This is a genomic window from Nocardia sp. NPDC058519, assembly GCF_042719755.1.
GTDB lineage: Bacteria > Actinomycetota > Actinomycetes > Mycobacteriales > Mycobacteriaceae > Nocardia.
This window is the reverse complement of record NZ_JBHXNK010000009.1, coordinates 1-114,742: the sequence shown is the minus strand read 5'-3', so window position 1 is coordinate 114,742 and position 114,742 is coordinate 1. Positions and strand designations below refer to the sequence as shown.

Genomic DNA, 114,742 nt, shown 5'->3' with positions numbered 1-114,742 from the left:
TTCCCGATCTTCGACGCCAAGTCGCGGTCGCTGAAGAAGGCGTTCCTCGGCAAGGCGGGCGGCGCCATCGGGCGTAACAGCTCCGATGTGGTGGTGGTCGAGGCGCTGCGCGACATCAACCTGTCGCTCAAGGAAGGCGACCGGGTCGGCCTGGTCGGCCACAACGGCGCGGGCAAGTCGACGCTGCTGCGCCTGCTGTCGGGCATCTACGAACCCTCGCGCGGTAGTGCGCGCATCCGCGGCCGGGTTGCCCCGGTGTTCGACCTCGGCGTCGGCATGGACCCGGAGATCTCCGGCTACGAGAACATCATCATCCGCGGCCTGTTCCTCGGGCAGACGCGCAAGCAGATGATGGCCAAGATCGACGAGATCGCCGACTTCACCGAGCTGGGCGAATACCTGTCGATGCCGCTGCGCACCTACTCCACGGGCATGCGGGTGCGGCTGGCGATGGGCGTTGTCACTTCGATCGACCCCGAGATCCTGCTGCTCGACGAGGGCATCGGCGCGGTCGACGCGGAGTTCATGAAGAAGGCCCGCACGCGGCTGCAGTCGCTGGTCGCGCGGTCGGGCATCCTGGTGTTCGCCAGCCATTCCAATGAATTCCTCGCCCAGCTCTGCGATACCGCCATGTGGATCGACCACGGTCAGATCCGCGAACAAGGCGGGATCGAGGAGGTTGTGCGAGCGTATGAAGGGCCCGAAGCGGGTAATCACGTGGCACAGGTGCTGCGCGATCTGGAATCCGAGGGCGCCGACGGCGCGGCGGGCGAGAAGAAACTGGAGCAGAATCAGGTATGAGCGGTCAACGTGACGAGGCTGCCCCGGCTGCCGTGCCGGGTGGGTTCAGCATGACCGACCGTCTCGAGGCGACTCCGGCACCTGTCGAGCCTGCCGCTGTGCTGCCCGCGGAGGGCATTGTGCTGGCCGATGACGCGGAGCTGCCCGCAGGCGCCGAACCCGCCGACCTCACGACCGAGACCGGCCCCACCGCGCGGATCATCGCGGTGGTCGTCACGCACAAGCGCCGTGAGCTGCTCGCCGAATCGTTGAAAGTTCTTGCCTCGCAGTCACGTCCGGTCGACCATCTGATCGTCGTCGACAACGCCAACGAGGACGCGGTGGCCGAACTGGTCGCGCAGCAGCCGATCGAGGCCACCTACCTTGGTTCACGCCACAATCTCGGCGGCGCGGGCGGTTTCGCGCTCGGCATGCTGCACGCGCTCACCCAGGGTGCGGATTGGGTCTGGCTGGCCGATGACGACGGCCGCCCCGACGGGCCCGAAGTGCTTGCGACACTGATCGATTGCGCGCGCAGGCACAACCTGGTCGAGGTGTCGCCGGTGGTCTGCGATATCGACGAACCGGATCGTCTCGCGTTCCCGCTGCGCCGTGGTGTGGTGTGGCGGCGGCTGCGTTCGGAACTCGGTGACGAGGACTTCCTGCCCGGCATCGCGTCGCTGTTCAACGGTGCGCTGATCTCGGCGAAGGCCGTGGATCTGATCGGCGTGCCCGACCTGCGCCTGTTCGTGCGCGGTGACGAGGTGGAGGTGCATCGCCGCCTGGTCCGCTCCGGGCTGCCGTTCGGCACCTGCCTGCAAACCGCCTACCTGCATCCCAACGGCGCCGAGGAATTCAAGCCGATCCTGGGCGGGCGGATGCACACCCAGTACCCGGACGACCCGGTGAAGCGCTACTTCACCTACCGCAACCGCGGCTACCTGATGTCGCAGCCAGGTATGCGCAAGCTGTTGCCACAGGAGTGGATTCGATTCTCCTGGTTCTTCCTGGTGACCCGCCGCGACCCGGCCGGGCTCAAGGAATGGTTCCGGTTGCGCTCACTGGGCCGCAACGAACACTTCGGCAAGCCGGACTAGCCCCCGAAAATAGGGGGTAGTTCCCTATGGCAGCAATCGGCCGTTCGGTCTTACGATGCGAAACGTGACCTTTGCAAAGAGTTTCGCATCCACCGCGGCGACCGTACTCGCCGGCGCCGCGCTCTGTCTCGCCGCACCCGGCACCGCCCAGGCGGACGACACCTGCCAGCTCGGCTGGTCCAACGTCGGCCCGCGCTCCTGCGTGATGAACGAACTCAGGACCGCGCCGGTGGCGACCCTCGGCAACGGTGTCTGCGTCGGCATCCTGAACGTGGCGGGCACCACGTTCGACGGACCACTCAATTCTCCGAGCGTGGCGCCCGGCGCCACCCACAGCATCGCCCTGCGCGTCTCGCAGGGCTTCTCCCCACTCGGCAACTGGGCGCCCACCGCGCTGGCATGCGATGTGAACGTTGTCATCGACTGGAAGAACCTGGACAGCGGCGCCACCGGCTCGGTGACCCGCTTCATCCCGGCCACCAGCACCAGCACCTACCCGGTCCAGGACGTGATCGCGAACACCGGCCCCGGTCGAGTCCAGGTCACGGTCCGCACCGACAAGCCCAACCTCCCCCAGTCGACTGAGGTCTTCGTACCGTAGCCCCGAACACCTGCATGCGGGACAGGCGTGCCGTCATCGGGCCGCGCAACAGCGCGAGTTCGCCCATGTGACGACGGTGCAAGCAGCACACGGAAAATGAGTTGCCGGGTGTCGGCGTGGTGGGGCACAGTGGTGTTCGAACGTTGGAGAGGAGGTGGATGTCCGTGAGTACACGCGTGTGGATTGCCGTGGCCGGGTGGCGTGGTTGTGCGCCTGCCCAGGTTGCTCCGGACATCACCTCTACTCGCTGAACCCGTCGTTCGGGTTCGGCACCCGACGAAGGATTCCCCATCATGGTCGACTACGACCTGCTTGTCCCTTACGGCTGGACCGAAGCCGTAGCTTCTGAATATCTGCCACTGCTCGGTGAGCTCGCGCCTGCTCGCATCGTTCGGATGGATCGCAGCGAATGTGATGTGGTCACGCCGAGCGGTCCGGCGAGAGCCGCCTGCCCGCGTGACATCACCGGACTGTGTACCGGTGATTGGGTCGGTATCGATGTGGAAGGCACTGTGCGGCGACTGCTTCCACGGCGTTCGGCGATCATGCGATCGTCGGTGTCGGGGCGTTCGGTGGCTCAGGTGCTGGCCACCAATGTGGATACCGTGCTGATTTGTTCGGCCGCCGACGGCGATGTCGATCTGGGGCGGATCGAACGGATGCTCGCGCTCGCCTGGGAGAGCAACGCTCAACCCGTTGTGGTGCTGACGAAAGCCGATGCGGCGGACTATCTTCCGCTCGATGAAGTGCGTGCGGTCGCGCCCGGCGCGACGGTTGTCGCCGTGAGTGCCGCTGCCGCGGTCGGTCTCGAGGTGCTCACCGCCGTGCTCAGCGGCACGGTCGCGCTGATCGGGCCGTCCGGGGCGGGCAAGTCCACCCTCGCCAACGCACTACTCGGCGCCGAAGTGTTCGCCACCAATGCTGTTCGCGCCGTGGACGGCAAGGGTCGACACACCACCGTGCACCGCGAACTGCGACCGCTTCCGGGCGGCGGCACCCTCATCGACACCCCCGGCCTGCGCGGCATCGGCCTCTACGACGCCGCCGACGGCATCGGCAAGACCTTCAGCGACATCGAATCCCTCGCCGCTGATTGCCGTTTCGCCGACTGCGCCCACGAGACCGAACCCGGCTGCGCGGTCCAGGCCGCCCTCGCCGACGGCACCATCGCCGAACGCAGGCTGACCAGCTATCGCAAGCTGGCCAAGGAAAACGAGTGGATGGCCGCCCGCACCGACAAGCGGCTTGCCGCCGAACGCGAACGGGTCTGGCGCGATATCAGCAAACAGCAGCGGAAGAACTACCGCGAACGCGGCCGCCGCTGAACCCGAGCAGTTGATCATCAGGCACTCACGCGAACAACGGCCGTAAAGCCGAACTGCGTCAGTGCCTGATGATCTCGCTAATCCTGTTCGAAGGTGACGTGGGCGCGCGGGGACACGGTGGCCTCGGCCAGATCGATGACGTAGTCGATGGTGCCCGAGTCGGAGCCGAAGTGATTGCTGGCGTAGTAGGAGTAATTCACCATGAGCCGGCCGTCGTCCATGGTCACCGCGAGCGCGGGACGGTTCTCCGCACGTGACCAGCTGTGGTCGATCTCCAGCCCGCCCACCGAGCGCAACTCGCTCCCGGACAGAGCCAGCGTCCAGCGGTTCTCCGGGCCGTGACCGAGGTATTCCTTGACATAGATCGTCCGGAATCGCGCGGAGATCACCCGGCCGTCCGGCAGCAGGATGAACGGGACCTCACCATCGGCGTAGAGGTGGCCGGGCTCGGGATCGTCGTGCAGGTCGAGGTGCCACAGATCGTTGAGTCGTGGTGCGGGCCAGCCTTTTTCCGCGGCTTCGGCGCGCAGAGCGGACCAGTGCCCGGCCTGAGCCCGCTCGTCGGCGAAGTCGATGACATGGGAGCCGATGTAGCGCTCCACGGTCGTGAACACATCCGGGTCGGCCTGGTTCGGCTCGCTCACCGCTACGCCCGCGGCGCTCGCTGCCTCGTGGACGGCGCCGAGCAGGGCCGCGCCCGCACCTGTGCCGCGCGAGGACCCGGTGATCAGGAATTCCGAGATCCGTAGCTCACCCGCCGACCACTTGCTCGGCTGGAACAAGTCGTAAGTCGCGAAACCGAGCGGTGTTTCGTCCTCGACGATCAGCAGTGGCGCCGGTTGCCAGGCGGAGTAGTCGTTCTGGGTGAGCCGCCGTGTGCGGCGCACGATGTCGGCCGGACGGTACACCTCGAAATGCGCGTGTAGCTCGGTGTGCAACCCGGCGACCGCCTCCGCGTCAGACGCGGAGGCGGGCCGGACGAAACGGGTCATGGGTCAGCTCGGGTCGATGCCGTACAGGCGAGCCCAGTTCTCACGGCTCGTGAGTTCCGGTACGGCCCTGCGGTATTCGGCCTGCAATGCCGGGAGTTCCTTACGGAACTTGCGCAGCGTGCGGTAGGCGCGAATCAGCAGCGCACGAGCACGGGCCTTGTCCCGGCGACGCACCCGCACGCCGGACTGGGAGGCATCGGTGACCACCACGTGCTCGAACAGGCCGATGTGCCACCAGTGCGCGTCCTCACGAGTGACCCCGATCAGGCCGGGCTGCGTGCGGCCGGTCCACTGGGTGATGGCGCGCTTGATCAGCACCAGGGTGGTGCGGCTCGGTTCGCCGCTGGCCCGGCGCACGGAGATGTCGGCGGAGTTCACCGGCGGGGTGGCCGCGGGGTGCTTGATGGTCTCGGGATAGTCGTTGCGAGTGCTGCGGGCGGCGGCCAGCGCGTCGATACCGCCGTCGCGCAACGCCTTCGGGCCCTTCATGAAGTCTTCGATGCCCTGCAAAGTGGTGTGCACGAGGCCGTACTGCATGCCGACGAGGTGCTCGGCGATGTAGCGGAAGAACTCGCGCGTGATCGCCTTGCCGTCGAGATCGGTGTGCAGGGCGCCGACGATGAGCGAGTTACGGGTGGAGAAGTAGCGTGCCCAGTCGTCGTAGTCCTTCCAGTAGAAGTCGGCGTGCCAGACGGCGGCGTTGGGCAGGGTGACGGTGACGAAACCGTGCTCGCGCGCCCGGATGCCGTACTCGACGTCGTCCCACTGGAAGAAGATCGGCACCGGCAGCCCGATCTTGGCGACCACCTCGGCCGGGATCAGACAGGTCCACCAGGCGTTGTAGCCCGCGTCGACCCGACGCTCCTGGTTCTTCTTGAGCATGGAGGTGTTGCGCAGCGCCTTGGGCACCTTCTGGCCGTGCTTGAGCTCGTGCAGGTGCACTTCCTCCGCGCCGACATTGAGGTAGTCGGGGTTGAGGAGGAACAGCATCTGCGCGCCGACCAGGGTCGGCTCGACGGTCAGGTTGGCGAACGCCTGCAGGCGCAGGACGGTCTCGGGCTCGCAGAGGATGTCGTCGTCCATCAGGATGACGTCGGCGTGCTCGTTGGCCGCCGACACCTCGTACAGGCCACGGGTGAAGCCGCCCGCGCCGCCGAGATTGGGCTGGCGGATGTAGCGCAGCTTGTCGCCGAAATCGGGACGGACCTGCTGGAACAGCGGGCGGTCCTCGACCAGGTCGGTGCCCTGGTCGACGACGTACACCGCGTCGATCGCGGCAAGCACGGTCGCGTCCGACGCCAGCGCGGCGACGGTGTGCGCGCAGTCCTCGGCCCGGTTGAAGGTGCAGATCGCGATGGCGACCGGGCGCACCTTCTCGGGCGCCTGCGCGGTCCAGGCGAGCTCGGTGATATCGAGTTCGCCCCCGACGGCGTCGAACTCGAGCCACAGCGCGCCACCGTCGACATACTGATCCAGCGGCGCGGTGAGCGAGACGTACCCGCTGCTGGTCGCCACCAGCGAGGCGATGATCCGGCGGTGCCCGGCGATATCGGAGGCGACCAGCCGCACATTGGCTTTCCCGCCGACCGCGAGCTGAGCGCCGACCGACACCTCGGTGACGGTGGTCCAGCGCTGCCAGTAGCTGGCGGCGAGCCGACCGAAGTAGGTGTTGGTATGCGCGGTCGCACCCTTGGGCAGGTGCAGCGAGTGCCGCTCGCGGACCGCGGCACCCCCCTTGACGACGGCATAGAGGTCGTCGCTCACCCGCGCCGACGGCCCGGTGAAGATGCCTCGGGCCAGCACGAGCCGCTCGGGCGCTGAGTGTTCACCCCGCAGCGATGCGGGCGCGGCCTCGCGCCGATCGTTCGATTCGGTCACGGCTTTGGTAGCCGACTGCTCCATGAAGTCCTCGAAATTCTCGGTATCGACTGCGCCGGCGCAGGGAGTGACGCAAAAGTTTGGGCGTCGCGGCGGGCGGGGCGAGGATATCAATCGCCCGGCACCCTCGCGTGGTCAGTGAGGTGTAGCCGCACCCCGCGCGTGTTGCTCATCACTTGCCGATGAGCCGGTGAAAACGAATTTGCTGTAGGCCCAATAGCGGAATACGACCGCCATGGTCTGGCCGATTACGGTGGCGGAAATGTTGTCCGCCAGCGGTGACGACAGGTCGAGCACATAACGGGAAAACCCGAGGCAGCCGAGTTGCAGGAGGATCGCTGCCACATTGACGATCGCGTACAGCAGATATTCCCGGCCGGGGCTGTCGGACTTGCGATGGGAGTAGGTCCACCACTTGTTCCCGAAGTAGGTAACCACCGTCGCCACCACGATCGCGATGATCTTGGCGAGCAGCGGCGAGTGATAGAGCACACCCTCGGAGAGGGAGAATCCCCCATCCCAGAACACCAGCAGGTTGTAAGTCCCGGCATCGACGAGAAACCCGATCGCCCCGACAACAAGGAATGCCGCACCCTGCCGCAACCCCGCTACCACCTTCGACACGAAGGGAACAGCAGGCGGTTCAACTGATTGCGACACGCCCTGACGGTAGCCAACCACCACCCCCGACCCTTAGGGAGGGGCGGCCACGCAGTGGCCGGTTCGCGGCCGGGTCGCCGGTTAGCCGCCGTTGCGTAGGCGACGAAGGAGCAAGCAACGGTGGCTAACCGGCGGCCCCTCGGGGCCGCGACTCGAGCGCGCCAGCGCTCCAATAAACACAGCGTCAAACCTGCCTGGGACTACCGACCATCCAATCCCAGCCACAATCCCCATCACCCACATCACCCACATCACCCACGCACCCCTGGGTCCAGCCGAGAAGCAACCCTCAGCATCAGCACACCGCCAGCCCGATCGCGCGCAGATCCAGATGAACGATGAGCTCACATCCCAGGCGCCGCGCGATAGAGAACCGAATGTCCGTCCTCGACTCACGGCAACACGCTTCCCGGACAGTGACACTCGGCTCACCGGCGTCTAGCAGCACGGCTGACGCATCCCAGTTACGCACACACAGCTATCAACAACTTCTCGATGCGAACAAGCCGAGCGAGCGAATCCACCACGAGGACCATCCGATTAGAGGAGTCCGTACACCGATTGCGCAGTTCGATCCACGCAGAGAGAAGAGGGGTGTTCGGGTTCCACGTGAAACACATTTGCTCCGCGAACGCGACACCCCTCCGTAACCATCGAAAGTAGGCCCGTTTCAACCCCATACAACAACCCTCGGCATGATTCGTCACGTTACGAAACGCGCAAACCCGCTCGGTGGACGAAATTTCAGGCCGATCAGGATTCGCGACGCTTTCGCGCCTTCTTCTCTACCCCGGCAGCCTTGCGTTCGCTACGACGAGTCGGACGCTCGGCGCGGGGGAGGAGTTCGGCACTGATGACGAGGGTGGGGATTTCTACGATGCCCGCACCGCATCCGACAACACGGAGATCGGTGGCGCCATCACGGATCAGCTCGGCGCCGTCGCGCTCGAGTTCTTCGGCGGCGCTGGTTCCTTTGAGAGCGAGCATGCGTCCGTGGTCGCGGAGGAGGGGGAGCGACCAGTGCGCGAGTTTGGCGAGGGGAGCGACCGCGCGCGAAGTAACGACATCCGCACCGCCCGCTTCCTTGATCACGCCGGACTGCTCCGCACGACCGCGAACCACAGTGACATCCAGCCCGGCTTCTTCGATGAACTCGCTCAGGAAGATCGTCCGACGCAGCAGCGGTTCCACGAGAGTGATGCGAAGGTCGGGCCGGGCGATGGCGAGCGGGATTCCGGGAAGCCCGGCTCCGCTGCCGATATCGACTACCGACGTGCCCTCATCGATCAACTCGCCGATGACGGCACAGTTGAGGATGTGACGCTCCCACAGCCGGGGAACCTCGCGCGGGCCGATGAGACCGCGCTCCACGCCGGCCGTCGCCAGCGCCGCGTAGTAGCGGCGGGCGATATCCAACCGGTCGCCGAACACCCGGGCAGCGGCGGCGGGCGGTTCCAGCTCGTCGGACGGCGTGCCCAGTTCTCGTTCCACGTGAAACATCCTTCTCCGTTGAGGGCAATGAAAAAGCCCCCGGTCCGAGACCGGAGGCCTAATCACATCATTCGTGGTTACGGCGGAGGTAAGCCTACTCGGGCACTACCACCACGTGACGATTCGGCTCGACGCCTTCGCTCTCGCTCGCCACGCCATCGATATCGGCCACGGCGTCGTGCACGATCTTGCGCTCGAACGGAGTCATCGCGGACAGCGCCTCGGGCGCTCCCGACTCGAGCACCCGCTTCGCGGCGGCGACGCCGATCTCGCTCAGATCGGTCCGGCGCTGTGCACGCCAGCCGGCCACATCGAGCATCAGCCGGCTACGCACGCCGGTCGCCTGCTGCACGGCGAGCCGGGTCAGCTCCTGCAGCGCGTCGAGCACTTCACCGTTGCGCCCGACGAGCTTGGTCAGATCGCGGCCGCCGTCGATGCTCACGATGGCGCGGTCGCCCTCGACATCGAGGTCGATATCGCCGTCGAAGTCGAGCACGTCGAGTAGCTGCTCGAGGTAGTCGCCGGCGATCTCGCCCTCTTCGATCAACGCTTCTTCGGCGTCGTTCACGACGTCAACAGCAGTCGTCGCCACAGTGGCGTCCCCTCCGTCGGTCTCGGTCTCAACAGTCATTGGATTCCCTCTATCCGATCGCGTCTCAGCGCTTACGCTTCTGGTTCGCACGGCCACGGTTACCCGGCCGCTGCTGCCCGCCGGGCCTGCGCTTGCCGCCGCCCTGCTTGGCCGACTGTTTGGGGGTGGTGCCGTTGGTCGCCGCGGTGCCGTTCGCCGACGGCTCGTCATCGGCAGGGGCGTCCTGCTTCTTGCGGACGTCGACCGGCTTGGCACCGGGCTTTGGTGCGTTCTGCGACCGCAGCTCCAGCTTCTTCTGCTTGCGCTCTTCGTCTTCCTTTTCCATCCGGCCGAACACCAGGTGCTGCTGTCCGTAGGTCCAGATGTTGTTGGCCACCCAGTAGAGCAGGATGCCGATCATCAGGAAGGGGCCACCGACCATCACGCCGAGCGGGAAGACCCACAGCGACAGCTTGTTCATGATGGCGGCCTGCGGGTTGGCAGCGGCTTCGGGCGTCTGCCGCTGCACCGAGGCGCGAGCGTTGAAGTGGGTCGCGAGACCGGCGATGATCATCAGCGGAACGGCGACCATCGCGATGTTCAGCTTGGTCGGCGTGCCACCCCAATCGGCGAACGCCTGCATCTCGCTGACGGGCGCGGTGATGAAGGACGCGATCGGCGCACCGAAGATGCGAGCGCTCAGGAACGACTGGACGTCGGTCGCGCTGAAGATGTAGTTCGGGGTGTGCGCGTTGTCGTAGGCGGACATGCCCAGCTGACCCCAGCCGTGGCCGGTGCGGTTGAACGAGCGCAGCACATGGAACAGACCGAGGAAGACAGGCACCTGCACCAGGACCGGCAGACAGCCCATGAGTGGGTTGAAGCCGTGTTCCTTCTGTAGCTTCTGCATTTCCCGCGCCATGGTCTCGCGGTCGTTCTTGTACTTCTTCTGCAGCTCCTTGATCTGGGGCTGCAGTTCCTGCATCTGCTTGGTGGTGCGCACCTGCTTCACGAACGGCTTGTACAGCACCAGCCGGAGAGTGAAGACAAGGAACACCACGGCGAGGCTCCACGTGAGCCCGCTGTCGGCGCCGAACACAAAGCCGAAGGCCTTGTGCCAGAACCACAGAATTGCGGATACCGGCCAATAGATGATGTCGAGCACGGCTCTAGGTACTCCCGTCGTTCGTATCGCCGATCAGCGCGGGCGATGACTTTGTGCAGGCATTCGACCCGCGCTCTGGCACGGGATCCCACCCTCCAGGGTGCCAGGGCGCGCATTTGGCGAGCCGCACGACCGTGAGTGTCGATCCGACGACCAACCCGCGGGTACGCAAGGCAGTCACCGCGTACTCACTGCAGGTGGGGGTGAACCGGCAGATCGGCATCCGGGTGGGGGAGACATAGGTCCGGTAGAGCTCGATCAGCGAGATCAAGGCTTTCGCGGGTAGGCGGGTGAGGGTCCTCATCACCGTTCACCGGCCGGGGTGCGACCGAGCGCGAGCTCCGGTGTCCCACGCAAGCCGAGCTTGCGCAGGCCGGTGCGCAGCTGGCGCAGCAACTCGGCGGAATCGGCGGTAGCGGCACCGGGGAGTGCCCGGATCACGACGTCGGTGCCGACCGGTAGTTCGTCGACCACCTGGGCGCACATATGACGCAGGCGGCGGGCCACCCGGTGGCGAACCACCGCGTTACCCACCGCCTTGCTGACAATCAGCCCGAACCGAGGACCGCCTACGCGGACCAGGGAATCGCCGTCGGCGACATCGTCGTACCCGAGCGTAAGCGCGTGTACGACGAGATCTCGCCTCCCGATTCGCTGACCGCGGCGCACCGTGCGGGAGAATTCGGCACGGTGGTGCAACCGATACGGCTCAGGCAACACCCGAGCGTCCGACTACGCGCGATCAGGCAGTCAGTTCGGTACGGCCCTTACGGCGACGCGCCGCAACGATGGCGCGGCCCGCACGGGTCCGCATCCGGAGACGGAAGCCGTGGACGCGCGCCCGACGACGGTTGTTCGGCTGGAACGTCCGCTTGCCCTTGGCCACGGTCAACACTCCTGTAGTAGGTGGGCACCATTCGGCGCCCGAAGTCTGTACAAATGATTTGTCTGCGCTGCGGACCGCGGTCTACGCACAGATTGCCTTGGCGATCGATGTGCAGCAGACAGCCGCCAACCGCGCCAAGGGGTGACTGTACGAGGGTACTTACCCCGAAGGAACGGGTCAAACTCGGCCCCCACGTACCTGTCACCGGCACAGGGTCAAGGCTACCGGACACCCGAACGGACCAAGGGATCGGCGCTTGTTCGACGGGGGCGGAGCCCGACCAGGCACGACACGCCCGGGCACAGTGACGCATCCGGCCACTTTTCGTGAGTTCTTCCACACCCCTGGCGTTGTGCGGCGCGGCCAGCTAACCTCTGTAGCCGGGGGATTGCTGAAGAACCGCAGGTCCAGCCCCATTCGCTGCCACACGCTGGCAGAATTCCTTTATCCCCAGGTTTGTCCACATCTGTGGATAATTATGTGGACAGACGGCCGCAGTGGCATATTCGTGGGGCCGTCGGTGCCCGCGCCGCAGTCCGGAATCACCGGGCCACAGCGTTCGAACCGGCTTCGGTTGTACGCAGGATCACTGGATCACACCTGTTCGCGGGTGCTTTCCGGCGTGCGCGAAGGCCGTGGGCCCCAACAAACCGGTCCGGGGAGGACGCTGTATGGACGACGAGCAGAACGTGCTGGCCACAGTGTGGCCGGAGGTGGTTGCCGAGCTCACCACCGGCTCTGCCGACGGCGCCATCCCCGCGGTGAGTCGTGCGCAGCAGGCCTGGTTGAAGCTGGTGAAGCCACTCACCGTCGCGCAGGGTTTCGCGTTGCTGTCGGTCCCGTCGTCGCTGGCACAGGAGGCGATCGAGCGCGATCTGCGCGAGCCGATCCTGAGATCGCTCGGCCGCAGGCTCGGCCCCCAAGTGGAAGGACTCGGAGTGCGCATCGCCGCGCCGAGCCCGGCCGCGGGGGAGCGGGCAGGTAGTTCGCCCCGGCACGCCAGGATGACGAGCAGGCCGGAGCGTCCGCGCGAGCAGGTGCGCCCGCCCGCCGGTTATCCCGGCCCCGATTTCAGCGTTCCCGATTACGCCGCTCGCGGTGAGTACGGCAGGCCGCGCTACGGCGCGGGCGAGTACCCCGCCCAGGGCGGTGAGTACGGCGGCGACTATCAGTCGTCCCCCGACTATCCGGCCAACGGCGAGTACCCGAACAGCTACGGCGGCCGTGAGTACCCCGGGCAGGCCGGCGAGTACGGCGAGCGCAACGACTACGCGGGGCACCGCGACTACCCGGCCGAACCGGAGTACCAGCAGCAACAGCCCGAATACCAGCAGCAGCCGGAGTACAAGCAGGCACCGTCGGAGTTCAGCCAGCCCGCGGAATACAAACAGGCGCCCTCGGAGTACGGCCAGCAGCCCGAATACCAGCAGGCCCCCTCGGAGTACGGCCAGCAATCGGAATACAAGCAGCCACCGTCCGAATACACCCAGCCATCCGAGTACCAAGGCGAGCGCAACGAGTTCCCCGGCTCCGATTTCGAGCCGACCGTGGCGTACCCGGTCCCCGACTATCCCGGTGCCGAGTTCGGCGGCCGCGGTGAGTTCCGTGGCGCGCGTCCGGACCAGCGGGTCCCCGAGACCGCACCGCCCGCGCGCAGGGAGCAGGCGGCCGCGCCGCGCCGCGACCACTCCGGGCAGGAGTCGCTGTTCACTCCCGACCCGCCGCAGCGCGCACCGAACCGCGGCAGGCCGTCCGAAGAGCCCGCCGCCGCCCGCGCCGAGGAGCCGAGCGCCGAGGGCCAGGACAAGCCGTTCCCGGGTCAGCCCGGTGCCCAGCCGGTCGACGACGAACCGGTGGTCAGCAACCGCAACAACTGGCCGACCTATTTCAACAAGTCGCCCGAGGCGCCGCCGCAGTCTTCGTCGTCGGCCAGTCTCAATGCCAAGTACACCTTCGAGACGTTCGTCATCGGCGCGTCCAACCGGTTCGCGCACGCTGCCGCGGTCGCCATCGCGGAGGCTCCCGCACGCGCCTACAACCCGCTGTTCGTCTGGGGCGCTTCGGGATTGGGCAAAACCCACCTGCTGCACGCGGCAGGCCACTACGCGCAGCGACTGTTTCCCGGTATGCGGGTGAAGTACGTCTCCACCGAGGAATTCACCAACGACTTCATCAACAGCCTGCGCGACGACCGCAAGGTCGCGTTCAAGCGCCGCTACCGCGAGACCGACATCCTGCTGGTGGACGACATCCAGTTCATCGAGGGCAAGGAAGGCATCCAGGAGGAGTTCTTCCACACCTTCAACACCCTGCACAACGCGAACAAGCAGATCGTGGTGTCCTCGGATCGCCCGCCCAAGCAGCTGGCCACCCTGGAGGAACGGCTGCGGACCCGCTTCGAGTGGGGCCTTATCACCGATGTGCAGCCCCCTGAGCTGGAGACTCGCATCGCGATCCTGCGCAAGAAGGCGCGGATGGACCGGCTCGATGTGCCGCACGACGTGCTCGAGCTGATCGCGAGCCGGGTGGAGCGCAATATCCGCGAGCTCGAGGGCGCGCTGATCCGGGTGACGGCGTTCGCCTCGCTCAACGGTCAGCCGCTCGACCTCTCGCTGGCCGAGGTGGTGCTGCGCGATCTGATGCCCGACACCGCGGCGCTGGAGATCAACGCGGCGACGATCATGGCTGTCACCGCCGAGTACTTCAACACCACGCTCGAGGAGCTGACCGGGCCCGGCAAGGCGCGTCCGCTGGCGCAGGCCCGCCAGATCGCGATGTACCTGTGCCGTGAGCTCACCGATCTGTCGCTGCCCAAGATCGGCCAGGCGTTCGGTCGCGACCACACGACGGTGATGTACGCGGAGAAGAAAGTGCGCAAGGAGATGACCGAGCGCCGTCGCGTCTACGACCAGGTCCAAGAACTCACAGCCCGAATTAAACAGCGCTCCCGCTGATTTCATCCCCAACCCCGAACACCGCCCTGACCTGGGGCGGTGTTCTTTTTTGCCCTGTGGATTCCTCGAGGAATTCCTGTGGACTCCTCGAGGAATCCACACCTTTGTGCACCGGTCGGTGCACAGGGTGTTGGGCGCGGGTGTGCAGCGTTCATGCACAGGCAGTTGTCCACATCATCCACAAGACGCTCCACTAACACCTGTGCACTAGCGGTGACCTGCGGCGTCACCGAATCTGGCCTGTGGATTCCTCGAGGAGTCCCTGTGGAGTCCTCGAGGAATCCCCACCGTTGCCACCAGGGTGGCGCTGGGTGTGAACAACTGGGTGAATCCGGTGGAACAACTCGAGGACAACTCGAGGATGGATTCGGGACAACTTCGTATCTCCACAGACACCGCGGATTCATCCTCGAGTCACTCCACGGCCATCCCCATGCCGCCGAGCCCGCTGACCTGCGGATTCGGCCGAAATCCACAGATTCCACAGTGCCTACTACTACTTCAGTTCTCCTTCTAGAGAGACTTCTTTTAAAACAGGGTGTGTGGAAACTCGGTTGGGGAGGCTCGGCTTCGTCGGTTGTTCACTCACAGGCAGGCAAGGAGGAGCGGGGTGGTTCGACGAGGCGGAATCGGCCGGGAGGGTCGATGCGGAGTTCGCGCACTGCACGGGTACCGTTTGGTTGTCGGTCGGTTGTGCGAGACTCATGGCGCGGCCGACACAGCAGTTCAACTCCGCTGACACACACCCGCACACGGATTCGAAACTCGGAGAGGACAAATCGGGCGATGGAGCTTGCGAGCATGAAGTTTCGGGTCGCCCGAGAGGACTTCGCCGAATCGGTGGCCTGGGTGGCGCGCAGTCTCCCGTCCCGGCCTCCGGTGCCTGTTCTCGGCGGTGTGCTGCTGGTGGCCGACGAGAACGGCCTGACGGTTTCCGGGTTCGACTACGAGGTCTCCGCGCAGATGCGCGTCGCGGCCGAGGTCGCCGGTCCCGGCCAGGTGCTGGTCTCGGGCCGCTTGCTCGCCGACATCACCAAGTCGCTGTCGAACAAGCCGGTCGATGTCTCCGTCGACGGCACCCGCGTGCTCATCGCCTGTGGCAGCGCGAAGTTCTCCCTGCCGACCATGCCGGTCGAGGACTATCCCCAGCTGCCAGAGGTACCGCAGCAGACCGGTGAACTCACCGTCGACGTGTTCGCCGAGGCCGTCGGCCAGGTCGCCGTCGCCGCGGGCCGCGACGACACCCTGCCGATGCTCACCGGCATCCGGGTCGAGATCGAGGGCAACGACGTGGTGCTGGCCGCCACCGACCGCTTCCGCCTCGCCGTGCGCCACCTGCAGTGGCAGCCGACCCGCTCCGATATCGAGACCGCGGTGCTCATCCCCGCGCGCACGCTGTCCGAGGCCGCCAAGACCCTCGGTGCCGCCGAGGCACCGGTGCAGCTGTCGCTGGGCAGCGGTGGCGGCGCCGACGGCCTGCTCGGCATCGTCAACGGCGGCAGGCGCACCACCACCCGGCTGCTCGACGCGGAATTCCCCAAGTTCCGCCAGTTGCTCCCCAAGGAGCACACCTCCATCGCCACCCTGCCCGTCGCCGTGCTGTCGGAGGCGATCAAGCGCGTCGCCCTGGTGGCCGAGCGCGGTGCCCAGGTACGTCTCGAGTTCTCCACAGACGGCGTGCTGCTGTCGGCGGGTGGGGACGACGCGGGCCGGGCCGAGGAATGGCTGGAAGCGGATTTCCGCGGCGAACCGCTCACCATCGCGTTCAACCCCGGCTATCTGACCGAGGGCCTGGCCGCGCTGCACACCGACCGGGTCACCTTCGGGTTCACCACCCCCAGCCGTCCCGCCGTGCTGCTGCCCGCCTCCGACGAGGAGCCCAAGGTGCTCGAGTCGGGCGCGTTCGCGGCGCTGGAGAGCCAGTACATCTACCTGTTGATGCCGGTCCGGCTGCCCGGCTGAGCCGGCGGGGGCGGCTAGGCCTGCATGTTCATACGTGAGCTGTCGGTCCGTGATTTCCGTTCGTGGGAACACGCCGACCTCGAGTTGTCCCCAGGGCGCACGGTGCTGCTGGGGGCAAACGGCAACGGCAAGACCAATCTGCTCGAGGCGGTCGGCTATCTGGCGACGCTCGGCTCGCACCGGGTCTCCGCCGACGCGCCGCTGATCCGGATGGGCGCCACCCAGGCCAGGATCGGGGCCACCGTGGTGAACACGGGCCGGGAACTGCGCGTGGATGTGGAACTCAAGGCGGGCAGTGCCAACCGCGCGCAGATCAATCGCTCGCCGGTGCGCCGCTCACGCGAAATCCTGGGGATTCTGCACACTGTGCTGTTCGCGCCGGAGGATCTGGCGCTGGTGCGTGGGGATCCGGGGGAGCGGCGCCGGTTCCTCGACGAGTTGTGCACAGCCCGGTTGCCCAGGCTCGCCGGTGTCCGCGCCGACTACGACAAGGTGCTGCGGCAGCGCTCTGCCCTGTTGAAAACCGCTGGGCGCCAATCTCGTTCGCGTGCCGATCTGGGCACCCTCGATGTGTGGGACGGGCACCTCGCCGAGCACGCGGCGGTGCTGCTCGCCGAGCGGCTGCGCTTGGTCCACGACCTGTATCCCCATCTGTCCCAGTCATATCGGTCAATCGCCCCCGAATCACGCCCTGCCGCAATCACTTACCGCTCCGGGTATCTCCCACCGGAACTCCTCGATCCGGCCAGGGTGCCCGCGGCGGGTGATGCACAGCTGCTGCACGAGATCATGCTGCGCGAGCTGGCCGCCGCGCGGAACCGGGAGCTCGATCGCGGGGTCTGTCTGGTCGGTCCACATCGCGACGATCTGGAGTTACTGCTCGGCAGCGCGCCCGCGAAGGGATTCGCCAGTCACGGTGAGTCCTGGTCGTTCGCGCTCGCGCTGCGGTTGGCCTCGTTCGAGCTGTTGCGCGGTGAGGGCTCCGAACCGGTGCTGCTGCTCGACGACGTGTTCGCCGAGCTCGACCGCCGCCGCCGCGCCGCGCTCGCGGAGGTGGCCGCGGGTGCTGAGCAGGTATTGATCACGGCCGCGGTGGCCGAGGACGTGCCGTCGGAACTGGCCGCCGAACCGTTGCGTGTGCAAACGACCGGCGAGGCCGACCGGCGTATCTCACAGATCGTCCCCGACGTCGTCGAACACGCCGAAGATATGCACAGATCGCGATAGTTATCCCCAGCCCCTGTGGAAAACCAGCAACATGCTGGACATATGCCAGATCCGTGCTCGACGAGCCCGTCGGCGCCCCGGCGTAGACTCCATCCACACTCGGCCACCCTCGACACCGGAAGGCGGAACCCCGTGCCGGAAGAACCCGCACCGGAGCTGCGCGGCATCGATCTGGCCCGCCGTGCGCTGGAAGAGGCGCGTGCCGCGGCCAAGGCCAGTGGCAAGTCCGTCGGGCAGGGCCGGGCCTCCCCGGTGCGCAAGTTGCGGGCCGGCGGCAGGCGCCGCAGCGGCTGGTCCGGCTCTGGCCCCGATGCCCGTGATCCCCAGCTCCTCGGCGCGCTCAGCGGCTCGCTCGCGAAGAATCGTGGCTGGTCAGGCAAGGTAGCCGAGGGCACGGTGTTCGGCAGCTGGCCGCGTGTGGTCGGCGAGGACATCGCGTCCCACGCCACCCCGGTGACCCTCGAAGGCGGTGTGCTCAAGATCGCCGCGGAGTCCACCGCGTGGGCCACTCAGCTGCGCATGTTGCAGGGCCAGATCCTGGCCAAGATCAATGCCGCGGTCGGCCAGGGCGTGGTCACCTCACTGCGCATCACCGGCCCCGCCGCGCCGAGCTGGCGCAAGGGCGATCGCCACATCAAGGGCCGTGGCCCGCGCGATACCTACGGGTAGCCGCGCGGTGACCGGGGCGAGATCCGTTGCGCCTGCGCCGCTCTCAGACCCGAAGTTGTAGACATGTGCACAACGCCTGTGGATAACTTTCACCCCGGGCAATGTGCCGGATCTCGCACCACACGACCGCAGGCTCGGACGCGCAGCCTATTCGCTCCCACGACCGGCAAAATTCCCGTAGAGGCGGAAATGTCTCGCGGTGAGACGATTTCTCGCATTCACGGCGAAGCCAGGGGTGTCGTAGGTGCACTGTAAGTTGGGCTTACCAGTAGGATGGTGACGTAACCAGCGGCGAACCCTCGGCGCGTGCTGTGCAGTCCGTGATATCTGATGGCTCTTCGGGGCCGTGCGCGTGCTGCCCGGATCGCTGCGCCAGGGATCAGCAAGTAAGGAGAGCTACCGAGAAGTGGCTGCCAACGACTCCAACGCATCGGGCAACAATTCAGGCTACGGTGCCTCTTCCATCACGGTCCTCGAAGGCCTCGAGGCGGTGCGCAAGCGCCCTGGCATGTACATCGGCTCCACCGGTGAGCGCGGTCTGCACCACCTCATCTGGGAGGTTGTGGACAACTCGGTCGACGAGGCGATGGCCGGCTACGCCACCAAGGTCGAGGTGACCCTGCTCGCCGACGGCGGCGTCGAGGTGATCGACGACGGTCGTGGCATCCCGGTCGGGATGCACGCCCAGGGCGTGCCGACGATCGAGGTCGTCATGACCCAGCTGCACGCGGGTGGCAAGTTCGACTCCGACTCCTATGCGGTGTCGGGTGGTCTGCACGGTGTCGGTATCTCGGTGGTGAACGCGCTCTCGACCAAGGTCGAGGTCGAGATCGACGTCGACGGCTTCCACTGGAACCAGACCTACAAGGACGCCAAGCCCGGCAAGCTCATCCAGGGTGAGCCGATCAAGGCGACCGGCACCACGGTGCGGTTCTGGGCCGATCCGGACATCTTCGAGACCACGACCTACAACTTCGAGACCGTGGCGCGGCGCCTGCAGGAGATGGCCTTTCTGAACAAGGGCCTCACCATCAAGCTCACCGATGAGCGGGTCGCCGTCGGTGACATCACCGACGAGGTGGTCAGTGAGACCGCCGAGGCGCCCAAGGACGCCGAGGTGGTCGCCGCGGAAGCGGTCGAACACAAGGTGAAGACCCGCACCTACCACTACCCGGGCGGCCTGGTGGACTTCGTCCGCCACATCAACCGCACCAAGTCGGCCATCCACAACTCGGTCGTCGGCTACACGGTCAAGGGCACCGGCCACGAGCTCGAGGTCGCGATGCAGTGGAACTCGGGCTACTCCGAGTCGGTCCACACCTTCGCCAACACGATCAACACCCACGAGGGCGGCACCCACGAAGAGGGCTTCCGCGCGGCGCTGACCACAGTGGTCAACAAGTACGCCAAGGAGAAGAAGCTCCTCAAGGAGAAGGACGGCAACCTCACCGGCGACGACATCCGTGAGGGCCTGGCCGCCATCGTGAGCGTCAAGGTCGGCGAGCCGCAGTTCGAGGGCCAGACCAAGACCAAGCTGGGCAACACCGAGGTCAAGTCGTTCGTGCAGCGTGCCTGCAACGAGCACCTGCAGCACTGGTTCGAGGCCAACCCGGCCGACGCGAAGACCATCGTGCAGAAGGCGGTGTCCTCGGCGCAGGCCCGGATGGCCGCCCGTAAGGCGCGCGAGCTGGTGCGCCGCAAGTCGGCGACCGACCTGGGCGGACTGCCGGGCAAGCTGGCCGACTGCCGGTCCAAGGATCCGGGCAAGTGCGAGATCTACATCGTCGAGGGCGACTCCGCCGGTGGCTCGGCGAAGTCGGGCCGCGACTCGATGTACCAGGCGATCCTGCCGCTGCGCGGCAAGATCATCAACGTCGAGAAGGCCCGCATCGACCGTGTCCTCAAGAACAACGAGGTCCAGTCGATCATCACCGCGTTCGGCACCGGTATCCACGACGAGTTCGATATCGCCAAGCTGCGCTACAACAAGATCATCCTGATGGCCGACGCCGACGTGGACGGTCAGCACATCGCGACGCTGCTGCTCACGCTGCTGTTCCGCTTCATGCGTCCGCTGGTCGAGCACGGTCACGTGTTCTTGGCCCAGCCGCCGCTGTACAAGCTCAAGTGGATGCGTTCGGACCCGGAGTTCGCCTACTCCGACCGTGAGCGCGACGCGCTGATCGAGGCAGGCCTCGCCGCGGGCAAGAAGATCAACAAGGACGACGGCGTCCAGCGCTACAAGGGTCTGGGCGAGATGAACGCCAAGGAGCTGTGGGAAACCACGATGGACCCCGCGGTTCGGGTGCTTCGTCAGGTGACGCTCGACGACGCGGCCGCGGCCGACGAGCTGTTCTCCGTGCTGATGGGCGAGGACGTGGAGGCACGTCGCAGCTTCATCACCCGCAATGCCAAGGACGTCCGTTTCCTCGATGTGTAAGCGGCGCTGCGCTTTTGGGCGCGCCCGCTCGCATGTCGGCCCCTCGAAGGAGATTTGATGACTGAGACCACGCTGCCACCGTCCGGCGGTGCGGGCGACCGGACCGAACCGGTCGATATCCAGACCGAAATGCAGAACAGCTACATCGATTACGCGATGAGCGTGATCGTGGGCCGCGCGCTGCCCGATGTGCGCGACGGCCTCAAGCCGGTGCACCGTCGTGTGCTCTACGCGATGTACGACAACGGCTACCGCCCCGATCGCGGCTATGTGAAGTCCGCGCGCCCGGTCGCCGAGACGATGGGTAACTACCACCCGCACGGCGACTCGTCGATCTACGACACCCTCGTGCGCATGGCCCAGCCGTGGTCGCTGCGCTACCCGATGGTCGACGGCCAGGGCAACTTCGGTTCCCGCGGCAACGACGGCGCGGCCGCCATGCGTTACACCGAGTGCCGTCTGACGCCGCTCGCGATGGAGATGCTGCGCGATATCGACCAGGAGACGGTCGATTTCGTCCCGAACTACGACGGTCGCTCGCAGGAGCCGACCGTGCTGCCCGCGCGCGTGCCCGCCCTGCTGATGAACGGCAGCAACGGCATCGCGGTCGGCATGGCCACCAACATCCCGCCGCACAACCTCAACGAGCTGGCCGAGGCCATCTACTGGGCGCTGGAGAACTACGCGGCCGACGAGGAATCCACCCTCGCCGCCTGCATGGAACGGGTCAAGGGCCCCGACTTCCCGACGCACGGCCTGATCGTCGGCGGCCAGGGCATCCACGACGCCTACACCACCGGTCGCGGTTCCATCCGCATGCGCGGTGTGGTGGAGATCGAGGAAGACGCGCGTGGCCGCACCACGATCGTCATCACCGAACTGCCGTACCAGGTCAACACCGACAACTTCGTCAACTCCATCGCCGAGCAGGTGAAGGACGCGAAGATCGCGGGTATCTCCGATATCCACGACGAGTCCTCGGACCGTGTCGGCATGCGCATCGTGGTCACGGTCAAGCGTGACGCGGTGGCGAAGGTGGTGCTGAACAACCTCTACAAGCACACCCAGCTGCAGACCAGCTTCGGCGCGAACATGCTCTCGATCGTCGATGGTGTGCCCCGCACGCTGCGCCTCGACCAGATGATTCGCTACTACGTGAATCACGAGCTCGAGGTCATCGTCCGGCGCACCCGCTACCTGCTGCGCAAGGCCGAGGAGCGGGCCCACATCCTGCGCGGCCTGGTCAAGGCCCTTGACATGCTCGACCAGGTCATCGCGTTGATCCGCGGGGCGGCCAACACCGACACCGCGCGCACCGGCCTGATGCAGCTGCTCGACATCGATGAGATCCAGTCGACCGCCATCCTCGACATGCAGCTGCGTCGACTGTCGGCCCTGGAACGTCAGCGCATCATCGACGATCTGGCCAAGATCGAGATCGAGATCGCCGACTACAAGGACATTCTCGAAAAGCCCGAGCGTCAGCGAGCGATCGTGCGCGACGAGCTGGCCGAGATCGTCGAGAAGTACGGCGACGACCGTCGGACCAGGATCATCGCCGCCGACGGTGACGTCGCCGACGAGGATCTGATCGCGCGCGAAGACGTGGTGGTCACGATCACCGAGACCGGCTACGCCAAGCGCACCAAGACCGACCTCTACCGCTCGCAGAAGCGTGGCGGCAAGGGCGTGATGGGCGCAGGCCTCAAGCAGGACGACATCGTCAAGCACTTCTTCGTGTCGTCCACGCACGACTGGCTGCTGTTCTTCACCAACAAGGGCCGCGTCTACCGGGCCAAGGCCTACGAGCTGCCCGAGGCCAACCGGACCGCGCGTGGTCAGCACGTGGCCAACCTGCTCGCGTTCCAGCCGGATGAGAAGATCGCCCAGATCATCCAGCTCAAGACCTACGAGGACGCGCCGTACCTGGTGCTCGCGACACGCGCGGGCCTGGTGAAGAAGTCCAAACTCACCGATTTCGACTCCAACCGCTCCGGCGGCATCGTCGCGGTGAACCTGCGCGATGACGACGAATTGGTCGGTGCGGTGCTGTGCTCGTCCGACGATGACCTGCTCCTGGTCTCGGCGCACGGCCAGTCGATCCGCTTCGCCGCGACCGATGAGGCGCTGCGTCCGATGGGCCGCGCCACTTCCGGCGTGCAGGGCATGCGCTTCAACACCGACGACGAGCTGCTCTCGCTCAATGTGGTCCGTCTGGAGACATATCTGCTGGTCGCGACGGCCGGCGGGTACGCGAAGCGGACCGCGATCGAGGAGTACACCGCGCAGGGTCGTGGCGGAAAAGGCGTATTGACAATCCAATACGATCCGAAGCGTGGCAGCCTGGTGGGTGCGCTCATCGTCGACGACGAGGACGAGTTGTACGCGATCACTTCCAGTGGTGGCGTCATCCGCACCGCAGCCAAGCAGGTTCGTAAGGCTGGACGTCAGACCAAGGGCGTCCGATTGATGAACCTCGCGGATGGCGATACCTTGCTAGCGATCGCGCGCAACGCCGACGAGCCCGATCCCGATCAGCTCCTCGGCGACGTGGCTTCGGAGTAACACACCAAATAGCGGCGGCAACGAACGGATCTGAGGATTCCATTGACCACACCGAATCAGTCGAATGACGATCGGAACCAGACCAACGGCGTCACCGAACGGATCGCCACGTCTCCGATCCCGCCGCGACCGATCCCACGCCAGGGCGGTCCGGCCGAGGGCGCGGCGCCGGAATCCGGTGCGGCCGGGACCGATTCGCTCGACGGTAAGGGCAGCAAATCGTCGCCCTACCAGGACGGGTGGGCTCAGCTGCCGCAGCGCGAACCGCAGTCGAACCTGTACCGGCCCGGCGAATCGCCGAGCCAGGGGCGCCCCTCATCGGGGGCGGCCCAGGGCGGGCTCAAGGGCAGCGGCTCGTCCAACGCCCGCACCACGGCGGACCTGGCGGCCAAGGCGGCCCGCAAGGAAGCGGCGATGGTGAAGTCCGTCGGTATCGACGGGCCGACCCGCAGCATCGCGCGTCCGGAACTGGTCAAGGACATGCCCGACCTGTCCGACGTGCGCCACCCGGCACCCGAGGCACCGGTGGTGCCCCCCGGTCTGCCGATGGCGCCGCAGCCCCAGTACCAGCAGCACAACATGGGGCCGAGTGCACGGGCCGCCGCGGCGAGCACCGTCTCGCCCGCGGCTCCGGTGGCCATCGCGGCCGCCGCGTCGGGTGAGCCTCTACGCGCGACAGTGCAGATCCGCCGGATCGACCCGTGGTCGACCCTGAAGATCACGCTGGTGATCAGCGTGGCGCTGTTCTTCGTGTGGATGGTGGCCGTCGGCCTGCTCTACATCGTGCTGGCCGGCATGGGCGTCTGGGACAACCTGGACAACTCGCTGGGCGAGATGCTGAACCAGGAGGGCAGCTCGTCGAGCCTGATCGACGCGGGCACGGTGTTCGGCTACGCGGGTGTGATCGGTCTGATCAACGTGGTGCTGTTCACCGCGCTGGCCACGGTCGGCGTGTTCATCTACAACCAGTGCTGCGATCTGGTCGGTGGCATCCAGGTAACCCTGGCCGATCCCGACTAGAAGTAGGTTTTCCTCCCGCGGCCGGTCAGTCCAGGAAACTGGGTCTGACCGGCCGTTTTGGTTATCGGTAGGCAGGTAAGGTAACCTCGTTTCTCGTTGCGGTTCACTGCTCAGGCAGGGATCGAAATGAGTTCGGGCCTATAGCTCAGGCGGTTAGAGCGCTTCGCTGATAACGAAGAGGTCGGAGGTTCAAGTCCTCCTAGGCCCACTCCCGAACAGCACAGTAGGGTGGGAATCATGAAGATTGTCCTCATGGTCGGTGTTGTGATCGCCGTTCTCATCGGTGTCAGCAAATTCCGCAAGCGCGACGACGCAGACCTCTGGCGCGACGTCACCACTCGCTGATTTCGGGTTGCCAACTGGTCAGTGACCAGTAAGGGGCCTTAGCTCAATTGGCAGAGCACTGCCTTTGCAAGGCAGGGGTTAGGGGTTCGATTCCCCTAGGCTCCACATCTGTGAATTCCTCGGTATTCGATTTTCTTCTCACCACCGCACCGGCCGACACGGTTTCGGCTGATTTCGCCACGGTGTGGGCGCGTCACCGCGCCCGGTCCCACGATTTCGCGAGTTCCATCGACCGGGCGGCGATCGCCGGATTCGACAGTGCGGGCACAGGTCCCGCGTTTCTCGGTGGATATCAGGAAGCGCTGCACGCGCTGGTGCCCTCGCTCGATCCCGGCGAGCTCTCCTCGATGTGTGCCACCGAGGCCGCGGGTGCGCGGCCGTCGACGATGACCACGACGGTGAGTGCCGACGGCGCCGTCAGCGGGACGAAATCCTTCGCCACGCTCGGTACGTTCGCCGATCGGTTCCTGGTGATCGCCCGATCCGGTACTCAGCCCGATGGCAGGCCGATCCTGCGAGCCGTGCTGGTGCCCGCCGGTGCGTCCGCCGCGATCACGCCGCTGCCCGCGCTGCCCTTCGCGCCCGAGATCCCGCACGCGGGAGTCACCTTCGATGCCGCGCCGGGCGAACTGCTGCCCGGTGACGGCTACACGGACTATCTGAAGCCGTTCCGGACGGTCGAGGACCTGCACGTGGTGGCCGCTGTGCTCGGTCAGCTCGTCCGGGTTGCCCGGCTAGCGCAGTGGCCCGCGGAGCCCGTAGAACAGCTGCTGGCGCTGTTTGCGGCGGTACGTGGGGTCGGTGCCGAGGACCCCGGCTCCCCGGGTGTGCACATCGCGCTCGGCGGTCTCTTCGATCGGCTGACCGCGCTGCGTACCGAACTGGAGCCGCTGTGGGCGCCGGTGGACCCGGAGGTCAGGGAGCGCTGGGAGCGTGACGTGCCGCTGCTCGGGGTGGCGGGCAAGGTCAGGGCGGCGCGGCTGGCGACCGCGTGGCGCGCGCTGGCCTGATCAATCGCTTCTGGTGCTGTGTCAATCGCTTCTGGTGAAGGTGCCGAGGCCGTTCTCGTCGAAGTAGCCGATGGTCAGTGTGCCGTCGGCGAACCGCGCCGAGGAGACGCTGCCGGGCGGGGCGTTCTCGCCGGTCGGCTCGAAGGCGAAGGTGTCGCCGTCCCAGTGCCGGAGTGGGTACTCGCGCCGCGCGGGGCCGACGGTGAGGACCAGTCCCGATTCGGTCGCCGAGATCGTCGCGGGGCCCCAGTAGGCGCTGTCATAGGTGCCCGCGTAGGTCGGCAGTGCCTGTGCGGGAGCCGGATTCGCCGGGGCGGGCTGGCCTGCCAGGTCGCCTTCGGGCTCGTTGACCCCGGTGAACGCCTCGCGGTACAGCCCGCGCCAGTCCTCGCGCAGCTCGCCGAACTGCACCAGATCGCCGAACTCGGCGGTCAGGGTCTCCGGGATCCCGAGCGGCGCCGCGTTCGTCAGCGCGACGATGGCCACGTCGGCGGACGGGATCACCAGGAAGTTGGTCGCCGCGCCGAGGGTGAAGGCGCCGGAATGGCTGTTGGCGGTGCGACCGGCCGAGGAGACCGACACGTTGAAGCCGTACCCGTAGCTGCCCGCCCGCGCCACGGGGGTCGATGGCGGTGCGGAGACGATCTGGGGCGTGACGGCGGGCAGCAGCGCTTCGGGCGGGGCGATGGTCGTCGCGCCCGCGGTGCCGTCGCCGAGCAGCATCGTCAGCCAGCGGGCCATGTCGTTCACCGACGAGCTCGCGCCGCCGGCGGGGGACTGGGGGTCGGGGTCGCGCACGTAGCGGGCGACCCAGTTGCCATCGATGTTCACGTGCCCGACCGCATGATTCGGGCGGGCGTGGAAGTCGTCGAAGCGGGAGCTGGTGTCGCGCATGCCGAGGGGCGCGTAGAGGGCATCGGCCGACAGCTGGGCCCAGTCCTTCCCGGCCGCCGCGGCCACGGATTCGGCCGCGGCCGTGAATCCGAAGTTGGTGTAGTGGTAGGTGATCCGGAACGGGTCGAGGGGTTCGAGGCGCAGCTTGTCGAAGATCGCGGCCTGGTCGTACCCGAGGTCTTCGAGCCGGTCGCCCGCGTGGTCGGGCAGGCCGCTGCGGTGCGCGAGCAGGTCACCGACGGTGAGCTGGGCCGTGGTGGCGGGATCGGCCAGCGCGAACGACGGGAGGTGCCTGACCACCGGGGTCGTCCACTCGATCGCGTCCGCGCCGACCTGGTTGGCCACGACGGTCGCGGCGAGCGACTTCGACACCGAGGCCAGCTGGAAGACGGTGTCGGCGTCGACCTTGTCCGGCGCGCCTGCCGCACGGACACCGAAACCCTTGGCGTACACCGTCTTCCCGCCGTGAACGACGGCGACGGCCATGCCGGGGATGCGGCTGGACTCCATCAGTGAGCCCGCCAGTTCGTCGAGCCGTCCGATGGCTTTGTCGACCGCGTCGGCGGGCAGGGCGACACCGGCGACTTGGTTCGGGGGGAGCTCGGCGGTCGGCGTCGCGGTGGGGTGCTCGTCGTCGGTGGATCCGGTGCAACCAACCAGGAGCGTCATCGATAGGACGACCCCGGCGATCGCTCCACGACCAGGCACCATGGGCCGACGATAACCCTGGTTGCCGGGTGATCGCCGGAACGTGGCCGGACTGTGACGCTCGGCTTACCGGTGCGTATCGGCTGATCTGCCGAGCTGCGACCTTGCCGGAAAATGGGGAGCGGGCCTCGGCGAAGGGGGGGAGTTAGCCGAGGCCCGCGTAGGGTCGGCCCGGGGGGGAGGGGCCGACCTGAACGATCCTACGCGATACGCGCGGAATTCGTGTACGCGCACCGGGCGAGTTCGCGAGTTTTTTCGGGTGCCGGCGCGGGTGCCGGCGGTGGCCTGGGGTGTGGTGATCGGCCGGTATGCGTGCGTGGTGCTTGTCAGGTGTCTTACGGAGATCGGAATCAGCTGGTACGCAAGGCTTTACGGGGAATCGCCGGTGAACATGTTCTCGTCTCGCGCAGGGCGGCCGTCCAGGGAACAGGCGCTCTTGTTCGTGTTGTGAGACAGAAAATCAGTCCGATTCGCCGCGTGTCGCCGCCCGTCGGCATGTCGAACAATTGTGTACATCTGATGTGTGGTCGCGCCGGAATTGGGGATGCGACTTGTCGGTGGGTAGGGCAATACTGGGCAAAGCATCGCCAACCACGACTTCAGGAGAATCATGCCCGACGCAATCGTCGCCGAGGGTCTGGTCAAACGGTATGGGCAGCTCGTCGCCCTGGACGGACTCGACCTGTCCGTACCGGAAGGTACCGTCACCGCGCTACTCGGCCCCAACGGCGCGGGAAAGACCACGACTGTTCGCGTTCTCACCACTTTGCTCGTCCCCGACGAGGGCACCGCCACCGTCGCCGGTATCGACGTGCTCAACAATCCACAGGCCCTGCGCTCACGCATCGGCGCCTCCGGCCAGTATTCCGCGGTCGACGAATACCTCACCGGCTTCGAGAATCTCGAAATGGTCGGCAGGCTCTACCACCTCGGCACCCAGCGCAGTAAGGAGCGGGCCCGCGAACTGCTCGACCGCTTCCGGCTCACCGACGCCGCCGACCGGCCGGTGAAGGGCTACTCGGGCGGTATGCGCAGGCGCCTCGACCTGGCAGGCGCGCTGGTGGCCAACCCGCCGGTGCTGTTCCTCGACGAGCCGACCACCGGTCTCGACCCGCGTGCCCGGCTCGACCTGTGGGACGTCATCGAGGAGCTGGTCGCAGGCGGCACCACGCTGCTGCTCACCACCCAGTACATGGACGAGGCCGACCGCCTCGCCGATTCGATCGCGGTGATCGACCACGGCAAGGTGATCGCGCGCGGCACGGCCGACGAACTCAAGGCCCTCGTCGGTGGCGACCGCATCGAACTCACTGTCGGCCACATCGATCAACTGGCCGTCGCCCAGCAGGCGCTGAGCGGGCTCGCCGATGGCGAGATCCATCTCGAACCCGGCCTGCGCAAGCTCATCGTGCCGGTCGCCGACGGGTCACAGGACCTGGTCGCCGCCATCGGCAGGCTCACCGAGCGCAAGGTGGAAATCAACGATGTCGCCCTGCGCAGACCCTCGCTCGACGACGTCTTCCTGACGCTCACCGGGCACGAGGCCGAAGAACTCGTCAGCGGTGACCGCGAGTCGGAGACCGTGGGCGCCGCGGAAGGAAAGAATCGATGACCGTCGCACTCGACAAGGCCGAGCTGCACCGCCCCAGCCTCGGCGAACGACTGTCGATGGTGGTGAGCGACAGCATCACCATCGCCAAACGCAACGTCATCAAGATCAAGCGCGTGCCCGACGTGCTGATCTTCACGACGTTGTCACCGATCATGTTCGTGCTCCTGTTCGCCTACGTCTTCGGCTCGGCGATTTCGGTCCCCGGACTCGAAGGTGGCTACCGGGAGTTCCTGATCGCCGGCATCTTCGCGCAGACGGTGGTGTTCGGTGCCACCTTCACCGGTGCGGGCCTGGCCGAAGACATGCAGAAGGGCATCATCGACCGATTCCGGTCGCTTCCGATGGCGCCGTCGGCGGTGCTGGTGGGGCGCACGATCAGCGATGTGGTGATCAACGTCGTCAGCCTGGTGGTGATGTCGCTGACCGGTCTGGTCGTCGGCTGGCGGATCCGCGGATCGTTCCTCGACGCGGTGCTGGCGTACGCGTTGATGCTGCTGTTCGCCTATGCGCTGTCGTGGATGATGGCCGTGGTCGGCCTGATCGTGCGCGCGCCGGAGGTGTTCAACAACGCCAGCTTCATGGTGATCTTCCCGCTGACGTTCCTGTCCAACGCGTTCGTTCCGCTCGACAACATGCCGACGCCGCTTCGGGTCTTCGCCGAATGGAACCCGGTCTCGGCGCTCACCCAGGCAGTGCGTGACCTGTTCGGCAACGTCAACCCGATGGCTCCGCCCTCGGAGGCGTGGCCGATGCAGCATCCGGTGGCCACATCGCTGATGTGGATCGTGGTGATCCTGATCGTCTTCGTGCCGCTGGCTCAGATCCAGTACAAGAAGTCGGTCAGTCGCTGAGGAACAGCCGGAACTAGTGCGCCGAGCCGTTGCGGGAGTACCCCAGACGCGGCGGCTCGGCGGCCGGTTCGGGCAGTTGTGGACGCTTGGCGCGGGCCAGGTAAGCCAGGGCGCCCGCCCCGGCGAGCGCGATCGACGCGAGCAGCGGATTACGAAGCTTCATTCGACCACTGTGGCACAAACGGATTCGGCTCGCCGCGTGGCACCATAACTGCGTGACCTCACCCAACCAGACGGCCGTGGCAACTCTGCACACCAACCACGGCGATATCAGGATCGCGCTTTTCGGTAACCACGCCCCGAAGACGGTGCGCAACTTCGTCGGTCTCGCCGACGGCAGCGCGCCGTATTCGACCGTCAATGCCGGCGGTACGGAAAGTGGCCCGTTCTACGACGGCGCCGTCTTTCATCGGATCATCCCGGGGTTCATGATCCAGGGTGGCGATCCGACCGGCACCGGCCGCGGTGGGCCGGGCTTCGAGTTCGCCGATGAGTTCCACCCGGATCTGCGCTTCGACCGCGGCTATCTGCTCGCGATGGCCAATGCGGGCGCGGGCACCGAGACCAATGGTTCACAGTTCTTCATCACCGTCGGCGCGCAGCCGCATCTCAACCGCAAGCACTCGATCTTCGGCGAGGTGGTCGACCCCGATTCGCGCAAAGTCGTCGACGCGATCGCCTCGGTGAAGACCGATCGCAATGATCGCCCGGAAGAGCCTGTCATCATCTCGGCCGTGAAAATCGACTGATCACCGCCATAAAAGAACTCCCCGCCGCGGATCATCGCGGCGGGGAGTTCTTTTTGCTTCACGTGAAACAACGTCAGTCGGAAGTCACCGAGGCGAAGCCGTTGACGACGAGGGCGTCGTAGACGTCGTGCGGGTTGGTGCCGAGGTCCCAGCGGCCGAAGATCAGCAGTCGCTCGGTGTCTTCGTGGCGAACGTCGACCTCGAGCATTGCGGTCTTGCGGCCGATGCGGCGGTAGGAGACCATCCGGATTCGGTCGATCCGGTCCAGGGGGTATTCCTTCGGGCCGGTGAGCGTGCCGACCACCAGACGCGGCGCGGAGCCGGGAAACATGGTGAGCCGGGGGCGCTGCCGGAGACCGAGAGTGGCCGTTGCCAGCACCGCGACCGCGGCGACGCCGACGAGCAGCCTGCTCGGCCCGTCGTTGGCCAGGATCGCGGCCACGACCAGCAGGATTCCGCCGCCGGTGACGGCGAGCAGACCTGCGACAGGGGTCGACCACGAGACCGGTTGTGCGTCGTTCACGCGGTTGCTCGCCCCTCTATCCTCGAGTTGTGCACAGGGTTATCCACAGGTGTGCATGAATAACACCGGTGTAATCCGCTGCGATCAGCGCCATCGCATGGTCATGATCAGGCCGACGACCATCAGGCCGAACCCGATCAGGAAGTTCCAGGCGCCCAGATCGAGCATGAAACCGATGTGGTCCTGTGCCAGGTAGTAAACGATCAGCCACACCAGGCCGGCGAGCATGAAGCCCAGCATGATCGCGACGTACCAGACCGGCGACGGCCCCGCTTTCACCTTCACCGGCGTGCGGCTGGCGGGGCTCGGGGTGTAGTCGGCCTTCTTGCGGACCTTGGACTTGGGCATGACGTCCTCGAATTCGGAGTACAGGTAACTCCTAGGCTATCCCACCAGGCAGTGTCATCGGCGGCTGGCGCCGCTGTTCTCGGCGCTTAACTCCACCTCTTCCCTCCCTCCGGGCACTCCTTCGTCGCACCCTCCACTCAGTCCAGAGGCGGAGGCGCGCCGAGAACGTGGGTCGCCACGTACCCTCGACGCATGCGTGTATTGGTCGTCGACAACTACGACAGCTTCGTGTTCAACCTGGTGCAGTACCTCGGCCAGCTTGGTGCCGACGTTGTGGTCTGGCGCAATGACGACCCCCGCCTCGATGATCTCGACACCCTGCTCACCGTCGGCGACGAGGGCGGCGTGTTCCACGGCGTGTTGGTGAGCCCGGGTCCCGGCAGCCCCGACCGCGCGGGCGCGAGTATCCCGCTCGTGCACGCGGCCGCGAGGCACGATATGCCGCTGCTCGGCGTGTGCCTCGGGCATCAGGCGATCGGCGAGGCGTTCGGCGGCACCGTCGACCGGGCACCCGAACTGCTGCACGGCAAGACCAGCGAGGTGTTCCATCTCGGGTCCGGCGTGTTGGCCGGTCTGCCCGACCCCTTCACCGCCACCCGCTACCACTCGCTGACGGTTCTCCCTGAAACCATTCCCGAGGAGCTGGTGGTCGTCGGCCACACCGAGAGCGGCATCGTGATGGCGATGCGCCACCGCACCCTGCCCATCCACGGCGTGCAATTCCACCCCGAGTCCGTGCTCACCCAGGGCGGGCACCGGATGCTCGCCAACTGGCTCGAGGTCTGCGGCGAACGTCCGTCGGAGGCACTCATCGCCACGCTCGAGGCGGAGGTCGCCGCGCTGGTGACCAAATGAGGGTGTTGCTGTCGGTGGCGGCCAGTCTGGACGGCTACATCGATGACGCGAGTGCGCAGCGACTCCTGCTGTCGAACACCGCCGACTTCGATCGGGTCGATCAGATCCGCGCCGAATCAGACGCCATCCTGATCGGTGCGCACACGCTGCGCACCGACAATCCCCGGCTGCTGGTGAACAGCGCCGAGCGCCGGGCCGCGCGGGTGTCGGCGGGCAAACCGGAGTATCCGGTGAAGGTGACCGTCACCGATTCCGGTGATCTCGATCCGAACCTGCGCTTCTGGCACACCGGCGGCGACAAGCTCGTCTACACCTCCGATGCGGGCGCCGCGAAGCTGGCCAACCGTCTCGACGGACTCGCCGAGGTGATCAGCCTCGGCGAGCGACTCGCGCTCCCAGCTCTCGTAGCCGACCTCGGCACCCGAGGTATCCACCGGCTCATGGTCGAAGGCGGCACCGGCATGCATACCGGATTCCTGGCCGCCGACCTGGTCGACGAGATCCGCCTGGCGATCGCCCCGATCCTGGTCGGCGATCCGGCGGCCCCACGATTCGTCGGACCGGCCGAATTCCCCGGTGGCGCCGGTCGCAGGCTGCGCCTGGCGGGTGTGGAACAACTTGGGGATGTCGCTGTGCTGAACTACCTGGTCAGCCCCGATCCCCAACCCCGCAACTAACTGGTACTGCGAACAAAATCACGGTACTGACCTGGGAAAATCTCACTCTCCACAGTTCGCGGACAACTTTGCTCCACACCTGAACATGACCGATTCCACATCACGCGAGGGTTGTGGATAACTCGCCGATACAGGGGACACGACATGAGCCACGACGACATCGACCACCGGTTCATGCACAGGGCGATAGAGCTCGCCAGGAACTGTCCCCCCAGCGAGACGGCCTATTCGGTCGGCGCGGTCATCGTCGCCGACGGTGTGGAGATCGCGACCGGCTTCTCCCGCGAAACCGATGCGAAGGTGCACGCCGAAGAGGCGGCGCTGAACAAACTCGACCCCGACGACCCCCGCCTGACCGGGGCAACGATCTACAGCACCCTCGAACCGTGCTCCACCCGCGCCACCGCGACCCGGCTGCCGTGCACCGATCGCATTCTGGCCGCGGGCATTCCCACGGTGGTCATCGCCTGGCGTGAGCCGAGCCTGTTCGTCGCCGCCTGCGAGGGTGTGGACAAACTCCGCACCCATGGCGTGCGCGTGGTAGAGCTCACCGACCTCGCCGCAGCAGCGATGTCGATGAACAGCCACCTGGATCTGAGCTAGCTCACGGCCGCCCGTAGATGGCGGTCACGAACTCGCCGAGCTGATTGTCATCGAGATGCCGAGCCAGATCGGCCTCGCTGATCATGCCGACCAGCCGCTTGTTGTCGATCACCGGCATCCGCTTCACCCGGTGCGACTCCATCTGGTCGAGCACGTCTTCCACATCGGCGTCCGCGCTGACCCACCGCGGGGTCGACTCGCAGAGTTCCGCGGCCGTTGTCATATCAGGGGACAGACCGAGCGCGACGCACTTCACCACGATGTCGCGGTCGGTGATGATGCCGCACATGCGCTCGTCGTCATCGGCGACGACGATCGATCCGACTCCGAGATCGGCCATCGCCGTCGCCGCGGTCGCCACGGAGTCACCGCGGGTGATCCACTGCGCACCGGGCTTCATAATGTCCCTGGCTGTCGTCATAAGGGCTATACCTCCTCGTCAGCAACGCTGGATGGGAAAGCAGCCTCATTCTGCGCCCGCGTAGGCGCGCCGGGCGGGTTCGCCATCCAATCGAGACCTCAACGCGGAATCGGCGACGCTCCTACGTGCAAAACGATGTTGCCGTTGATCGTTACCGACGAACCGGCCGCCGGACTCTGACCAACGACCTTGCCCGAGGCATTGCCGTCGAGGGTGATCACCGTGGTCTGGCTGAGCTGCCCGGTCCACCCGTCGCTGCGCAGCCTTTCCTGGGCCTGCACCGGTGTGAGCCCGGTGAGATCGGGGACGGTGATCCGGTCACCGGCGGAGACCTGGACCGTGATGGTCGAGCCCTTCTCCGCGTTGCTGCCGCCTGCCGGGTTGGTGGCGAGCACCTGCCCCTTCGGCTGCGACGACTTCACTTCCTGGATCTCGACCTTGAACTTCGCGGATTCGACCAGATTCGGCTGGGCGACGGAGATGTCCTGGCCGACCACGGTCGGCACCCGGACCTGCTCGGGCCCGCCGCCGATGGTCACGATGATCGGCCGGTCGATGTCGACCCGCACGCCCGCGCTCGGCTCCTGCTCGATCACCTTGTCGGTCTCGGCCGTGCTCGACGCCTTGCGCACCACATTCGGATCCAGCTGCAAACCCAGCGAATTCAGTTTCTGCTCGGCGTCGGCCTGACTCAGCCCGATCAGCCGCGGCAACTGCACCTGCGTCGGCCCGGTCGAGACCTGCAACGTCACGGTGCTGCCCTCGTCGATGCGAGAACCACCGAGCGGCTGGGTCGCGATCACATTGCCCGGCGCCACCTTGCCGTCGGGTTTCTCCTGCCTGGCCACATGGAAACCGGCCTGCTGCAGTTCGGTCTGTGCCTGCTGGGCGGGCTTGCCGGACAGGTCGGGGACGGCGACCTGGTCGGCCCGGCTTCCCGGCCCGACCAGCACCCAGAACAGTCCGAACGCGACGGCGAGCGCGGCCGCGACACCGAGCGCGATCAGCCCGGTGCGGTTGCGTTCCTCGCCGGGCGGCCCGACGGCGGGGTGCTCGGAGGTGTCGTCGCCGCGGTCGTGAAAGGTCCGCGGGCCCGGCTCGTCGTCGTAATCGGTGCGGTCTTCGTCGTTCATCACCATCGGCGCGCTCGGCTTCTGCCCGCCGAGCACCCGGATCAGGTCGGCCCGCATCTCCGCGGCCGTCTGGTACCGGTTGGCCGGGTTCTTGGTCATCGCCTTGAGGATCACCGAGTCGAGTTCGCGCGGCACGCCGGGGTTGACCGACGACGGCAGCGGCGGATCCTCTTTGACGTGCTGGTAGGCGACCGCGATCGGCGAGTCACCGGTGAACGGCGGCTGCGCGGTGAGGATTTCGAACAGCACGCAGCCGACCGAATACACATCCGAACGCGCGTCGACGGTCTCGCCGCGGGCCTGCTCGGGTGAGAGGTATTGGGCGGTGCCGATCACCGCGGCGGTCTGGGTCATCGGGTTGGCGCTGTCGGCGATCGCCCGCGCGATGCCGAAGTCCATCACCTTCACCGCACCGGCGCGGTTGATCATGATGTTGGCCGGCTTCATGTCGCGGTGCACGATCCCGGCCTTGTGGCTGAAATCGAGCGCGGCGCACACGTCGGCCACGACTTCCATCGCCTTGCGAGGCGCGAGTGGTCCCTTGCCGCGCACGATGTCGCGCAGGGTGTCGCCCTCGACGTACTCCATGACGATGTAGGGCAGCGGCCCGCCGTCGACGGTGGCCTCGCCGGTGTCGTACACGGCAACGATCGCCGGGTGGTTCAGCGCGGCCGCGTTCTGGGCTTCGCGCTTGAACCGCAGGTAGAACGTGGGATCGCGGGCCAGATCGGCCCGCAGCACCTTGATCGCCACGTCGCGGGACAGGCGAACGTCGCGGGCGCGGTGCACCTCCGACATGCCGCCGAACCCGATGATCTCGCCCAGCTCATACCGCGAGGAGAGATTCTTCGGGGTCGTCATCGTTGTCCTATGTTCGGGCCTACGGCCGTGTCGCTATCGGGGAACGGCAGGTCGAAGGTGGGCAGCCGGGGGCGGCCGACGGTGGTGGTGCCCCCGGCCGGCGCCGTGGTGGTCGGCTCCGGCTTGGTCGTCTTGGTCGTGGTGGTCGGCTTGGGTTTGGTCGTGGTGGTCGGCGGCACCGTGGTGGTCGGCGGCTCGGTCGTGGTGGTCGGCGCCTCGGTGGTCGTCGTCGGGCGCGGCGGTTCCGTGGTGGTCGGTTCCTCGGTGGTGACGACCGGCGGCGGCACGGGCCTGGTGGTGGTCACCGGCGGCGGCAGCGGCTTGGTGGTCTGCACGGTGGTGGTCGTGGTCGGCGACTGCCGGTTCGGTTCACCGCCGAACAGCAACCACAGCACACCGCCACCGAGCAGCAGCGCGCCGACGCCGAGCGCGATCAGCCACTTCTGGTTGTTCTTGGCGTTGCTCGCAGGCACCGGCGCGGGCGCGGAAGCCTGGGTGGCCGGACCGCTGTAGCCACCGGTCGGCGGACCGCCCGGACCGCCCGGCTGATGGCCGAAGCGCATGGTGGCGCCGTCGTAGTCCGCCGCGGCCGCGGCGGCGGGAATCGCCACGGTCGGGCCGGGCGGAAGTACCCGGGTGGCACCGGTCATCGACGGACCGGTGGCGCCACCGGGGATCGGCGGCATGTGTCCGGCGCGCACCGCGGCGACGGCGTCGGCGAACTCGCCGCCGCTGCTGTAGCGCTGCAGCGGATCCTTGGCCATGGTGATGGCGATCAGCTCGTGCACGTTCGCGGGCAGGTCGTCGGGCATCGGCGGCGGCGCGTCGCGCACGTGCTTCATGGCGACGGTGATCGCGCCCTCACCGGTGAACGGGCGGACTCCGGCCAGTGCTTCGTAGCCGACGATGCCGAGGGAGTACACGTCGGAGGCCGCGGTGGCGTCCTCGCCGACGGCCTGTTCGGGCGCGATGTACTGGGCGGTGCCCATCACCATGCCGGTCTTGGTCACCGGCGAGGCGTCGACCGCCTTGGCGATGCCGAAGTCGGTGATCTTCACCTGACCGGTCGGCGTCACCAGGATGTTGCCCGGTTTCACGTCACGGTGCACCACGCCCGCCGCGTGCGCGACCTCCAGGGCGCGCCCGGTCTGCTCGAGCATGTCCAGACCCTGGATGACCGAGAGTCTGCCCATCCGGTTGAGCACCGCGTTGAGCGGTTCGCCCTGCACGAGCTCCATCACCAGGTACGCGGTCTCGCCGCCCGACGGGTCGGTGGTCTCGCCGTAGTCGTAGATGCCTGCGATCCCGGGCGCGTTGAGCTGCGCGGTGGTCCGCGCCTCGACCCGGAATCGCGCACGGAAGGTCGGGTCGGCGGAGAACTCGGTCTTGAGGACCTTGACGGCCACTCGGCGATCGAGCCGAGTGTCCATCGCCTCCCACACCTGACCCATACCGCCGGTGGCGATGAGCCGCTGCAGGCGGTAGCGGTCGGCGATCATGGCGCCGTTGTTCAGCATCGGGGCCCCCGTGTTGTCACTCGCACACTCATTTCGTTCAGCCCCCTGCCAGGCCCGCGTCCAGTACCGACCTGGCGATCGGCGCGGCTACCGAACCTCCGGTGGCCGCCAGCGCCCGATCGCCGCCGTTCTCGACGATCACCGCGATGGCGATCTTCGGGTTCTGCGCGGGCGCGAAGGCCATATACCAGGCGTGTGGCGGGGTGTTACGGGGATTACTGCCGTGTTCGGCGGTTCCGGTCTTGGACGCGATCTGGTATCGCGACCGTCCACCGCCCGCGGTATTGGCCTCCGAGGCGACCATCAGATCCGTCAGGGTCGACGCTACCTGGGGACTCACCGCCTGCCCGATGCTGACCGGTTTGGTCTTGCTGAGCTCCGACAGATCGGGCGCTTGGGTCTGATCGACCAGATACGGCTGCATCCTGGTGCCGCCGTTGGCGATGGTCGCGGCGATCACCGCGACATTGAGCGGTGTCATCGACACATCGCGCTGACCGATGCTCGACTGGCCGAGCGCGGCGTTGTCCGGGATCGGGCCAACGGTCGATTCAGCGACCGGGATCGGCACACCGGGCGGATCCTCGACTCCGATGCCGAACGCGGCGGCCTCGTCCTTGAGCTTGGCGGCGCCGACCTTCACGCCGAGTTCGACGAACGCGGTATTGCACGAACGCCGGAACGCTTCGTAGAGGCTGGCCGTCGGCTGGTCGCCGCAGGTGCTGCCGTTGTAGTTCTCCAGCGTGGTGCTCGTCCCGGGCAGGGTGATGTTGGGTGCCGCGGTGAACTGGTCGTTCGGACCGGCGACACCGTTGGACAGCGCCGCCGCGGTGACGATGGTCTTGAACGTCGATCCCGGCGGATAGGTCTGCGAGACAGCGCGGTTGAGCATCGGCTGACTCGGATCGGTGCTCAACCGCTCCCAGGCCGCCCGCCCCGCCGCGCCGTCGTGGCCCGACAGCTCGTTGGGGTCGTAGCTCGGCGTGGAGACCATGGTCAAGATCTTGCCGGTGCTCGGCTCGATCGCCACGACGGCGCCGGTGTAGCCCTTCGACGTCATCTGCTCGTAGGCGACCTGCTGCATCATCGGATTCAGCGTGGTGAGCACGTTCGCGCCGCGCGGATCTCGCCCGGAGAACATGTCGATGAGCCGCCGGCCGAACAGGCTCGAGTCATTGCCCGACAGCAGCGGATCCTCGGCCAGCTCGAGCCCGGTCTTGCCGTACTGCATCGAGTAGAAGCCGGTGACCGGCGCGTAGGCCGATGGGTCGGAAGGGTATTGGCGCAGGTACTTGTACCGGTCGTCGGTGGCGACGGAGCCGGCGAGCACGGTGCCGCCCGCGGAGATCTGACCGCGCTGGCGTGAGTACTCGTCGAGCAGCACCCGCGAGTTGCGCGGATCGCTGCGCAGATCGTCGGCCTTGACCACCTGCAGGTAGGTCGCGTTCACGAGCAACGCCACCACCATCACCATGACGGCGACGGCGACGCGACGCAGAGGCGTGTTCATTCGCTCACCCTGCTTTCCGGCCTGCGGACCAGTTCCGTTGCGGCGTCGGCGATCGGGGCGGGCGCGCGCTTACGGGTCGGTGCCGGTGCGCGGGCCGCATCGGAGATCTTGATCAGCAGCCCGAGCAGCGCGTAGTTCGCCAGCAGCGACGAACCGCCGTAGGAGATGAACGGCGTGGTCAGACCGGTGAGTGGAATCAGTTTGGTGACACCGCCGACGACCACGAAGATCTGGATCGCGATGGTGAAGGAAAGGCCCGCCGCGAGCAACTTGCCGAAGCTGTCACGCACGGCCAGCGCGGTGCGCAGCCCGCGGACAATGAAGATCAGGAACAGCATCAGCACGGCGGTGAGTCCGATCAGGCCGAGTTCCTCGCCGATGGTGGTGACGATGAAGTCGGTCTTGGCGAAGGGCACCTGCTGGGGGCGGCCGCTGCCGAGGCCGGTGCCCGCGAGCCCGCCGGTGGCGAAGCCGAACATCGACTGCGAGATCTGGTAACCGGTGTTGTGGTAGTCGTCGAACGGGTGCAGCCAGGTGTCGACGCGCACGCGCACATGCCCGAACAGTTGGTAGGCGAATACGAATCCGAGCGCGAGCAGCCCGCCGCCGATGATCAGCCAGCCCACCCGTTCGGTGGCGATGTAGATCATCACCAGCACCGTGCCGAAGATGAGCAGCGAAGTGCCGAGATCCTTTTCGAGCACGAGCACGCCGATGCAGACGACCCACACGATCAGGACCGGGCCCATATCGCGCGGCCGCGGGAACTCCATTCCGAGGAAGTGCTTGCCCGCCGCGGTGAACAGATCACGCTTGGCCACCAGCACACCCGCGAAGAACACGATCAGCAGGATCTTCGCGAATTCACCTGGCTGCACACTGAATCCGGGCAGCCGGATCCAGATCTTGGCGCCGTTGACTTCGGAGAACCGGCTCGGCAACAGTGCCGGAATCGCCAGCGCGACCAGGCCGACCAGGCCTAGGGTGTAGGTGTAGCGCGCCAGCGTGCGGTAGTCCCGCAAGACGATGAGCAGGGTGATGAACACCACGATGCCCAGGCCGGTCCACATGATCTGCTGGTTGGCGTCGGGGGAGGGGATCGGCGTGGAGTCGTACGCCGCTTTCTGCGCGTCCGCGAGATCGAGCCGGTGGATCAGCACCAGCCCCAAACCGTTGAGCAGCGCCACAATCGGTAGTAGGAGCGGGTCGGCGAACGGCGCGAACCGGCGCACCGCGAGATGGGCGATTCCGAACAGCGCGAGGAACGCCACCCCGTACTTGGCGATGTCGGTGGTGATCGACTGTTCCTGGCTCGCCTCGACGATGAACAACGACACCGTCGTGATGCCCGCCGCACCCGCCAGCAGCAGCAACTCCTGGTTGCGTCGCGTCGACGGCGGCGGCGCCGGCGCGAATCCACCAGGGGGACTGGGGAACGCCCCAGCCGACGGCGGTGGCGGTGCGGACATCAGTCCGTCACCCGGCAGTTCTCCCCTGAGATCTGCGGGGTTGTCGGGGGGACGGTCGTTGTGGTCGGTGCCGGGGTGGTCGTGGTCGGTGTCGCGGGCTGGTCAGGGCCGGGAGTCGGCGCGCCACCTGGGATCACCGGGGACTGCTCGGGCGGCAGCACGCCGGGCTGAGGCACCGATTCCTTCTTCGGGCACGGCGGCAGGAGCTCGTTCTGCGCCAGCACCTTCATGCTGCCGCGCGCCTTGTCCAGCGAATCCGGCGGCAGGCCCTTCTGCACCTGGTCGCGCCCGGTCTGCTTCAGGTCACTGACCATCAGCGTCTTGCAACCACTCGGCGCGGACTTGCCCACCTCGACGAGAGTGAGCTCGCTCTTGCTGTTCACACAGCCCTGCAGCTCCACGTCGTGGATCGAGTAGCCGAGGATCGAACCGGGCAGGCCGCGCATCACGACCACCTTGTCGTTGTCGGCGCCCACGTAGTAGTTGCTGCGAATCATCTTGTAGCCCACCACGAGTCCGATGGCGACCGCGGCGATCAGGGCCAGCGACAACAGCAGCCAGCGCAGCTTGTGCGACTTCGTCTCCGGCGGCGGCGGTGCCGCGGCGGCCCTGCGCGGTTGCGCGCGCGGCGGACGCATGGCGGCGGCGCGCCCTGCCGCGGTGTTCGGCGGCGGGGAGTCTTCCTCCTCCTCGGTGGAGGCGGCGCCCGCGAGGATCGGGTGGCTCTGGCCGTAGTCGAGGTCGATCACATCGGCGACGACGACGGTCACATTGTCGGGGCCACCGCTGCGCAGCGCCAGCTCGATGAGCCGGTCGGCGCACTCGTCGGTATTGCCCTCGCGCATGGTGTTGCCGATGGTCTCGTCGCTCACCACGTCCGAGAGTCCGTCGGAGCACAGCAGATAACGGTCACCGGCGCGGGCTTCGCGCATGATCAGCGTCGGCTCGATCTCGTTGCCGGTGAGGGCACGCATGATCAGCGAACGCTGCGGGTGAGTGTGCGCCTGCTCGGCGGTGATCCGGCCCTCGTCGACCAGCGACTGCACGAACGTGTCGTCGCGGGTGATCTGGGCCAGTTCGCCGTCGCGGAGCAGATACGCCCGCGAGTCACCGATGTGGACAAGGCCGAGCTTGCGACCCGCGAACAGGATGGCGGTGAGCGTGGTGCCCATGCCGTCGAGTTCGGGTTCGGCCTCGACGTGGTCGGCGATGGCGGCGTTGCCGGAATGCGTGGCGTGGTCGAGCTTTCCGAGGATGTCGTCGCCGGGCTCGTCGTCGTCGAGATGCGCCAGGGCGGCGATCATCAACTGGGAGGCCACTTCTCCGGCGGCGTGCCCACCCATGCCGTCGGCCAGCGCTAACAAGCGTGCGCCCGCGTAGACCGAATCTTCGTTGTTGCCCCGGACGAGTCCGCGGTCGCTTCGCGCTGTGTAGCGCAGAACAAGTGTCACGATCGCAGCTCGATCACTGTTTTGCCGACTCGCACCGGAGTGCCGAGCGGAACACGGACGGCGGTGGTGACTTTCGCGCGGTCGAGATATGTGCCATTGGTGGAACCGAGGTCTTCCACGTACCAGTCGTCACCACGCTGAGACAGTCGCGCGTGCCTGGTCGAGGCGTAGTCGTCGGTGAGTACCAGCGTGGAATCGTCGGCGCGTCCGATGAGGACCGGTTGCGTGCCGAGGGTGATTCGAGTGCCGGCGAGTGAACCGTGAGTCACCACTAGATACTTGGCGCCCTTCTGGCTTCGGCTGAAGGAGGGCAGACCGATGGACCCGCGACTACCGCGAGTTGCCCTCGGCTGTATCCGTATGCCGGATGCCGCGTAGATATCGCTGCGCAAGGTCCGCAGAACGGCCCAGACGAACAACCAGAGCAGCAGCAGGAACCCCGCGCGGGTCAATTGCAGGATCAATCCCTGCACGGCGTTCCACCTCCTGTTCGCCCGGGTACGTCGGTACGGCAGGTGCGGGGCGAACCACCCCCACCAGCGTGCTGGCTTGCGGGCCCCGAGGTCGGGACCGTGCGTGTAATGGCAGCATCATAGAGCCGACAGCGTCGACTCGTGACGTGCACCGCGCAGCTTACGGGATCAGACGATCCGGATCAGGATCTCGGAATGTCCGGCCCGGATGACGTCGCCATCGGCGAGCTGCCAATCCTGCACGGGTGAACCGTTGACCAGGGTTCCGTTGGTGGAACCCAGGTCGGAGAGCATGGCCGTCTGGCCGTCCCAGCGCACCTCGATATGGCGACGCGACACACCCGTGTCGGGCAGCCGGAAGTGGGCGTCCTGGCCGCGGCCGATGATGTTGGAACCCTCGCGCAGCGCGTAGGTGCGGCCGCTGCCGTCGTCGAGCTGGAGCGTGGCCGAGTAGCTCGACTGGGCGGCGGCGTAGCCCGCGCCCTGCTGCTGGCCGTAGCCCTGCTGGCCGTAACCGGCGGCGGGCTGGGCGTAACCGCCCTGCTCCTCCTGGCCATAGGCGGGCTCGGCGTAACCGGGCTGCGCGCCGTAACCCTGCTGGCCGTAGCCCTGCTGCTGCGGTTCGGCGTAGCCCTGCTGGCCGTAGCCGCCCTGCTGGTCGTAGCCCGGTTCGGCGTAGCCCTGCTGGCCGTAACCGGCCTGCTGGCCGTAGCCCTGCTGCTGCGGTTCGGCGTAGCCCTGCTGGCCGTAGCCACCCTGCTGGTCGTAACCGGGCTCGGCGTAACCGGGCTGGCCGCCCTGCGCGCCGTAGCCACCCTGCTGGCTGTAGGCCTGCTGGCCGTAGCCGCCCTGCTGGTCGTAACCGGGCTCGCCGTACGCGGGCTGGGCGCCGTAGCCACCCTGCTGGCCGTAGCCCTGCTGGGCGGGCGCGGCGGGGTCGTAGCCGTTCTGGTAATCGCCACCCTGCTGGCCGTAGGCGTCGTTGTATCCGGGCTGCGCCTCGGGCGCGCCGTAGCCGCCACCGCGGCCGTAATCGTCGGCCGGGTAGGGAGCCCCTGGCGCGCCGGCGGGCGGCGGTGCGTACCCGCGGTTGCGTGGATCGGACTCCGCGGGCTCTCGGCTTGGCTCGTAGCCTGAGTTATGCGTCATGGGGCCAGCTCCTGGTTGCGGGTGTGCGGGTCGTTGTGGCGGTCCGGTGCGAGGTGGGGCCGTCCCGCGACCGGCGTCGGGGTCGACGCGGCCGCTCGCTCTGAACATTCCGGTGTGCAGCGTAGGTGATGCCTCGAACGCCACGTGTACTTCGCCGTAGGTCTGCCAGCCCTGCTCCCGGATGTAATCCTGCAGATGTTTGGCGAACGCTTTGGTCGTCAGGTCGTGATCGGCGTCGAGCTTGCCGTGATCGGTTTCGTTGATCGTGATCACGTAACTGTTCGGCGCGAGTCGATGCCCGCCCTCCAGATCCTGGATCTGATCTGCGGCTTCGCGCTGCAGCGCGGCCTCCACCTCTTGGGGAACCACACTGCCGCCGAACACTCTCGCGAACACGTCACCGACAGCGCCCTGCAAGCGACGTTCGAATCTCGACACGATGCCCATCACAGCCCTCCCTTCGGTGCGCGTGTTCGCCCGCCTCGACACGTGGTTACGGCGTGTCCGGACCCGACCACGTTCCTTGCATGATATCCACGATCCTCTACCTGGGTAACTCCCGGCGGCGCCCCCCGGTTCCCACGCTGGTTTCTACGGCATCGCCGCAGGTCAGGGAATCGATTTTATTTTCGCCCGCGGGGCATGTTAGATTTTTCCAGTCGCTCGGGCGAGTGGCGGAATGGCAGACGCGCTGGCTTCAGGTGCCAGTGTCCGTAAGGACGTGGGGGTTCAAGTCCCCCTTCGCCCACACAGGCTAAAGGCTCGATCCTTCTGGATCGGGCCTTCAGTCGTTTTCGGGGTCAAGTCCGAGCAATGCGGAGCAGAGCCGCGCGCAGATCTGGTCGGGGGGATTGTGCGTCCAGCTCGAGTAGAGCGGTTTCGGCTATGGCAGCTACCAGCAGGACGGCGACGGGTGCCGGGTCGGACCAGCCCATCGCCGTGAGGTCGGTGGTGAGCAGGGTGGCGGCGGCGGTGTTGCGGGCGCCCACCTCGGTGGCCAGGCCCGCGTCGGTTCTGGCTTGTACTAATAGGCCCTTTGTCGCCCGGGCGGCCAGGCAGCCGTCGAGGTAGGCGGTGATCCCGGTCGCGAGGCGTTCCTCGCCGGGGGGCAGGTCGGCGGTCGCCGTGCTGACCCGGTCGTCGAGTTCGTCGTGGAAGGCACGGTGGAGGGCGAGTATGTAGGACTCCCTGCTCGGCCAGTGCTGGTAGAAGCTGCCCTTGGCCATCTCGGCCTCGGCCGTGATCGCGTTGACCGAGAGCTTGCTCAGGTTCTCGGTGGCCAGTAGCTGCCTGCCCGCGTTCAACAGGGCGCGGCGCCCTGGCTCGGCGGATCTCATTGCCGCACCCCGGCGCAGGTGGTGAGAAACTCGCGCACGGCGTCGAGGAATAGGTCGGGGGCCTCGGCGAACGGTTCGTGCCGGGTCGCCAGCAGGGCGACCGGCGACTCGGGCAGGGCGCGGGCGATGCCGCGCCGGTTCACCAGCCAAGGGTTGGTCGGGTCGTTGCGGCCCCAGACCACCTGGACAGGCAGGTCGGGGAGCAGCGGGGAGGCGGCGGGCAGGTCCACGCGCGGGTCGTCCAGGCTCCGCCAGAGACGGCGGTACACAGCGAGCCGGACCGGATCGCCGGGTATCTCGCGGGCCCGCTCGAAGAGGGGACGAACACCCTCGTTTCGTAGCGAACCCAGATACAGCCGTGCGTTCGCAACGACGAACCGCCGGGCGACCGCGGGACGAGCGATGAGGTGGAACATGGCTCTGGTCAACAGGTTCCGCGGTGCGAACCCGGCCGACTGCACCAGCACCAGCCCGCGCACCAGATCCGGTGCGCGCTCGGCCAACCGGACTGCCGCGTAGCCGCCGACACTGTTGCCGATCACCGTGAGTGAACCGAAACCGCGCTGCGCCAACGTCTTCGACACCTGCACGGCGACATCACCGAGCGCGTCGACGGTGATCGCGTCCGGGTCGACGACCGTGGACGCGCCGTAGCCCGGCCAGTCGATCGCGGCGACGGCCCACGTCTCGCCCAGCCTGGGGACGATCTGATCGAAGTCGCGATGGTCACCCGGATTCGCATGCAGCAGAAGCAGTCCCGGCGCGTCACCGGGCGAGCGGCCGTTCAGGTCCACGACCACCTCGCCATAGCGCGTGGTGACGGTGATCGGTGTGCTCATGTACCGACGGTAGCCATGACCGACCGGTCGGTCAAGAGTCCGGTCAGACCTTGCGGGCGATCAGCTGGTGGTGTGGAATCGGCGGGTTGGCCAGGGTGCGCTGCTCCACGGTCAGTCCCGCGGAGCTCAGCGCCGCCACCACATCGGCGACCGGACGCAAAGTGAATCCATAGGGCGTGAACGGCATGGTGGCCATGGCTTCGGGGTCGCCGATAGCGATTACCGCAGTGCCGCCGGGGCGAAGCACGCGGGCGAGTTCGGTGCAGGCGGCCGGGAGGTCGTCGAGGAAGTAGATGGTGTTGACGGTGATCGCCGCGTGCACGCTCGCGTCGGGCAGCGGGAGCGCGGTGAGAGTGCCGTCGGCGAGCGCCAGGCGGCCCTCGGCGACCTCCATGGCGAAACGGCCACGGGCGCGGGCGAGCATGTCGGGGGACGGCTCGATGCCGTGCACCACACCGTCGGCACCGACGCGGGCCAGCAACAACTCGAGGCCGACCCCACCACCGAAGCCGATATCGGCGACCGTCGCCCCTGCGGGCGGCGCCGCGGCGTCGACGGCAGCCGCGATGGCACGCTTGTTCCCGCGATTGAGCACGAATGCCACGCCCTTACCGAGCACACCGTGCGGATTGCCGAGCTGCCCGGCGATTGTCGTGAGCAAGCGATCTTTGACCCCGGTCATGCCGCCATCGTAGGCGGCATCGGATCGCCGCCGGTGCCGCAAGATGATCCGAATGCTTTTGCCCGGCCTCGAATTGGGGTTCTATACAGACCGTGCCGTCTGCAACCCGCCGCCGCTTCATCGCCCGCGCCGCCGCCTTGGTCCTCGTCTCGGCGGGTGCCTGGTCGGGTTCGGCGTCGGCGGACCAGCCGCCGGTGACCGGTCCGCTGGCGGCTAATCCCTACCTCGGTCCGCTCGGGACGGCGACCATGCACGGGGACGCGGGGTCCTCGGATGTGACTCCGCTGGCCGGGCCTGCCGCCGGGGCCGGTGTCACGGTGTATCCGCTCGGGGCGGCATGCCCGACGCTGCTCGAAGGCGCGGACGGGTTGGTGGTCGGGTTGTGCACCGCCATCGCGGGGCAGACGCCGACGGTGTTCCTGTTCGACTCGGGTGCGTCGGGGCCGATCGGTGGGGCGCTCGCTTCGTTGCCGTTGACCAAGGGGAGCTTGCTCGGCGGGGTGTATGCCTACCTCGACAACGAGGATCGGCTGGTGGTCGTCGACGGTGGGCGACGGCTGCTGCGGGTCGCTCATGTTCGGGGTGACGACGGTGCGTGGCGATTGACCGCCGCCGTGCAGGCGGATCTGAGCAGCTCGATTCCGCAGGGCGACAACGTGACCGGACTCGTCCCCGATTGGACCGGCAACGTCTGGTTCGCGACCGGACACGGGGTGGTCGGGTTCGTCGGACCGGACGGGCGGGTGGGGACGGTGGCGCTGCCGTCGGGGGAACTGGTGGCCAACAGCATTTCGTCGGCGCCCAATGGTGGTGTGGCCGTGGCGAGTACGCATGCGCTCTACGAGTTGCACGCGAAAGCCGGTGAGCCCGAGATTCGTTGGCGATCTGCCTACGATCGTGGTTCCGCGCGGAAACCGGGTCAGCTCAGCTGGGGCACCGGCTCGACGCCGACGTACTTCGGGCCGGTGCGCGGCGACGAATATCTCGCCATCGTCGACAACGCCGACGACCAGGTGCGGCTCATCGTGGCGCGCTCCGGTTCGGGTGAGCAGGTCTGCTCCGTCCCGGTTCCAGTCGGCGGCAGCGAGAATTCGCCGATCGCGGTCGGTTCGTCGGTCTTCGTCGCGAGTACCTACGGCTATCCGTATCCCACCGTTCCCGAGGGCGCGGGCCCGGCTGTGCCCGCGAGCGCGCCGTTTCGCGGCGGTCTGAGCCGGGTCGACCTCACTGCCGAGGGATGTGTCCCGGTGTGGGACAGCCAGGTACGCAGCGCGGCCGTCCCGCGGTTGTCTCTCGCCGACGGTGGCATCCACACTCTGCGCCGTGTCGGACCCGATGTGACAACCCCCCTCGACGGATTCGACTATGTCGTTATCGACCCGGCGACGGGTGCCGTACGCGCCTCGACTCCGCTGCCGGGCACGGTCGCCGAGGACCCGCTGCAGATGGCCGCGCTCATCACCCGTGGCGGCGCGCTGTGGCAGGGAACCATCTCGGGGGTCGTCCGAATCGGCTGAGGCCGCCTCGCCCGCGCAAACCCGACCTCGCACCTGTTTCAGCTGCCTGACGACTTATCGCAGCGTTGGCGATATCGACGCGCCCTCTGGCTGTTCGCCGGGTTTCACTTGCCCGCACAGACGGTCGGATACTCCTGATCCCCGCAGGTGAGGCGAAGGTCACACTGCCGGTGCAAGCTTGTATTCCGGATGTTCTTCTGCCGATTTCTGACTGTTCGGCGGACCGTTCGCAACCAGTCGTCCGTCCAGTTAGAGCCGATGAATTCGGTGTTTCACTGCGATTGCTGAGCGTGTGTCTTGTTTGCAGACTAGTTAACAAACTTGAAGTCTCTTTTCCCGTTTCAAGTAGTCGGCAACCGTAATTCCGTTGCCGAAACCCCAGGTGACAGCTATGCGGAGGGCTCAGTGTGATCGGGGGCAACCTTGCCCGAAATTCGCGCGCGGGTGCCATCGAGGATGCGTGACTCGTAATCGAAGATTTGCCCGGGGTGAATTCTCGGTGCCGCCGACTGCTCGATGAAGGGGGCGCCGGAAGTTTGCTGCGGGTGTGAAAAACAGTGCGTCCACAGGCCTTTGCAGGTTCGCAATTCCTACCCCGGACCTGCGCGTTGGGGGTTGCATGGGCATAACGATTGTGTACAGTTGACGGTAACGCTGGCCGCAGTTCGAGCCCGACTCGCTGCGGCCAGCGGAACTCAAATGGGGGAGTTCGTCACCGTCTCTTAACCTTCCGTAGCTGCCGATTGTCCGGTGCTGTCCCGGCGCGGTGTGCTCGGAGTTGTCGGCCTCACAGATGTACGTGCAGATGCGAGCTCACGCCCGGTCGAGAACCTTCGCCGGCGCCATCAGCCACCGATCGGCCGGATCCGCCGAGACAACCGGCCCCGCCGCCTCGGCATCCTGCTCCTCGGCCACCCGCCTGCCGATTCCGAAGACGTAGTACAGGAACAGCGCCTCGGCGGTGAACCCCAGCGCGATGCGCACGGGTGCGGGCAGCGGGCTCGGCGTCACGAAACCCTCCAGCAGCCCACACACCAGCAGCACGCACACCAGCCCGAGCGCCACCGTCGCGGTCGCACGGCCCTGCCTGGCCATCGCGGCCGCCCTGCTGCGCCGTCCCGGGTCGACCAGCGTCCACCCGAGCTTCAACCCCACCCCGCCGGCCACGAACAGCGCGGTGAGCTCCAGGGTGCCGTGCGGCAGGATGAAGCCGAAGAACGAATCCAGCCGCCCCGCCTCGGCCATCAATCCACCGGTTATCCCCAGATTCAGCGCGTTCATGAACAATGCGTACACAGCCGGGAGGATCAGCACACCGGTGAACAACGCGATCGCCGACACCAGCGAATTGTGTGTCCACACCTTCGCGGCGAAGGCCTCGTTGGGGTGCTCGGAGTAGTACGACTCGAACGAACCCCCAGGTCCGGTGACATCTGACAGGTCGCCCTCTGGTATCCCCAGCGCATCGCGGGCCGCGGCCGAACGATCCACAAGCACGCCGATCACGCCCGCGACAGCGAGAAAGACCGCGGTTGTCCCCAGCCACCACGGCCAGGCTCTGTACACAGCCGCGGGAAAGTGCCGGGTGAAGAACCGGCCGACTTCACGCCACGGCTGCGACCGCGCCGCGAGCACCCGCCCGCGTGCGCGCGCCAGCAGCGCGCTGAGCCGGTCGACGAGTTCCGGATCCGGATGGTGCGCCTGCAATCTCGCCAGCTGCTGCGAGGTGGACCGATACAACCGGACCAGCTCATCGGCCTCCGCACCGGACAGCTTGCGCTGGCGAACCAGCTGATCCAGCCGATACCACGACCGTTGATTCGCCCAGCTGTAGGCATCGGTGTCCATATCGGGAATGCTAGCCACATGGCTGAATTCACCACCGGCGAAGCGGTAGCGCTCGAACTACCGATCGCGCGCATCCCCAGCCGTGCGGGCGCTTTTCTGCTCGACCTGATGCTCCAGCTCGCCCTCGCCGCGACGCTGCAGTACATCTTGATGCTCGTGCTGCTGGCCACCGACGCCGATTCCGCCTGGTTCTCGGTGACCGCGGTCGTCACGGTGGTGACCGTGCTGATCGCCTACCCGGTGTGCAGCGAAACCGTCTCGCGCGGGCGGTCACTGGGCAAGCTGGCGTTCGGCTTGCGCGTTGTGCGGGCCGACGCCGGGCCGATCGACTTCCGGCACGCGCTCACCCGCGGCCTCGCGGGCGCGATTGTGGATTTCTGGATGCTCGGTGCGTTCGGCGCGGTGGCCGTTGTCACGTCGCTGTGTTCGCGCGATGGCAAGCGGGTGGGCGACGTGCTCGCCGGAACGGTAGTTGTGCACACCCGCCAGACCATGCCGATGCCGTCGCTGGCCGTCGCGCCGCCGTGGTTGACAGGCTGGTCGGCGCAGCTGGATCCGAGCGGGATCTCCGACGAACTGGCCGGGGCCGCCCGCCGGTATCTGACCAGGCTGCCGATGCTCACGCCGCCCACACAGCACTATCTGGGCACTCAGCTCGTCGAGGCCATGTGTGCGGCGCTGCGCTGCCCGGTGCCTGTCGGCTACCCGCCGTATCACGTGCTCGGCGCGATTCTCGCTCGGCGACAGCAGTTTTCGCTGAGGTAGATGCACAGGCTGTGGATGAATCAGCCTGTGCACGAATCCGGCTGTGCGCGAACCCACCTGTGCACAACCCAGCCTGTGGATGAATCTGTTGGCGAGTCGGTGGATGACCTGTGAGTACTGGTGGAAACTGCGGTTATCCACAACCACGTGCGGTTGTGCACAATTCGCGATGCCCACAGATCACAGCGAGCCGGACTGCTTGAGTTCGAGGTATTCGTCGGCCAGCGCCTCGGGCAGGTGATCGGGGGCCGCGGCCACCACGGCCACCCCACGCCGCCGCAGTGATTCCTGCACGAGAGCGCGTTCGGCCAGCACGGTTTCGGCGGCGGCCGCGGTGTAGACCGCCGAGCGATCACCCGCCGCCGCGGCGATGTCGGGATCGGTGACGGAGACGATCAGCACCCGGTGGCGGCGCGTGAGCGTGGGTAGCGCGGGCAACAGGTGCTCGGTGACGGTCGGCCCGTCGAGACTGGTGAACCACACGATCAACGCCCGCCTGCGAACCCGCGAGATCACGGTGCGGACCAGCCCGTCGGTGTCGGTGTCCACCAGCTGTGGAGTAACCCCCGCAAGGGTGTGCATAAGTTTCAGCGGCAGCTGATTGCCGCCCGCACCACTCACTTCCGCGCGCACTCTGCGGTCGTAGGCCAGCAGATCGACCGTATCGCCCGCGGCCGCGGCCAGCCCGCCGAGCAGCAGCGCCGCTTCGATCGCACTGTCGAGCCGGGTCCCCTCGCCGACCCGGCCCGCACTGGCCCGCCCGGTATCGAGGACCATCAGCATGTGCCGGTTGCGTTCGGGCCGCCAGGTACGCACCAGCACGTCATTGGCGCGCGCGGTGGCCCGCCAGTCGATACTGCGCACGTCATCGCCCGCCACGTACTCGCGGAACGAATCGAACTCGGTGCCCTGCCCGCGCGTATTGGCGACATTGCGGCCCTCGAGATGGTGCAGCCGCTTCACCTTCGAACGCAGCAGTCGCTCACTGCGGAACGCGGGCAGCGCGCGCACCCTGGCAGGCACATCGACCCGGCTCTGCCGTCCCGCCAGACCCAGGGGTCCGAGCAGCCGGACCGTCACCGGGCCCGCGACCCGATCACCGCGATAGGTGGGAGTCAGGTTGGTGCGCAAACGGATTCGGGTGTATGGGGCGAGATCCAGGTGCTCTTCGCGGATTTCGGCACGCGCGCTGTCGGGCCAGGCGTCCCACAGCATGCCGTGTACGGTGGTCGTGCCGGTATTGGTGACCACCAGCTCCACCTCGGTGCCGCGACCGAGCCGCACCACGGTCAACGGATCGCGGGTCAGCGAAAGCGAATCCGCTCGCGCGGCCAACGCGGTATCGGTGAGCAGCAGCGCCACCAGTACCGCACACGCGCCGAGCACCCCGACCCCGGTCGGCACCACGAACATCACCACCGCCGCCGCGATCGTGGCGAGCAGCGCGAATCGGCCTGTGACCACCACGTCGCTAGACCGGAACCGGCACCGAGACCAGCAGCGACGAGAGCACACCCTCGGTGCTCACCCCGTCCAGCTCGGCCTCCGGACGCAACTGCAGTCGATGCCGCAGTACCGCCATCGCCACCGTTTTCACGTCATCGGGCGTCACGTAGGTGCGGCCGTTGAGCCAAGCGAAGGCGCGGGCGGCGGCCAGCAGCGCGGTCGCACCGCGGGTGGACGCGCCGTGCGCGACGGCGGGGGAGGAGCGGGTGGCACGGCACAGATCGACGATGTAGGCCAGCACCTCCGGGCTCACCGCCACCGCGCCCACCGCGGCGCGCGCGGCCGCGATGTGCTCGGGCCCGGCGACCGGCCGCAGTCCGGCGGCACCGAGATCGCGCGGATCGAAGCCGCTCGCATGCCGTTGCAGGATGCGGAACTCGTCGTCGCGCTCGGGCAGCCGGATGTCGACCTTGAACAGGAACCGGTCGAGCTGCGCCTCGGGCAGCGGATAGGTGCCCTCCTGCTCGATCGGGTTCTGGGTGGCCACCACCACGAACGGATCGGGCAGCGGACGCGGCTGACCGTCCACCGAAACCTGGCGCTCCTCCATCGATTCCAGCAGCGAGGACTGGGTTTTCGGTGGGGTGCGGTTGATTTCGTCGGCCAGTAGCAGATTGGTGAAGACCGGGCCCTTGCGGAAGGTGAACTCGGCCGAATGCGGGTCGTAGATCTGGGATCCGGTGACATCGCCCGGCATCAGGTCGGGAGTGAACTGCACGCGCGCGTGCTCGAGTGCCAGTGAGGTGGCCAGCGCGCGCACCAGCAGCGTCTTCGCCACGCCCGGAACACCTTCCAGTAGTACGTGGCCGCGGCACAGCAGTGCCAGCACCAAATACAGCACGGCCTGGTCGTTGCCGACCACCGCCTTGCCGATCTCGGTGCGCAGCGCGGCCAGTGCGGCCGCGGCTTCCTGTGCGCTCGGCGTCTCGAGCAGAACAGCGTCCTTGGAGATATTTGTCATCCGAGCTCCGTCTCGATCCATTCGAGGTGTGCGGCAATGTAATTGAGGGTTGTCTCGTCCGGCACGTCACCGAACAGGACCGTGCCGATCTGCTGCGCGGGGACGCCGAGGCGGCTCGACACGGCGTCGACGAGTTGATCGTTGGTGAGCTCGCCGCCCAGCCGCGGCTTGATCCGGCGCAGCGTCGCGGCGCGCAAGATGTGCGCCACGTGTGCCACGTCGCCGGAGCGGCGGTACAGCCCCGCCTGCCCCGCGAGCAGCTCGTTCGCGGCGACCTCGACCGGGCGCGGCTCGCCGACCAGTGCGCCACGCCTGCGCGCGCGCCACCAGATCAGCGCGGCGAAGGCGAGCAGGAATTGCAGGCCGCCGAACGCCAGCCAGCCGGGTAGGCGGGTGAAGATCGAGTCCTTGCCGCTGCCGAAATCGAGGTCGCTGTCGTCGCGCGGGCGGTCGGGTGGATCCGGCGGGTCGGGTAGGTCGGGGGTATCGGGCGCATCGGGGGCGCCGCAGGACTGCATGGTGGCGTAGAGCAGCAGCGCGATGGCGAGGCAGGCGGCGAGCGTCGCCCAGAAGCGGGGGCTGCGCAAGATCCCGGGCAGCGGCGGAAGTTTCCTGCGCTGCTTGGGTTCGCGTTCGACGACCTCGATCTCGAGCGGGTCGGGTACGGGCGGCGGTGCTGATTGGGAGTACCGGTCGGCGTATTCGAGGCGGCGGTACTCGTCCTCGGTGGCCGCGCGTCCGCCGTAGACGACTTCGTCGAAACTCCGTGCCGCCGGATGCAATTCGGTGGATTGCTCCAGCGGGAGTGCGGTGGTCGCGTCGTCGGCGGTCTCCTGCGCCGTGCGCGAGCGGCGCACCGGCAAGCTGCCGTCCTGTTCGAGTCCGCGCAGGACGGCGCGGAAGCGTTCGCGCAGCGCGCGGTCGTAATCGCGCCGGCCGGCGGCGTTCTCGGCGGCGGCGCGGTGCTCGGCGGCGGCACCGAGGCGAGGCCGGGGTGGGACGCCATCGGGGGAGTCGGTCACCGGCGATCACCGGGGATTCGAATGTCCATACCTTCCCGGACGCATCGCCTGCTGATGTAGCAGAGCACGCGGCTGGTCGCCTCGACGATCTCGCTCACCGTCACCACCAGCAGAAATCCGCCGACGAGCAGTGTGATGACGGCCCAGCGGTGGGTGCCGGAGAAGTCGGAAAGGAAGAACGGAATACCGAACGCGGGCACCGCGAGTACGGCGAAGATACACCGCTGGGTGAGCCACAGACCCCCGGTCGACCAGACGGCACCGTGCATGAGTTCCTTCGAACGGGCAACGCCCACACCGAAACCCGCGTGTTCGGCGAAGATCACAGGTTCGGCGACGAACCGGCGCGACCGCACATGCGAGAGCCAGATCAGCGCGAGCGGATAGGTGATCACCAGAACGCTGCCCAGCAGCAGCACCCCGATGCCGGTGAGCGTGAACATGATCTGTGCCAGCACCAGCGGCATCGCGCGCCGGGCCGCGGCCCGCAATCCGTCGAGCACGCCGTACCGCACCCCGTGGAAATCGGCGAGCGCGATGGCGACGGTCGCACCGCGCAGGACCAGGCGCACCAGCCACACCGCTGCCGCGGTCGCCAGGATCGCCGCCCACGCCGTGCCCGCGTCGGAGCCGTCGGTGAGGTGGGAAACCAGCCCGGTGAGCCCGAGTACGACGAGCACCGCGAGCACCAGCGCACTGCCGCCGAGCACCGCGAAGGCCCGGAGATGGGCCTGGATCAGGGCGAACGGCTCATCGAGCAATTCGCGGAAACGCAAGGGGCGGATCGGCACCGTAGGCGGCATCGGCGGCACCGGCGCAGGCACCGGCGCCGGATCGACTCCCGCCCCGACGGCGCCAACCGTTTCGACGGCGGGACGCACGGGCCGAGTCTAGTCAATCCCGCCCGCCCCGCCCGGTATGTCTCTACCCGGAGGGGCCCGCCCCGATCTGGACTGACCGGAGGGTGCGACGAAGGAGTACCCGCAGGGAGGGAAGATCGGGGGCCCGAAGGGCCCCGACTCGAGCGCGTCAGCGCTCCAACAAACACAGCAAGGCACACCGCCCCGGGCCCGGTTTTACCTGAGCAGCAAGGTAAACCACCCCGGACCTGGTAAGCCTGACGCGTCCCTACCGAATCTCGGCGGACCCGCGCCCAGCTGACGCACCTTCGTCAGCCGGCTCGGACAGCCTCGGCAGCGCCACATGCGTCGGCTGCAAACGCCCACGCAGCGTGACCTTCTCGCCCAGAATCCAGTGCGCGGATTCGGAGTCGGCAGCCGCGGCAACCGTCGTCGCCGAGGTGAGCAAACGTTCCTCGTGCTGCTTGGACAGCTCACACAGCCGGGCGGCCTCGTTCACCGCATCGCCGATCACCGTGAATTCGTACCGATTGTGCGTGCCCACATTGCCCGCGACCACTCGCCCCGCCGCCACACCGATACCCGCGTCGAGATCGGAGGCATCGCGCAGTCGACGCTGGATCGCCCGGCCGCACGACAGCGCCGAACCCGCCAGGTCGTCGAGGGGAGCCGGGGTGCCGAACACGGCCAGCGCCGCGTCGCCCTCGAACTTGTTGAGCAGCCCACCGTGGCGCTCCACCTCGTCGACGACGATGTCGAAGAACCGGTTGAGGATGCCGACGATCTCGGGCGCGGGCAGGGTGGCCGCCATCGTGGTCGAGCCGATGATGTCGATGAACAGGGCAGCGGCCTCGGTTTCGGTCCCGCCGAGCACCGGCTGGGAGGCGATCGCCGCCATCGCGACATCGTGGCCGACGTGCTTGCCGAACAGGTCCTCGATCATCGCCCGCTCGCGCAGCCCGTGCACCATCCGGTTGAAACCGCTTTGCAGTTCGCCCAGCTCGGTGCCGTCGTAGAGGGTGATCTCGGCGTCGAGGTCACCGTTCTCGACGCGGCGCAGTGCTTGGCGGACACCCTTGATCGGGGCCACCGTCGCGGCGACGACCTGGGCCATCAGGATCAACCCGAACACCAGCGCGGAGCCGCCGAGGCTGAGCACGCACACCGCGAGTCTGGCCTTGCTCACCGCGGGGTCGGCCAGCGCCCAGATCGCGACCGTCATGGTCAGTGCCACCGGCACCCCGACGCCGACCAGCCACGACAGCATCGTCCGGCCGAACACCCCGATGCCGCGGCGGCGTTGCGGGTCGGCGGCCAGCACGCGCGCGGTCACCGGGCGCAGCGCGAATTCGATGATCAGATAGCTGTTGGCGCACACGACGATCGCCGCGGCGCCGATGGCGAGGATGACCTTGGGGATCAGCGCGGGCTCGAGCACGCCGTAGACGATGGTGAGCACGGTCAACGTCAACGTCCACAGCACGGCCTGCTGCAGCACCATCCAGCGTGGCGCCGACACGGTGACCCGCTGTTCAGCCGGGTTCGGCACGTGCTCGGGGTCGGTGGCCCAGCCCATGGACCGCAGGCCCGCCACCGTGCCCCACACGCCGCCGCCCGCCAGCGCGAGTGCGGCGCACAGTGGCGTGAATACGCTGTTGACCAGCAGCAATTCGCGGGTGAACACGGTCGGTCCCGGCAGGACGAAGCCGGCCAGCACCACCACCATCGTGATGCCGATCAGGTTCGCGATGAGCAGCGGAATGGTGAGCAGCAACTGCACCCGAACGCGGCGGATCGTCGATTTCTCGTCGACCGGCCCGAGCAGCGGTGAGCCCCACGGCGCTGATCTTGCCGCGCCCGCAGGTCCCTCGCGGTTGATCACATCCGAACTGTAAACCGATAGAGCCGAATCGGCCACAGAGTCGCTCAGGTCACGTTGTGAGTCAGGTTGCTATACCAACTGGTCGCAGCCGTTTTTGTGACGCTGCACCGGCCGGCGGGCCGTGGTGTTGTCCACAGCATGTTCGGTGTACAAACGTCCACTCAATGTGTCGCGGGCGAGCGTCGCGGACCGGCGAGCAGGTGGGTGTCGTCGATGGCTCGGCGGTGCACTCGTCCACTGAAATGTGGCGTCAGTGTTCCAGCAGCCGGTCGACGACCGCGCGGTAGCGCGCGGGTTCGATCGGCGGCAGGCCGAGCAGGGCGCGCAGGTAGACCCCGTCGCCGACCAGGCGGATCGTGTCGGCGCGGACGGGATCGTGTACCTCCGTCTCGAGGTCGTCCGACCAGGCCGCCATCGCCGCGCCCAGTGCGCGCTGCACCTCGTCGGGTTCGCTGCTCGCCGAGGCGTCGATGGTGCGCATGGTCGCCAGTAGCGAGCGGTAGAGGGCCAGCTCGACGACGTCGTCGGGCACGGTGGGGTCGGGCGTCTGCAGGTACCACTCGGCGATCGAAGTCCCGCTCGCCCTTGCTTCGTCGAGCTGGGTGCGCACGCGCTCGCCCAGCCGGTGAACCAGCCCGACGAGCAGGGCGTCCTTGCTCTTGAAGTGATAGAGCAGCCCGCCTTTGGACACGCCCGCCGCCGCGGCGACGTTGTCGAGGGTCATCTGGGCCGCGCCGCGTTCGAGCAGCAGGGTTTCCAGGGCGTCGAGGATGCGATCGCGGGTGCCGGGGCTCACGGCAATCACTGTACCGTCTGGACGGTTTCTCTGTTACTGTACCGGCTGGACGGTTTACCAAACCCGAAAGTCGAGAGACCGATGAACACCCCCACCGCACTCAGCCCGCCGCGCGCCACCCCGCGTGAGTGGGCGGGCCTGGGCGTACTCGCCCTTGCCCTGCTGCTGCTCGCCGTCGACGCGACCGTGCTCGACCTGGCCGTGCCCGCGATCAGCGCCGACCTCGCCCCGAGCACCCCGCAGCTGCTCTGGATCATCGACGTGTACTCGTTCGTGCTCGCCGGCCTGCTGGTGGTGATGGGCAATCTCGGCGACCGGATCGGCAGGCGCAGGCTGCTGCTCATCGGCGCCGTCGGTTTCGGCATCGCCTCGGCGCTGGCCGCCTGGGCGGTTTCGCCGGAAATGCTGATCGCGGCACGCGTCTCGCAGGGCGTGGCCGGTGCCACGCTGATGCCCGCCACGCTGGGGCTGATCCGATCGATGTTCCAGGACGCGCGTCAGCGCACCGTGGCGATCGGTGTGTGGAGCGCGATGGCCGGTGGTGGCGCCGCGGCCGGTCCGCTGGTCGGCGGCTGGCTGCTCGAACACTTCTGGTGGGGCTCGGTTTTCCTGGTGAACCTGCCGGTGATGCTGGTGCTGCTGGCACTGGCCCCGCTGCTCATCCCCGAATCACGTGACCCGAACCCCGGCCGGTTCGACGCGCTCAGCGCGCTGCTGTCCATGCTGGCGCTGGTTCCGGTGGTCTACGCGGTGAAGGAAACCGCCGCGCACGGTCCGGCGGTGGGCGCGCTGCTGGCCGGCCTGGTCGGTGTGGTCTCGGCCGTGTTGTTCGTGCGCAGGCAGCGTCGCCTGACGGATCCGATGCTCGACCTGCGGCTGTTCGAGTTGCCCAGGTTCCGGGTCGCGGTGTTCACCAATCTGCTCGCGGTGTTCGCACTGGCAGGCGTGCTGTTCTTCGGCTCGCAGTATCTACAGCTGGTTCTCGGGCGCACGCCCTTGCAGGCGGGTCTGTTGATGCTGCCCGGACTCGCGGCGAGCGTGCTCGGCTCGCTGGCGGCGGCCTGGCTCGTGCGGCGCTGGCGCGCGACGGTGGTGCTGGCCGGTGCGCTGATCATCACGGCGATGGGCTCGGCGGCCTTTCTCGCGGTCGACGCGGTGACCGGTGCCGAGGCATTCGTGCTCGGTTTCGTCGGCATCGGCCTCGGCGCGGGTGTGGCCATGACCGTGGCCGCCGACCTGGTCGTCGGATCGGCGCCGGAGGAACGTGCCGGTGCGGCCGCGGCGATCTCGGAGACCGCCTACGAGACGGGTCTCGCGCTCGGCGTCGCCCTGCTCGGGAGCACCGTGATGGCGATCTTCCGGCGTGGCCTCGACCTGTCCCTGCTGCCAGATGACGCGGTGGCCGCGGCATCGGGTTCGCTCAGTGGCGCGGTCGAGGTGGCTGGTGAGCTGCCCGCCGCGGTGGCGCAGGAGTTCCTGTCCTCGGCGAATCAGGCGTTCGTCAGCGGTATTCACCTGACGGTGCTCGGCATCGTCGCGGTCCTATTGTTCGCGGCGTACAGCGCGCTGCGAACGAAGAGCACGTTGAGGTGATCGTCCCTGGTGGGAGTTCTCAGCGGGCGGGGGGCAGCTGGCGACGGTTGCCGGGGAGTTCGTTGGCGTTGCCGCCGGGGAGTTCGCCGTGGCTGTCCGCCTCGGGCAGGCCGTTGCCCTGTCCGGCGGGCAGCGCGGTGTAGCTCGGTGCCGACGGGTACTGGCGCGGGTCCGGGTGGAAGCGGCTCGACGGTGCGTCGACCACGTTCGAGGCGATCTGCTGGGCGTAGGGCTGGTAGGGCTGCTGCTGGTAGGGCTGCTGCTGGTACGGCTGTTGCGGGTAGGCGCCGGGCGGCAGGAATCCCTGCGCGGGCTGGCCGGCGAGCTGATATCCGGCGGGAACCTGCTGCTGCTGCGCCGCGGAATCCTGCGTGTCGACGGTGACCTTGCGCGTGCGTCGCAGGGTGAACGTCACCTCTTCGACCTCTTCGAACGCCTGTCGCGCGGTACGCATCGGGTGGGTGGCCGAGTCGAAGACATTGGCGACGAACGCCGGTACCAGCGGCCGGATCCAGCGGGCGGCGGTGTCGGTGAACGGCACCGTCCCGATGATCGGCAGTTCCAGTCCGCCACCGCTGGTCGGTGCCTGCGCGGGCGGCTGCTGCGTGGGCACCTGGTGCGCGGGGACGAGCGCCCCGGCGGTACCGGCGGGCAGCGCGTGCTGGACATAACCGGCGGGCAGCTGCGATGTCACGTTCGGCTCCAGAGACACGGAGTCGTCCTTTCGATGCGGCTCGGTGAACCCGAGCTCGAAACCGCCGATCGCGGCGATGATCCTGGTGCGCTGACGTTCTCGATCGATCACGGTATCGGCTTCGATGGCCAGTTGCGCGGCGGTGAGCTCGTGTTCGGCGCGCAACGCGGCCGTCTCGGTGCGCACCTCGGCGCGTTTCACCGCGATGGCGGCGTCGGCTTCGCGCTGGGCCCGATCGGCCACCTCCGCGGCGTCGACCCGGCGGTCCAGCGAGGTTTCCCCGCGCCACCAGCGCAACAGCAGCGGCAGCAGGGCCACGACGATCCCGGCGAGCAGAATGAGCAGACGCAGCGCAGCGCCGCCCGCGTGCGAGGCGGTATAGCTGTTCATGGCCAGCCAGCGGGCGCCCAGACCACGGTCACCCTCGGCGATCGCACTGGTCCTGGCGGCGGCGAGCGTGGCGGACTCGGTACGAACCCGCTGGTCGAGGCCTTCGATGCGACCCTGGGCGGTGGCGAGCTGTTTGCGGGCGTCGTCGAGCATGTCGTTGGCGGTCTGGGTTTCCGGACCGCGACCCGGTACCCCGGTGATCCTGGTCCGCGGGCATTCGGGGGTGGGGTTGTACTCGCACCGGGCGATCACCAGCGCGCGGTCGATATCGCCCTGCGCCTTGGCGATGCTCAGGTCGAGCGCACCACGGTCGGCGCCTGCCAGGTCGAAGGACGTGCGGGCGGCGACCACGGCGGGCGCGTTCTCGGCGCCGGCCTGGGCGCGCACATCCAGTTCCTGGTCGATGGTCCCGCCGAGCAGGAACGTGGCGGCGAGTTCGGCGACGAACACCCCCGCCAGCACCCCGACCCCGATCCGGGCCGCGACGCCGAACCGATCATCGTCGGCACCGGGACGAGTGGTGGCCAGCGCCCGGCCGAGCGCCCCGGCCGCGAGGGTGATGACGAGCGCGCACAGCACCGCGCCGACAACGCCGACGTCGGCGGCGAGCAGTGCGGACAACGCGACGAGACCGGCGACCACCGCGAACAGCGACACCGCGGCACCGGTGACGAGATAACGGCCCTGTTCATGGCTGAAAGCCAGGTCGGTGCCCGTTTCGGAGTCCCGGCGCCGGGGCGAGGCAAGGCCTCCGCCGAGCCAGGTGAGTAAGCCGGTCATGAGTTCTCCCCGGGTCGTGCGCTCCACTCGGCATGGCGAAACTGGCATGGATTCGTTGTGTCAGCGTGACAGGCCGGACACCGACACACCGAGTGGCGAGGCGCTGCTTGTGGTCAGCCTCACAGTCGAACGGGTCCGCCCATCGCGCTGGCCGAGATATTTCCGGGCCGACCTCGGCGTGTCGTACGCGGCGAGCCGGGCCGTACCGTCGCCCGCGCCCGATTTGTGTCGAACGACACTGCCAGAAGTTAGCCAGCGATGTGCTGTGGCGCACATATGGCAATACAGACCGTACGGTCGGCTGACTGGCGTGCTCGTGGGGGCCCGTGTCGGGAATATCTCACAGTCCCCACCCCCGGTTAGCGGAGGTGGGAGGTTTGACCAGGTCATCAGCAGGGAAATCTGCTGCGGTGCAGGTGAGTTCAGCTTTCGGCCCCTGGCCGATGGCTGATCCGAGTCTGCTCGTCGACGGTGTTGACGCAGGTAGGCGTGGGTTGTCCGGGATCGATCCGGTCCCCGGACTGCTTTACACTGGACGACGCGCGCGACGATGCAAGCAGCCGTTACAAACCCCAGCTAGACGGGTTACTTAGCACAACCTTAGTTGGTTGGGTCTGCGGTCTGACTTATCGTTTGCTCTTACGCCGAACGCAACCGGTTCGGCACAACCACCTGTTCGAGGTCCGGTGAAACCGGGCCAAGAGTAGCGGGTGAAACCCCGCGCAGAGGTAAGGGACAAGTAAGCATCCCGTTATCTCTGAGCACCCCAACTACGTCAACGCCGCAAACCACCACCGTCGCTGGTTTCGGATCGTACGGACGCAGTCTTGACGGAGGCGAAACGACGAAGGGCCCACGCTCAGCTTGCTGGGTGGCCGACATCGACAGCCGACTTTCTTGAAGGCAGAGGCATGACGCAACTTCCTGGCCACAGGTCACCCGGAGCCACCGGGCTCTACGATCCGGCATTCGAACACGACGCCTGCGGCGTCGCGTTCGTCGCCGACATGCACGGACGACGCAGTCGAGACATCGTCGACAAGGCCATCACGGCCCTCCTGAACCTGGAGCACCGCGGTGCTGCGGGTGCCGAGCCGAACTCCGGCGACGGCGCGGGCGTCCTGATCCAGCTCCCGGACAAGTTCTTCCGCGCGATCATCGCCGAAAGTGCAGCCCCCTTCGAGTTGCCGCCGGAAGGCTCCTACGCCTCCGGTATCGCCTTCCTGCCGCAGGCCCGCCGCGAAGCCGCGCGTGCCGCCTACGGCGTCGAGAAGATCGTCACCGAAGAGGGCCTGGCCGTGCTCGGCTGGCGCGAGGTGCCGATCGACGAGTCCTCGCTCGGCGCGCTGGCCCGTGACGCCATGCCGACCTTCCGGCAGATCTTCATCGGCTCGCCGAAGAACTCCGCCGAGCAGCTCTCGGGCATGGACCTGGAGCGTCGCGCCTACGTGATCCGCAAGCGGATCGAGCACGAGCTCGGCCAGGCAGGCCCCGGTGAGGGCACCGTCGGCAAGGAATCGGTGTACTTCCCGAGCCTGTCCGGCCAGACCTTCATCTACAAGGGCATGTTCACCACGCCCCAGCTGCGTGCGTTCTACCTGGACCTGCAGGACGAGCGCGTCGAGTCGGCCATCGGCATCGTGCACTCGCGCTTCTCCACCAACACCTTCCCCTCGTGGCCGCTGGCGCACCCGTTCCGCCGGGTCGCCCACAACGGTGAGATCAACACCGTCACCGGTAACGAGAACTGGATGCGCGCCCGTGAGGCGCTGCTGCGCAGCGACGTGTTCGGCAAGGACGAAGCGGGCAAGGACCGTCTGCAGAAGATCTTCCCCGTCTGCACCCCCGGCGCCTCCGACACCGCGCGTTTCGACGAGGTGCTCGAACTGCTGCACCTGGGCGGTCGCGAACTGCACCACGCCATCATGATGATGATTCCCGAGGCGTGGGAACGCAACGAAAACATGGATCCCGAGCGGCGCGCGTTCTACGAGTACCACTCGATGCTGATGGAGCCGTGGGACGGCCCGGCGGCGGTGTGCTTCTCCGACGGCACCAAGATCGGTGCCGTGCTCGACCGCAACGGTCTGCGCCCGGGTCGTATCTGGGTCACCGAAGACGGTCTGGTCGTGCTGGCCTCCGAGGTCGGCGTGCTCGACATCGATCCGGCCACCGTGGTCCAGAAGATCCGCCTGCAGCCGGGCAAGATGTTCCTGGTCGACACCGAAAAGGGCCGCATCGTCACCGACGAAGAGGTCAAGTCGGAACTGGCCTCGGCGCAGCCGTACCAGCAGTGGCTCGACGAAGGCGTCAGCCGCCTCGCCGACCTGCCCGACCGCCCGCACGTGCACATGTCGCACGACCGCGTGCTGATCCGTCAGCAGATCTTCGGCTACACCACCGAGGACCTGAACCTGCTGATCACGCCGATGGCCAAGACCGGCGGCGAGGCACTGGGCTCGATGGGTACCGATACGCCGATCGCGGTGCTGTCGAACCGGTCGCGTCTGCTGTTCGACTACTTCTCGCAGCTGTTCGCGCAGGTCACCAACCCGCCGCTCGACGCCATCCGCGAGAAGGTCGTCACCAGCCTCAAGCGCAACCTCGGCCCCGAGGCCGATCTGCTGCACCCCGGCCCTGACTCCTGTCGGATGATCGCGCTCGAACAGCCGATTCTGGACAACGACGAGCTGGCCAAGCTCGTCCACATCAACGACGACGGCAGCCAGCCGGGCCTGCGCTCGGTGGTCGTGCGCGGTCTGTACCCGGTCGCCGAAGGCGGCGAGGGTCTGCGCAAGGCCCTGACGGCCATCAACACCCAGGTCTCGGCCGCCATCGACGGCGGCGCGCGCACCATCGTGCTGTCCGACCGTGAGTCGAACGAGAAGCTCGCGCCGATCCCGTCGCTGCTGCTCACCTCGTCGGTGCACCACCACCTCATCCGTGAGCGCACCCGCACCATGGTCGGCCTGGTCGTGGAGGCCGGTGACGCCCGCGAGGTGCACCACATGGCCCTGCTGATCGGTTTCGGCGCCGCCGCGATCAACCCGTACATGGCCTTCGAGACCATCGAGGACATGCTCGAGCGCGGTTCGCTGCAGATCCCGGGCAGCACCGGCGATCTGGCCGCCGACTTCCGCAAGGCTGTCGCGAACTACTGCACCGCGGGTAGCAACGGCGTGCTCAAGGTGATGTCGAAGATGGGCATCTCCACTCTCGCCTCCTACAACGGCGCCCAGCTGTACCAGGTCATCGGCCTGGCGCAGGACCTGGTCGACGAGTACTTCACCGGTCTGCGCTCCCCGCTTGGCGGCATCGGTCTCGACGAGATCGCCGAAGAGGTGGCCATCCGCCACCGCGTCGCGTTCCTGGAGAACCGCAACGAGCGCGCGCACCGCGAGCTCGAGGTCGGTGGCGAGTACCAGTGGCGTCGTGAGGGCGAGTACCACCTGTTCAACCCGGACACGGTGTTCAAGCTCCAGCACGCGACCCGCACCGGTCAGTACTCGATCTTCAAGGAGTACACCAAGCTGGTCGACGATCAGTCCGAGCGTTTGGCGGCGCTGCGTGGCCTGTTCAAGTTCAAGTCGAACCAGCGCGCCTCGATCTCCATCGACGAGGTCGAGTCCGCGAGCGAGATCGTGAAGCGTTTCTCGACCGGTGCGATGAGCTACGGCTCCATCTCCGCCGAGGCGCACGAGACCCTCGCGATCGCGATGAACCGGATCGGCGCCCGCTCGAACTCCGGTGAGGGCGGCGAGAGCCCCGCTCGCTTCGAGGTCGAGGAGAACGGCGACTGGCGTCGTTCGGCGATCAAGCAGGTCGCCTCGGGTCGCTTCGGCGTCACCGCGCACTACCTGACCAACGCCACCGACATCCAGATCAAGATGGCCCAGGGTGCCAAGCCGGGCGAGGGCGGCCAGCTGCCCGCGCACAAGGTGTACCCGTGGGTCGCCGAGGTGCGGCACTCCACGCCGGGCGTCGGCCTGATCTCCCCGCCGCCGCACCACGACATCTACTCGATCGAGGATCTGGCCCAGCTGATCCACGATCTGAAGAACGCGAACCCGCAGGCTCGGATTCACGTGAAACTTGTCGCGGAGCCGGGCGTCGGCACCGTCGCCACCGGTGTGTCCAAGGCACACGCCGACGTTGTGCTCATCTCGGGCCACGACGGCGGCACCGGTGCTTCGCCGCTGACCTCGCTCAAGCACGCCGGTGGACCCTGGGAGCTCGGCCTGGCCGAGACCCAGCAGACCCTGCTGCTCAACGGCCTGCGTGACCGCATCGTCGTCCAGGTCGACGGTCAGATGAAGACCGGCCGCGACGTGATGATCGCCGCCCTGCTCGGCGCCGAGGAGTTCGGTTTCGCGACCGCGCCCCTGGTGGTCTCGGGTTGCATCATGATGCGCGTGTGTCACCTCGACACCTGTCCGGTCGGCATCGCCACCCAGAACCCGGTGCTGCGCGAGCGCTTCGCCGGTAAGCCGGAATTCGTCGAGAACTTCATGATGTTCATCGCCGAGGAAGTGCGTGAGCTGCTCGCCGAGCTGGGCTTCCGCACTCTCGACGAGGCCGTCGGCCGGGTCGACCTGCTCGACACCGCCAAGGCCAAGCAGCACTACAAGGCCGCCAAGCTGGACCTGTCGCCGATTCTGGACATGCCGGAGACGGCGTTCATGAACCAGAACACCCGGTGCACCACCACCCAGGACCACGGTCTGGACAAGGCGCTCGACAACGAGCTGATCGCGCAGAGCGCCCCCGCGCTCGAGCGTGGCCAGGCGGTCAAGATCGAAACCAAGATCACCAACGTGAACCGCACGGTCGGCACCATGCTCGGCCACGAGGTGACCAAGCTCTACGGTGGCGCGGGCCTGCCCGACGACACCATCGACATCACCTTCACCGGTTCGGCGGGCAACAGCTTCGGCGCGTTCGTCCCGGCGGGCATCACGCTGCGGGTCCTCGGTGACGCCAACGACTACGTCGGCAAGGGTCTGTCGGGTGGCCACATCGTGGTCCGCCCGTCGGCCGACGCACCGGAAACCTTTGTCGCCGAGGACAACATCATCGCGGGCAACGTGATCATGTTCGGCGCCACCAGCGGTCGCATCCTGATCAACGGTGTCGCGGGCGAACGCTTCGCGGTGCGTAACTCCGGTGCCACCGCGGTCGTCGAGGGTGTGGGCGACCACGCGCTCGAGTACATGACCGGTGGCCGCGTGGTCATTCTCGGCAACACCGGGCGCAACCTCGGTGCCGGAATGTCGGGTGGCGTCGCCTACATCTACGACCCGGAGGGCACGCTCGCCGGGCGGGTCAGCCCGGATCAGGTCGACGCGATCGAGCAGCTCGCCGGTGACGACTTCACCTGGCTGCGCGACATCATCGCCATCCACCGTGACGAAACGGGTTCGGCTGTGGCCGAACGCATCCTGAGCGACTGGTCCCAGCAGGTGAACCACTTCGTGAAGGTCATGCCCCGCGAATACAAGAAGGTTCTACTCGCGATCTCCGAGGCCGAGAAGGCCGGCAAGGATGTCGATACCGCGATCATGGAGGCGGCTCGTGGTTAGTCAAGGAGTTCTAAAGAAGATGTCGACACCGCACAGTGATTCTTCGGGGGCGGCACGTGGCTGACCCACAGGGATTTTTGAAGCACACCTCGAGGGAAACCCCGGCCCGTCGTCCGGTCGAGCTGCGTCTGCTCGACTGGAAAGAGGTCTACGAGGAGAAGAAGTTCTCCCAGGACACCTTGAAGACCCAGGCCAGCCGCTGCATGGACTGCGGTATCCCCTTCTGCCACAACGGCTGTCCGCTCGGGAACCTGATTCCCGAATGGAACGACCTGGTCTACAAGGGTGCCTGGCGCGAAGGCATCGACCGCCTGCACGCCACCAACAACTTCCCGGAGTTCACCGGCCGCCTGTGCCCGGCTCCGTGTGAGGCGTCCTGCGTGCTCGGCATCAACCAGGAGCCGGTCACGATCAAGCAGGTCGAGGTCGAGCTCATCGAGAACGCCTTCGACGAGGGCTGGGTCACCCCGGTGTACCCCACTCGCCTGACCGGCAAGAAGATCGCCGTCGTCGGCTCGGGGCCGGCCGGTCTCGCCGCCGCCCAGCAGCTCACTCGCGCCGGTCACACCGTGACCGTGTTCGAGCGTGACGACCGCATCGGCGGCCTGATGCGCTACGGCATCCCGGAATTCAAGATGGAGAAGTCGGTCATCGACCGTCGTCTGGCCCAGATGGAAGCCGAAGGCACCATCTTCAAGGCGGGCGTCAATGTCGGTGTCGACATCACCGCCGAGCAGCTGCGTGAGCGTTTCGACGCGATCGTGCTTGCCGGTGGCGCCACCATCGCCCGCGACCTGCCGATCCCCGGGCGCGAGCTCGACGGCATCCACCAGGCGATGGAGTTCCTGCCGCTGTCCAACCGGGTGCAGCTCGGTGACGACATCGCCGACGCCGACGGCCTGCCCCCGATCCACGCCAAGGGCAAGAAGGTCATCATCATCGGCGGTGGCGACACCGGCGCCGACTGCCTCGGCACCTCGCACCGCCACGGCGCCGAGTCGGTGCACCAGTTCGAGATCATGCCGCGTCCTCCCGAGGAGCGCGCGGGCTCGACCCCGTGGCCGACCTACCCGCTCATGTACCGGGTCGCCTCGGCACACGAAGAGGGCGGCGAACGCCTGTTCTCGGTGAACACCGAGCGTTTCGTCGGCAAGGACGGCAAGGTCACCGGCCTCGACGCCCATGAGGTCAAGATGGCCAACGGTCGCTTCGAGAAGGTCGAGGGCACCGACTTCACCCTCGAAGCCGATCTGGTCCTGCTGGCCATGGGCTTCGTCGGTCCGCAGAAGCCGGGCCTGCTCACCGATCTCGGTGTCGGCTACGACGGTCGCGGCAATGTCCAGCGCGACAAGAGCTGGGCCACCAACATCCCCGGCGTCTTCGTCGCCGGCGATATGGGCCGTGGTCAGTCCCTGATCGTCTGGGCCATCGCCGAAGGTCGCGCCGCCGCGTCGGCCGTCGACAAGTACCTCGAGGGCGAAACCGCGCTTCCCGCGCCGATCCCCCCGACAGCTGTCGCCCAGCGCTGATCGCTGAACGAACAAGGCGCCCGCAGGCTTTCGAGCCCGCGGGCGTCTTTTTTGTCATTCCCCCCACACAGGACGCATGCCCCGGCGAATCCGGGCGCTTTGCCGGATACCTGCGGGTTTGCGGGAAATATGCGTAGGGGGATGAACGGGTAAGGCGTGCAAGGGGTTCGGTAGGTCGGCAAACGACGTGGCTGATCTCCCGTGCAGCACATAGACTTTCCATGTCGAGGTGTACGGGAGATCCGAGGGGGAGCTGTGCCGTTGCCGCCGGAAGCGTTGGCGAACCTGCGCCGCGCCGCACAGCGTGGTGACGGTACCGCCATGCACAATCTCGCCCACTTCTACCACGACCACAGCGATTTCGAGGCAGCCGAGCACTGGTTCCGGCGCGCCGCCGCCGCGGGACATACGCGGTCGATGAACAACCTCGCCGTGCTGCTCGATCAGTTCGGCGAACTCGACGAGGCCGAATCCTGGTACCGCCGTGCGGCGGCCGCGGGCAACTGCAACGCGATGTTCAACCTGGCCACCATGCTCTACCAGTGTGGCGACCGCCGCGATGCCGAAACCTGGTACCACCACGCCGCCATGGCGGGCCATGTCGACGCCATGTACAACCTCGCCCGGCTGTTCGAGGACCAGCACCGCCTCGACGACGCCGAAGCCTGGTACGGCGAGGCCGCCGACCACGGCGACATCGACGCCGTCAACAACCTCGGCATCCTGCTGCGCAGGCGCGGCGCCACCACCGAGGCCCGCCGCTGCTTCCGTCGCGCGGCCGACCTCGGCCACCCAAGGGCCATGGCCAACCTCGCGGCCCTGCTGGAATCCCAAGGCGCCCACCGCGAAGCGGAAACCTGGTACCGCCGCGCTGCCGGCTGATCGCACATTTTCGAGCACATCGGTCGGGGGACCGGTGTGCGCCGAGTTCGGCGAGGTCTGCGAAGAAGCCGTTTTCGATGTTCGCGCGATGATCGCTGGCCGGTGGAATAGGCGAGTGATCACCTGTTATAGCGGTAGGCAGCGAATGGGCGACGAAGTTACTGAAAAGTATTGATACCGAGCGGTTTTCCAGCAAACATCAGCAAACATATTGTGTGGCAGCAATTTTCCGGCGTTCGAGATGCGAAGGTTTGCGGAGGGGTATAGCGTCTCGTTTCGATCAATAGTCGATGACGGTCGGGGGCTCGGTGAATTCTCTTGATGGGTGTCTGAAACGCATCATGGACATTCCCGGGGCGCGCAGTGTGACACTCGTGGACGGGGCGAGCGGGTTGGCTGTCGCCGGTGCCGGGGAGCATCAGGGCGTCGACGAGCACGAGGACGCGGCGGGGACCACCGATGTGGTGCGGGCCGCGCTCGGGTGCCCGGCTCTGGGGAGCGCCGACGACGACCTCACCGAGATCGTGGTGTGCCGGACCAGCGGGTTTCACCTCTTACACCTGGTCGACGGCGACTTCGACGGCAGGTTGTTCATGCATGTCGTATTCGACGGCGGCACCGGCAATCTCGGCATGGCGCGCTATCAGCTCAGGTCGGCACTGGAAGAACTGATGGGTGGGAATCGATGAGTGTCGCGCTCGCCGATGAATTGCATCGGCTCGGCGAAGAAGGTTCGACCGGCGTATTACGGGCAGGCGACGGCGAATTCCATTTGGTCCGTGGCACTATCGCCTCGGTCGGTTGCGGGCGCACGATCGGACTCGACCGGCTGGTGGTCGAAGCGGGCGTAGCAACGGCCGAGGATTGGCGCCGCGCGGGCGCTGGTGACCCGGGCCAGTTGCTGGATCAACCGCGACTGGAAACCCTTGCGCTGCTGTCGGTGTTCGACGCTGCCTACTTTTTGCTGGCGTCGGCCGACGAGCCGGAATTCCGCCCGACACCCGAACATTGGCTGGCCCCGGTCTGCCACATCGCCCCGCGCGCACTTGTTCACGAATGCGAACGCCGCACCGACAACGACTACGGCCCATGGACGGCCGACCTCGTCACCGAGGTCGCGGTGGTACCGGCCCGCCGCATCAAGCGAAACCAGGTGGTACTCACCGGAAATCAGGCCGAAGTCCTTGCCGCCGCCGATACCCGCCGCAGCATCGCCGAAATCGCCCGCGATCTGGGCCGCACCACCTACGGCTGCCTCGTCGCCGTTCGCGACCTGACCGACGCGGGCCTGATCGAAGCACCGGAGCCCGTCCCGGCCGAACAACCACAGCGCGGGCGCCACCTCGCCCTCGCGCCGGACCCGGCCGACCACCGAACCTCGACACCGTCGACAACATCCGTGCCCACGCTGCCCAAACGCATTCCCGGCAGCGCGGGACCGACCCGTCTCCAGCAGGAGCCGGGTGCACGACAGGGCAGGCACGCGATCGACGAGGAAGCGACCGCGACCGCCCGACACCGCGGAAACCACGCAGACACAGCGGAACCCGAACGCTGGCAACAGGTCGACCGCGAGACACTCATCCGGCTCAGGGCGGCGTTGGAGGAGCTTGCGTGACCGTGCGGAAGAAGCTGCTCGGTGAATGGAGGGGAAGGTTGACCAAGGTGCCGATGACCGCACCCGAACCCAGAGTGCCCGAACACTATCCGGCTGTGCTCGGCGAACTGAAGTCGTTGCGCGAGCGGCTACCTCAGCTCACGGGGTCACTGGTGGCGTCCAGCGACGGACTGCTCATCGAACACGACCTGCCCTCTCATCTCGAACCCGCGGGTATGGCCGCGCTGTCGGCCGCGCAGTTGTCGTTGTCGTACCGGCTGGCGAATACCGCGCACGGCGGCGGTTTCAGCGAAGTCGTCGTGCACGGAACCGAGGGGCAGGTGGTGATCTACGCCGCCGGCTACACCTCGCTGACCGTGCTCGCCGGACCCGAAGTGAACGTCGGTCGGCTCCATCTGGAGTCGCGACCGGTAGCTCGCGCCATCGCCGGCCATCTGGCGGCGGCGCACTCGCCTGGGAACGACCAGGTGAAGATCGACGAATGAAAGGCACGACATGTCGAATATGGATCTGGCTCTGAAGGACATGATGGTGATCGACGGCGCGGTCGGCGCCGCGATCGTCGACTACAGCAGCGGGATGGCGCTCGGAATGCTCAGCAGCACCAAGGCGCTCGACCTGCAGGTCGCCGCGGCGGGCAACACCGAGGTGGTGCGGGCGAAGATGCGTACCATCGAGCAGCTCGGCCTCAACGAGGACATCGAGGACATCCTCATCACCCTCGGCACGCAGTACCACTTGATCCGCCCGATGACGGGGCGCAAGTCGAAAGGGCTGTTCCTTTACCTCGCCCTCGATCGCGGCCGCGCCAATCTGGCGCTGGCGCGGCACAAGCTCAAGGGCATCGAAGAAGACCTGGAGGTGTGAGTTTCGCGAACGGGGGGTGTGTCGGCGGTGACGCGCCGCTGACATCGGCGTCACTCCAGCATGTAGTCCTGCACATTTCCCGGTGCGAACAGTCACAAGATCGAGAGGTCGTGTGGCATGGGATGGCTCGGACGCCTATTGTGATTCGCGGCGAGGTCTGGGGCCACAACGTCAGTATTCGGGGTTGCTCTCACATCGACGAGCAAGGGTGAACTGGAGCGGTATGCAGTTGAAGAAGGTTGTCGCGGCTCTGGGAGCGTCCGCGGCGATGATGTCCGGAATTGTTGTCGGCAGCACGAGCGCGAACGCGGCGCCCGCCTGCCCGAGTCTCTATGTGGTCGCCATTCCCGGCACCTGGGAAACCGGCCACGAGAAGGAACCCGGCCCCGGCATGCTCGCCGGTGTCACCAGAGGACTACCGAGAAACACCGACGTCGACTACGTCACCTATGCCGCCACCGCGTTCCCCTGGGAAGGCGATGTCTACGGCAACTCCAAGAAGCAGGCGGTCGACGCCGCCCGCGGACTGATCAGCGCCAAGCTGGCCTCCTGCGGCAACACCAGGGCCGCCATCGTCGGCTACAGCCAGGGTGCCGACGCCGCAGGCGATCTGGCGGCCGAGATCGGCACGGGCATCAGCCCGATCCCGCAGGACCGGGTCGCCGCCGTCGGCCTCATCTCCGATCCGCGTCGTTCGCCGACCGATATCCAGGTCGGCCCGCACGCCGCGGGTGCCGGTGCCGGTGGTGCTCGGCCGGGCGGGTTCGGTTGGCTGAGCGACCGCACGCGCACCATCTGCGCGGTCGAGGATCTGTACTGCGCGACCGCCACCGACGACTTCGTGACGCGGTTCGCGGGGTTCCTGGCCCAGAGTTCGGATGCGAACCCGGCCAACCTGTGGCGCTACCAGCTCGAGGCAGGCGCGATCGTGAACGACCTGATGTCGCTCGGTGGTATCCCGACCCTGGGGGCGCAGCTGACCGACGCGGCCAACCAGAAGCGGGCCAAGGATCTCGAGCAGTTCTACCGCTCGCAGGCCCACACCCTGTACGGCAGTTACTCGGTGGGTGGCGGGCAGACCGCCATCACCTGGATGCACAACTGGATCGCTCAGCAGGCCTGAGTAGTTCCCCGAGAGCCCGGTATCGCTTCGGCGGTGCCGGGCTCTTTCGTGTTCGCCGAACAGCTGTCAGGGTGTGGTCCGGGAGAGCGACCTCGGCAGCAGGTTCCAGACGTGGCCGTTCTCGTTGATGGTGGCGGCCGTGCGGGTGCCGGTGCGGGAATACAGGATTCGGGTGATCGAGCAGTAGTCGATGGGGAAGGTGAGGGGGCGGGGGAGCGCGAGGATATCGGCCAGCAGGACGTTGATGACACCGCCGTGGGCGAAGGCGACGACGGTGTCCGCGGGTGTTGTGGTGGCGACGAGATTCTCGACCGCGGCCAGTACCCGCGCGGTGAAGGCCGGGCCGTCGATCTGGTCGGGGAGGTGGCCGGCTTTGATGCGGGCGTAGGCGTCGGCGAACTCGGTTTTCGCGTCCTCGATGGGGATGTAGGCGGGGAGGTCGCGGTCGTACTCGGCCAGGTCGTCGATGATGTCGACGGGCAGTTCGCGGGCGGTCGCGGTGGGGTGTGCGGTGTCGCGGGCGCGGCGCTGGGGGCTGCTGACTATGCGGCTGATGTCGTGGGCGGCGAGCGCGGCGGGGACGCGGTCGGCTTGGAGCTTGCCGATCTCGGTGAGGCCGGGGTCCGCGGCGGTGGTGTCACCGACTACGCGTTCGGGTTGGGCATGACGCACCAGTATCAGCTGCACACTCACACACTCTGCCGTATCCGCAACAGCGGGGACAGCCCGGTCGCGGACTCGCGGGATGCCTCGTCGGAGGGTATCGCCGCGAGTCCTCGGTCAGGTCAGGACTGGCCGTAGGGCGGCTGGCCGTACGGCGGCTGACCACCCTGCGGGCCGTTGAACGGCGGCTGACCACCGTTGTGCGGCGGCTGGTCGTCCTTCTTCTTGTTCTTGAGCAGGTAGATGCCGCCGACGATCAGCACCACGATGACCAGGCAGCAGATGCCGCCGATGATCAGGAAGCTGCTGTTCTTCTTTTTCTTCTTCGCCGCGAGTTCCATCGCGGTGTTGACTGCGTCCGAACTCGCCAGGGTGTCGAAGCTGCTGGTGAGCATGTGCGGATCGACGAGTGCGGCTGTGGTCAGCAAGTCCAGATACATGTAATCCCATCCCGATGTGTTGGTGGACCGACATCCTCCCGGTGCCGGAACTCCGAGACTAGCGGTCTCGCTGTGGCTTTCGGTCCGAAAGCCTCACGCGCGCCAGGCGGAGTAAATATTGATCGCGAACGTGTCGCGATCCGTTTACATCTGTACCCGTTCTCACCGTGGTTTCACCAATGGGAACGGCAGTGTCTCGCGGATGCTGCGTCCGGTGATCAACATGACCACCCGGTCCACCCCCATCCCGAGGCCGCCGGTGGGCGGCATCGCGTGTTCGAGTGCGGTCAGGAAGTCCTCGTCGAGTTCCATCGCCTCCGGGTCGCCGCCCGCGGCCAGCATCGACTGCTCGGTGAGCCTGCGCCGCTGTTCCACCGGGTCGGTGAGTTCGCTGTAGGCAGTGCCCAATTCGACGCCCCAGGCCACCAGATCCCAGCGCTCGGTCACCCCGGCGATGCTGCGGTGCGAGCGGGTGAGCGGGGAGACCGAGGTGGGGAAGTCCAGGTAGAAGGTGGGGTAGGTGGTCTGCGATTCCACCAGGTGCTCATACATTTCCAGCACCACCTGGCCCGCGTCCCAGCCGTGCTGGTAGGCCACGCCCGCCTCGTCGCACAGCTCACGCAGCCGGGTCAGCTCGGTGCGCGCGGTCACCTCGGAGCCGATCGCCTCGGAGACCGCGCCGTGCACGGTTTTGACCCGCCACTCGCCGGAGATATCGACGGTGTCGTAGCCGCCGTCGTCGTTGGGGCGCAACGCCACCTCGGCCCCGTTGGCGGCCATCGCCGCGTGCTGGATCAACCGGCGGCACAGGTGCATCATCTGCAGGTAATCGCTGTGCGCCTCATAGGCTTCCAGGATCGTGAACTCGGGATTGTGGCTGAAGTCGACGCCTTCGTTGCGGAAGGTCCGGCCGATCTCGAACACCTTCTCCATGCCGCCGACGCACAGCCGTTTGAGGTACAGCTCGGGGGCGATGCGCAGGTAGAGGTCGAGATCGTAGGCGTTGATGTGGGTACGGAACGGTAGCGCGTTGGCGCCGCCGTGCACCTGTTGCAGGATCGGCGTCTCCACCTCGAGAAAACCCCAGACGAACAGCGAATCGCGCAGCGAATGCAGTACCGCGCTGCGCTTGGCCATCACCTCGCGGGTCTCGGGGTTGATCGCCATGTCCACATAGCGCTGCCGGACCTTGGCTTCCTGATCGGCCAGGCCACGCCACTTGTCGGGCAGCGGATGCAGGCACTTGCCGTTCATCCGCCAGTCCTGTGCGAGCAGCGAGAGCTCACCGTTGCGGCTGGTGCCGATCTGCCCGCTCACCTCGATGAGATCGCCGAGGTCGAAGAATTCGGTGAACTCGTTGCTGCGATCGGCGCCGACCCGCTCGCGGTCGATCACCAGCTGGATCTCGCCGGTCCAATCGCGCACCAGGGCGAAGATCACGCCGCCGTAGTCGCGAATCCGCAAGATCCTGCCCGCGATTCGCACTGTGGTGCCCTTGGGGCAACGCCGCGCCGCGGTGATGTCGTGGGTCGGCGGGTAGGCAACCGGATAGGGGTCGATGCCGGCCGCGGTGAGCCGGTCGAGTTTGTCCAGGCGCACCCGCACCTGCTCCGGCCTGCGCGGACCCTGCTCGGCGTCGTCGCTCTCGGGTGCTTCCGGTGGGCTGCCGTCGGCGTGCAGGCCGGTGACGGTCGCGGGAACAGCCGACTTCGTGCCGGTGTGCACGCCCGCGTCGGGTGCCTTGCCGATGCGCGGCAGGAAACCTTCGGCCAGCCCGCTCGCCGTGGCCACCCGCGGCAGCTGCCTGCGTTCCTCGAACAGGAAGAACCGCGGCACCCAGCGCGGGTGATACTTCACATTCGACCGGTACAGCGCCTCGAGCTGCCACCAGCGCGAGAAGAACAGCAGCACGCCGCGCCAGGCCCGCAGGATCGGACCGGCACCGATCCGGCCGCCCTCCTCGAACACCGAACGGAACACCGCGAAGTTCAGCGACACCTTGGTGATGCCGTACTGGTCGGAGTTCAGGGCGAGCTGCGAGATCATCAGCTCCATCACGCCGTTCGGGCTCTGTGGGTCGCGGCGCATCAGCTCGAGCGAGACGCCGGTGCGGCCCCACGGGACGAGCGAGAGCATGGCGTGCACGCGGTCGTCATGGTCGACGGCCTCGACCAGCAGGCAGTCACCGTCGAGTGGATCGCCCAGGCGGCCGAGCGCCATCGAGAAGCCGCGCTCGGTCTCGGTGTCGCGCCAGGCGTCCGCGCGGGCGACGATCTCGGTGAACTCGGCGGCCGGGATGTCGCGGTGCCTGCGCACCCGCACGCCGAAACCGTTCTTGCGCAAACGGTTCGCGGCCTGGCGAACCTGCTTCATCTCCGGGCCCGCCAGCGAGAACGTGCGGGTGTCGAGGATCGCCTCGTCGCCGAGCCGCAGCGCCGACAGCCCCGCCTTGCGGTACGCGGTGGCACCGACCTCGCTCGCGCCCATCACCGCGGGCTGCCAGCCGAACCGGTCGGCCTGCTCCAACCACGCCTGAATCGCCTGCGGCCACGCCTGCTTCGGGCCGATCGGATCGCCACTTGCCAGGCACACACCCAATTCGACGCGATAGGTGATCCCCGCCTTGCCGTTCGGCGCGAACACCACCGCCTTGTCGCGGCGGGTCGCGAAGTAGCCGAGCGAGTCCTCCACATCGCTGCTCGCCAGCAGCCCGCGGATGGCCGACTCGTCCAGGCCGGTCATCGCGTTGTCGGCGCGTTGCGAGCGCAGCAGCACGATCACCGCGGCCAGCAGCGCGATCGCGCCGAACAGGCCGAGCAGGAAGTTCACCCAGGCCCGCGGATGCCCGTCGAAGTGCTCGTTGTTCACCAGCACGGCCGCGGTGACCCGATACACCGCCCACAGCGGACGTTGCACACCCGCGGGCAGCGAACCGGGGAACAGCTCGACCAGTCCCCAGCCGAGCAGACAGCCGAGCGCGAGCCCCGACACCAGCACGCCGAGCGCCTTCCACAGCGCGCCGGGCCGAACGCGGGTGTAGAACTCCTTACGCGCGGCCAGCAGTATCCCGATGACCACCGCGTGCACGATGAAGGCGACCAGCGCGTCCACATCGTCTTCGTCGAAGAACTCCAGGATGTTCGCCACCGCGTACAGCAGCAGATACGCGACGAGCAGCCACCAGGCGATCCGTTTGCGGGCCGCGGTCGCCCCGGCGAGCAAGCCGACCACCAGCGCCCACACGAGGCTGGTGTCGGGGGCGTCGAAGTAGTAGTTGTCGACATAGTGGCGCGGCGCCTGCGTGAGGATCCGCAGGCTGGGCGAGAGGCTCCACAGGAACAGCAGCACCGCGAACACACCGAGGATCAATCCGGCGATGTGCGGTACCTCGGATAGCCGGCCGTGCGCGCGATGGGGCACCGGCGTGCGGTCCTCGACGGTGGGGTGCTGCTCGGCCTGTGTGGGAGTCACCGATCCAGTGTGCGTCCAAACGCGCCGGATCCATACGGGCGTGACTGCGGCGTGTTCGTCACGGCCCGCAACGCCGGGGCCGGTGGTGTCCGGTTTCGGGCGACCGGGTAAGTATTAGCGCATGTCGGAACCAGTTGATGTGCCGATCGATGACGTTGTCATCCGCCTCGGGCAATTCCTGAAACTGGCCAACCTGATCGATTCGGGTTCCGAGGCCAAGACGGTGATCGCGCAGGGTTTGGTGCGCGTCAACGACGAAGTGGAGTTACGCCGCGGCAGGCAGTTGCAGATCGGCGACGTCGTCGTCCTCGCGGGCAACAAGGTACGGGTGTCCGAGGGATAACCCTCGAACACCCGCGTCGTCCTCAGTCTTCGGCGCGAACCACAACGCCGTCGGAGTCGCTGTAGAGCATCTCGCCGGGCACGAAGGTGATGCCGCCGAATTCGACGGGCACGTCCTGCTCGCCGCTGCCGGTCTGGGTGCTCTTGCGCGGGTTGGTGCCGAGGGCCTTCACCCCGATGTCGAGGGTGCGCAGGATCGCGGAGTCACGCACGGCGCCGTTGACGATCACGCCGGCCCAGCCGTTGTCCACGCCACGCCCGGCGATGATGTCGCCGACCAGCGCGGTGTGCACGCTCGCGCCGCCGTCGACGACGAGCACCTTGCCCTCGCCCGGCCCGCTCAGGGTCTGCTTGACCAGCAGGTTGTCCTGGAAGCAGCGGATCGTGGTGATCCGGCCCGCGAATTCGGCGCGGCCGCCGAACTGGATGAACTGCGTATCGCAGCTACGGATCTCGGGGCCGATCTCGTCGGCCAGATCGGCGGTGGCCACAACATTCGCTGATTCGGTCATGATCAGATTGTGTCAGGCCCGCCTGGACGCTCCATTCGTAGGTTCTAGGCGGTGCGCTGGACTGTCAGGCCTGCTGTTCGCGGTAGGACTTCTCGATCTCGTGGATGAGGGCGTCGGTGGTGTGTTTGACCGCGATCTTCACGAACGGCTCGATCGTCTTGCCGAGCATCTTGCCCGCGATGCCGCCACCGACGGAGAAGTCGATGACCGCGTCGACCGTGCACGTGTCCGCGCCCTTGGGGATGAACTTGAAGGTCGCGACGATCTCGAAGCCCTTGATCGAGCGGGTGGCGATCAACCGGCCCTCTTCCCAGCCGACGACCTCGATGCGGGAGGTCAGCGACGCGGGGCCCAGTTTCATCTTCCCGTCGAACTTCGCGCCGATGCCATCGGTCTGCGCGGTGACAGGAGTGAAGGACTCGATGCCGTACCAGAACTTCGGCAGATTGCGGTAGTCGTTCATGAAGGCGAACGCCGCCTCGGCGGGCGCAGCGCCGTCCTCAACAATCCTCACTTCGGTCATGGCGTCAGCTTAATCGTGCCTGTCGGCGTCGAATGGCACTCGCGGCCGAACGTGACCGAGGTGACTACGCGGTGACCGCCAGCGTCGCTGCCAGGCCGAACGCCACCGCCATCACCAGTACTTCGGCCGCGGCGTTGCGCAGGGAGGTCTCGGCGGTGACGCGGTGGTCGGCGGCCTTGCGGACCCAGGTCCGACGCCACCACCAGCCCATGGCCACGAGGACGCACAGGATGGTGAGCTTGGCCAGCAGGATTCGTCCGTAGCCGCTTGTCAGCAGCGGGGTGATGCCGCCGAGTCGCACCACGCCGTTGACCAGGCCGGTGAGCGCGACGACGCACACCAGGGGCGCGGCGAACGCGGAGTAGCGGGGCAGGGTCGCGGCCCATTCGCCGCGGGTGCGCAGGACCAGGACCATGGCCAGCAGCAGGCCGAGCCAGCAGGCGGCGGCCAGCGCGTGGATCGCGGCCAGTACCGAACCGAACATCTGCTGGGACATGTGCCCGGTGATCGGGCGCAGCGACAGCGCGACCGCCGCGAACACGAGCACCAGATCGGCCGACGCGGTATCGGGCCGGCGGAAGGCCAGTGCCGCGTAGCAGGCGATCGCGCCGGTGCAGAACAGGATCGCGATGCCGATCTGGCCGCCGCTGAGCCGGCCGAGGAAGGTGATGAAGTCGCTCGCGCCCAGCTGGGTCACCGCGACGCCGACGATCTCGGCGGCCTCGCACAACAGCACGATGAACTCCGCGGCGAACCAGACACCGGCGAGGGCGGCCAGTGGTCGCCACGTGACCGTCAGCCGGTCGTTGAGCCGGGGCAGCGCGGCGAGGCCGATCACCACCGCGCCAGCGCAGTCGGCGAGCACGCGCGCGAACGCCACCCACGCGAACCCGCCGGACCGGCGCAGTATCCAGGCCAGTACCACCCCGGCCAGCGCGGCGGCGACGACCGGCACCAGGACACGCCACTGCCGCAGCGCGGCACCGGGTACCCGGCGACCGGTCGTCATCGTCGACTACTTCTTGCGGCCGGATCGGCCGCTGAGCAGCGCCACCGCGAGGCCCGCGCCGAACAGCACCACGCCGCCGACGATGAACACCCACACGGGCACACCGTCGCCGCCGCCCTCGTCGGCCTTGTCCTCACCGGGGCGTGCGCCCGGCGTGCCGGTGCCCGCCTTGCTCAGCGTGAAAGTCCTTGTCCCGCTCACCGGATGACCGTCGGCCGAGGTGACCCGGAACGCGATCGTGTACTCACCGACCGGCCCCAGCTCACCCACTTCCACACTGACACTTCGTCCTTCGACCAGTGCCTTGCCCTTGGACCACAGCCTGCCGTCCGGACCGACCACGGTCAGTGACGGAAAGTTCTGCTGCAGTTCCTCGTTGAAGGTGACGCTGGCCCGCGCAGGTCCGGCCTCGATGGTCGAGCCGTTCTCGGGAACGCTGCTCACCGCGCCGGAATGCGCGCTCGCCGTGCCTGCCGCCGCGAACGCGCAGGCGAAGAGCACGGCGAACAGCGCGACGAGCATCCGCCGTGGCCGACGCGATGAATCGCCGACGGCGAGTGGATCGATCGCAACGGCGCGCGTCACGACGACCGCCGGGAGCGGAACACCAGGCCGAGGCCGAGGGCCGCCGCGAACAGGCCGAGGGCCAGGCCGACGCCGCCCATCCAGCGGGCCACGGTGTCGGTCTCCGACTGGGCGGTCTCGCCCGAAGCGACCTGGTGATCGCCGCCCTCGGCACCGCCCTTCGCGGTGAGTGTGATCGCCGGCGCGGGGTGTTCGGGCTCGGCGCCACCGGTGCTCGGCTGGTCCCAGGCCACGACCTTGCCGTCGCTGTAGGTCTGCTGGGCCGGGAAGTTCACGGTGTCCTGCGACGGCAGCGGGCCGAGCGAGAGCACGAACCGCTGGAACTGGCCGGGCCCGACGCCGGGGTTACCGGGATCGGCGGACCATACGACGGCGACCGTCTCGCCCTTGTCATTGCGTTCGACCTTCGACGTCCAGCCCGGCATCGGCTCGGTCCGAACGCTTTTCAGGTTCGGCACGGTGACGCGAAGCGCGGTGGTGGACGCGGTATCGGATTCGGTCGGCACCTTGAAGGTGGCGACGGTGTACTTGCCCTGGGCGGCGCCCGGCGCGTCGACGGTCACATGTGCGGCCGCCGAACCGCAGGCGGCGAGCACCAGACCCGCCGCGAGAGCGGCGGTGCCGGTGCTACGGGTGATGAAGTTGTGCATGGAATGCCTTCTGTCCGAGTGGTTCTGATGTCGTGGTGAATCAGGCGAACAGCGGCGGTGCGCGCGGACATCGCGCACCCCTCGGACGAGCACCGTGCGCGATGGTGACAGCGGCGAACCAGCGGACAGAGCGATGGGCCACAGCAGAAGGACTGCTGAGCACAACCCGGACCACACTCGAAGCGACGAGATACAGCCGCTCGGCGACGAGAATCAGTGCGGCACAGACAAGCGCGGCCACCAGGTGCGCCGCGATCATCGGCAGACTCGGCAGATGCAGCAGGCCGTGATGGTCGAGCGTGGTCGACAGGGCGAAGTGCCCGGCCCACTGACCACCGATCAACGCGGCGGCCGTGCGCACCGCCGCGGGGCGAGGTGGAGCACCTTCGGCGGTGACACCATGGGCGATTGTCCCGGCCGTCAGCGAAACCAGCAGCAGCAGTGCGATTTCCGCCGACCGCGGCACCCCACCCCCGCCGATCCCGTGCGCGGCCACAGCGAGCCCACCCACGAGAACGCCGCAGCCACCACCGCGCAAGCGGGAGGTGAGCTGCGGCGTGGTCACTTCGAGGATCAGCGAACGCCGAGGCGGGCGAGCACGTCGTTCTCGAGCACGGCCAGCTCCGCCGAGATCGACGCGTGCACGGCCTTGCGACGCGTGGCGGGCATCTGCTCGGCCGTGCGCACCGCCACGTTCAGGTCGGCCATGCGCGAGCGGGCCGCTGCGACGAACTTCTCGGTGTCGGCATCGCCCGCCTTGTCGGCGGCGATCTTGTCGAGGGCTTCCTCGGTGTTGGTGATGCGGGCCTGCAGGCGCGCACCGTGCCCGCTGAACTCGCTCAGCTGGTCCATGCCGATCCCGAGCTGCTGCGCCTTGCGCGCGTCGAGCTGCCCGCGCAGCATCGTGGCGCCGCGGTAGGCCAGCGGGGCGAGCACGGGGATGAGGACCCTGGCCACCCCGATGTACTTGCGGATCTGACTCGCGCTGAACAGTTCGCGGTCGGCTTTCGCGGCGGCCTTCTGGGCGGCTTTCTCCTCGGCCTGCAGGGTCGCGATCTGTGCCTTGGCGACCTTGTCGGCCGTGCGTGCCTGTGCCTTGGCCGTGCGGCGGTTCACGCGCTCGCCCGCCTTGGCCGCCTTGCGCTCGTTCTTGGCGCCCAGCTTCGCCTCCACCACGGCTTTGTGCTTGAGTGCTTTCGCCTCAGCGCGTCGGCTCGGCCGCCGCTTCCGCTTGCTGAACAACCCCATGGGATCAGGCCCTCCGTCATGCTCGCCAAGTCATGAGGCAGCACCGCCTCCAAGCGGCCTGCCGTTCTTCGTAGCGTAGTGGGCTCAGGGTAGCGATTGGGCATTGTGTCGGGGGTAAGGCCCATACTGCTTGCGTGCGTGCAGCCGAGGACGACTTCGACGGCGGGCCGGTGCGTAGCCCGGTCCCCGCTTCCGCTGCGGATTTCCGCATCGCCTTCCTGGACGCGCGCTCACTGATCGGATGCAGGCATCGCCTGCGCCTGGATGCCGAGAATCCGGGCGTGCTCGCCGAGGTTCGTGAGGATCCGGGCGTGCAGCAGCGCCGCGACGCCGCCACCGCTCATCGCACCAGGATCCGCGACGAACTGGTCGCGGCCGCCCCCGCCGACTGGGTGGTGATCGACCCGGAATTGCGTGGTGCGGCCAAGGCCGCTGCCACGATGGCCGCCATCGAGGCGGGCGCCCCCCGCATCTGGGGCGGACTGCTGCCCCAGGAGCCCGATACCGGTCGACGCGGCGGTGTCGAGATCCTGCTGCGCGACGACGACCGCGGCGGCTATATCCCCATCATCGTGGTCAACCACAAGGTCACCGACCCGCGCAGGCCCGACCCCGCCGATTTCCACCCGCTGACCTCGGACCTGTTCCGCTGGCAGCCCCGCCGCGACAAGCACGTGAAACTGCGTCCGCAGCCGCGCGACCAGCAGCGCCTCGCCCACCTGTACCGCATGTTGCAGCGCTACGGCATGGCCAGTCCCGCCCTGATCGGCGGTGCGATCGGCCTGGTCGCCGACCGCATCCTGGTGCACGACCTGACGAGCGTGCTCGCCGACTACGACCTGCGCTACGCCGACCGCATCGCGGTGGTGCGCGGCGAACTGCCGACCCAACCGTCGAAGGTGCCCGAGTGCAGGCAGTGCCCGTGGTGGGTGCGAGGTCCCGAGGGACAACCCAGTTGTGAGGCGACGCTGGCGCAGATGCGTGATGTGAGCCTGGTCGCACCGGGTTCGCGCGCCGACGTGCTGCGCCTGCACGGGATCGAGACGGTCGACGAACTGGCTGCCTGGGAGGGCGACGACCCCGACGATTGGCAGCACGGCCCGTTCGCCGAGACCGTCGTCACCGCGCGCGCCTGGATCGACGGCGCTCCGCTGGTGCGCCGGTTCGAGCAGGTGAGCGTGCGTCGCGCCGATGTGGAGATCGACGTCGACCTGGAGAGTTACCAGGAAGACGGCGCCTACCTGTGGGGCACCCTGCTCGACGACGTCTACCGCCCGTTCGTCACCTGGGATCCGCTGCCCACCGAGGACGAGGGCCGCTCGTTCGGTGAGTTCTGGACCTGGTTGATGCAGCGGCGCGCCGAAGCCCACGACGCGGGCAAAACCTTTGCCGCCTATTGCTATTCGCGTACCGCCGAGGACAAGTGGCTCTACGAATCGGCCCGCCGGTTCGCCGGGCGTCCCGGCGTCCCGACGCACGAGGAGGTGCGCGCGTTCGTCGACTCGAAGGAATGGGTCGACATGTTCCAGGCCGTCACCGAGCAGTTCATCTGCCCGAACGGCAAGGGACTCAAGAAGATCGCGCCCGTCGCCGGATTCGGCTGGCGTGATCCGGAAGCAGGCGGCGAGGCGTCGATGGGCTGGTACCGCCGCGCCGTCGGGTACGACGACGTCATCGACATGTCCCAGCGCACCCGCTTGTTCGTCTACAACGAAGACGACGTGCGCGCCACCCAGGTGCTGCGCGATTGGATGTCGAAGCGGGCGGTTGCCGAGGTTCCCTCACTGGCCGATTTCGGACGGTAATACGATCGGGGGCGTGACTGAGCAGCACGTCGAAACCCTCGAGTTCCAGGCCGAAACCCACCAGCTCCTCGAGCTGATGATCCATTCGGTCTACTCCAACAAAGACACTTTCCTCCGGGAGCTGATCTCGAACGCTTCCGACGCACTCGACAAGCTCAAACTGGCGGCCTACCAGGACAAAGACCTGGGCGCAGACACCGCCGACCTGCACATCGAGCTGGATGTCGACCAGGAGAAGCGCGTCCTGACCGTCCGCGACAACGGCATCGGTATGTCGCGCGCCGAAGTGATCGACCTGATCGGCACCCTCGCCAAGTCCGGCACCGCCGATCTGCGCCGCAAGCTGACCGAGGCCAAGTCCGATGCCGCCGCCGAGGAGCTGATCGGCCAGTTCGGCATCGGCTTCTATTCCACCTTCATGGTCGCCGACCGGGTCGTCCTCACCACCCGCAAGGCAGGCGAGACCGAAGGCACCCGCTGGGAAGCCGCCGCGGGCAGCTCCACCTACTCCATCGACACCGTCGCCGACGCACCGCAGGGCACCTCGGTGACCCTCGAGCTCAAGCCTGCCGACGAAGACGATCACCTCTTCGACTACACGCAGGAATGGAAGCTGCGCGAGATCGTGCGCAAGTACTCCGACTTCATCGCCTGGCCGATCCGCATGCAGGTCGAGCGCACGGTGACCGAGGGGGAGGGCGAGGACAAGGTCGACAAGACCGTCGTCGAGGACCAGATCCTCAACTCGCAGAAGGCGTTGTGGACGCGGCCGCGCAGCGAGGTGAGCGAGGAGGAGTACAAGGAGTTCTACCACCACGTCTCGCACGCCTGGGACGAGCCGCTCGAGATCATCCCGATGAAGGCCGAAGGCACCTTCGAATACCAAGCGCTGCTGTTCATCCCGTCGATCGCGCCGTTCGACCTGTTCACCCGTGAGCACAAGCGCGGTGTGCAGCTCTACGTGCGTCGGGTGTTCATCATGGACAACTGCGAAGAGCTGATGCCGGAGTACCTGCGCTTCGTCAAGGGAGTCGTCGACGCGCAGGACCTCTCGCTCAATGTCTCGCGCGAGATCCTCCAGCAGGACCGCCAGATCCAGATGATCCGCAAGCGACTGGTGAAGAAGGTGCTCTCGACGATCAAGGAGATGCAGGGCGCCGAGGATCAGACCAGGTACCAGACGTTCTGGTCGCAGTTCGGCCGAGTCCTCAAGGAGGGCTTGCTCTCCGATACCGACAATCGCGAAACCCTGCTCACCGTCTCGTCTTTCACCTCCACCGCCTCGGAGTCCGAGCTCACCACGCTCGCGCAGTACGTGGAGCGGTGCAAGGACGGCCAGGACTCGATCTACTACATGACCGGCGAAAGCCGTGCGCAGGTGGAGAACTCGCCGCACCTGGAAGCCTTCACCGCCAAGGGCCGTGAGGTGCTGATCCTCACCGATCCCGTCGACGAGATGTGGGTCGGCTTGGTTCCTGAATTCCAGGGCAAGAAATTCCAGTCCATCGCCAAGGGCGAGGTGGACCTGGAAACCGAGGACGAGAAGAAGGAAACCGAAGCCCTGCGCGAACAGCAGGACAAGGACTTCGGCGACCTGCTCGGCTGGCTCGGCGGCACGTTGACCGATGTGGCCAAGGAGGTCCGCCTCACCAACCGCCTCACCACCTCACCCGCCTGCCTGGTCGGTGACGTCTACGACTTCACCCCCATGCTCGAGCGTATGTACCGCGCCTCGGGCCAGGCCCTGCCGGAGTCCAAGCGCATCCTCGAGCTCAACCCGACCCACCCCCTGGTGACGGGCCTGCGCGACGCTTACGACGCCCGCAAGTCCGACGCCGACGAGGGCAAGGTCCCCGAACTCGCCGAAACCGCCGAACTCCTCTACGGCACAGCGGTTCTCGCCGAGGGCGGCGAACTCAAGGACCCCGCCCGCTTCGCCCAGCTCCTTACCGAGCGCCTGACCCGAACGGTCTGAGCTGGAGGTCTTGCGAACTGCCCGCTGCCGGTTTCGGTGGCGGGCAGTTTTGTTCACTTGCAATTCTGGTGCTAGCGCAGCGCGCTGGGTTCACCATTGAGGGATGGTGGGGCACGAAATTCGTCGGGCGAGACCCGACGATTACGACAAAATCATCGGCGTAGTCGACAACTGGTGGGGGCGAGCCGCCGTCCACAACCTCCCGAGGATGTTCCTCGACCACTTCCATCGCACCAGCCTCATAGCCTCCGACGGTGACGGAATCTCCGGCTTCCTGGTGGGTTTCGGCTCACCCTCCGACCCCTACACGGCCTACATCCACTTCGTCGCCGTCCGCCCCGACGCCCGCAAATCCGGCCTGGGCAGAACCCTCTACGAAGCCTTCTTCACCATCGCCCGCTCCGACAACCGCACCACCGTCACCGCGATAACATCCCCCGCCAACTACACCTCGATCGACTTCCACCGCAGCCTCGGCTTCACAGTCACCGGTCCCATTCCCGACTACAACGGCCCTGGCCGCTCCCTGGTCACCTTCACCCGCCCGGTGTGAGGACACCCGCACCCTCGACCACCGCGACTTTCGCGTATTGACGACCTGCCGACAAGCGGTATGAATGTTGTTATGTCAGAACAGTTGTCGTCCGGTGTTCGCCCATGGGATCTCGTCGCTGAGGGATACGCCGCGACCGGCGCGACCGTGCTCGCTCCCTTCGCCGCTCACGCACTCGAATACGTCACCATCAGCTCGGAATCGAAGATCGTCGACGTGGCGGCGGGTACCGGGTTGTTGAGCGTCGCCGCCGCCGAGCTCGGGGCCGAAGTGCAAGCCATCGATCTCTCTGCGTCGATGATCGACCACCTGGTCGCGGCCGCCGCCGACCACCCCGCGATCACCGCGCGGGTCGGTGACGGACAGGCATTGCCCTACGACGACAACTCGTTCGACGCGGCCTTCTCCCTGTTCGGCCTGATGTTCTTTCCCGACCGGCCCAAGGGCTTCGCCGAACTGCACCGCGTCCTGCGCCCCGGCGGCACCGCGGTCGTCGCAGCCTGGGCATCCGCGGCCGAATCCTCGCTCATGCGAGCACTGTTCGGCGCACTCGTCGCGGCCGATCCGACAGCCGCACTCCCACAACCGAATCCGCGCAGCCTAGAGAACCCCAGAGTCTTCGACGCGGAGATGCGCGCGGCGGGCTTGCTCGACGTGCGGATCCAGCAGCACACCGTCGAGGTCCAGTACCCGGATGCCACCGCCCTGTGGGAATCGCTGACCCGCAGCAGCGCCAACCTCGCTGTCGTGAGAGACGAAGTGGGCGAGGAGGAATGGCAACGCCGCACCGAAGCGGCCGTCGACCATCTCACCGTCACCTACCGCCCGAACACCCCCTTACGCACCACCGCCCTCTTCGGCATCGGGACCGCAGCCTGAGACGCGACGGCGCCCTGCCCGGGTGGACAGGGCGCCGTCGATCGGCGTGCCGGGTGACTAGCGCGGGGCCATGCGCAGGGCGCCGTCCATGCGGATGGTTTCGCCGTTGAGGTAGTCGTGCGCGGCGATGTATTCCACCAGCTGGGCGTATTCGTCGGGACGGCCGAGGCGGGAGGGGAAGGGGACGCCGGCTTCGAGGCCCGCGCGGTATTCGGGGGTGACGCCGGCGAGCATCGGGGTGTCGATGATGCCGGGGGCGATGGTGTTGACGCGGATGCCGAACTGGGCGAGGTCGCGGGCGGCGGGAACGGTCATGCCGTGGACGCCGCCCTTGGACGCGGAGTACGCGATCTGGCCGACCTGGCCCTCGAAGGCCGCCACCGAGGCGGTGTTGATGACCACGCCGCGCTGGCCGTACTCGTCGACCGGCTCGGTCTTGGCGATCACGTCGGCGGCCAGGCGCATCACGTTGAACGTGCCGAGCAGGTTCACGGTGATGACGGTGCGGAACAGCTCCAGGTCGTGCGGGCCGTTCTTGGACAGGATGCGACCCGCCCAGCCGACACCGGCACAGTTGACCACGATGCGCAGCGGCGCCGGGCCCTCGGTGATCGTGGCGATCGCGGCGGCGACCTCGTCACCGCTGGTCACGTCGGCCGCGATCAGGGTGACGCCGGCGGGGACGTTGTCGCCCGCGCGCTCGATGGACTGGGGGACATCCAGGCCGAAGACGGTGGCGCCCGCGTCGGCGAGCCGCTTGGCGGTGGCGGCACCGAGGCCGGACGCGCCTCCGGTGACAATGGCGGCGGAACCCGAAATCTCCACTGATGGTCCTCTCTCTGTTAATTGCGGCTGGTGCCGCTGTTCTCGGCGCTTAACTCCGCCTCTTCCCTCCCTACGGGCACTCCTTCGTCGCACCCTTCGGTCAGTCCAGAGGCGGAGGCGCGCCGAGAACGTGCTCCTTCGTCGCACCCCAGTTGTTCGCGGGGCGGGGGTACGCCTAGAACTCTATGGGTTGCGGCTTATTGTGCCGCTTGCCAATAAGGGCACCTTAGCGTGTGCGGGGTGTGGTCTGGAACACCCATATCGGGCGGTGTGGAAATCGTCGTGAACACCGGTGTTTGCCGGTGGTAGCGTGCCGTCATGAGATCGTTCGCCGGTCCTTCCGTGGCCGGACGCAAGGTCCTGATCACCGGGGCCGCACGTGGGATCGGTGCCGCGCTGGCTCGTCGATTGGCCGCTCGCGGCGCCCATGTCGCCCTGCTCGGGCTCGAACCGGAACTGCTGGCCGAAGTGGCCGCGGAATGCGGTGGTGTGCCGTGGCGGTATTGCGATGTGGCCGATCGGGCGCAGGTCGAGCGGGTGGTCGAGGCGTTGATCGCCGAACTCGGTGGGCTCGATGTGCTGGTGGCCAATGCGGGGGTCGCCAAGCAGATGGCGATGATCGGCGGGGATCCGTCGGTGCTCGAGGAGACCCTCGCGGTGAATGTGCTCGGGGTCGCCTACACGGTGTCGGCGGCGGGCGCGCATCTTTCGCATCCGGGCGGGTATGTGCTGATGATGTCGTCGATCTCCACGTCCGTGCAGTTGCCGCTCGGCGGGGCTTATAGCGCCTCCGCTGCGGCGGTGGCCTCGCTCGGCGCCACACTGCGCGCGGAACTGCGGTCGAGCGGGGCGAAGGTGGGGGTCAGCTACTTCGCCGGGATCGACACCGGCATGACGGTGCGCGGATTCGGCACAGCCGCCGCGCACACCGTGCTGGGGGAGACCAGCCTGACCGGGATCTCACCGGTCGGACCCGCGGTCGACGCGCTGGAACGAGCCATCGCGCGACGACGCAAAACCGTGGTCTCACCCTGGTGGGTAGCGTTGGTCCGGCCGTTTCGGCCGCTGGCCCAACTGGTCGTGCAGCGGGTGCAGGGCGACCGCCTGGCCCGCGCCATCGATATCGCCCGCACCGAGGACGCCCCCTTCACCACCGAACAGCCGGCCCGACCCCGCAGAATGGAACGGCAAGCATGAGCGATTCGACCCTGCGGCAACAACTTCCGCGTGGACGCCACCACCTGTCGCGTGAGGAAGTCATCGCCTCTCAGCGTGAGCGCATTCTCGTCGCGATGGGCGAGGCGATGACCGTCGGCGGCTATGTCGGCACGCCGGTCGCGGCCGTGCTCAAGCGGGCCGGGGTTTCACGGGAAACGTTCTACGAGTTGTTCCGCTCGAAAGAGGACTGCTTCAACGCGGCCTTCGACCGGGTGTCGGGCGCGCTGGCCGAGAAACTCCAGACGGTGATCGCCGACTGTGCCGACACCGACGCGCGGACCAGGATGGACCGCATCCTCACCGCCTACTTCGACCACATGATCGACGACCCGGCCTCGGCCCGCTTGTTCCTGGTCGAGGTCTACGCGGTCGGCTCGTCGGCCATCGAGGCACGGATGGCTTTGCAGCATCGTTTCGTCGAGGTGGTCGCCACCATGCTCGGCGCCGAATCCGAGGACCAGCGGTTCGCCTGCGCGACCCTGGCGGCCGCGATCGGCGCCATGGTCACCGGCCGGATCGCCGCCGACGACCCGGACAGTCTGCGCGGCATCAAGGATCAGCTGATCGCACTGGCCGTGCGCTCCGGCGCGCTCTACGGCAACGCCTTCGCCTAGCGTTTCCGGCTGAGTCCGGAGTCCACCTCGATGTCGGCGAGCTCGTCGCGCACGGCGGACTTCGCCCGCAAACGCCAGACGGCGACACCGAGCCCGAGCAGCGCGGGTGCGATCAGGGCGACCCCCACCGAACCCCAACCACCCAGCGCGGGCACGAACGCGTCGAGCACCGTCTTGCCCGCGAAGAACAGGAACAGCAGGCCCGAGGCGATGGCAATGCCGCGCTCGGGCAGGTGCTTGCCCGCGATCTTGCCGACCAGGATCGCCAGTCCACCCGCGGCGACCATGCCGGCGACCGAGCCGATCCAGACGGCCAGCCAGTTGTTGTTGGAGGCGAGGGCGGCGGCGGCGAACATGGTGCGGTCGCCGAGTTCGGCGAGGGTGAAGGCGGAGATGACGACCAGGAAGGCGTTGCGAGCGCTCGGCGGCGCGGGAGCTTCTTCGGAGTCGTCAGTGCTGGTCAGTGCGTCGCGCAGCGTCCAGAGGCCGACCACGAGCAGGGTGAGTGCGGTGATGACGGCGATGGCGTTCGCGGGAAGCGCGGTGCCGAGGAAATGGCCGACGCCCGCGGCGATGAGGTTCACGGCCACGCTGGCGACGCTGATGCCTGCCAGCACCACCCACCAGCGGTAGCGCAGCGAGAAGGTCAGCGCCATGAGTTGCGATTTGTCGCCGAGTTCGGCGAGGAAGAGCACGCCGAAGCTCAGCAGGATCGTGGCGATCATGAAGTCAGCTCCCAGGAAAATACTCCGGCCTGCGGCTGAAAGACGGGTGCGCCTCCAGCCACACCGGTCTACGGATCGGTTCGTGGCCGAAGGTCTCGCCCACCGGTGATGGCCGGTTCACACAGCCGGACCGTACCGAGTTTCGGCGGACGATCAGTATGTCGACTGTGCGATTGCGGGCTACTCCCCTTCGCTGTTGTCCACAGTAGCCCGGTTGCTCCCGGTATGCCAACTCTTGGTAACCCAAATCTCAATGGGCACAATAAGTTTGGGCACGCTGCGGTGATAGTTCGGCTTCCCTGATTTCAGTCGCACGCAGGCCCGTTGCCAGCCGTTCGCCAACCCGATGCGAGCGAAATATTCAGGCGGCCAGCAGCATCGCGAGCACGGCGGTGTCGGGATCGCTGATCAGATCCATCCCGACCCGGCTCACCAGCGAGGTGATCGTGCCGTCGAGTTCGGCCTCGGCCCACGCCGCGCGATGCTCCAAACCGAGATGCGGCACGCCGGGCAGCAGCACACAGCCCGAGGCCGCGCCCACGCATTCGGGCAGCGACGGCCGGGTCTCCGAGGGCGGATGCAGCATCAGCAGCGCCGGCGGCACGTGTGCGGCGAACCGGCCGGGTTCGATCGCCTCGTCCCCGAGCACCGGCCCTTCCGCTATCACCAGTCCCACCGTGCCGGGTTCCGGATCGTCGGGCAGCTCCTCGCGCACCCCGAACACGGTGGTGGTCATCAGCAGCCCCGGCATCGACGCCACCCGCACGGCCAGCACCAGCACCTGCGCCCATTCCTTGGTGGTATCCGGCCACCGCCCCGAAACCACGAACCCGCTCAATCGCCCACGCGCCTGAAACGGCGTGATCCCGATCGGACCCTGTGTATTCATGATGGCCTCCCGACTAACGGGGGCGACTGTGCCCGTATAGAACAGGAATAGCCCCATACCCGTCTGGCACACAAGTACCAAAGAGTGCTAATCGGGCAAAAACGACAACGGGCCCGCATGCGAACGTCGCATGCGAGCCCGTTGAAAAGGCTTAGATCACCCGAAGATGAGGCCCTTGCCCTGGCCGACGGCCCGAGCGAAGCGGTCCTGCACGTCGGCCCAGTTGACGACGTTCCAGAACGCCGTCACGTAGTCGGCCTTGACGTTCTTGTACTGCAGGTAGAAGGCGTGCTCCCACATGTCGACCTGCAGCAGCGGGATGATGCCGGTGGGCACGTTGGCCTGCTGGTCGTACAGCTGGAAGGTCAGCAGCTTCTGGCCGAGGGTGTCGTAACCCAGGACGGCCCAGCCGGAGCCCTGCAGGCCGTTGGCGGCAGCGGTGAACTGCGCGCGGAACTTGTCGAACGAGCCGAACTGGTCGGCGATGGCCGCGGCCAGGTCGCCGTCCGGCTGGTCGCCGCCGTTGGGGGAGAGGTTCTTCCACCAGACGGAGTGGTTGTAGTGGCCACCGAGGTGGAAGGCCAGGTTCTTCTCCAGCAGCAGGATGGCAGCCAGGTCGCCCGACTCGCGGGCTTCCTCGAGCTGCTCGAGCGCCTTGTTGGCGCCTGCGACGTAGGCAGCGTGGTGCTTGGTGTAGTGGATCTCATTGATCTCACCGGAGATGTGAGGCTCCAGTGCGCCGAAGTCGTAATCGAGTTCCGGCAGCGTGTAGACGGCCACGATGTCCCTTTCCGTGTGTCGGGCTGTGTGCGCCCAGTTCGGACGACAACACCAACCATCATTCGTACACCCGCCCGGTGCAACCCGCGCACCTTGCCCCCGCATTCCCCAACCCCGCTCGAGCGCGCCAGCGCTCCAAAACTACAGCGGCGGCGCGATGTCGGCCTTCGACGCCCTGGCATCGCCCGTGGCATGCGCGTCCCACCAGCGCCGCCCACCGTCGATGAACTCCTTCATCGGAATCTCGAGCCCCGCCGTGTCGGTAACGGCGATCTTGTCGAACCACACCCGTACATCGAGCTCACGCGGATCGATGCCCTCCTCCTGGGAGAACTCGATGACATGAGCGGCGATGCGCTGATCGAGCACGGTGTCGAAGCTGAGCAGTTCACTCCACAGCGTCCACCCGCTGTCGTCGAGGTCGATGAACTCCCATCCGTGCAGCCCACCGCCGCCGAAGCTCTCGATGGCCTCGTCGAGCTGGTCGAGGGTCAGGGGAAGCACGCGGGCGTCGACATCGTCCCAGCGCTGGATGCGCAGGGAGGCCGCTACGCGGGTGACTCCGGTGAAGGTGAGCAGGACTTTCGTGTCGATCGGCGTAGGTCCATCCGTGGGTAGCGTCAGCACCTCCAGAGCGAGTTGCAGCCGGCCCGCCTCGGCATCCACTTCTACCCCTAGACACGTGGATTCGGACAAAGCGGTATTCAAGCCGTTGATGTCGAAACTGTCGAGTAGCCCCCTGCTCACGTTCATGCGCCCAGGCTACCGATCTGGCCGCCCAGATCCCAGGATTTAAGATTTTCTCTAGTGTTCTCGTTTTTATGGAACCGAATCGGTCCCGCTTGCGTCCAAGTAGATGTCGGGACAGAACACACTCCACGAATCCCGACGTCAGCGGCGAACGACCGCTCCGGGATGACATGGAGGGGAGTCCCGGATCGGTCGTTCCCGGCTGGTTCCACCCGGGGAGTCGGCGTCGTCGGCAGCCGGTTCCCGTTGTCTGTGTGCTGACCGGTAGCTGGGGCCCGCACGACACCTCGTCCTCGCACAGGCTCGCCCGGCGATCCGCGCGGCATGGCAGGATCGAGGCGTGACGAGCTCCGATGTCCCCACGGTGCCGGTGGGTGCGGTACCCGCCGCGTTCGACCACGCGGACCCGGCGCCGGGCGCGCAGCTGCTCGACGTGCGCGAACCCGACGAATGGAACCTCGGGCACGCGCCGGGCGCGATCCACATCCCGATGGTCGACGTGCCTGCCCGCCTCGACGAGCTCGATATCGACGCCGAGCTCTACATCGTGTGCAGACAGGGTGGCCGGTCCATCGAGGTCGTCCGGTATCTCGCCCACATCGGGTACGAAGCGGTCAACGTCGCGGGGGGCATGGTGGCCTGGCAGCGGACCGGCCGCCCGGTGGTCGCCGACGGCGAACACGAAGCCAAGATCTACTAGTCCGGAAGCGGGGTGCGCGGGTGAGTTCGGTGGTGCAACCATGTGCACGCTGTGGTGCGCGGTGGGCTGTGCAGGGCGCGCCGATGCACTGGTGCCCGCGCTGCCGAGGGGTGCTGCTCTCGCCCGGCAAGGTCGACGCACCGGCCACCCAGCGCAACTACCGCTGGGTCGCGCGCAGGCCCGACCACCGCACCCGTAAAGCGGGCTCGACCATCTCGGCCCCGCTCGGGCCGACCCCCCGCTACACCCAGACCCCGCGCTGGGGCCTGCTCGATCCGCCGCCGTCCGCGGCCCGCACACCCGAGCGCCCGCTGCGCGGCATCGCCGTCAGGCGCGACCGGCTGCTGCTCGCGACCATGTTCGCGTTCCTGCTCGCAGGCCTCGCCGAATACGGCCGCTACCTGATCCTGTTGCAGAACCGCGCCCGGCTCATTCCCGGCTGGCTGCTGTGGATCTCCGACGCGACGGTGCTGGTGTTCGGCATCATCGCGCCGATCTGCGCGCTGGTGACGGCCGTGTCGCTGGTCGCCTGGCTGATCGAAGCGCGCACGATCGTGTTCACCGCCTATGGCAAGCGTGACCCGCGCAAGCGGTGGTCGCTGATCGCGGGATGCCTTGTGCCGGGCGTCAACCTGATCTGGCCCGGCGTGTTCCTCACCGAACTGCTCGGCGCCGACCCCGATCCTCGTTCGCACCGCGCCGTGCGGATCTGGTGGGCCGCTTGGGCATTGAGCGGGCTGCTGCTGATCGCGGCGACGCTGTGGCGCGATGCCTCGACCTTGCAGGCCGAGGCCGACGGCGTCTCGTTCACCGGTTTCACCAACCTCTGCGCGGCCGGGTTCGCGGTGCTCACGCTGTGGATGGTGCGCACGCTGGAGGGCCGTGACCTGCGCGGGGAGGTCAGGTCGGCGCATCGTTGGGTGATGGCCGCCGATCCCGCCGAGGTCGTCATCGCGCCGGTCGAGCCGGGCGCGGTAGCGGCGCGCGATGACGCGGCACGCGAGGACGTCGGGCACGATGAGGTCGAACGCGCGGATTCTGTCCGGACAGGCGAGAATACGCAGGAGGAGGTCGTGGCCAAGTGAGCCAGAACAATCGCCCACCCTTCGTGGTGGCGCATCGTGGCGCGTCGGCGGCACGACCCGAGCACACCCTCGCCGCGTACGAGCTAGCGCTGCAGGAGGGCGCCGACGGTGTCGAATGCGACGTCCGGCTCACCCGCGACGGCCACCTGGTCTGCGTGCACGACCGCACCGTCGACCGCACCGCCGACGCCACCGGCCTGGTCAGTGAACTGACGCTGGACGAGTTGCGCGGCATGAACTTCGGCACCGAGGAAGAGCCACAGGGCGTGCTCGCGCTGAGCGACCTGATCGGACTCGTCCTCGACTGGCGCACCCGCCCGACGAAACTGTTCATCGAGACCAAGCACCCCGTGCGCTACGGCGCCCTGGTGGAGAACAAGGTGCTCGCCGAACTCCAGCGTTTCGGCATCGCCACGCCTGCCTCGGCCGATCACTCACGCGCGGTGGTGATGTCGTTCGCGGCCACCGCGGTCTGGCGGATCCGCCGTGCCGCACCACTTTTGCCCACGGTGCTGCTCGGCGAATCGTCGCGGTTCCTCGGCGGGGGCGCGGCCACCACGGTCGGCGCGACCGCTGTCGGCCCGTCGGTGAAAACCCTGCGCGAGCATCCCGAACTCGTCGACAAGGCCGCCGCGGCGGGCCGGGCCACCTACTGCTGGACCGTCGACGATCCCGAAGACGTCACGCTGTGCGCCGACCTCGGCGTCAGCTGGGTCGCGACCAACCACCCCGGCCGCACGAAAGCTCTACTGGCCGGAGTCTGACCGCCCGCGGCCTCGCCGGGCCTGGGCAGGGGCCGCGGTAAGCGAACTTGCTGCTCGGCCATAAACTCCACGCGTGGGTAAAAGCAAGCGGAACAGTCCGAAGCCCGACAGTAATCGGGCTCAGCGTCTCGCGCAGCGGCGTGCGGCGCAGGAGCAGGCATCCGCGGCCGTGACACGGCCGTTCGAGGGGCTTGCCGCCGAATGTGATCTGGTGGCGCTGCGGGAGTTCGTGCCGTCGGCGACCGCGACCTTGAAGCTCGCGCCCGGTGTGGCCGCGCAGCGCGAGGTCACCCTGGCGACGGTGCTGCCCGGTGCGGTGGCCGCGCTGGTGCGGGCGGGCGACGAGCCGGTCGGCTTCGTCGGCACGCAGATGCAGTTCCGTGGCGACGACCCGTCGGCCGATATCGCCGCGGCGATCCTGTGGACCCAGTCGGCCGAGCCCGGCGAATCGCTGAACTCCGCCGACGCCGTCGACGGTGGTCCGCGCCTTGCCGATGTCATCGATCCCGGTGCCGACCTCGAGCTCACCGTGCACCAGGACTTCGACTGGTGGGTGCCCGAGGGTGTCACCCCGGATCCGCAGGTGGCGGCGACGATCGAGCAGGCCAAGCAGGCCATCATGCCCTCGGCGCGCCTCGACCTCGGCCCGGATTCGGTCGGCGCGGCCTGGTGGGTCGACGCGGGCGAGAAGGCGCATGTGCGCTGGGTGCGTCCCGAGGACGAAGACGCGCTGATGCTGGCCCTGGCTCGCGTGCACGCCACCGGTGGCCTGCACCTGGGTGAGGGTTCGCGCTTCGCCGGTTCGTTCCGCACACACGGTCTGCTGGTGCCGGTGTTCGACCTCGATCCCGAGCGGCACCCGGCCGAATGGGAAGCTCCCGCACGGGAATTCGGTGCTCGCCTGGACGAAGCACTCGCCAATGCGGAGCCGATGACCAGCGAAGAACGTCGTTCGCGTGATGGTCTGCGTTCGCGTCAGGTCACCCTGCGCTGAACACGGATGGCTGAACATGCATGATGGATTCGGCTCGCTGCCCGCGAGCCGAATCCCTCTGCGTTCGAGCTAGACGCTGCCGCCGGCAACCGACGGCGCGCCTGCGGCATCCTTCGGGGTGCTCAGCTCACGCCACATGAACGCCTCCAGGTCGAACAGGTTCGACCCGGCGCGATCGGCGATATTGAGCAGCGTGGTCATGTGCGCCACTTCCTCGACCTGTTCCTTCAGGAACCACTGCATGAACTGCTCGCCGAGGTAGTCGCCCTCTTCGCGGGCGGTGCTCGCCAGCTGCACGATCTGGTCGGTGACCGTCTTCTCCTGGGCCAGCGCCAGTTCGATCGGCTCACGGGCGGACTCGAACTTCGACTTCGCCGCGTCGATGCCCGAGATTTCCACGGCGATGTCGCGGTCGACGAAATACTGCACGATCATCATCGCGTGATTTCGTTCTTCCACCGACTGCGCGTAGAAACGCTTGGCCAACTGCGGCAGGTCGTTGTTGTCGAACCACACCGCGATCGCGATGTACTGGTGCTCGGCATTGAACTCATGCCGGATCTGGTCTTGGAGCAGAGTGTGGAACTTGCTTCGCGGGCTTTCCGGATGAATCGACATGCCGGCAACATTAATGCTGGTCAAGGGCGTTGTCATCCAAGTGCAGCCTTATTGAGGACAGTATTCCCTAACCAAGCATTTCCTAACTCGCACCGGCCATTCGGGGTGCGGTGGTGTCTTCGCGCACCGTGCCGCGCAGTTCACGGCGGATGAATTCCTCGACGTCGAACAGGTTGTCCTGTCGGTCGAGAACGGTGAGCAGCGTGGTCATTCCGGCGACATCGTCGACCTGCTCGCCGAGGAACCACTGCATGAATTGTTCGCCGAGAAAATCATTCGTGTCGCGCGCGGCCGCGGCGAGTGCGCTGATCTGCTCGGTGGTGACCCGTTCACGGTCGAGCAGAAAGGCGATCGCGGCGCGCGGGGAATCGAATTCCGAGCGCACTTCGTCGAGCCGACCGATCGCGATCGGCACCTCGCGGTCGAGTAGGTACTGCACCATGCGCATCGCGTGCCCATGGTTCGCCGTCGAGCGCGCATAGGTTTGCCCGGCCAGCTCGGGTAAATCCTGTGCGTCGAAGTAGACGGCGGCGGCCAGATACTGATGAGCCGAGGTCAGACCGGCTCTTACCTGGTCACGCAGGAGTTCGGTGAACGACAGGTTCTCGGGCATACCTCGACGTTACCGCGTGAGCAGCTCCTCCGGAATCTGCTGATCGGTGGCGAGCGCCTCGAAGAACCCGGAGGCCTTCGACTTGTCCCAGAGCAACACGTTGCCCACGTCGGTGTCGTCGAATCCGCCGATCGGGACGCTGGTGGTGACGGTGTCACCGCGCATCGCCCAGCCGAGCGCGGCCAGGTTCCAGATGTGGTCGCCGTCATCGACCTTCAGCGAGCCCGCGACCCCGGTCGCCATGGGCCACAAGGCGAACGGATTGGCGAGGGTCCCCATGCCCGTCGCCTTCTTCAACAGCGCCGCCATGAACATCCGCTGGCGGTTCATCCGGTCCACATCGGCGGTCGGGGTCGCGCGGGTGCGCACGAATCCGAGGGCCTGCGGGCCGGACAGTTTCTGGCAACCCGCGGCCAGGTCGAGCCCGGCCAGCGGGTCGACGATCGGCTCGTCCAGGCACATCTCGATCCCGCCGATCGCGTCGACCACGCTCGCGAAACCACCGAAACCGATCTGCGCGTAGTGGTCGATCCGCACGCCCGTGGCTTCCTCCACCGTCTGGACCAGCAGCGGAGCGCCGCCGAGCGCGAACGACGCGTTCAGCTTGTCCTTGCCGTGGCCGGGGATGTTCACATAGGAGTCGCGCGGGAGGCTCACCATCGTGGTCGGGCCGGAGGACGGGATGTGCACCATCATGATGGTGTCGGTGCGTTCGGGCCCGGTGTCGCCACCGGTCGCCAGTTCCTGTTCCTGCTCGGTCGAGAGGTCGCCGCGGCCGTCGGAGCCCACCAGCAGCCAGTTGGTGCCGGGGGTATTGCTCACGCGGTCGCTGTAGGAGGGCAGCGCGGTGATGCGGGTGAGCGAGTTGTCCAGGTGCACGACCGCGGCGATCAGGCCGACGATCAACCCCACGATGATCACCGTCAACCACCGGAACGGATGACGTTTGCGTCTGCGCCGCGGCGGCCGCGGCTGCCTGCCCAGGTCGACGGGCGGGGGAGTGCGCCGGGGCGGGAGACCGTCGTGATGGGGGACCGGACGCTGGGTCGGCGCGTGTCTGACCTGCTCACGACGTGGCGGCGGTGGTGGCTGACGCGGCTTCTCGCGCTCGTACGGCATCTGCGAATAGGCCAGCGGCTGGTCGCCGGAGTTGCCGCGATGCAGCACCTGGGTGGGTTCGACGTGCGACGCGCCGCGCCGAGGTGCCGGGTTGTAGCGAACCGTCGGCCCGTCCTCGGGATGCGGGCGCCGATCGTTGCCGGGCGGGCGGCCGTAGCGCGGATCGGGGGGTACCCCGCGACCTTGCGGTGGCATGGGACGACCTTGTGGGGGCACCGAAGGGCCGCCGGGGCGGCCTGATGTCGGCGGCACCCGGCGTCTACGGGGGTCCTCGCGGGGATCGTCGCCGTTCATCACCGTCAAACTCTACTGATCGTCGGGAGCGCGAGTCGGTTCTGCGCGCTCGGTCACTACTGGGATACCCCGCTCGAGGCCCACTGTTAGCGCGAAACGCGGTGATGTGGTGAAACTCGCCGCGACACGCCGCTCACATCAGTGCCCGGGGAGGTCCGGGCAACTGTCACGGCAGCCAGCCGACGCGCCCGCGCAGCACGTTGTAGCCGAGATAGGCGACGGCGTCGATCGTCGCGTGGGCCAGGATCAGCGGCCACAGGCGGTTGGTTCGCTGCCAGTAGCGGCCGAAGACCAGGCCCATCACGATATTGCCGAGGCCGCCGCCGATCCCCTGGTACAGGTGATAACTGCCACGCAACAGCGCCGACGCGGCCAGCGACGAGTTCTCCGACCAGCCGAGCCTGCGCAGCCGGGTGATCAGATAGCCGACCACCACCACTTCCTCGGCGACGGAATTCGCACACGCCGACAGGATCAGCACCGGCAGCCGCCACCAGTGTTCCGACAGCGAACTCGGCACGATGGTGACGCTCACCCCCATCGCGTGCGCGATCAGATACAGCGCGAGCCCCGGCAGCCCGATCACCGCGGCCAGCACCAGACCGGCCACGATGTCGCCACGCCGGATCCGTGCCAGCCCGATCAGCCGCGGCCCGATCCCGCTGCGCCACAACAGGTAAAGCCCCAGCGCCGCCCACGCCATCAGCCGGGTCACCCCGACGAGCTGGAACAGCAGATCGATCAACGAATTGTTCGACCGCGACGCGTTCAGCGCCACCGTCCGCCCACCGACCCCACCCGGCGACACCGCCGAATCGAGCAGGGACAGACCGGCACTGATCCCACTCAGCCCGAAGGTCACGAGCAGCACGACCGCGATCTCGACGCGCAGCCCGAACCTGTCCCGCTCGCTCAGCTCGGTCTGGGGAGGATCGACACGCATGCCGCGCAGTGTAAACAGCGAACACGCCGCAGCCGGTTGCCGCCGGGCGCGGCGACGCGAAGTGAGACGCGGCTAACCGATCCAGCCTGGGTACAGCCCCTGTAAGTGCTCTGAGAACACCTTTCAGATGCGGCGCAGGCCGTTCAGGAACGGGCAGCCGGCGAGGATGCGGACCGCGCGGCTGAGCGATTCGATGTCGTCGGCGGGGGTGGGGAAGGGGAGGCGGACGTCGTGGTCGCCGTCGTTGCTCTCGACTCGCAGGGTGAGGCCGTAGCGGTCGATGGCGAGGGGGTGCACCAAGCCGCCGCGCAGCCGGGTCGGCAGGTGGCGAGCCAGCTGGGCGACGACGTCGGTGTGATCCTCCGACATGTGTTGCAGCCAGGCGCTTTCCAGTTCGCAGAACGGGTCGGCCGAGGCGGCCCGCAGGTCGGCGTGGTCGACGGACTCGGCGCCCGCGGTATCGGCCAGTACCGCCGAGTTCACCACGATCCGCAGCAGCGTGACGCCGTGCCCGACATCGAGCAGGCCCGGATGCGGGTACTCCTTGGCGATTTCGACGGCGAGCGCGCGCTGTGCCTGCTCGGGTACCTGGCGCACCCAGCCGCGCAACCACACCAGCGCCCTGACCGGCTCACGCAGCGGGAGCGGCGCGTGATCGGTGAGTTCGAGTACCGCGGAGGTCTCGTTGGCCGTGGCGGCCAGCGCCGCCGCGAGCGAGGACGCAGGCACCGCGATCACCGCGTCGCCACAGCGGCGCAGGTGGTGCAGCGTCGTGGGAACCGGGTCGATACCGGGGAGCGCGAGCACCGCTGTCTCGGCATGAGCGCACGCACTTCGCACCCGCTCGGCGGTGGTCGGCGAGAGGATCGTGGTGGGGCTCGACATGACAACCTCCGCGAACGTTTGATTAGGTAAACCTAAGCTAAGTTACAAACGTCCGACGCGCAAGAGGACACCAACGATGAAATCGAGCCGATACGGTGGACCGATGACGCACGACGACCACGGCGACGACCATTCCGCCCCCGCCGAACCCGTCCTGCTGAACCTGTCGGCCCCCGCCCGCCGCAGTCTCGTGGCCGACCTGGTCCGCCCCGACAGCAGTTCCCCCGCCCCCGTCGACGTCGACATCCCCGACCCCGACCTCACCGCCTTCCTGGCAGGCATCGCCCACGCCGACCACGGCTTCACCGCCCGCACCACCAGCGGCCCCCGCGCCCTTGCCGTGGTCGCGGGCACCGTAGCGGCCCTCTGCGGCGAAGACATCCCCACCGCCCTCACCACCCCCGACCTCCCCTTCCTGAAGTCACTGAAGCCCGCCGCCATCGAAGCCACCCGCACCGTCCTCCTAGCCATCGAAACCCCCAACGAACAGGCAATCACCGAAGCACTGCGCGTCCTGGACCACTAACCTCACGCCAGGGTCGGGCAACCCTGGTGTGTCTCTGTCCGGAGGGGCCCGCCCCGATCTGGACTGACCGGAGGGTGCGACGAAGGAGTACCCGGAGGGAGGGAAGATCGGGGGCCCGAAGGGCCCCGACTCGAGCGCGTCAGCGCTCCAACAAACACAGCAAGGTGCACCACCCTGGGCCCGGTAAATCTGATGTGCCCTGACCCCACCAACGCGATCCGGCCGCCCCGCATTTGCTGCCGCATCAGATGCGCGACCTTCGAGTCCGAAAACCGGACAGCGCCAGCCGCTAAAGTTGCTGTGTGCCGCGTATTGCGTATTTCGGGCCGTCCGGGACCTTCACCGAGATGGCTCTGGCGAAGTTCGAGACCTCGGGGGCCTTCGATGGGCCGGTCGAGCGGGTCGCCGCGCCGAGTCAAGGGGCGGCGCTCGACCTGATCCGGACCGGAGAGGTCGACGGTGCGGTGGTGCCGATCGAGAGTTCGGTGGAGGGCTCGATCCCGGCGACCCTGGATTCCCTCGCCATCGGACCGCGCTTGCAGATCATGGCCGAGACCGAGCTCGAGGTGACTTTCACGATCCTCGCCCGACCGGGAACCTCGCTGGCCGACGTGCGCACCCTGGCCGCCTATCCGGTGGCGGCGGCGCAGGTCAGGGAGTGGGTTGCGCGCACGATGCCCGATGCGCGCCCGTTCACCTCGGCGTCCAACGCGGCCGCCGCCGAAGATGTCGCGGCAGGCACAGCCGATGCCGCGATCTCGACCGCGCTGGCGGGTGAACGACTCGGCCTGGTGACCCTGGCAGGCGGCGTGGCCGACCACGACCAGGCCATCACCCGCTTCGTCCTGGTTACCCAGCCGGGCGTGGCACCCGGCGCCACCGGCGCCGACCGGACCTCCATCGTCCTCGAACTGCCCAACGAGCCCGGTTCACTCATGCGCGCTTTCGCCGAATTCGCCACGCGTGGAGTCGATCTCACACGCATCGAATCGCGACCGACCCGCACCGGCATGGGCACCTACCGGTTCTATCTCGACTGCGTCGGACACATCGACGACCCGGCGGTGGCCGAAACTCTGAAAGCCTTGCACCGCACCGCCCATGTCCGCTTCCTGGGATCATGGCCCGCGGTAGCGGCCATCGGCTCACCACCGCCGTCGGACGAACCGGCCGCAGAATGGTTGACGCAATTGCGAAAGGGGGTCGCGGACCTATGACCACCCGCGCGAAACTGATTCTGGTGCGCCACGGCGAGACCGAGGGCAATGTCGCGAAGATCCTCGACACCGCGGTGCCGGGCCTGCCGCTCACCGAACGTGGTGTGGCGCAGGCGAAAGCGTTCGGTGCGGGCCTGGCGCGAGCGCCCCAGGTGCTGGTGTCGTCGGATGCGCTGCGCGCCCGCCAGACCGCGAGCTACATCGAAGAAGCCACCGGCACACCGGCACACGTCCTCGACGGCCTGTACGAGGTGCAGGTGGGCGAACTACACGGCCGTTCCGACCGGGAAGCGCACGAACTCTTCCAGCAGATCTATCGTGGCTGGCACCTCGGCGAGCTCGACGTGAGAGCCCCCGGCGGCGAATCCGGCCACGAAGTGCTGGCCCGCATCCTGCCCGTCCTCGACGGCCTGCGCGAGGAATTCCTGACCGACGACGCCGACGGTGACGTGGTGGTGGTGAACCACGGTGCCGCCATGCGCCTGATCGGCAAGGCGCTGGCCGGGGTGGCGCCGCCGTTCACGACGAACAACCACCTCGACAACACCGAGACCATCGAACTGCTCCCCACCGAAGACGGCGGCTGGGAATGCCTACGCTGGGGCAAATTCACCCCACCGTTCACCATCAAAGCCGACCCCTCCGCCGACGACCCCATGGGTTAAAGGCTCCGGCTGCGCCTACGGTTTACGGCTAAGTTGTGGGGGGCGTTTGGTGGGGCGGTTGTGGTGGGGTGGGCTTACGCCGGGTTACTGGCTGCCGCGGTAGGGAATTCGGTGCGGACCGGTAGGGACTCGATGAGGTCGGCTACCGCGGTGCGCAGGCGGGCGTTGGTGCCGCTGGCGATGGACGACCACTTCACCCCGTCGTCGGCGACGCTGGCGGTGATGATGAATCTGCCTGCGCGCGTGTTGAAGACGGCGATGTGGTTGTCCTGGATATCGCGGGTGCCGTCACCGTAGGCCACGCCGACGATCTCGGCGTAGGAGTGGATCTCCACCAGCGCCGAGGCCAGTGCCTGCGCGTCGGTGGCTGGATTGCCCACCTTGCCGAGGCGCTTCGCGGTGGCGGCCGCGTCACCGGTGTCGCCGAAGATCGGCGCCAGATGTTCGGTGGGAGCGTTCATCCCGTACAGCTCAAGCGCTTCGACCGGTCCGAGTGCCTGCAGCACCGCGCCGGGCAGATCGAGACCGGCGTCGTCGATGACGTAGGACTCCGGCCCGCGCAGGGCGACGACCGCACGGTCGTCGCCCTGCGCCAGACAGAATCGGTTGACCTGGCCTGCCACCACCCACCGCAGCGCGATGATCCACTGCGGCCGGTAGAGCACCCGCAGCCGTTCGGCGAGCTCGGGTGCCACCACCTGGCCGAACAGCAGTTCGCGTTCGGCCAGGGCGGCCTGTGCCACGTTCATGGCGGCGTCGTGCGCGGTGACGTTGTCATAGCGGCCCATGGCGTCGAGCACCACGGGCATCTCGTCGAATTCCAGTTTCTCCAGGAGGAACTGCATGTCGTCGAGCGAGAGCACGACGGCGCCGAGCAGCGAACCTCCGCTGCCGGTGCCGAGAACCGTCACTTGGCCGATCCGGCGAGGTCGGCGCCGATCACACCTTCGGCCGCGTAGCGACCGTCGGTGAACTCGTCGGAGCGCACGTAGTCGACGCCATCGTGCTCGTCGTCTTCCTCGCCCTTCTGCCGGTTGCCCATCAGCGGGTTGCCGGCGGTGCCGGTGTTGCGCACGGGTGCGCTCTCGACCCGGTTGACGACCGATTCCGAGACAGGCGCGCTCGCGGTCGCGGCCGCGGGCGCACCCCAGCCATCGGGCAGCTTCAGCGAGCCCGCGCTGACGCCACCGAGACCGGCCGACGTGGTGGCCATGCCACCGACCGCGGCACCGGCGGCACCCATACCCGCCATGGCGGGCGCGACTGCGGTGCCCGCGGGCACGGTGGCCGTGGCCGCCGAGATCGCGGAAGCGCCGATATTGCCGACCGTGCTGACACCGCCGGTGAGCACGCCACCGGCGGTGTTGGCCGCCTGGGTGGCCGCGCTGACCACACCGGGGTTGGTCACGAAGGCCTGTGCCGCGGCGACCGCGGTCTGCAGCGGATCACCGCCACCGAAATCGCCCTGCGAGGCGGAACCCGCACCGCTGGCGATAGCTGGCGGCATGGTGAACTCGCTTGGCACGGCGACGGTGGCCGACGTGGCGGCCTCGTAGGTCTCCATCACCAGCGCGGCGCGGATGTCCATCGCGTGGCGCGCGACCTCAGCGACCTCGAAGGCACCGGAGACGACACCGGGCGGGTTGGCCGAAGCGGCCACCGCGGCATTGGTGCCGACGATCTCGGGCAGGCTCGGCATCGCGATCGAGGCGACGGTGTAGGCGGTGGCGTTGGCCGCGCACTTGGCGCTGATCGCCGCGGACGCGATGCCCTGCTGGCTGGCCCAGCCCGCGAACGGCGCCAGACGGGCGAGCACGGCGATACCGTTCACGCCTTGGAGGCCGACACCGACCTCCGCGATCACGCGGGTGATAGTGAAAGCGGCGTCGCCCCACGCGGCGGCCAGCGTGCCCCACGAGGTGGCGGCGGCGCTGATCGGGATCGCGTGTGCGCCCGCGTTGAGGGTGGTGGAGTTCATTTCGGCCATACGAGGCAGCCAGAACACCCCGGTGATCCCTGCGGTCATGCTTGTTTCTCCCCTGAGTAAATGATCGTCGACAGGTTCGGTGCGACTACACCTGGACGGCGTTGATCGTCGCCGCGCGGACCACGTCTTCCCCGATATGAGTGGTCAGCTGCGAGCGCAGCGTCGCGGCCGCGTGATGCAGCTCGAGGATCGCCTGGGCGACCGAACCGTCGTGCTTGCCCGCTGCGGTGTTGAAGTGCGACGCCGCGAGCAGCGACACCTCTTCGGCGCCGGACGGCAGCACATGCGTGGTCGGCCCGGCGAGCCCGGCCGCGATGGCGAGGCGCTCGGCGAGCAGATCCAGCTCCGCGGACGCGGCGAGGACGATTTCAGGTGCAACGAGAACGTGTCCAACCATGACCCGACTCCTTCTGGTGGCGGCTATCGGGAACCACGAGAATTCCCCCTACGAGTACTAGGACGCGAGAGCGGGTCATTCGGTTCCATCGATTCCCCACCCAGTTTCGCTAACCCCATCCCAGCTCATGCAACCGGTCGTCGTCAATCCCGAAATGGTGTGCTATTTCATGGATCACGGTGATCGCGACTTCCTCGACCACTTCGTCGTCGGTGTTGCAGATGTCGAGAATAGCTTCCCGGTAGATCGTGATGGTATCCGGCAACGATCCGGCGTAGTAGCTGTCGCGCTCGGTGAGAGCGATCCCGTGGTACAGCCCGAGCAGCGAAGGTTCCTCGTCGTTTCGGGGCTCGACCAGCACAACAACATTGTCTATGGCACTGGACAGCTCCGCCGGGATCTGGTCGAGGGCATCGCCGACCAACTCCTCGAAACGCCACTGCGGCATCCGCTCGGACAACGTCACCTCGGCTGGGGCTGGGGCGGCAGTGGCGCGGCGCCCGGCAGCGGAGCCGGCGTGGAGCGTCCGGAGTTCGGCGGGGGTACCGGTGCCTGTCCGTCGATCAGGATCTCGCCGCGGGCCGAGCCGACGATCGGGGCGAAACCCTCTCGGTCGGCACCTTTTCCGAGCCAGCAGTCCAGTTTGTGGCTGCCCGCGAGCCAGCTGGCGGGCTCGAGATAGTCGAAGAACAGGGTCAGCGTCTTGTTGCGGATGGCGTCGGGGCTGCCGAGGTAGTCGCCGGAGAGCCGGTTGCACTCGGCTTCGACGAACTTGTCCTGCTCGGCCTCCGACGGCGGTCCGCCGGTGAAGGCGGTGGCCAGGTCGACGGTGCCGACGATCTCCACCGAGTGCGGCTGGGCGCAGTCGACCGGATCGGTGGGCAGATTCTGATTGATGCCGAGGCAAGTGCCGGTGGCATGGATCTTGGACTGGTCGCTGTCGGCCAGGCTGCCGATGGAAGCCGGGCTCGTCGCGGTGGCGGCGACCTGAACACCGCAGCGCAGGGTCCGGTCGCCGTGCTGCCAGCCAGCGGGGCTCGGCGACATCACATTCACCATGAACTTGCCGCGCGGATCGAAGCGCCCGCCCAGGTACTTCTGGACGGCGGTCACGCAGTGTTCGTCCCGCAGTTCGGTCATGCGCAGCGAATCGGGGTGACGGGTGCCCTCGGCGAACTCACGCCCTGGATAGGCACTGAGGTCGATGACACCCGCCACCTCGAACAGGTGCTTGTCGCCGCAGCCCACCTTCACCAGGTCGCTACGGTCGGGTTTGGACCAGGTCAGACAGTCGCCCTGCGCCGCGCTGCTGAACTCCTTGTCGCGCACCACCGGCACGGCACCGGGTTGGTGCGCCTCCACCTTGTCGGTGTCGAAGCCTGTCACGGCCATGGTGACCATGGCCGCGACGATCGCCCCGAGGGCGCCTATCAGCAGCCCCCAACGCAGTTTCGTCGCGGACAGGTGCAGGGCGCCGCCGCGACTGGGCGCGGCGGGTCCCTCGGCTGGGTTGCTCTGCTTCTTCGACATCGTCGACGAGTGTATTTGTCGTGGCGGACTGCCGGGTCAGCCCCGCAGAGCTGACACGAAGATGCCCGGAATGCGGCGCAGTTTGCCGTCGCCGTAGAAATCGGTCAGCTTGCGGCCGGTGCCGGTGCCGGTCTTGTTCGAGACGAACCACGGCGGCTTCGGGGTGAGGGCGAATTCGCCGCGCAGAATCGAGCGCGGAGCGGGGCGGAAGGGGCCGCGGACCACGGTGCGTTCGACGTCGTCGAGGAGGAAGGCGTTGTGTACGACGCCGATGCCGCTCTGGATGTCGTCGATGGTGTGGCCGGGGTAGGCGCCCCAGCTGGCGCGCGGCGTCAGGAACGCGAGACCGGTCCACGCGTTGAGGGCGACGGTCCCGTAACGCAGGTTCTCGATCGCGGTGTCGAGTTTCGCGCCGAGCTCGGCGATGGTGGAGGGGGCGGCGATGATGTTGGCGCCCAGGGTGCCCATCAGCTCGTCATTGGCGAAATCGACCGCGTTGCTCAGGAATTCGGCCCCGGTGCCGGGCAGTTCGACCACGCCGAGAACGGGCGAGAAGTACTCGGTGCGCAGCAGGGGAGTGTCGCCGGCGGGCAGGTTCTCGACCAGGAGGCGGCCGTTGGCGCGGGCGGCGTTCGGGTAGGTCTCGAGTGCGCCCGCGACGCGGTTGTCGCTGCCCGGGTAGTAGGCGGTGCGCGGGGGAGCGTTGTCGATCGCGGCGCGCAGTTCGGTGAGGAACTGCTCCTTGAGCGGCCAGTCCGCGGCGAGCACCACGGTCTGCGCGGCGACACAGTTGTAGCCACCGTTGTGCAGGCGCTGGGTGGCCACGTGCTCGGCCTGGAACTTCAGATCGGCGGCCGCCCAGTCACCGGGAACCACGATGCACGGCGCGACACCGCCGAGTTCGCTGGTGATCGGCTTGTCCAGGATGGGCTCGCCGGTCTTGTCCGCACCGGGGCCCCACACGATCGCGTCGTGGGTCGGCGCGCCGCCGGTCATGTGCACGTGCGCGACCAGCGGGTGGTTCACCAGATAGCCGCCCTCGGGGGCCCCGCCGGTGAGGATGCGCACCACGCCGAGCTCGATGAACGGCGCGAAGATCGCCTGGAACACCGGCAGCAGCGGATCGGTGATCGGGTTGAGCTTGAGCGCGACGACCCGGTTGTTGGCGTAGAGCTCGTAGAGGGTGTCCAGCGGCGCGATCGACATGATGTTGCCCGCGCCGAGTACCGCGCCGACACCGTTGGTCTTCGCGGGGTCGCGCTGGGCCAGGCCCGCCTTGCGACGCGCGGTCGCGGCGTCGACACCGGGCTTGAGCCACACGTCGGCGCTGAACCCGCTCAGCAGCAGTTTGTCGTAGATGCCGTGCGGCAGCGCCGGCACGGCCACCCGGCCGCCGGGCGCGGTGGTGAGTTCGACACCCTCGAGCGGGCTCGCGCCCTTCTCGAGCGCGGCCATCGACTCGCTCAGCGCCTGCGCGCCGGCCAGCATCGTCATCGGGCCCGACATCCACTCCTCGCCGAGCAGCGGGCTGTCGGCATCGAGCTTCTTGATGGTGCGGGCGGCGGCGACCCAGGCCTCGGCGTCGCGGGCGGTGAGCGCGTGCAGTTCGTCGAGCAGTTCGCGGCGGCGACGCAGGTCTGTCGCGGCCCAGGTCTTTTCCCCTTGGGTGAGATCGGCGAGCGCGGTATCGATGACGGCGGTGTCGAAAGAGGTACTCACACCGCAACTATGCCCCTGCGATGCCCGATTGGCACTTCAACTAGGCTGTTTTCTCATGATCGACCTCCGATTCCTGCGCGAGAACCCGGAAGCCGTCCGTGCCTCGCAGCGGACCCGCGGTGAGGACCCCGCGCTCGTCGACGCCCTGCTCGAAGCCGACGCCGCGCGCCGGGCCGCCGTGGCCACCGCCGACAACCTGCGCGCCGAGCACAAGGCCATGGGCAAGGTGATCGGCAAGGCGAGCAAAGAGGAGCGCCCCGCGCTGCTGGCCGCCGCCACCGACATGTCCGCGAAGGTCAAAGAGGCCGAACTCGCCCAGCACGCCGCCGACGCCGATCTCGACGCCGCCCAGCGCGCGATCTCCAACGTCGTCCAGGAAGGTGCGCCCGCGGGTGGCGAGGACGATTACGTCGTGCTCGAAACCGTCGGCACCCCGCCGGTTTTCGATTTCGAGCCCAAGGATCACCTCGAGCTCGGTGAGTCGCTGCACCTGATCGACATGGAGCGCGGCGCGAAGGTGTCGGGCTCGCGGTTCTACTTCATGACCGGCTACGGCGCGCTGCTGCAGATGGGCCTGTTGCAGCTGGCCGCGCAGAAGGCCGTCGCCAACGGCTTCACCATGATGATTCCGCCGGTGCTGGTTCGCCCGGAGATCATGGCGGGTACAGGTTTCCTCGGTCAGCATTCGGCCGAGGTCTATCACCTCGAAGAAGACGACCTCTACCTCGTCGGTACCTCGGAGGTGCCGCTGGCCGGCTACCACTCGGAGGAGATCCTCGATCTGAGCGCGGGCCCGAAGCGCTACGCGGGCTGGTCGTCGTGCTTCCGCCGCGAGGCAGGGAGCTACGGCAAGGACACCCGCGGCATCATCCGCGTGCACCAGTTCGACAAGGTGGAGATGTTCGTCTACACCACCCCTGACCAGGCCGAAGCCGAGCATCAGCGGCTGCTGGCGTGGGAACGCGAGATGCTCGACGCGATCGACGTGCCGTACCGGGTGATCGACGTGGCCGGTGGTGATCTGGGTAGCTCGGCGGCGCGCAAGTTCGACTGCGAGGCCTGGGTGCCCACCCAGCAGACCTACCGCGAGCTCACCTCCACCTCGAACTGCACCACCTTCCAGGCGCGCAGGCTCTCGGTCCGCTACCGGGACGAGAACGGAAAAGCGCAGATCGCGGCCACGTTGAACGGCACGCTGGCCACCACGCGCTGGATCGTGGCGATCCTGGAGAACCACCAGCAGGCCGACGGTTCGGTGCGCGTGCCCGAGGCGCTGGTCCCGTTCGTCGGCACGGATGTACTGACGCCGTAAGATGCTCATTGTTTGCTGAGATCCATTTGTCGGATGTGGCAAACACCCTGACCCATCAACATCTAGGCTGGTGCTCGTGCGAGGAATCGGGGCGCGCGGCGATACCCGAACCCGGGTGCGGGCGGCATCGGCGTTGGCGACGGCAAAGGTCATGGCCAGGACAACGGGGGCGTTCTACGTTCTCGGCGGTGTCCTCGGCCTGATGATCACTGCCGTCGCGCCGGGCGACGACGGTAATCGCGTTGTGGTCGGCACCGCGGCGGCCATCTCGGTTCTGCTCGGGCTCACCCTGCTCGCGTGGGGCCCGCGGATGCCGCACCGCCTGCACCACGCCTACCTCGCCACCGCGGCGGTGCTCGTCGCGATCGCGGTCTACGACTTCCCCAACATCGTCGGCGCCATCACCCTGGCCTCGTTCTTCGTCTTCGTCGCCTGCGATGCGGCCCTGTTCTTCGCCTGGACCCAGGCCGCCGCGCACATCGGTTTCGCGATGGTGCTGTGTCTGCTGGTGTTGCCCGCCCGCGGGTTGCCATGGTGGTCCGGGCTGATCCCCGCCGGTGTCACCTTCGGCGCGGGCGTGGTGGTCGGCATCCTCACCAGGATGGCTTCGGAAGCCGATATCGACGTGCTCACCGGCCTGCTGAACCGGCGCGGGTTCGAAAAACAGCTCAACCCGGCGATCGATGCGGCCGGTCGTGGCGGTCAGGGCATGGCCCTTGTGCTCGTCGACCTCGACCGATTCCAGAAGATCAACGACCACCTCGGCCACCGCGCGGGCGACGCCGTGCTCCAGCGGGTCGCCGATACCTGGCTGGATCTGCTCGCTCCCGGCCAGGTGCTGGCCCGGTTCGGCGGCGATGTGTTCGCGCTGCTGTTGCCGGGGACCACCGAGCAGGCCGCGATCCTGCTCACCGAACAACTGCGGGCCGCGGTGACCATGGGCTGTTCGGCCGGTGTCACCTCCTGGCAGCCGGGCGAGTCGGGTTCGCTGCTGGTCAGCCGCGCCGATGTCGGCCTGTACCGGGCCAAGCAGGCCGGTCGTAACCGCACGGTGCTCGAATCCTCGCGTCAGCTCCCGCTGGCGGTGGAACTGCGCGAGGCCATCGACCGTGGTGCTCTCGATGTGCACTACCAGCCGATCGTCAGCCTGACCGAGGACGGCGGCCAGGCGGTCGGCGTCGAGGCGCTGCTGCGCTGGTCGTCGAGCGCGCAGCCCGAGGTCACCACCGAGGGCCTGATCCGCGTCGCCGAGGAGTACGACCTCATCTCCGACCTCGACGAGCTGGTCCTGCGCCGCGCCTGCGCCGACGCCGCTCGCCTTCAGGAGAGCTTCGCCTCGCTGAACCTCACCCTCAACGTGAACGTCTCCGGCCTCGAACTGGCCGAAACCGAATACGCCGAGCGGGTCGCGACCATCCTGTCCGATACCGGCTGGCCCGCCGACCAGCTCGTCCTCGAGGTCACCGAGAGCGAGCTGGCCGCGGAATCCCAGACCGCGATCACCAACCTGCACACCCTGCGCGACCGTGGCGTGCGCATCGCCATCGACGATTTCGGCACCGGTTACTCCTCGCTGAGCCGCCTGGCCACCATCCCCAGCGACATCCTCAAGGTCGACCAGTCCTTCGTCGCCGCCATCCGCTCCGATTCCCCCGCCCCGCCGCTGCTGAGCGTCATCGCCGCACTCAGCAAATCCCTCGACCTGCAGGTCATCGCCGAGGGCGTGGAAACCGAATACCAGGCCGCCGTCCTCACCGAACTCGGCTTCGCCCTGGCCCAGGGCTACCACTACAGCGACTCCCACCCGGTGTCCGAACTCATCAACGACCTCAACGACGGCCGTCGCATGGTGAGCAGCACCGACGACGACGATTCCCTCGCCGCCAACGGCTGGATCCCGCTCGGATAATCGCTTGACCCGGCCGGTCGCGACGCGAACGATAGAGCCCATGCGGATGCTCTTCTACGGCTGTTGATCTTCCCCGCTCCGGCACGCGGTGGCCTGGTTGAGGCGTGAACCGACCGGTGTCCGCGACCTCACGGTGCGCGCGGTCCTGTTCAGGGGCACGCGCGACCTGCTACCGATCTATGCGCTCTACGGCGTCCTTTTCGCCGATCACGGGCTGAGCACCGCACAGATCTCGCTGCTGCTGGCGATCTGGTCGGTGACCGCGTTCCTGCTCGAGGTGCCATCGGGTGCGTGGGCCGACACGGTGTCCCGTCGTCTCCTGCTGTTCCTGAGCTCGCTGTTGCAGACCGGTTGTTTCGTCCTGTGGATGCTGGCACCGTCGTTCGTCGGTTTCGCGCTCGGCTTCCTCGTCTGGGGTGTCTCGGGCGCACTGGAATCGGGGACCTTCGAGGCGCTGATCTACGACGATCTGGTCGCGCGGGGTGAACCGTCCGCCTACGCGCGAATCATGGGCTGGGCGCGCGGTGCGCAGGAGAGCACCGTCCTGGTGGCGATTCTCGCCGCCGCACCGCTGTTCGTGCTCGGCGGTTATGCCCTGGTCGGCTGGGTCAGCGTCGGCATCGGCCTCCTGCACGCGCTGACCGCGCTGGCTCTGCCCAGCGCGCCGGTCGCCATCTCCGCCACCGCTGTCGACGATCTGGATGATGAGCCCGTAGCCGGACCGTTGGGCCCGCACGTCAAACCGGGATCGGCATCGGCCGGTGCGGCGCAGACGGATTCGCGCGGATCCACCTCGTCGCGATACGTCTCCATGCTCAGGACCGGTCTCTCCGAAGCGCTGCGCGTCCGAAGGGTCCGTCGGGGTGTGCTGCTCGGCGCGCTTCTCTACGGCGTCACCGCCTTCGACGAGTACTTCGGGCTGCTCGCGGTTTCCGGTGGAGCGTCGACCAGTACCTCGGCACTGCTGGTGGGTGTCACCGTCGTCGGCTCGCTGATCGGTTCGCTGCTGGCAGGCCGCACCGAGGTCGTGTCCGCTCGTACGTTGGCCATCGCGCTGTTCGTCGCCGGAATCCTGTTCATCGCGGGTGCGCTGGCGGTGGGCGTTGCGACGGGCACGGCGCTGGTCTGGGTGGGCTTCGCCGGTATCGGCATCGCCTACGGCATCGACTTCAATGCCGAGGTCATCGCTGGTGCTCGGCTTCAGGATGCGATCGAAGGCCCGGCCAGGGCCACCGTCACCTCGGTGTCCGGGCTGCTCTCCGAGATCGTCGCACTCGGTGTGTTCGCGTTCGTCGCGGCGGCGACGCAATGGTTGTCGATGTCGGTGACCATCGCACTGCTGGGACTGGTGCTGTTGGTCGCAGCCGCGTTGACACCGACTTGGCTGCCGCCGCGTCATGTCGATGCGCGTGATAGAGACATAACGTGAGACCGACTGCCAACCGCCCAGGTCCCGGACGATCCGCGAAAGTCTCCGGGAGGCGGATGAGCATCGGGCTCGGCTTCGGGTTCTGTATCGGGGCGGGGGTCGCGGTGCAGGGGCGGATCAACGGGGCGTTGGGGGCGCGGTTGGCCGATGGGATCGCGGCGGCGACCGTCAGCTTCGGTACCGGGTTCGTTGCCCTGCTGGTCGCCTTCGCTGTCAGCCCGTCGTTGCGAGCCGGTGTCACCAAGGTGCGGATCGCGGTGTCGCAGGGCGGCTTGCCCGCGTGGCAGTTGCTCGGCGGATTGTGCGGCGCGTTCTTCGTGGCGGCGCAGGGGCTCACGATCGCCGCGATCGGTGTCACCGCCTTCACCGTCGCGGTGGTGGCAGGCCAGCTCCTGAGCAGCCTCGTCGTCGACCGCCTCGGCCTCGCCCCGAACGGCCGAACCCCGATCACTCCGTGGCGGATCTTCGCTGCTGCCCTCGGCATCACCGGGGTAGTGCTCTCGGCCGGCGGCAGTTCCGCCCCGGCCACGGTGGCCACCGGCGTCCCGGACATCCCCGCCCTGCTCATCGTCCTGCCCGCGCTCGCGGGCATCGGCCTGGCCTGGCAACAAGCGATCAACGGCCGTGTCGGCGCCACCGGCGGTCCCTTCACCGCCACCCTGATCAACTTCGCAGTCGGCCTGACCGCGCTACTGCTCCTCGACCTCTACACCCTCTCCACCACGGGCCTGCCCACCGAATTCCCCACCAACCCTTGGCTTTACACCGGCGGTCTGATCGGCGTGGCCTTCATTGCCCTGGCTGCCGTCACGGTCGGCATGATCGGTGTTCTGCTACTCGGCCTCACCTCGGTGGCGGGCCAGCTGGTCACGGCCGTGCTGCTCGACGCGGTCGAGACGAAGCTCTCGCCCACTGCGACACTCAGCTGTGTGATCGTGCTGTGCGCTGTGGTCGTGGCGAGCAGGGCGAGCCGCTAGTGTCCTGCACCTGAAATCCGTTGAAGATATTTAGCGAGTGATTCCAGGATCTCCTCCGCGGTTTTGCGCCAGACGAAGGGTTTCGGGTCGG

General features: G+C 67.4%; 105 protein-coding genes and 3 tRNA genes (1 of these 108 cut by a window edge). 50 read left to right on the top strand and 58 right to left on the bottom strand.

Features of this window, described 5'->3' with window-relative positions; genetic code table 11:
- The 4 genes from ACFWPK_RS13265 to rsgA form a co-directional block, all read left to right on the top strand.
- Positions 1-801 carry the 3' portion of an ABC transporter ATP-binding protein gene (locus ACFWPK_RS13265; protein ID WP_378915088.1) on the top strand. The gene continues 42 nt to the left of window position 1, outside the view, so 801 of the gene's 843 nt are visible here — the last part of the coding sequence; the start codon falls outside the window, past its left edge; the stop codon is at positions 799-801.
- A complete protein-coding gene (locus tag ACFWPK_RS13260) occupies positions 798-1,877 on the top strand; it encodes a glycosyltransferase (RefSeq protein ID WP_378915086.1) in 1,080 nt (359 codons plus the stop codon). The genes ACFWPK_RS13265 and ACFWPK_RS13260 overlap by 4 nt, the downstream gene beginning before the upstream one ends.
- A gap of 64 nt (positions 1,878-1,941) precedes the next feature.
- Positions 1,942-2,478 carry a hypothetical protein gene (locus ACFWPK_RS13255; protein WP_378915084.1) on the top strand — a complete coding sequence of 179 codons (537 nt, stop codon included), beginning with the start codon at positions 1,942-1,944 and terminating at the stop codon, positions 2,476-2,478.
- Between the two features lie 293 nt (positions 2,479-2,771).
- Complete coding sequence (rsgA, locus tag ACFWPK_RS13250) at positions 2,772-3,803, top strand: ribosome small subunit-dependent GTPase A (protein WP_378915082.1); 1,032 nt, start codon at positions 2,772-2,774, stop codon at positions 3,801-3,803.
- A gap of 77 nt (positions 3,804-3,880) precedes the next feature.
- Here rsgA and ACFWPK_RS13245 read toward each other — a convergent pair whose 3' ends face one another.
- The 9 genes from ACFWPK_RS13245 to rpmH all read right to left on the bottom strand — a co-directional run bounded on the left by ACFWPK_RS13245 (position 3,881) and on the right by rpmH (position 11,446).
- Positions 3,881-4,795 (bottom strand): GNAT family N-acetyltransferase, encoded by a 915-nt coding sequence (locus ACFWPK_RS13245; RefSeq protein ID WP_378915079.1) that lies wholly within the window; start codon positions 4,793-4,795, stop codon positions 3,881-3,883.
- A gap of 3 nt (positions 4,796-4,798) precedes the next feature.
- Entirely contained in the window at positions 4,799-6,697 is a 1,899-nt protein-coding gene (locus ACFWPK_RS13240; protein WP_378915077.1) for a glycosyltransferase, read from the bottom strand.
- A 111-nt stretch (positions 6,698-6,808) separates the two neighbouring features.
- Positions 6,809-7,357: a GtrA family protein gene (locus tag ACFWPK_RS13235; RefSeq protein WP_378915075.1), complete on the bottom strand. Its 549-nt coding sequence runs from the start codon at positions 7,355-7,357 to the stop codon at positions 6,809-6,811.
- Between the two features lie 729 nt (positions 7,358-8,086).
- Positions 8,087-8,833, bottom strand: a complete 747-nt coding sequence (gene rsmG, locus ACFWPK_RS13230; RefSeq protein ID WP_378915073.1) for a 16S rRNA (guanine(527)-N(7))-methyltransferase RsmG — start codon at positions 8,831-8,833, stop codon at positions 8,087-8,089.
- Between the two features lie 85 nt (positions 8,834-8,918).
- Positions 8,919-9,455, bottom strand: a complete 537-nt coding sequence (locus ACFWPK_RS13225; protein WP_266294803.1) for a R3H domain-containing nucleic acid-binding protein — start codon at positions 9,453-9,455, stop codon at positions 8,919-8,921.
- 25 nt (positions 9,456-9,480) lie between these two features.
- Positions 9,481-10,560 (bottom strand): membrane protein insertase YidC, encoded by a 1,080-nt coding sequence (gene yidC / locus ACFWPK_RS13220; RefSeq protein WP_378915071.1) that lies wholly within the window; start codon positions 10,558-10,560, stop codon positions 9,481-9,483.
- Positions 10,561-10,564: 4 nt separating this feature from the next.
- Positions 10,565-10,864 (bottom strand): membrane protein insertion efficiency factor YidD, encoded by a 300-nt coding sequence (gene yidD / locus ACFWPK_RS13215; protein WP_378915070.1) that lies wholly within the window; start codon positions 10,862-10,864, stop codon positions 10,565-10,567.
- A complete protein-coding gene (rnpA, locus tag ACFWPK_RS13210; protein WP_378915068.1) occupies positions 10,864-11,280 on the bottom strand; it encodes a ribonuclease P protein component in 417 nt (138 codons plus the stop codon). Before rnpA ends, yidD begins: the two co-directional genes overlap by 1 nt.
- Before the next feature lie 22 nt (positions 11,281-11,302).
- A complete protein-coding gene (gene rpmH / locus ACFWPK_RS13205; RefSeq protein ID WP_082843828.1) occupies positions 11,303-11,446 on the bottom strand; it encodes a 50S ribosomal protein L34 in 144 nt (47 codons plus the stop codon).
- Between the two features lie 671 nt (positions 11,447-12,117).
- On the opposite strand from rpmH, the gene dnaA reads away from it, so the two are divergent.
- From dnaA to ACFWPK_RS13155, 10 genes are all read left to right on the top strand, one after another.
- A complete protein-coding gene (gene dnaA / locus ACFWPK_RS13200) occupies positions 12,118-14,400 on the top strand; it encodes a chromosomal replication initiator protein DnaA (protein ID WP_378915066.1) in 2,283 nt (760 codons plus the stop codon).
- Positions 14,401-15,186: 786 nt separating this feature from the next.
- A complete protein-coding gene (gene dnaN, locus ACFWPK_RS13195) occupies positions 15,187-16,362 on the top strand; it encodes a DNA polymerase III subunit beta (protein ID WP_056822597.1) in 1,176 nt (391 codons plus the stop codon).
- A gap of 24 nt (positions 16,363-16,386) precedes the next feature.
- Positions 16,387-17,589, top strand: coding sequence for a DNA replication/repair protein RecF (recF, locus tag ACFWPK_RS13190; protein WP_378915063.1), 1,203 nt, complete (start codon positions 16,387-16,389; stop codon positions 17,587-17,589).
- A gap of 132 nt (positions 17,590-17,721) precedes the next feature.
- Entirely contained in the window at positions 17,722-18,258 is a 537-nt protein-coding gene (locus ACFWPK_RS13185) for a DUF721 family protein (protein ID WP_378915061.1), read from the top strand.
- A 406-nt stretch (positions 18,259-18,664) separates the two neighbouring features.
- Entirely contained in the window at positions 18,665-20,698 is a 2,034-nt protein-coding gene (gyrB, locus tag ACFWPK_RS13180) for a DNA topoisomerase (ATP-hydrolyzing) subunit B (RefSeq protein ID WP_378915059.1), read from the top strand.
- Positions 20,699-20,755: 57 nt separating this feature from the next.
- Positions 20,756-23,263: a DNA gyrase subunit A gene (gene gyrA, locus ACFWPK_RS13175; RefSeq protein WP_378915057.1), complete on the top strand. Its 2,508-nt coding sequence runs from the start codon at positions 20,756-20,758 to the stop codon at positions 23,261-23,263.
- 42 nt (positions 23,264-23,305) lie between these two features.
- The gene (locus ACFWPK_RS13170; protein ID WP_378915055.1) at positions 23,306-24,283 is read left to right on the top strand and encodes a DUF3566 domain-containing protein; all 978 of its coding nucleotides are present in this window, start codon (positions 23,306-23,308) and stop codon (positions 24,281-24,283) included.
- Between the two features lie 134 nt (positions 24,284-24,417).
- A tRNA-Ile gene (locus ACFWPK_RS13165) sits at positions 24,418-24,491 on the top strand.
- A 169-nt stretch (positions 24,492-24,660) separates the two neighbouring features.
- Positions 24,661-24,733, top strand: a tRNA-Ala gene (locus ACFWPK_RS13160).
- Positions 24,734-24,738: 5 nt separating this feature from the next.
- The gene (locus tag ACFWPK_RS13155) at positions 24,739-25,638 is read left to right on the top strand and encodes an acyl-CoA dehydrogenase (RefSeq protein ID WP_378915053.1); all 900 of its coding nucleotides are present in this window, start codon (positions 24,739-24,741) and stop codon (positions 25,636-25,638) included.
- A gap of 21 nt (positions 25,639-25,659) precedes the next feature.
- On the opposite strand, the gene ACFWPK_RS13150 is transcribed toward ACFWPK_RS13155, so the two are convergent.
- On the bottom strand, positions 25,660-27,243 hold the full coding sequence (locus ACFWPK_RS13150) for a serine hydrolase (protein WP_378915051.1): 1,584 nt from the start codon (positions 27,241-27,243) through the stop codon (positions 25,660-25,662).
- Between the two features lie 607 nt (positions 27,244-27,850).
- Between ACFWPK_RS13150 and ACFWPK_RS13145 the strand changes: the two genes are divergently transcribed.
- Both ACFWPK_RS13145 and ACFWPK_RS13140 read left to right on the top strand, forming a co-directional pair.
- The gene (locus tag ACFWPK_RS13145; protein ID WP_378915049.1) at positions 27,851-28,852 is read left to right on the top strand and encodes an ATP-binding cassette domain-containing protein; all 1,002 of its coding nucleotides are present in this window, start codon (positions 27,851-27,853) and stop codon (positions 28,850-28,852) included.
- On the top strand, positions 28,849-29,703 hold the full coding sequence (locus tag ACFWPK_RS13140; RefSeq protein ID WP_378915047.1) for an ABC transporter permease: 855 nt from the start codon (positions 28,849-28,851) through the stop codon (positions 29,701-29,703). The genes ACFWPK_RS13145 and ACFWPK_RS13140 overlap by 4 nt, the downstream gene beginning before the upstream one ends.
- Before the next feature lie 13 nt (positions 29,704-29,716).
- On the opposite strand, the gene ACFWPK_RS13135 is transcribed toward ACFWPK_RS13140, so the two are convergent.
- Entirely contained in the window at positions 29,717-29,866 is a 150-nt protein-coding gene (locus ACFWPK_RS13135; RefSeq protein ID WP_170112099.1) for a hypothetical protein, read from the bottom strand.
- A 52-nt stretch (positions 29,867-29,918) separates the two neighbouring features.
- On the opposite strand from ACFWPK_RS13135, the gene ACFWPK_RS13130 reads away from it, so the two are divergent.
- Positions 29,919-30,452, top strand: a complete 534-nt coding sequence (locus ACFWPK_RS13130) for a peptidylprolyl isomerase (protein ID WP_378915045.1) — start codon at positions 29,919-29,921, stop codon at positions 30,450-30,452.
- A gap of 73 nt (positions 30,453-30,525) precedes the next feature.
- Here the strand turns inward: ACFWPK_RS13130 and ACFWPK_RS13125 are convergent, their stop codons facing one another.
- Together ACFWPK_RS13125 and crgA are read right to left on the bottom strand one after the other, a co-directional pair.
- On the bottom strand, positions 30,526-30,975 hold the full coding sequence (locus ACFWPK_RS13125; RefSeq protein WP_378915043.1) for a PH domain-containing protein: 450 nt from the start codon (positions 30,973-30,975) through the stop codon (positions 30,526-30,528).
- 84 nt (positions 30,976-31,059) lie between these two features.
- Positions 31,060-31,323 carry a cell division protein CrgA gene (gene crgA, locus ACFWPK_RS13120; protein ID WP_378709172.1) on the bottom strand — a complete coding sequence of 88 codons (264 nt, stop codon included), beginning with the start codon at positions 31,321-31,323 and terminating at the stop codon, positions 31,060-31,062.
- Between the two features lie 192 nt (positions 31,324-31,515).
- Here crgA and ACFWPK_RS13115 point away from each other — a divergent pair, with 192 nt between their 5' ends.
- The 3 genes from ACFWPK_RS13115 (at position 31,516) to ACFWPK_RS13105 (ending at position 33,458) form a co-directional block, all read left to right on the top strand.
- The gene (locus ACFWPK_RS13115; protein WP_378915041.1) at positions 31,516-32,178 is read left to right on the top strand and encodes an aminodeoxychorismate/anthranilate synthase component II; all 663 of its coding nucleotides are present in this window, start codon (positions 31,516-31,518) and stop codon (positions 32,176-32,178) included.
- On the top strand, positions 32,175-32,855 hold the full coding sequence (locus ACFWPK_RS13110) for a RibD family protein (RefSeq protein ID WP_378915039.1): 681 nt from the start codon (positions 32,175-32,177) through the stop codon (positions 32,853-32,855). Before ACFWPK_RS13115 ends, ACFWPK_RS13110 begins: the two co-directional genes overlap by 4 nt.
- A 144-nt stretch (positions 32,856-32,999) precedes the next feature.
- Positions 33,000-33,458, top strand: coding sequence for a deaminase (locus ACFWPK_RS13105; protein WP_378915038.1), 459 nt, complete (start codon positions 33,000-33,002; stop codon positions 33,456-33,458).
- A gap of 1 nt (position 33,459) precedes the next feature.
- On the opposite strand, the gene ACFWPK_RS13100 is transcribed toward ACFWPK_RS13105, so the two are convergent.
- The 8 genes from ACFWPK_RS13100 to ACFWPK_RS13065 form a co-directional block, all read right to left on the bottom strand.
- A complete protein-coding gene (locus tag ACFWPK_RS13100; RefSeq protein ID WP_378915036.1) occupies positions 33,460-33,879 on the bottom strand; it encodes a CBS domain-containing protein in 420 nt (139 codons plus the stop codon).
- 98 nt (positions 33,880-33,977) lie between these two features.
- Positions 33,978-35,873 (bottom strand): Stk1 family PASTA domain-containing Ser/Thr kinase, encoded by a 1,896-nt coding sequence (pknB, locus tag ACFWPK_RS13095; RefSeq protein ID WP_378915035.1) that lies wholly within the window; start codon positions 35,871-35,873, stop codon positions 33,978-33,980.
- Positions 35,870-37,390, bottom strand: a complete 1,521-nt coding sequence (locus ACFWPK_RS13090; RefSeq protein ID WP_378915033.1) for a protein kinase — start codon at positions 37,388-37,390, stop codon at positions 35,870-35,872. Before ACFWPK_RS13090 ends, pknB begins: the two co-directional genes overlap by 4 nt.
- A 37-nt stretch (positions 37,391-37,427) precedes the next feature.
- Complete coding sequence (locus ACFWPK_RS13085; protein ID WP_378915031.1) at positions 37,428-38,900, bottom strand: peptidoglycan D,D-transpeptidase FtsI family protein; 1,473 nt, start codon at positions 38,898-38,900, stop codon at positions 37,428-37,430.
- Complete coding sequence (locus ACFWPK_RS13080; protein ID WP_378915029.1) at positions 38,897-40,369, bottom strand: FtsW/RodA/SpoVE family cell cycle protein; 1,473 nt, start codon at positions 40,367-40,369, stop codon at positions 38,897-38,899. The genes ACFWPK_RS13085 and ACFWPK_RS13080 overlap by 4 nt, the downstream gene beginning before the upstream one ends.
- Positions 40,369-41,820: a PP2C family protein-serine/threonine phosphatase gene (locus ACFWPK_RS13075; RefSeq protein WP_378915027.1), complete on the bottom strand. Its 1,452-nt coding sequence runs from the start codon at positions 41,818-41,820 to the stop codon at positions 40,369-40,371. The genes ACFWPK_RS13080 and ACFWPK_RS13075 overlap by 1 nt, the downstream gene beginning before the upstream one ends.
- On the bottom strand, positions 41,817-42,293 hold the full coding sequence (locus ACFWPK_RS13070) for an FHA domain-containing protein (protein WP_266294852.1): 477 nt from the start codon (positions 42,291-42,293) through the stop codon (positions 41,817-41,819). The genes ACFWPK_RS13075 and ACFWPK_RS13070 overlap by 4 nt, the downstream gene beginning before the upstream one ends.
- 168 nt (positions 42,294-42,461) lie before the next feature.
- Positions 42,462-43,889: an FhaA domain-containing protein gene (locus tag ACFWPK_RS13065; RefSeq protein WP_378915025.1), complete on the bottom strand. Its 1,428-nt coding sequence runs from the start codon at positions 43,887-43,889 to the stop codon at positions 42,462-42,464.
- Between the two features lie 218 nt (positions 43,890-44,107).
- On the opposite strand from ACFWPK_RS13065, the gene ACFWPK_RS13060 reads away from it, so the two are divergent.
- A tRNA-Leu gene (locus ACFWPK_RS13060) sits at positions 44,108-44,190 on the top strand.
- 52 nt (positions 44,191-44,242) lie between these two features.
- Here ACFWPK_RS13060 and ACFWPK_RS13055 read toward each other — a convergent pair.
- The 3 genes from ACFWPK_RS13055 to ACFWPK_RS13045 are packed head-to-tail and all read right to left on the bottom strand — an operon-like array spanning position 44,243 to position 46,300.
- Positions 44,243-44,779, bottom strand: coding sequence for a TetR/AcrR family transcriptional regulator (locus tag ACFWPK_RS13055; protein ID WP_378915023.1), 537 nt, complete (start codon positions 44,777-44,779; stop codon positions 44,243-44,245).
- A complete protein-coding gene (locus ACFWPK_RS13050; RefSeq protein WP_378915022.1) occupies positions 44,776-45,618 on the bottom strand; it encodes an alpha/beta fold hydrolase in 843 nt (280 codons plus the stop codon). The genes ACFWPK_RS13055 and ACFWPK_RS13050 overlap by 4 nt, the downstream gene beginning before the upstream one ends.
- A 43-nt stretch (positions 45,619-45,661) precedes the next feature.
- Positions 45,662-46,300, bottom strand: a complete 639-nt coding sequence (locus ACFWPK_RS13045) for a class I SAM-dependent methyltransferase (protein ID WP_378915020.1) — start codon at positions 46,298-46,300, stop codon at positions 45,662-45,664.
- 83 nt (positions 46,301-46,383) lie between these two features.
- Between ACFWPK_RS13045 and ACFWPK_RS13040 the strand changes: the two genes are divergently transcribed.
- Complete coding sequence (locus ACFWPK_RS13040; RefSeq protein WP_378915280.1) at positions 46,384-47,817, top strand: hypothetical protein; 1,434 nt, start codon at positions 46,384-46,386, stop codon at positions 47,815-47,817.
- 813 nt (positions 47,818-48,630) lie between these two features.
- Here the strand turns inward: ACFWPK_RS13040 and ACFWPK_RS13035 are convergent.
- Positions 48,631-49,665, bottom strand: coding sequence for a stage II sporulation protein M (locus tag ACFWPK_RS13035; RefSeq protein WP_378915018.1), 1,035 nt, complete (start codon positions 49,663-49,665; stop codon positions 48,631-48,633).
- Positions 49,666-49,683: 18 nt separating this feature from the next.
- On the opposite strand from ACFWPK_RS13035, the gene ACFWPK_RS13030 reads away from it, so the two are divergent.
- Positions 49,684-50,430, top strand: a complete 747-nt coding sequence (locus ACFWPK_RS13030) for an RDD family protein (protein ID WP_378915016.1) — start codon at positions 49,684-49,686, stop codon at positions 50,428-50,430.
- A 180-nt stretch (positions 50,431-50,610) separates the two neighbouring features.
- Here the strand turns inward: ACFWPK_RS13030 and ACFWPK_RS13025 are convergent, their stop codons facing one another.
- The 6 genes from ACFWPK_RS13025 to ACFWPK_RS13000 all read right to left on the bottom strand — a co-directional run bounded on the left by ACFWPK_RS13025 (position 50,611) and on the right by ACFWPK_RS13000 (position 57,457).
- The gene (locus ACFWPK_RS13025) at positions 50,611-51,897 is read right to left on the bottom strand and encodes a DUF58 domain-containing protein (protein WP_378915014.1); all 1,287 of its coding nucleotides are present in this window, start codon (positions 51,895-51,897) and stop codon (positions 50,611-50,613) included.
- A 4-nt stretch (positions 51,898-51,901) separates the two neighbouring features.
- On the bottom strand, positions 51,902-52,897 hold the full coding sequence (locus ACFWPK_RS13020; RefSeq protein WP_378915012.1) for an AAA family ATPase: 996 nt from the start codon (positions 52,895-52,897) through the stop codon (positions 51,902-51,904).
- A complete protein-coding gene (locus ACFWPK_RS13015; protein ID WP_378915010.1) occupies positions 52,894-53,919 on the bottom strand; it encodes a DUF4129 domain-containing protein in 1,026 nt (341 codons plus the stop codon). Before ACFWPK_RS13015 ends, ACFWPK_RS13020 begins: the two co-directional genes overlap by 4 nt.
- Positions 53,916-54,800, bottom strand: coding sequence for a hypothetical protein (locus ACFWPK_RS13010; RefSeq protein ID WP_378915008.1), 885 nt, complete (start codon positions 54,798-54,800; stop codon positions 53,916-53,918). The genes ACFWPK_RS13015 and ACFWPK_RS13010 overlap by 4 nt, the downstream gene beginning before the upstream one ends.
- Before the next feature lie 247 nt (positions 54,801-55,047).
- Positions 55,048-56,661, bottom strand: a complete 1,614-nt coding sequence (locus ACFWPK_RS13005) for an adenylate/guanylate cyclase domain-containing protein (protein WP_378915006.1) — start codon at positions 56,659-56,661, stop codon at positions 55,048-55,050.
- A gap of 250 nt (positions 56,662-56,911) precedes the next feature.
- Complete coding sequence (locus ACFWPK_RS13000; RefSeq protein ID WP_378915004.1) at positions 56,912-57,457, bottom strand: TetR/AcrR family transcriptional regulator; 546 nt, start codon at positions 57,455-57,457, stop codon at positions 56,912-56,914.
- Between the two features lie 81 nt (positions 57,458-57,538).
- Between ACFWPK_RS13000 and ACFWPK_RS12995 the strand changes: the two genes are divergently transcribed.
- A complete protein-coding gene (locus ACFWPK_RS12995; protein ID WP_378915001.1) occupies positions 57,539-59,050 on the top strand; it encodes an MFS transporter in 1,512 nt (503 codons plus the stop codon).
- Positions 59,051-59,069: 19 nt separating this feature from the next.
- On the opposite strand, the gene ACFWPK_RS12990 is transcribed toward ACFWPK_RS12995, so the two are convergent.
- Complete coding sequence (locus tag ACFWPK_RS12990; RefSeq protein ID WP_378914999.1) at positions 59,070-60,914, bottom strand: DUF4407 domain-containing protein; 1,845 nt, start codon at positions 60,912-60,914, stop codon at positions 59,070-59,072.
- Positions 60,915-61,825: 911 nt separating this feature from the next.
- On the opposite strand from ACFWPK_RS12990, the gene gltB reads away from it, so the two are divergent.
- From gltB to ACFWPK_RS12950, 8 genes are all read left to right on the top strand, one after another.
- A complete protein-coding gene (gene gltB, locus ACFWPK_RS12985; RefSeq protein ID WP_378914997.1) occupies positions 61,826-66,493 on the top strand; it encodes a glutamate synthase large subunit in 4,668 nt (1,555 codons plus the stop codon).
- Positions 66,494-66,549: 56 nt separating this feature from the next.
- Entirely contained in the window at positions 66,550-68,022 is a 1,473-nt protein-coding gene (locus tag ACFWPK_RS12980) for a glutamate synthase subunit beta (protein ID WP_378914995.1), read from the top strand.
- A 255-nt stretch (positions 68,023-68,277) separates the two neighbouring features.
- Positions 68,278-68,904, top strand: coding sequence for a tetratricopeptide repeat protein (locus ACFWPK_RS12975; protein ID WP_378914993.1), 627 nt, complete (start codon positions 68,278-68,280; stop codon positions 68,902-68,904).
- Positions 68,905-69,269: 365 nt separating this feature from the next.
- Entirely contained in the window at positions 69,270-69,593 is a 324-nt protein-coding gene (locus ACFWPK_RS12970; RefSeq protein ID WP_378914991.1) for a hypothetical protein, read from the top strand.
- Positions 69,590-70,522, top strand: coding sequence for a hypothetical protein (locus ACFWPK_RS12965; protein ID WP_378914989.1), 933 nt, complete (start codon positions 69,590-69,592; stop codon positions 70,520-70,522). The genes ACFWPK_RS12970 and ACFWPK_RS12965 overlap by 4 nt, the downstream gene beginning before the upstream one ends.
- Complete coding sequence (locus ACFWPK_RS12960; RefSeq protein ID WP_378914987.1) at positions 70,519-71,007, top strand: roadblock/LC7 domain-containing protein; 489 nt, start codon at positions 70,519-70,521, stop codon at positions 71,005-71,007. The genes ACFWPK_RS12965 and ACFWPK_RS12960 overlap by 4 nt, the downstream gene beginning before the upstream one ends.
- 10 nt (positions 71,008-71,017) lie before the next feature.
- Entirely contained in the window at positions 71,018-71,389 is a 372-nt protein-coding gene (locus ACFWPK_RS12955) for a hypothetical protein (protein WP_378914985.1), read from the top strand.
- 223 nt (positions 71,390-71,612) lie between these two features.
- Positions 71,613-72,512, top strand: a complete 900-nt coding sequence (locus tag ACFWPK_RS12950) for a cutinase family protein (protein WP_378914983.1) — start codon at positions 71,613-71,615, stop codon at positions 72,510-72,512.
- Between the two features lie 66 nt (positions 72,513-72,578).
- On the opposite strand, the gene ACFWPK_RS12945 is transcribed toward ACFWPK_RS12950, so the two are convergent.
- The 3 genes from ACFWPK_RS12945 to lysX form a co-directional block, all read right to left on the bottom strand.
- Entirely contained in the window at positions 72,579-73,199 is a 621-nt protein-coding gene (locus ACFWPK_RS12945; RefSeq protein ID WP_378915278.1) for a histidine phosphatase family protein, read from the bottom strand.
- Positions 73,200-73,297: 98 nt separating this feature from the next.
- Entirely contained in the window at positions 73,298-73,615 is a 318-nt protein-coding gene (locus ACFWPK_RS12940; protein ID WP_378914981.1) for a hypothetical protein, read from the bottom strand.
- 162 nt (positions 73,616-73,777) lie between these two features.
- On the bottom strand, positions 73,778-77,086 hold the full coding sequence (gene lysX / locus ACFWPK_RS12935) for a bifunctional lysylphosphatidylglycerol synthetase/lysine--tRNA ligase LysX (protein ID WP_378914980.1): 3,309 nt from the start codon (positions 77,084-77,086) through the stop codon (positions 73,778-73,780).
- Between the two features lie 121 nt (positions 77,087-77,207).
- Between lysX and ACFWPK_RS12930 the strand changes: the two genes are divergently transcribed.
- Entirely contained in the window at positions 77,208-77,429 is a 222-nt protein-coding gene (locus tag ACFWPK_RS12930; RefSeq protein ID WP_056822507.1) for an RNA-binding S4 domain-containing protein, read from the top strand.
- 22 nt (positions 77,430-77,451) lie between these two features.
- On the opposite strand, the gene rraA is transcribed toward ACFWPK_RS12930, so the two are convergent.
- From rraA to ACFWPK_RS12895, 7 genes are all read right to left on the bottom strand, one after another.
- On the bottom strand, positions 77,452-77,940 hold the full coding sequence (rraA, locus tag ACFWPK_RS12925; protein WP_328658307.1) for a ribonuclease E activity regulator RraA: 489 nt from the start codon (positions 77,938-77,940) through the stop codon (positions 77,452-77,454).
- A gap of 64 nt (positions 77,941-78,004) precedes the next feature.
- Positions 78,005-78,463, bottom strand: coding sequence for an SRPBCC family protein (locus ACFWPK_RS12920; protein WP_378914977.1), 459 nt, complete (start codon positions 78,461-78,463; stop codon positions 78,005-78,007).
- A 64-nt stretch (positions 78,464-78,527) separates the two neighbouring features.
- Entirely contained in the window at positions 78,528-79,472 is a 945-nt protein-coding gene (locus ACFWPK_RS12915; RefSeq protein ID WP_378914976.1) for a copper resistance D family protein, read from the bottom strand.
- Between the two features lie 6 nt (positions 79,473-79,478).
- Positions 79,479-79,994 carry a copper resistance protein CopC gene (locus ACFWPK_RS12910; protein WP_378915276.1) on the bottom strand — a complete coding sequence of 172 codons (516 nt, stop codon included), beginning with the start codon at positions 79,992-79,994 and terminating at the stop codon, positions 79,479-79,481.
- A gap of 59 nt (positions 79,995-80,053) precedes the next feature.
- Positions 80,054-80,707: a YcnI family protein gene (locus ACFWPK_RS12905; protein WP_378914975.1), complete on the bottom strand. Its 654-nt coding sequence runs from the start codon at positions 80,705-80,707 to the stop codon at positions 80,054-80,056.
- Between the two features lie 40 nt (positions 80,708-80,747).
- Positions 80,748-81,272: a hypothetical protein gene (locus ACFWPK_RS12900; RefSeq protein WP_378914973.1), complete on the bottom strand. Its 525-nt coding sequence runs from the start codon at positions 81,270-81,272 to the stop codon at positions 80,748-80,750.
- An 8-nt stretch (positions 81,273-81,280) separates the two neighbouring features.
- Positions 81,281-81,955, bottom strand: a complete 675-nt coding sequence (locus tag ACFWPK_RS12895) for a DUF6474 family protein (protein WP_378914971.1) — start codon at positions 81,953-81,955, stop codon at positions 81,281-81,283.
- A 170-nt stretch (positions 81,956-82,125) separates the two neighbouring features.
- Between ACFWPK_RS12895 and ACFWPK_RS12890 the strand changes: the two genes are divergently transcribed.
- From ACFWPK_RS12890 to ACFWPK_RS12875, 4 genes are all read left to right on the top strand, one after another.
- Positions 82,126-83,760, top strand: coding sequence for a TM0106 family RecB-like putative nuclease (locus tag ACFWPK_RS12890; RefSeq protein WP_378915274.1), 1,635 nt, complete (start codon positions 82,126-82,128; stop codon positions 83,758-83,760).
- A gap of 13 nt (positions 83,761-83,773) precedes the next feature.
- On the top strand, positions 83,774-85,735 hold the full coding sequence (gene htpG, locus ACFWPK_RS12885; protein ID WP_378914968.1) for a molecular chaperone HtpG: 1,962 nt from the start codon (positions 83,774-83,776) through the stop codon (positions 85,733-85,735).
- A 103-nt stretch (positions 85,736-85,838) separates the two neighbouring features.
- Positions 85,839-86,288, top strand: a complete 450-nt coding sequence (locus ACFWPK_RS12880; RefSeq protein WP_378914966.1) for a GNAT family N-acetyltransferase — start codon at positions 85,839-85,841, stop codon at positions 86,286-86,288.
- Between the two features lie 72 nt (positions 86,289-86,360).
- Positions 86,361-87,167, top strand: coding sequence for a class I SAM-dependent methyltransferase (locus ACFWPK_RS12875; protein WP_378914964.1), 807 nt, complete (start codon positions 86,361-86,363; stop codon positions 87,165-87,167).
- Between the two features lie 57 nt (positions 87,168-87,224).
- Here ACFWPK_RS12875 and ACFWPK_RS12870 read toward each other — a convergent pair whose 3' ends face one another.
- Entirely contained in the window at positions 87,225-87,992 is a 768-nt protein-coding gene (locus ACFWPK_RS12870) for an SDR family NAD(P)-dependent oxidoreductase (RefSeq protein WP_378914962.1), read from the bottom strand.
- Between the two features lie 318 nt (positions 87,993-88,310).
- Between ACFWPK_RS12870 and ACFWPK_RS12865 the strand changes: the two genes are divergently transcribed.
- Together ACFWPK_RS12865 and ACFWPK_RS12860 are read left to right on the top strand one after the other, a co-directional pair.
- A complete protein-coding gene (locus tag ACFWPK_RS12865; protein ID WP_378914960.1) occupies positions 88,311-89,189 on the top strand; it encodes an SDR family NAD(P)-dependent oxidoreductase in 879 nt (292 codons plus the stop codon).
- On the top strand, positions 89,186-89,824 hold the full coding sequence (locus tag ACFWPK_RS12860) for a TetR/AcrR family transcriptional regulator (protein WP_378914958.1): 639 nt from the start codon (positions 89,186-89,188) through the stop codon (positions 89,822-89,824). Before ACFWPK_RS12865 ends, ACFWPK_RS12860 begins: the two co-directional genes overlap by 4 nt.
- On the opposite strand, the gene ACFWPK_RS12855 is transcribed toward ACFWPK_RS12860, so the two are convergent.
- The 4 genes from ACFWPK_RS12855 to ACFWPK_RS12840 all read right to left on the bottom strand — a co-directional run bounded on the left by ACFWPK_RS12855 (position 89,821) and on the right by ACFWPK_RS12840 (position 92,971).
- Positions 89,821-90,549 (bottom strand): TMEM165/GDT1 family protein, encoded by a 729-nt coding sequence (locus tag ACFWPK_RS12855; protein ID WP_378914956.1) that lies wholly within the window; start codon positions 90,547-90,549, stop codon positions 89,821-89,823. The two genes, ACFWPK_RS12860 and ACFWPK_RS12855, sit on opposite strands and share 4 nt — an antisense overlap.
- 361 nt (positions 90,550-90,910) lie before the next feature.
- Entirely contained in the window at positions 90,911-91,438 is a 528-nt protein-coding gene (locus ACFWPK_RS12850) for a peptidase (protein ID WP_378914954.1), read from the bottom strand.
- A gap of 156 nt (positions 91,439-91,594) precedes the next feature.
- A complete protein-coding gene (locus ACFWPK_RS12845) occupies positions 91,595-92,218 on the bottom strand; it encodes a superoxide dismutase (protein WP_194825332.1) in 624 nt (207 codons plus the stop codon).
- Between the two features lie 141 nt (positions 92,219-92,359).
- Positions 92,360-92,971, bottom strand: a complete 612-nt coding sequence (locus ACFWPK_RS12840) for a hypothetical protein (RefSeq protein ID WP_378914952.1) — start codon at positions 92,969-92,971, stop codon at positions 92,360-92,362.
- Between the two features lie 337 nt (positions 92,972-93,308).
- Here ACFWPK_RS12840 and ACFWPK_RS12835 point away from each other — a divergent pair, with 337 nt between their 5' ends.
- The 4 genes from ACFWPK_RS12835 to ACFWPK_RS12820 all read left to right on the top strand — a co-directional run bounded on the left by ACFWPK_RS12835 (position 93,309) and on the right by ACFWPK_RS12820 (position 96,511).
- Positions 93,309-93,668 (top strand): rhodanese-like domain-containing protein, encoded by a 360-nt coding sequence (locus ACFWPK_RS12835; protein ID WP_378914951.1) that lies wholly within the window; start codon positions 93,309-93,311, stop codon positions 93,666-93,668.
- Positions 93,669-93,736: 68 nt separating this feature from the next.
- A complete protein-coding gene (locus ACFWPK_RS12830) occupies positions 93,737-94,753 on the top strand; it encodes a DUF4328 domain-containing protein (protein ID WP_378914950.1) in 1,017 nt (338 codons plus the stop codon).
- Positions 94,750-95,517 carry a glycerophosphodiester phosphodiesterase gene (locus ACFWPK_RS12825; RefSeq protein WP_378914949.1) on the top strand — a complete coding sequence of 256 codons (768 nt, stop codon included), beginning with the start codon at positions 94,750-94,752 and terminating at the stop codon, positions 95,515-95,517. Before ACFWPK_RS12830 ends, ACFWPK_RS12825 begins: the two co-directional genes overlap by 4 nt.
- Positions 95,518-95,590: 73 nt before the next feature.
- Positions 95,591-96,511, top strand: coding sequence for a DUF5926 family protein (locus ACFWPK_RS12820; protein WP_378914948.1), 921 nt, complete (start codon positions 95,591-95,593; stop codon positions 96,509-96,511).
- A gap of 69 nt (positions 96,512-96,580) precedes the next feature.
- On the opposite strand, the gene ACFWPK_RS12815 is transcribed toward ACFWPK_RS12820, so the two are convergent.
- The 5 genes from ACFWPK_RS12815 to ACFWPK_RS12795 form a co-directional block, all read right to left on the bottom strand.
- Complete coding sequence (locus ACFWPK_RS12815; protein ID WP_378914946.1) at positions 96,581-97,129, bottom strand: ferritin; 549 nt, start codon at positions 97,127-97,129, stop codon at positions 96,581-96,583.
- A gap of 82 nt (positions 97,130-97,211) precedes the next feature.
- Positions 97,212-97,742, bottom strand: coding sequence for a ferritin (locus ACFWPK_RS12810; protein ID WP_378914944.1), 531 nt, complete (start codon positions 97,740-97,742; stop codon positions 97,212-97,214).
- Between the two features lie 9 nt (positions 97,743-97,751).
- Entirely contained in the window at positions 97,752-99,155 is a 1,404-nt protein-coding gene (locus ACFWPK_RS12805) for an LCP family protein (protein WP_378915272.1), read from the bottom strand.
- Between the two features lie 166 nt (positions 99,156-99,321).
- Positions 99,322-100,098 (bottom strand): type II CAAX prenyl endopeptidase Rce1 family protein, encoded by a 777-nt coding sequence (locus tag ACFWPK_RS12800; protein ID WP_378914942.1) that lies wholly within the window; start codon positions 100,096-100,098, stop codon positions 99,322-99,324.
- A gap of 123 nt (positions 100,099-100,221) precedes the next feature.
- Positions 100,222-100,983, bottom strand: a complete 762-nt coding sequence (locus ACFWPK_RS12795) for a DUF2470 domain-containing protein (RefSeq protein WP_378914940.1) — start codon at positions 100,981-100,983, stop codon at positions 100,222-100,224.
- A gap of 103 nt (positions 100,984-101,086) precedes the next feature.
- Here ACFWPK_RS12795 and ACFWPK_RS12790 point away from each other — a divergent pair, with 103 nt between their 5' ends.
- From ACFWPK_RS12790 to ACFWPK_RS12780, 3 genes are all read left to right on the top strand, one after another.
- Positions 101,087-101,509 carry a hypothetical protein gene (locus ACFWPK_RS12790; protein WP_378914938.1) on the top strand — a complete coding sequence of 141 codons (423 nt, stop codon included), beginning with the start codon at positions 101,087-101,089 and terminating at the stop codon, positions 101,507-101,509.
- A gap of 302 nt (positions 101,510-101,811) precedes the next feature.
- Positions 101,812-102,726, top strand: a complete 915-nt coding sequence (pheA, locus tag ACFWPK_RS12785) for a prephenate dehydratase (RefSeq protein WP_378914936.1) — start codon at positions 101,812-101,814, stop codon at positions 102,724-102,726.
- Entirely contained in the window at positions 102,723-103,391 is a 669-nt protein-coding gene (locus tag ACFWPK_RS12780) for a histidine phosphatase family protein (RefSeq protein ID WP_378914934.1), read from the top strand. The genes pheA and ACFWPK_RS12780 overlap by 4 nt, the downstream gene beginning before the upstream one ends.
- 74 nt (positions 103,392-103,465) lie before the next feature.
- On the opposite strand, the gene ACFWPK_RS12775 is transcribed toward ACFWPK_RS12780, so the two are convergent.
- From ACFWPK_RS12775 to ACFWPK_RS12750, 6 genes are all read right to left on the bottom strand, one after another.
- Positions 103,466-104,302: an ESX secretion-associated protein EspG gene (locus tag ACFWPK_RS12775; RefSeq protein ID WP_378914932.1), complete on the bottom strand. Its 837-nt coding sequence runs from the start codon at positions 104,300-104,302 to the stop codon at positions 103,466-103,468.
- Complete coding sequence (locus tag ACFWPK_RS12770; protein ID WP_378914930.1) at positions 104,299-105,417, bottom strand: PPE family protein; 1,119 nt, start codon at positions 105,415-105,417, stop codon at positions 104,299-104,301. Before ACFWPK_RS12770 ends, ACFWPK_RS12775 begins: the two co-directional genes overlap by 4 nt.
- 46 nt (positions 105,418-105,463) lie before the next feature.
- Positions 105,464-105,775: a PE family protein gene (locus ACFWPK_RS12765; protein ID WP_378914928.1), complete on the bottom strand. Its 312-nt coding sequence runs from the start codon at positions 105,773-105,775 to the stop codon at positions 105,464-105,466.
- Between the two features lie 109 nt (positions 105,776-105,884).
- Positions 105,885-106,223: a metallopeptidase family protein gene (locus tag ACFWPK_RS12760; RefSeq protein ID WP_378915270.1), complete on the bottom strand. Its 339-nt coding sequence runs from the start codon at positions 106,221-106,223 to the stop codon at positions 105,885-105,887.
- 14 nt (positions 106,224-106,237) lie between these two features.
- A complete protein-coding gene (locus ACFWPK_RS12755; protein ID WP_378914926.1) occupies positions 106,238-107,305 on the bottom strand; it encodes a septum formation family protein in 1,068 nt (355 codons plus the stop codon).
- Between the two features lie 36 nt (positions 107,306-107,341).
- Complete coding sequence (locus ACFWPK_RS12750; protein WP_378914924.1) at positions 107,342-109,024, bottom strand: aldehyde dehydrogenase family protein; 1,683 nt, start codon at positions 109,022-109,024, stop codon at positions 107,342-107,344.
- Positions 109,025-109,079: 55 nt separating this feature from the next.
- On the opposite strand from ACFWPK_RS12750, the gene serS reads away from it, so the two are divergent.
- From serS to ACFWPK_RS12730, 4 genes are all read left to right on the top strand, one after another.
- Positions 109,080-110,336, top strand: coding sequence for a serine--tRNA ligase (serS, locus tag ACFWPK_RS12745; protein ID WP_378914922.1), 1,257 nt, complete (start codon positions 109,080-109,082; stop codon positions 110,334-110,336).
- A gap of 76 nt (positions 110,337-110,412) precedes the next feature.
- Complete coding sequence (locus ACFWPK_RS12740) at positions 110,413-112,245, top strand: putative bifunctional diguanylate cyclase/phosphodiesterase (RefSeq protein ID WP_378914920.1); 1,833 nt, start codon at positions 110,413-110,415, stop codon at positions 112,243-112,245.
- Positions 112,246-112,342: 97 nt separating this feature from the next.
- Positions 112,343-113,674: an MFS transporter gene (locus tag ACFWPK_RS12735; protein WP_378914918.1), complete on the top strand. Its 1,332-nt coding sequence runs from the start codon at positions 112,343-112,345 to the stop codon at positions 113,672-113,674.
- A 56-nt stretch (positions 113,675-113,730) separates the two neighbouring features.
- Positions 113,731-114,651 carry a DMT family transporter gene (locus ACFWPK_RS12730; RefSeq protein ID WP_378914916.1) on the top strand — a complete coding sequence of 307 codons (921 nt, stop codon included), beginning with the start codon at positions 113,731-113,733 and terminating at the stop codon, positions 114,649-114,651.
- The last annotated feature ends 91 nt before the right edge of the window (positions 114,652-114,742 follow it).

What these genes read in the sequence shown, in the direction of transcription:
- ACFWPK_RS12915 (WP_378914976.1), bottom strand. Translation starts at nt 79,472, where the DNA reads ATGACGACCGGTCGCCGGGTACCCGGTGCCGCGCTGCGGCAGTGGCGT.
- ACFWPK_RS12755 (WP_378914926.1), bottom strand. Translation starts at nt 107,305, where the DNA reads ATGTCGAAGAAGCAGAGCAACCCAGCCGAGGGACCCGCCGCGCCCAGT.
- crgA (WP_378709172.1), bottom strand. Translation starts at nt 31,323, where the DNA reads ATGCCCAAGTCCAAGGTCCGCAAGAAGGCCGACTACACCCCGAGCCCC.
- ACFWPK_RS12930 (WP_056822507.1), top strand. Translation starts at nt 77,208, where the DNA reads ATGTCGGAACCAGTTGATGTGCCGATCGATGACGTTGTCATCCGCCTC.
- ACFWPK_RS13245 (WP_378915079.1), bottom strand. Translation starts at nt 4,795, where the DNA reads ATGACCCGTTTCGTCCGGCCCGCCTCCGCGTCTGACGCGGAGGCGGTC.
- ACFWPK_RS13135 (WP_170112099.1), bottom strand. Translation starts at nt 29,866, where the DNA reads ATGAAGCTTCGTAATCCGCTGCTCGCGTCGATCGCGCTCGCCGGGGCG.
- gltB (WP_378914997.1), top strand. Translation starts at nt 61,826, where the DNA reads ATGACGCAACTTCCTGGCCACAGGTCACCCGGAGCCACCGGGCTCTAC.
- ACFWPK_RS12950 (WP_378914983.1), top strand. Translation starts at nt 71,613, where the DNA reads ATGCAGTTGAAGAAGGTTGTCGCGGCTCTGGGAGCGTCCGCGGCGATG.
- ACFWPK_RS12860 (WP_378914958.1), top strand. Translation starts at nt 89,186, where the DNA reads ATGAGCGATTCGACCCTGCGGCAACAACTTCCGCGTGGACGCCACCAC.
- ACFWPK_RS12800 (WP_378914942.1), bottom strand. Translation starts at nt 100,098, where the DNA reads ATGCGTGTCGATCCTCCCCAGACCGAGCTGAGCGAGCGGGACAGGTTC.
- ACFWPK_RS12875 (WP_378914964.1), top strand. Translation starts at nt 86,361, where the DNA reads ATGTCAGAACAGTTGTCGTCCGGTGTTCGCCCATGGGATCTCGTCGCT.
- ACFWPK_RS12995 (WP_378915001.1), top strand. Translation starts at nt 57,539, where the DNA reads ATGAACACCCCCACCGCACTCAGCCCGCCGCGCGCCACCCCGCGTGAG.
- rraA (WP_328658307.1), bottom strand. Translation starts at nt 77,940, where the DNA reads ATGACCGAATCAGCGAATGTTGTGGCCACCGCCGATCTGGCCGACGAG.
- ACFWPK_RS12780 (WP_378914934.1), top strand. Translation starts at nt 102,723, where the DNA reads ATGACCACCCGCGCGAAACTGATTCTGGTGCGCCACGGCGAGACCGAG.
- ACFWPK_RS12895 (WP_378914971.1), bottom strand. Translation starts at nt 81,955, where the DNA reads ATGGGGTTGTTCAGCAAGCGGAAGCGGCGGCCGAGCCGACGCGCTGAG.
- ACFWPK_RS12770 (WP_378914930.1), bottom strand. Translation starts at nt 105,417, where the DNA reads ATGACCGCAGGGATCACCGGGGTGTTCTGGCTGCCTCGTATGGCCGAA.
- ACFWPK_RS12730 (WP_378914916.1), top strand. Translation starts at nt 113,731, where the DNA reads ATGAGCATCGGGCTCGGCTTCGGGTTCTGTATCGGGGCGGGGGTCGCG.
- ACFWPK_RS12765 (WP_378914928.1), bottom strand. Translation starts at nt 105,775, where the DNA reads ATGGTTGGACACGTTCTCGTTGCACCTGAAATCGTCCTCGCCGCGTCC.
- dnaN (WP_056822597.1), top strand. Translation starts at nt 15,187, where the DNA reads ATGGAGCTTGCGAGCATGAAGTTTCGGGTCGCCCGAGAGGACTTCGCC.
- ACFWPK_RS13100 (WP_378915036.1), bottom strand. Translation starts at nt 33,879, where the DNA reads ATGACGACAGCCAGGGACATTATGAAGCCCGGTGCGCAGTGGATCACC.
- ACFWPK_RS12850 (WP_378914954.1), bottom strand. Translation starts at nt 91,438, where the DNA reads ATGAATACACAGGGTCCGATCGGGATCACGCCGTTTCAGGCGCGTGGG.
- ACFWPK_RS12795 (WP_378914940.1), bottom strand. Translation starts at nt 100,983, where the DNA reads ATGTCGAGCCCCACCACGATCCTCTCGCCGACCACCGCCGAGCGGGTG.
- ACFWPK_RS13080 (WP_378915029.1), bottom strand. Translation starts at nt 40,369, where the DNA reads ATGTCCGCACCGCCACCGCCGTCGGCTGGGGCGTTCCCCAGTCCCCCT.
- ACFWPK_RS12955 (WP_378914985.1), top strand. Translation starts at nt 71,018, where the DNA reads ATGTCGAATATGGATCTGGCTCTGAAGGACATGATGGTGATCGACGGC.
- ACFWPK_RS13065 (WP_378915025.1), bottom strand. Translation starts at nt 43,889, where the DNA reads ATGGGCATCGTGTCGAGATTCGAACGTCGCTTGCAGGGCGCTGTCGGT.
- ACFWPK_RS12805 (WP_378915272.1), bottom strand. Translation starts at nt 99,155, where the DNA reads ATGAACGGCGACGATCCCCGCGAGGACCCCCGTAGACGCCGGGTGCCG.
- ACFWPK_RS13150 (WP_378915051.1), bottom strand. Translation starts at nt 27,243, where the DNA reads ATGGTGCCTGGTCGTGGAGCGATCGCCGGGGTCGTCCTATCGATGACG.
- serS (WP_378914922.1), top strand. Translation starts at nt 109,080, where the DNA reads ATGATCGACCTCCGATTCCTGCGCGAGAACCCGGAAGCCGTCCGTGCC.
- ACFWPK_RS12790 (WP_378914938.1), top strand. Translation starts at nt 101,087, where the DNA reads ATGACGCACGACGACCACGGCGACGACCATTCCGCCCCCGCCGAACCC.
- ACFWPK_RS13260 (WP_378915086.1), top strand. Translation starts at nt 798, where the DNA reads ATGAGCGGTCAACGTGACGAGGCTGCCCCGGCTGCCGTGCCGGGTGGG.
- ACFWPK_RS13020 (WP_378915012.1), bottom strand. Translation starts at nt 52,897, where the DNA reads ATGACAAATATCTCCAAGGACGCTGTTCTGCTCGAGACGCCGAGCGCA.
- ACFWPK_RS13085 (WP_378915031.1), bottom strand. Translation starts at nt 38,900, where the DNA reads ATGAACACGCCTCTGCGTCGCGTCGCCGTCGCCGTCATGGTGATGGTG.
- ACFWPK_RS12880 (WP_378914966.1), top strand. Translation starts at nt 85,839, where the DNA reads ATGGTGGGGCACGAAATTCGTCGGGCGAGACCCGACGATTACGACAAA.
- pknB (WP_378915035.1), bottom strand. Translation starts at nt 35,873, where the DNA reads ATGACGACCCCGAAGAATCTCTCCTCGCGGTATGAGCTGGGCGAGATC.
- ACFWPK_RS13030 (WP_378915016.1), top strand. Translation starts at nt 49,684, where the DNA reads ATGGCTGAATTCACCACCGGCGAAGCGGTAGCGCTCGAACTACCGATC.
- ACFWPK_RS13050 (WP_378915022.1), bottom strand. Translation starts at nt 45,618, where the DNA reads ATGAGCACACCGATCACCGTCACCACGCGCTATGGCGAGGTGGTCGTG.
- ACFWPK_RS12920 (WP_378914977.1), bottom strand. Translation starts at nt 78,463, where the DNA reads ATGACCGAAGTGAGGATTGTTGAGGACGGCGCTGCGCCCGCCGAGGCG.
- ACFWPK_RS12940 (WP_378914981.1), bottom strand. Translation starts at nt 73,615, where the DNA reads ATGTATCTGGACTTGCTGACCACAGCCGCACTCGTCGATCCGCACATG.
- ACFWPK_RS12760 (WP_378915270.1), bottom strand. Translation starts at nt 106,223, where the DNA reads ATGCCGCAGTGGCGTTTCGAGGAGTTGGTCGGCGATGCCCTCGACCAG.
- ACFWPK_RS13035 (WP_378915018.1), bottom strand. Translation starts at nt 49,665, where the DNA reads ATGGACACCGATGCCTACAGCTGGGCGAATCAACGGTCGTGGTATCGG.
- ACFWPK_RS13110 (WP_378915039.1), top strand. Translation starts at nt 32,175, where the DNA reads ATGAGGGTGTTGCTGTCGGTGGCGGCCAGTCTGGACGGCTACATCGAT.
- ACFWPK_RS13105 (WP_378915038.1), top strand. Translation starts at nt 33,000, where the DNA reads ATGAGCCACGACGACATCGACCACCGGTTCATGCACAGGGCGATAGAG.
- ACFWPK_RS13090 (WP_378915033.1), bottom strand. Translation starts at nt 37,390, where the DNA reads ATGCTGAACAACGGCGCCATGATCGCCGACCGCTACCGCCTGCAGCGG.
- recF (WP_378915063.1), top strand. Translation starts at nt 16,387, where the DNA reads ATGTTCATACGTGAGCTGTCGGTCCGTGATTTCCGTTCGTGGGAACAC.
- ACFWPK_RS13240 (WP_378915077.1), bottom strand. Translation starts at nt 6,697, where the DNA reads ATGGAGCAGTCGGCTACCAAAGCCGTGACCGAATCGAACGATCGGCGC.
- rsgA (WP_378915082.1), top strand. Translation starts at nt 2,772, where the DNA reads ATGGTCGACTACGACCTGCTTGTCCCTTACGGCTGGACCGAAGCCGTA.
- ACFWPK_RS13140 (WP_378915047.1), top strand. Translation starts at nt 28,849, where the DNA reads ATGACCGTCGCACTCGACAAGGCCGAGCTGCACCGCCCCAGCCTCGGC.
- ACFWPK_RS12905 (WP_378914975.1), bottom strand. Translation starts at nt 80,707, where the DNA reads ATGCACAACTTCATCACCCGTAGCACCGGCACCGCCGCTCTCGCGGCG.
- ACFWPK_RS12865 (WP_378914960.1), top strand. Translation starts at nt 88,311, where the DNA reads ATGAGATCGTTCGCCGGTCCTTCCGTGGCCGGACGCAAGGTCCTGATC.
- ACFWPK_RS13045 (WP_378915020.1), bottom strand. Translation starts at nt 46,300, where the DNA reads ATGACCGGGGTCAAAGATCGCTTGCTCACGACAATCGCCGGGCAGCTC.
- rsmG (WP_378915073.1), bottom strand. Translation starts at nt 8,833, where the DNA reads ATGTTTCACGTGGAACGAGAACTGGGCACGCCGTCCGACGAGCTGGAA.
- ACFWPK_RS13225 (WP_266294803.1), bottom strand. Translation starts at nt 9,455, where the DNA reads ATGACTGTTGAGACCGAGACCGACGGAGGGGACGCCACTGTGGCGACG.
- dnaA (WP_378915066.1), top strand. Translation starts at nt 12,118, where the DNA reads ATGGACGACGAGCAGAACGTGCTGGCCACAGTGTGGCCGGAGGTGGTT.
- ACFWPK_RS13145 (WP_378915049.1), top strand. Translation starts at nt 27,851, where the DNA reads ATGCCCGACGCAATCGTCGCCGAGGGTCTGGTCAAACGGTATGGGCAG.
- gyrA (WP_378915057.1), top strand. Translation starts at nt 20,756, where the DNA reads ATGACTGAGACCACGCTGCCACCGTCCGGCGGTGCGGGCGACCGGACC.
- ACFWPK_RS12910 (WP_378915276.1), bottom strand. Translation starts at nt 79,994, where the DNA reads ATGCTCGTCGCGCTGTTCGCCGTGCTCTTCGCCTGCGCGTTCGCGGCG.
- ACFWPK_RS12815 (WP_378914946.1), bottom strand. Translation starts at nt 97,129, where the DNA reads ATGTCGATTCATCCGGAAAGCCCGCGAAGCAAGTTCCACACTCTGCTC.
- ACFWPK_RS12965 (WP_378914989.1), top strand. Translation starts at nt 69,590, where the DNA reads ATGAGTGTCGCGCTCGCCGATGAATTGCATCGGCTCGGCGAAGAAGGT.
- ACFWPK_RS13115 (WP_378915041.1), top strand. Translation starts at nt 31,516, where the DNA reads ATGCGTGTATTGGTCGTCGACAACTACGACAGCTTCGTGTTCAACCTG.
- ACFWPK_RS13055 (WP_378915023.1), bottom strand. Translation starts at nt 44,779, where the DNA reads ATGAGATCCGCCGAGCCAGGGCGCCGCGCCCTGTTGAACGCGGGCAGG.
- ACFWPK_RS12990 (WP_378914999.1), bottom strand. Translation starts at nt 60,914, where the DNA reads ATGACCGGCTTACTCACCTGGCTCGGCGGAGGCCTTGCCTCGCCCCGG.
- ACFWPK_RS12810 (WP_378914944.1), bottom strand. Translation starts at nt 97,742, where the DNA reads ATGCCCGAGAACCTGTCGTTCACCGAACTCCTGCGTGACCAGGTAAGA.
- yidD (WP_378915070.1), bottom strand. Translation starts at nt 10,864, where the DNA reads ATGAGGACCCTCACCCGCCTACCCGCGAAAGCCTTGATCTCGCTGATC.
- ACFWPK_RS12840 (WP_378914952.1), bottom strand. Translation starts at nt 92,971, where the DNA reads ATGAACGTGAGCAGGGGGCTACTCGACAGTTTCGACATCAACGGCTTG.
- ACFWPK_RS12855 (WP_378914956.1), bottom strand. Translation starts at nt 90,549, where the DNA reads ATGATCGCCACGATCCTGCTGAGCTTCGGCGTGCTCTTCCTCGCCGAA.